Source organism: Luteolibacter pohnpeiensis (assembly GCF_016595435.1).
GTDB classification, from domain to species: Bacteria; Verrucomicrobiota; Verrucomicrobiia; order Verrucomicrobiales; family Akkermansiaceae; genus Luteolibacter; species Luteolibacter pohnpeiensis.
This window is the reverse complement of the sequence record NZ_JAENIJ010000005.1, coordinates 57672-173014: the sequence shown is the minus strand read 5'-3', so window position 1 is coordinate 173014 and position 115343 is coordinate 57672. Positions and strand designations below refer to the sequence as shown.

96 protein-coding genes and 1 pseudogene (1 of these 97 only partly in view) are annotated in these 115343 nt (G+C 54.6%); 55 read left to right on the top strand and 42 right to left on the bottom strand.

The genetic code is table 11. The features are described from left to right. Positions 1–77 precede the first annotated feature (77 nt). Together JIN85_RS04970 and nadB are read right to left on the bottom strand one after the other, a co-directional pair. Positions 78–683 (bottom strand): PEP-CTERM sorting domain-containing protein, encoded by a 606-nt coding sequence (locus JIN85_RS04970; protein WP_200268212.1) that lies wholly within the window; start codon positions 681–683, stop codon positions 78–80. A 201-nt stretch (positions 684–884) separates the two neighbouring features. Continuing rightward, positions 885–2498 carry an L-aspartate oxidase gene (nadB, locus tag JIN85_RS04965; protein ID WP_200268210.1) on the bottom strand — a complete coding sequence of 538 codons (1614 nt, stop codon included), beginning with the start codon at positions 2496–2498 and terminating at the stop codon, positions 885–887. A 95-nt stretch (positions 2499–2593) separates the two neighbouring features. On the opposite strand from nadB, the gene bioD reads away from it, so the two are divergent. The 8 genes from bioD to JIN85_RS04930 all read left to right on the top strand — a co-directional run bounded on the left by bioD (position 2594) and on the right by JIN85_RS04930 (position 11384). Beyond that, positions 2594–3229 carry a dethiobiotin synthase gene (gene bioD, locus JIN85_RS04960; RefSeq protein WP_200268208.1) on the top strand — a complete coding sequence of 212 codons (636 nt, stop codon included), beginning with the start codon at positions 2594–2596 and terminating at the stop codon, positions 3227–3229. A gap of 14 nt (positions 3230–3243) precedes the next feature. Then, complete coding sequence (rsmB, locus tag JIN85_RS04955) at positions 3244–4473, top strand: 16S rRNA (cytosine(967)-C(5))-methyltransferase RsmB (protein WP_200268206.1); 1230 nt, start codon at positions 3244–3246, stop codon at positions 4471–4473. 20 nt (positions 4474–4493) lie between these two features. Then, entirely contained in the window at positions 4494–4628 is a 135-nt protein-coding gene (locus tag JIN85_RS21630) for a hypothetical protein (RefSeq protein ID WP_267906612.1), read from the top strand. Positions 4629–4645: 17 nt separating this feature from the next. Further along, positions 4646–5182: a GNAT family N-acetyltransferase gene (locus JIN85_RS04950; RefSeq protein ID WP_200268204.1), complete on the top strand. Its 537-nt coding sequence runs from the start codon at positions 4646–4648 to the stop codon at positions 5180–5182. Next, positions 5176–6351, top strand: coding sequence for a metallophosphoesterase family protein (locus JIN85_RS04945; RefSeq protein ID WP_200268202.1), 1176 nt, complete (start codon positions 5176–5178; stop codon positions 6349–6351). Before JIN85_RS04950 ends, JIN85_RS04945 begins: the two co-directional genes overlap by 7 nt. Positions 6352–6383: 32 nt before the next feature. Then, positions 6384–9122 (top strand): AAA family ATPase, encoded by a 2739-nt coding sequence (locus JIN85_RS04940; RefSeq protein ID WP_200268200.1) that lies wholly within the window; start codon positions 6384–6386, stop codon positions 9120–9122. A gap of 133 nt (positions 9123–9255) precedes the next feature. Beyond that, complete coding sequence (locus tag JIN85_RS04935) at positions 9256–9909, top strand: response regulator transcription factor (protein ID WP_200268198.1); 654 nt, start codon at positions 9256–9258, stop codon at positions 9907–9909. A gap of 8 nt (positions 9910–9917) precedes the next feature. Next, positions 9918–11384 (top strand): sensor histidine kinase, encoded by a 1467-nt coding sequence (locus JIN85_RS04930; protein WP_200268196.1) that lies wholly within the window; start codon positions 9918–9920, stop codon positions 11382–11384. On the opposite strand, the gene JIN85_RS04925 is transcribed toward JIN85_RS04930, so the two are convergent. The 4 genes from JIN85_RS04925 to gpmI form a co-directional block, all read right to left on the bottom strand. Further along, entirely contained in the window at positions 11385–11966 is a 582-nt protein-coding gene (locus JIN85_RS04925) for a DUF1287 domain-containing protein (protein WP_200268194.1), read from the bottom strand. Between the two features lie 5 nt (positions 11967–11971). After that, entirely contained in the window at positions 11972–12652 is a 681-nt protein-coding gene (locus tag JIN85_RS04920; protein ID WP_200268192.1) for a 3-keto-disaccharide hydrolase, read from the bottom strand. Between the two features lie 66 nt (positions 12653–12718). Beyond that, positions 12719–13135 carry an HIT family protein gene (locus JIN85_RS04915; RefSeq protein WP_200268190.1) on the bottom strand — a complete coding sequence of 139 codons (417 nt, stop codon included), beginning with the start codon at positions 13133–13135 and terminating at the stop codon, positions 12719–12721. Continuing rightward, positions 13132–14670: a 2,3-bisphosphoglycerate-independent phosphoglycerate mutase gene (gene gpmI, locus JIN85_RS04910; protein ID WP_200268188.1), complete on the bottom strand. Its 1539-nt coding sequence runs from the start codon at positions 14668–14670 to the stop codon at positions 13132–13134. Before gpmI ends, JIN85_RS04915 begins: the two co-directional genes overlap by 4 nt. 135 nt (positions 14671–14805) lie before the next feature. Between gpmI and JIN85_RS04905 the strand changes: the two genes are divergently transcribed. Beyond that, entirely contained in the window at positions 14806–16605 is a 1800-nt protein-coding gene (locus tag JIN85_RS04905; protein ID WP_200268186.1) for a chloride channel protein, read from the top strand. A gap of 33 nt (positions 16606–16638) precedes the next feature. Here the strand turns inward: JIN85_RS04905 and JIN85_RS04900 are convergent, their stop codons facing one another. Then, positions 16639–16998: an ArsR/SmtB family transcription factor gene (locus JIN85_RS04900; protein WP_200268184.1), complete on the bottom strand. Its 360-nt coding sequence runs from the start codon at positions 16996–16998 to the stop codon at positions 16639–16641. A 28-nt stretch (positions 16999–17026) separates the two neighbouring features. Between JIN85_RS04900 and JIN85_RS04895 the strand changes: the two genes are divergently transcribed. Next, positions 17027–17599, top strand: coding sequence for a rhodanese-like domain-containing protein (locus tag JIN85_RS04895; protein ID WP_200268183.1), 573 nt, complete (start codon positions 17027–17029; stop codon positions 17597–17599). A 55-nt stretch (positions 17600–17654) separates the two neighbouring features. Then, positions 17655–18335 carry a ubiquinone/menaquinone biosynthesis methyltransferase gene (locus JIN85_RS04890; protein ID WP_200268181.1) on the top strand — a complete coding sequence of 227 codons (681 nt, stop codon included), beginning with the start codon at positions 17655–17657 and terminating at the stop codon, positions 18333–18335. Here the strand turns inward: JIN85_RS04890 and JIN85_RS04885 are convergent. Then, positions 18328–18786, bottom strand: coding sequence for a hypothetical protein (locus JIN85_RS04885; protein ID WP_200268179.1), 459 nt, complete (start codon positions 18784–18786; stop codon positions 18328–18330). The genes JIN85_RS04890 and JIN85_RS04885 overlap by 8 nt on opposite strands. A gap of 50 nt (positions 18787–18836) precedes the next feature. On the opposite strand from JIN85_RS04885, the gene JIN85_RS04880 reads away from it, so the two are divergent. The 5 genes from JIN85_RS04880 (at position 18837) to cobB (ending at position 23809) form a co-directional block, all read left to right on the top strand. Further along, on the top strand, positions 18837–19190 hold the full coding sequence (locus JIN85_RS04880; RefSeq protein ID WP_200268177.1) for an arsenate reductase family protein: 354 nt from the start codon (positions 18837–18839) through the stop codon (positions 19188–19190). Positions 19191–19240: 50 nt separating this feature from the next. Then, positions 19241–20347 (top strand): histidinol-phosphate transaminase, encoded by a 1107-nt coding sequence (gene hisC / locus JIN85_RS04875; RefSeq protein WP_200268175.1) that lies wholly within the window; start codon positions 19241–19243, stop codon positions 20345–20347. Between the two features lie 70 nt (positions 20348–20417). After that, on the top strand, positions 20418–21749 hold the full coding sequence (locus tag JIN85_RS04870) for a hypothetical protein (protein ID WP_200268173.1): 1332 nt from the start codon (positions 20418–20420) through the stop codon (positions 21747–21749). Between the two features lie 12 nt (positions 21750–21761). Beyond that, positions 21762–23117: a tRNA uridine-5-carboxymethylaminomethyl(34) synthesis GTPase MnmE gene (gene mnmE / locus JIN85_RS04865; RefSeq protein ID WP_200268171.1), complete on the top strand. Its 1356-nt coding sequence runs from the start codon at positions 21762–21764 to the stop codon at positions 23115–23117. Further along, positions 23102–23809: a Sir2 family NAD+-dependent deacetylase gene (cobB, locus tag JIN85_RS04860; RefSeq protein ID WP_234047247.1), complete on the top strand. Its 708-nt coding sequence runs from the start codon at positions 23102–23104 to the stop codon at positions 23807–23809. The genes mnmE and cobB overlap by 16 nt, the downstream gene beginning before the upstream one ends. A gap of 85 nt (positions 23810–23894) precedes the next feature. Here cobB and rplI read toward each other — a convergent pair whose 3' ends face one another. From rplI to JIN85_RS04835, 5 genes are all read right to left on the bottom strand, one after another. Further along, on the bottom strand, positions 23895–24368 hold the full coding sequence (gene rplI, locus JIN85_RS04855; protein ID WP_200268170.1) for a 50S ribosomal protein L9: 474 nt from the start codon (positions 24366–24368) through the stop codon (positions 23895–23897). Between the two features lie 119 nt (positions 24369–24487). Beyond that, positions 24488–25138, bottom strand: coding sequence for an imidazole glycerol phosphate synthase subunit HisH (gene hisH / locus JIN85_RS04850; RefSeq protein ID WP_200268168.1), 651 nt, complete (start codon positions 25136–25138; stop codon positions 24488–24490). After that, positions 25135–25728, bottom strand: coding sequence for an imidazoleglycerol-phosphate dehydratase HisB (gene hisB, locus JIN85_RS04845; protein WP_200268166.1), 594 nt, complete (start codon positions 25726–25728; stop codon positions 25135–25137). Before hisB ends, hisH begins: the two co-directional genes overlap by 4 nt. 36 nt (positions 25729–25764) lie before the next feature. Beyond that, positions 25765–26832 (bottom strand): PTPDL family protein, encoded by a 1068-nt coding sequence (locus JIN85_RS04840; RefSeq protein WP_200268164.1) that lies wholly within the window; start codon positions 26830–26832, stop codon positions 25765–25767. Between the two features lie 38 nt (positions 26833–26870). Next, a complete protein-coding gene (locus tag JIN85_RS04835; RefSeq protein WP_200268162.1) occupies positions 26871–29045 on the bottom strand; it encodes a DUF255 domain-containing protein in 2175 nt (724 codons plus the stop codon). 117 nt (positions 29046–29162) lie between these two features. Here JIN85_RS04835 and JIN85_RS04830 point away from each other — a divergent pair, with 117 nt between their 5' ends. Together JIN85_RS04830 and JIN85_RS04825 are read left to right on the top strand one after the other, a co-directional pair. Next, the gene (locus JIN85_RS04830; protein WP_200268160.1) at positions 29163–29951 is read left to right on the top strand and encodes a ParA family protein; all 789 of its coding nucleotides are present in this window, start codon (positions 29163–29165) and stop codon (positions 29949–29951) included. Then, the gene (locus JIN85_RS04825; RefSeq protein ID WP_200268159.1) at positions 29952–30704 is read left to right on the top strand and encodes a hypothetical protein; all 753 of its coding nucleotides are present in this window, start codon (positions 29952–29954) and stop codon (positions 30702–30704) included. 51 nt (positions 30705–30755) lie between these two features. Here the strand turns inward: JIN85_RS04825 and JIN85_RS21245 are convergent, their stop codons facing one another. Continuing rightward, positions 30756–34304: an ATP-binding cassette domain-containing protein gene (locus tag JIN85_RS21245; protein WP_200268157.1), complete on the bottom strand. Its 3549-nt coding sequence runs from the start codon at positions 34302–34304 to the stop codon at positions 30756–30758. A gap of 200 nt (positions 34305–34504) precedes the next feature. Here JIN85_RS21245 and ftsH point away from each other — a divergent pair, with 200 nt between their 5' ends. Together ftsH and JIN85_RS04810 are read left to right on the top strand one after the other, a co-directional pair. Further along, positions 34505–36868: an ATP-dependent zinc metalloprotease FtsH gene (gene ftsH, locus JIN85_RS04815; protein WP_325108311.1), complete on the top strand. Its 2364-nt coding sequence runs from the start codon at positions 34505–34507 to the stop codon at positions 36866–36868. A gap of 178 nt (positions 36869–37046) precedes the next feature. Further along, on the top strand, positions 37047–38066 hold the full coding sequence (locus JIN85_RS04810) for a S41 family peptidase (RefSeq protein ID WP_200268155.1): 1020 nt from the start codon (positions 37047–37049) through the stop codon (positions 38064–38066). A gap of 63 nt (positions 38067–38129) precedes the next feature. On the opposite strand, the gene glmS is transcribed toward JIN85_RS04810, so the two are convergent. The 5 genes from glmS to murI all read right to left on the bottom strand — a co-directional run bounded on the left by glmS (position 38130) and on the right by murI (position 45504). After that, complete coding sequence (glmS, locus tag JIN85_RS04805; protein ID WP_200268153.1) at positions 38130–39971, bottom strand: glutamine--fructose-6-phosphate transaminase (isomerizing); 1842 nt, start codon at positions 39969–39971, stop codon at positions 38130–38132. A 7-nt stretch (positions 39972–39978) separates the two neighbouring features. Next, entirely contained in the window at positions 39979–40824 is an 846-nt protein-coding gene (locus JIN85_RS04800) for a hypothetical protein (RefSeq protein ID WP_200268151.1), read from the bottom strand. A 27-nt stretch (positions 40825–40851) separates the two neighbouring features. Further along, the gene (glmM, locus tag JIN85_RS04795) at positions 40852–42198 is read right to left on the bottom strand and encodes a phosphoglucosamine mutase (protein WP_200268149.1); all 1347 of its coding nucleotides are present in this window, start codon (positions 42196–42198) and stop codon (positions 40852–40854) included. 118 nt (positions 42199–42316) lie between these two features. Then, positions 42317–44581 carry a GH92 family glycosyl hydrolase gene (locus JIN85_RS04790; protein ID WP_425494626.1) on the bottom strand — a complete coding sequence of 755 codons (2265 nt, stop codon included), beginning with the start codon at positions 44579–44581 and terminating at the stop codon, positions 42317–42319. 119 nt (positions 44582–44700) lie between these two features. Then, entirely contained in the window at positions 44701–45504 is an 804-nt protein-coding gene (gene murI / locus JIN85_RS04785; protein ID WP_325108306.1) for a glutamate racemase, read from the bottom strand. 130 nt (positions 45505–45634) lie between these two features. On the opposite strand from murI, the gene lipA reads away from it, so the two are divergent. The 5 genes from lipA to JIN85_RS04760 all read left to right on the top strand — a co-directional run bounded on the left by lipA (position 45635) and on the right by JIN85_RS04760 (position 49569). Next, positions 45635–46624, top strand: a complete 990-nt coding sequence (lipA, locus tag JIN85_RS04780; protein ID WP_267906611.1) for a lipoyl synthase — start codon at positions 45635–45637, stop codon at positions 46622–46624. Between the two features lie 4 nt (positions 46625–46628). Next, positions 46629–47093: an EVE domain-containing protein gene (locus JIN85_RS04775; RefSeq protein WP_200268141.1), complete on the top strand. Its 465-nt coding sequence runs from the start codon at positions 46629–46631 to the stop codon at positions 47091–47093. Between the two features lie 107 nt (positions 47094–47200). Continuing rightward, on the top strand, positions 47201–47776 hold the full coding sequence (locus JIN85_RS04770; RefSeq protein ID WP_200268139.1) for an RNA polymerase sigma factor: 576 nt from the start codon (positions 47201–47203) through the stop codon (positions 47774–47776). Between the two features lie 13 nt (positions 47777–47789). Then, positions 47790–48464, top strand: a complete 675-nt coding sequence (locus tag JIN85_RS04765) for a hypothetical protein (protein WP_200268137.1) — start codon at positions 47790–47792, stop codon at positions 48462–48464. Positions 48465–48759: 295 nt separating this feature from the next. Further along, positions 48760–49569 (top strand): PDZ domain-containing protein, encoded by an 810-nt coding sequence (locus tag JIN85_RS04760; protein WP_200268135.1) that lies wholly within the window; start codon positions 48760–48762, stop codon positions 49567–49569. Between the two features lie 109 nt (positions 49570–49678). On the opposite strand, the gene JIN85_RS04755 is transcribed toward JIN85_RS04760, so the two are convergent. Next, positions 49679–50269, bottom strand: coding sequence for a 3-hydroxyacyl-ACP dehydratase FabZ family protein (locus JIN85_RS04755; RefSeq protein ID WP_200268133.1), 591 nt, complete (start codon positions 50267–50269; stop codon positions 49679–49681). A 26-nt stretch (positions 50270–50295) separates the two neighbouring features. Between JIN85_RS04755 and JIN85_RS04750 the strand changes: the two genes are divergently transcribed. The 3 genes from JIN85_RS04750 to JIN85_RS04740 all read left to right on the top strand — a co-directional run bounded on the left by JIN85_RS04750 (position 50296) and on the right by JIN85_RS04740 (position 52549). Next, the gene (locus tag JIN85_RS04750) at positions 50296–51048 is read left to right on the top strand and encodes a lysophospholipid acyltransferase family protein (RefSeq protein ID WP_200268132.1); all 753 of its coding nucleotides are present in this window, start codon (positions 50296–50298) and stop codon (positions 51046–51048) included. 80 nt (positions 51049–51128) lie between these two features. Continuing rightward, a complete protein-coding gene (locus tag JIN85_RS04745; RefSeq protein WP_200268131.1) occupies positions 51129–51902 on the top strand; it encodes a glycosyltransferase family 2 protein in 774 nt (257 codons plus the stop codon). Further along, positions 51899–52549, top strand: a complete 651-nt coding sequence (locus tag JIN85_RS04740) for a class I SAM-dependent methyltransferase (protein WP_200268130.1) — start codon at positions 51899–51901, stop codon at positions 52547–52549. The genes JIN85_RS04745 and JIN85_RS04740 overlap by 4 nt, the downstream gene beginning before the upstream one ends. A 5-nt stretch (positions 52550–52554) precedes the next feature. Here the strand turns inward: JIN85_RS04740 and JIN85_RS04735 are convergent, their stop codons facing one another. The 4 genes from JIN85_RS04735 to JIN85_RS04720 form a co-directional block, all read right to left on the bottom strand. Then, positions 52555–53049, bottom strand: a complete 495-nt coding sequence (locus JIN85_RS04735) for a PH domain-containing protein (protein WP_200268129.1) — start codon at positions 53047–53049, stop codon at positions 52555–52557. Between the two features lie 108 nt (positions 53050–53157). Next, positions 53158–53406, bottom strand: a complete 249-nt coding sequence (locus JIN85_RS04730; protein WP_200268128.1) for a hypothetical protein — start codon at positions 53404–53406, stop codon at positions 53158–53160. Between the two features lie 12 nt (positions 53407–53418). After that, on the bottom strand, positions 53419–54642 hold the full coding sequence (locus JIN85_RS04725) for an MFS transporter (protein WP_200268127.1): 1224 nt from the start codon (positions 54640–54642) through the stop codon (positions 53419–53421). A 54-nt stretch (positions 54643–54696) separates the two neighbouring features. Then, complete coding sequence (locus JIN85_RS04720; RefSeq protein WP_200268126.1) at positions 54697–55599, bottom strand: helix-turn-helix domain-containing protein; 903 nt, start codon at positions 55597–55599, stop codon at positions 54697–54699. A gap of 136 nt (positions 55600–55735) precedes the next feature. On the opposite strand from JIN85_RS04720, the gene JIN85_RS04715 reads away from it, so the two are divergent. Then, on the top strand, positions 55736–56197 hold the full coding sequence (locus JIN85_RS04715; protein ID WP_200268125.1) for a hypothetical protein: 462 nt from the start codon (positions 55736–55738) through the stop codon (positions 56195–56197). Between the two features lie 29 nt (positions 56198–56226). Here JIN85_RS04715 and JIN85_RS04710 read toward each other — a convergent pair whose 3' ends face one another. Continuing rightward, positions 56227–57231 carry a peptidylprolyl isomerase gene (locus tag JIN85_RS04710; RefSeq protein ID WP_200268124.1) on the bottom strand — a complete coding sequence of 335 codons (1005 nt, stop codon included), beginning with the start codon at positions 57229–57231 and terminating at the stop codon, positions 56227–56229. Positions 57232–57244: 13 nt separating this feature from the next. Continuing rightward, positions 57245–60418 (bottom strand): transcription-repair coupling factor, encoded by a 3174-nt coding sequence (gene mfd / locus JIN85_RS04705; protein WP_325108291.1) that lies wholly within the window; start codon positions 60416–60418, stop codon positions 57245–57247. Between the two features lie 99 nt (positions 60419–60517). On the opposite strand from mfd, the gene JIN85_RS21240 reads away from it, so the two are divergent. Beyond that, entirely contained in the window at positions 60518–61606 is a 1089-nt protein-coding gene (locus tag JIN85_RS21240; RefSeq protein WP_234047235.1) for an LLM class flavin-dependent oxidoreductase, read from the top strand. On the opposite strand, the pseudogene JIN85_RS04700 reads toward JIN85_RS21240, so the two are convergent. Beyond that, positions 61560–62375, bottom strand: a pseudogene (locus JIN85_RS04700) (LysR family transcriptional regulator); the annotation flags it as partial. The gene JIN85_RS21240 and the pseudogene JIN85_RS04700 sit on opposite strands and share 47 nt — an antisense overlap. A 119-nt stretch (positions 62376–62494) precedes the next feature. Here JIN85_RS04700 and JIN85_RS04695 point away from each other — a divergent pair. After that, the gene (locus tag JIN85_RS04695; protein ID WP_200268122.1) at positions 62495–63652 is read left to right on the top strand and encodes an efflux RND transporter periplasmic adaptor subunit; all 1158 of its coding nucleotides are present in this window, start codon (positions 62495–62497) and stop codon (positions 63650–63652) included. 64 nt (positions 63653–63716) lie between these two features. Further along, positions 63717–66860 carry an efflux RND transporter permease subunit gene (locus tag JIN85_RS04690; RefSeq protein WP_200268121.1) on the top strand — a complete coding sequence of 1048 codons (3144 nt, stop codon included), beginning with the start codon at positions 63717–63719 and terminating at the stop codon, positions 66858–66860. 45 nt (positions 66861–66905) lie between these two features. On the opposite strand, the gene JIN85_RS04685 is transcribed toward JIN85_RS04690, so the two are convergent. Beyond that, a complete protein-coding gene (locus JIN85_RS04685) occupies positions 66906–67217 on the bottom strand; it encodes a hypothetical protein (RefSeq protein WP_200268120.1) in 312 nt (103 codons plus the stop codon). A 4-nt stretch (positions 67218–67221) separates the two neighbouring features. Then, positions 67222–67596 carry an ElaB/YgaM/YqjD family protein gene (locus JIN85_RS04680; RefSeq protein WP_200268119.1) on the bottom strand — a complete coding sequence of 125 codons (375 nt, stop codon included), beginning with the start codon at positions 67594–67596 and terminating at the stop codon, positions 67222–67224. Positions 67597–68019: 423 nt separating this feature from the next. Here JIN85_RS04680 and JIN85_RS04675 point away from each other — a divergent pair, with 423 nt between their 5' ends. Continuing rightward, positions 68020–72558 carry a lamin tail domain-containing protein gene (locus tag JIN85_RS04675; RefSeq protein WP_200268118.1) on the top strand — a complete coding sequence of 1513 codons (4539 nt, stop codon included), beginning with the start codon at positions 68020–68022 and terminating at the stop codon, positions 72556–72558. A gap of 41 nt (positions 72559–72599) precedes the next feature. Then, the gene (locus JIN85_RS04670; RefSeq protein ID WP_200268117.1) at positions 72600–74450 is read left to right on the top strand and encodes a cation:proton antiporter; all 1851 of its coding nucleotides are present in this window, start codon (positions 72600–72602) and stop codon (positions 74448–74450) included. Between the two features lie 12 nt (positions 74451–74462). On the opposite strand, the gene JIN85_RS04665 is transcribed toward JIN85_RS04670, so the two are convergent. Continuing rightward, the gene (locus JIN85_RS04665; protein ID WP_200268116.1) at positions 74463–75293 is read right to left on the bottom strand and encodes an alpha/beta hydrolase; all 831 of its coding nucleotides are present in this window, start codon (positions 75291–75293) and stop codon (positions 74463–74465) included. A 182-nt stretch (positions 75294–75475) separates the two neighbouring features. Here JIN85_RS04665 and JIN85_RS04660 point away from each other — a divergent pair, with 182 nt between their 5' ends. Continuing rightward, positions 75476–79279 carry a glycoside hydrolase family 2 TIM barrel-domain containing protein gene (locus JIN85_RS04660; RefSeq protein ID WP_200268115.1) on the top strand — a complete coding sequence of 1268 codons (3804 nt, stop codon included), beginning with the start codon at positions 75476–75478 and terminating at the stop codon, positions 79277–79279. A 68-nt stretch (positions 79280–79347) separates the two neighbouring features. Here the strand turns inward: JIN85_RS04660 and JIN85_RS04655 are convergent, their stop codons facing one another. The 5 genes from JIN85_RS04655 to JIN85_RS04635 all read right to left on the bottom strand — a co-directional run bounded on the left by JIN85_RS04655 (position 79348) and on the right by JIN85_RS04635 (position 82292). Continuing rightward, positions 79348–79617 carry a hypothetical protein gene (locus tag JIN85_RS04655; protein WP_200268114.1) on the bottom strand — a complete coding sequence of 90 codons (270 nt, stop codon included), beginning with the start codon at positions 79615–79617 and terminating at the stop codon, positions 79348–79350. 358 nt (positions 79618–79975) lie between these two features. Beyond that, the gene (locus JIN85_RS04650) at positions 79976–80431 is read right to left on the bottom strand and encodes a hypothetical protein (RefSeq protein ID WP_200268113.1); all 456 of its coding nucleotides are present in this window, start codon (positions 80429–80431) and stop codon (positions 79976–79978) included. Between the two features lie 96 nt (positions 80432–80527). Continuing rightward, positions 80528–80983 carry an ankyrin repeat domain-containing protein gene (locus JIN85_RS04645; RefSeq protein ID WP_200268112.1) on the bottom strand — a complete coding sequence of 152 codons (456 nt, stop codon included), beginning with the start codon at positions 80981–80983 and terminating at the stop codon, positions 80528–80530. Between the two features lie 17 nt (positions 80984–81000). Continuing rightward, complete coding sequence (locus JIN85_RS04640) at positions 81001–81540, bottom strand: hypothetical protein (RefSeq protein ID WP_200268111.1); 540 nt, start codon at positions 81538–81540, stop codon at positions 81001–81003. An 8-nt stretch (positions 81541–81548) separates the two neighbouring features. Next, positions 81549–82292 (bottom strand): RHS repeat-associated core domain-containing protein, encoded by a 744-nt coding sequence (locus tag JIN85_RS04635; protein ID WP_234047234.1) that lies wholly within the window; start codon positions 82290–82292, stop codon positions 81549–81551. A 319-nt stretch (positions 82293–82611) separates the two neighbouring features. On the opposite strand from JIN85_RS04635, the gene JIN85_RS04630 reads away from it, so the two are divergent. Both JIN85_RS04630 and JIN85_RS22280 read left to right on the top strand, forming a co-directional pair. Further along, positions 82612–82842 carry a hypothetical protein gene (locus tag JIN85_RS04630; RefSeq protein ID WP_200268110.1) on the top strand — a complete coding sequence of 77 codons (231 nt, stop codon included), beginning with the start codon at positions 82612–82614 and terminating at the stop codon, positions 82840–82842. Between the two features lie 203 nt (positions 82843–83045). Further along, on the top strand, positions 83046–83258 hold the full coding sequence (locus JIN85_RS22280; RefSeq protein WP_200268285.1) for a helix-turn-helix domain-containing protein: 213 nt from the start codon (positions 83046–83048) through the stop codon (positions 83256–83258). A gap of 42 nt (positions 83259–83300) precedes the next feature. On the opposite strand, the gene JIN85_RS04620 is transcribed toward JIN85_RS22280, so the two are convergent. The 4 genes from JIN85_RS04620 to JIN85_RS04605 all read right to left on the bottom strand — a co-directional run bounded on the left by JIN85_RS04620 (position 83301) and on the right by JIN85_RS04605 (position 87791). Beyond that, on the bottom strand, positions 83301–84083 hold the full coding sequence (locus JIN85_RS04620; RefSeq protein WP_200268108.1) for a thiazole synthase: 783 nt from the start codon (positions 84081–84083) through the stop codon (positions 83301–83303). Between the two features lie 33 nt (positions 84084–84116). Next, on the bottom strand, positions 84117–84725 hold the full coding sequence (locus JIN85_RS04615) for an HAD family hydrolase (protein ID WP_200268106.1): 609 nt from the start codon (positions 84723–84725) through the stop codon (positions 84117–84119). Then, a complete protein-coding gene (locus JIN85_RS04610; RefSeq protein ID WP_200268104.1) occupies positions 84722–85831 on the bottom strand; it encodes an MGDG synthase family glycosyltransferase in 1110 nt (369 codons plus the stop codon). The genes JIN85_RS04615 and JIN85_RS04610 overlap by 4 nt, the downstream gene beginning before the upstream one ends. 124 nt (positions 85832–85955) lie before the next feature. Then, positions 85956–87791 carry an SLC13 family permease gene (locus tag JIN85_RS04605; protein ID WP_200268103.1) on the bottom strand — a complete coding sequence of 612 codons (1836 nt, stop codon included), beginning with the start codon at positions 87789–87791 and terminating at the stop codon, positions 85956–85958. Positions 87792–87933: 142 nt separating this feature from the next. On the opposite strand from JIN85_RS04605, the gene JIN85_RS04600 reads away from it, so the two are divergent. Next, positions 87934–88557, top strand: a complete 624-nt coding sequence (locus JIN85_RS04600) for a RibD family protein (RefSeq protein ID WP_200268101.1) — start codon at positions 87934–87936, stop codon at positions 88555–88557. Positions 88558–88563: 6 nt separating this feature from the next. On the opposite strand, the gene JIN85_RS04595 is transcribed toward JIN85_RS04600, so the two are convergent. Both JIN85_RS04595 and lpxB read right to left on the bottom strand, forming a co-directional pair. Beyond that, complete coding sequence (locus JIN85_RS04595; protein WP_200268099.1) at positions 88564–88743, bottom strand: hypothetical protein; 180 nt, start codon at positions 88741–88743, stop codon at positions 88564–88566. Positions 88744–88862: 119 nt separating this feature from the next. Beyond that, entirely contained in the window at positions 88863–89993 is a 1131-nt protein-coding gene (gene lpxB / locus JIN85_RS04590) for a lipid-A-disaccharide synthase (RefSeq protein WP_234047232.1), read from the bottom strand. A 132-nt stretch (positions 89994–90125) separates the two neighbouring features. Between lpxB and JIN85_RS04585 the strand changes: the two genes are divergently transcribed. From JIN85_RS04585 to nadA, 4 genes are all read left to right on the top strand, one after another. Beyond that, the gene (locus tag JIN85_RS04585; protein ID WP_200268095.1) at positions 90126–91016 is read left to right on the top strand and encodes a tetratricopeptide repeat protein; all 891 of its coding nucleotides are present in this window, start codon (positions 90126–90128) and stop codon (positions 91014–91016) included. Positions 91017–91064: 48 nt separating this feature from the next. Beyond that, a complete protein-coding gene (locus JIN85_RS21230) occupies positions 91065–91637 on the top strand; it encodes a bactofilin family protein (protein WP_325108270.1) in 573 nt (190 codons plus the stop codon). A 303-nt stretch (positions 91638–91940) separates the two neighbouring features. Continuing rightward, positions 91941–92492 carry a bactofilin family protein gene (locus JIN85_RS04575; protein WP_200268093.1) on the top strand — a complete coding sequence of 184 codons (552 nt, stop codon included), beginning with the start codon at positions 91941–91943 and terminating at the stop codon, positions 92490–92492. Between the two features lie 30 nt (positions 92493–92522). Then, entirely contained in the window at positions 92523–93458 is a 936-nt protein-coding gene (gene nadA / locus JIN85_RS04570; RefSeq protein ID WP_200268091.1) for a quinolinate synthase NadA, read from the top strand. 123 nt (positions 93459–93581) lie between these two features. Here nadA and JIN85_RS04565 read toward each other — a convergent pair whose 3' ends face one another. Beyond that, positions 93582–94862: a metallophosphoesterase gene (locus tag JIN85_RS04565; RefSeq protein WP_200268088.1), complete on the bottom strand. Its 1281-nt coding sequence runs from the start codon at positions 94860–94862 to the stop codon at positions 93582–93584. A 277-nt stretch (positions 94863–95139) separates the two neighbouring features. Here JIN85_RS04565 and JIN85_RS04560 point away from each other — a divergent pair, with 277 nt between their 5' ends. The 13 genes from JIN85_RS04560 to JIN85_RS04500 form a co-directional block, all read left to right on the top strand. Beyond that, positions 95140–95514 carry a hypothetical protein gene (locus JIN85_RS04560; RefSeq protein ID WP_200268086.1) on the top strand — a complete coding sequence of 125 codons (375 nt, stop codon included), beginning with the start codon at positions 95140–95142 and terminating at the stop codon, positions 95512–95514. Positions 95515–95598: 84 nt separating this feature from the next. Next, positions 95599–96528 (top strand): CDP-diacylglycerol--serine O-phosphatidyltransferase, encoded by a 930-nt coding sequence (gene pssA / locus JIN85_RS04555; protein WP_200268084.1) that lies wholly within the window; start codon positions 95599–95601, stop codon positions 96526–96528. A 9-nt stretch (positions 96529–96537) separates the two neighbouring features. Continuing rightward, entirely contained in the window at positions 96538–97449 is a 912-nt protein-coding gene (locus JIN85_RS04550; protein WP_200268082.1) for a hypothetical protein, read from the top strand. A gap of 134 nt (positions 97450–97583) precedes the next feature. Then, positions 97584–98777 (top strand): KamA family radical SAM protein, encoded by a 1194-nt coding sequence (locus JIN85_RS04545; protein ID WP_200268080.1) that lies wholly within the window; start codon positions 97584–97586, stop codon positions 98775–98777. A gap of 89 nt (positions 98778–98866) precedes the next feature. Continuing rightward, positions 98867–101719, top strand: coding sequence for a hypothetical protein (locus JIN85_RS04540; protein WP_200268078.1), 2853 nt, complete (start codon positions 98867–98869; stop codon positions 101717–101719). A gap of 31 nt (positions 101720–101750) precedes the next feature. Next, a complete protein-coding gene (locus tag JIN85_RS04535; protein ID WP_200268281.1) occupies positions 101751–102731 on the top strand; it encodes an AAA family ATPase in 981 nt (326 codons plus the stop codon). Next, positions 102731–103612 carry a DUF58 domain-containing protein gene (locus tag JIN85_RS04530; protein WP_200268076.1) on the top strand — a complete coding sequence of 294 codons (882 nt, stop codon included), beginning with the start codon at positions 102731–102733 and terminating at the stop codon, positions 103610–103612. Before JIN85_RS04535 ends, JIN85_RS04530 begins: the two co-directional genes overlap by 1 nt. Before the next feature lie 5 nt (positions 103613–103617). Continuing rightward, on the top strand, positions 103618–105549 hold the full coding sequence (locus JIN85_RS04525) for a BatA domain-containing protein (protein ID WP_200268074.1): 1932 nt from the start codon (positions 103618–103620) through the stop codon (positions 105547–105549). Between the two features lie 107 nt (positions 105550–105656). After that, the gene (locus JIN85_RS04520; protein WP_200268072.1) at positions 105657–107768 is read left to right on the top strand and encodes a vWA domain-containing protein; all 2112 of its coding nucleotides are present in this window, start codon (positions 105657–105659) and stop codon (positions 107766–107768) included. A 24-nt stretch (positions 107769–107792) separates the two neighbouring features. Next, entirely contained in the window at positions 107793–110516 is a 2724-nt protein-coding gene (locus JIN85_RS04515; RefSeq protein WP_200268071.1) for a hypothetical protein, read from the top strand. A 12-nt stretch (positions 110517–110528) separates the two neighbouring features. After that, complete coding sequence (locus tag JIN85_RS04510) at positions 110529–111170, top strand: DUF4159 domain-containing protein (protein WP_200268070.1); 642 nt, start codon at positions 110529–110531, stop codon at positions 111168–111170. Between the two features lie 11 nt (positions 111171–111181). Continuing rightward, positions 111182–115150 carry a HEAT repeat domain-containing protein gene (locus JIN85_RS04505; protein ID WP_200268069.1) on the top strand — a complete coding sequence of 1323 codons (3969 nt, stop codon included), beginning with the start codon at positions 111182–111184 and terminating at the stop codon, positions 115148–115150. Positions 115151–115256: 106 nt separating this feature from the next. Beyond that, positions 115257–115343: the beginning of a phosphoribosylformylglycinamidine synthase gene (locus tag JIN85_RS04500; protein WP_200268068.1), read on the top strand. It continues 3612 nt past the right edge of the window; 87 of the gene's 3699 nt are visible here — the first part of the coding sequence; its start codon is at positions 115257–115259; its stop codon lies beyond the right edge, outside the window.

Genomic DNA, 115343 nt, shown 5'->3' with positions numbered 1-115343 from the left:
AAAAGCTCCGCTCCAATTGCGCTAAAGCACCACTGAAGATGGAATTCCAGTCAAATGGGCGACGGCCGCCTCTAATTTCAGCGACGACGGCGAAGGAAGACCAGTCCGGAAAGTGCGACCAAACCAAGAGTTGCAGGCTCAGGAATGGTCTGCCAGGAAACCACGTTTTGGATGGTGTCGTTGGTGTAATAGGTCAAATCAGCTGGAGTGTAGCTGTCGACATTGGTCAGGTAATTATTGGCAAGATCAGCAATTTCGGTATCGGACGTGATCATCACATTGCCATCGTAAAGTGAGTAGGTCCCGGACGTTTCTGCCAGCACCTCCCAAATCGCCCACTGCACTGCAGAGGCTTGGGCAGGAGACATGTCAGAGGCCAGATAGCCACCAATCAATTTCGCCACAATCGCGGAATTGGTCAGCGTCGATGCGTCCTGGATGTCGTAAACAACTGTCTCACCGTAGCTGAGGTGCTCTGCAGGTTGAACGCAGAAGCCATCGAACTTATCAAAAGCGGTGACTCCGGTAACCCAGTCTTGGTAGAAGTTGCCGTCCACCGTCCCGTAGACCGTCGTTCCTGGCGAAACCTCCGTGAGAGTCGCTGTGAGAGTTTGACCATGGGCAGCCGACGATATCGCAATCGCAAGGGCCACCGCGCCTAGCAGTAGTTTGGAAATTTTCATGTCGGGGAGAGATCGGCAGTTTCGGACTCGAGAGACTAATAATCAAGGAGCGAGGAAAATCATCCTTTGTTTTAAAGAATAAATGATCCATAACTCTTTGATTATGAATGATGCAACTCAGCCCCAAAAGCTGACTTCGAGATTAGTTCGAAAAACTTAATAGTCAAGCCATCTTAAGCGAAACACTTATCCCAACTATGTCTAAAACTTACGTATAACGGTATCTTGCGCGAGTCGCGGATTCTGATCCGGGTGATCCAAAGTGAAGTGCAAACCCCGTGATTCCTTACGATGCAGGGCGCATTCGACGATCAATGTGGCGACCGTGACCAAATTCCGAAGCTCAAGGATGTCGGGATTCAGGCGATGTCCCCAGTAAAATTCGCGGACTTCTTTTTTGAGATTCCTCAATCGGGCAGCAGCACGTGCCAACCGATTGTCCGTCCGGACGATCGAGACATAGTCCCACATGAGGCGGCGAATCTCATCCCAGTTGTGATAAATGACCACGAGTTCATCAGGCTCTGCCGTATCGCCGTATTCCCAGGCTGGAATCGCGGGAGGAGGAAGAGTCGGCTTGTCCGGTTTATAAAGACGGAGCATTTCGTCCAAAGCGCGGCGGCCGGTGACATTTCCTTCCAGCAGGGAATTCGAGGCCAAGCGATTCGCTCCATGGAGTCCGGTGCAGGCAACTTCGCCCACGGCATAAAGGCCGCGCACCGTGGTTTTGCCATTCACGTCAGTGACCACGCCACCGCACTGATAGTGTGCGGCCGGCACCACGGGAATGGGTTGCTTCTCACAATCGAAGCCGAATTTCGCCAGCGTCTCGTAAATATAAGGGAAACGTTCGCGCATGAAACCTGGCGGTTTGTGCGTCACATCCAGATAGACACAAGGTGCGCCGGTGCGCTTCAGCTCCCGGTCGATCGCCCGGGCCACAATATCGCGGGGTGCCAGTGATCCTCGTGGATCGATTTTTTTGGTAAAATCTTCCCCTTTCGCGTTCACCAGGATTCCCCCTTCGCCGCGGATCGCTTCACTGATCAGGAATGAGCGGGCTTCCGGCCCAGTCGCGCCCGGATTGTAAAAACAAGTTGGATGGAACTGGATGAACTCCATGTTCGCAATCGAAGCGCCAGCCCGCCAAGCCAAGGCCACGCCATCACCGGTCGAGGCATCTGGATTGGTGGTGTAGAGGTAAACTTTTCCGCAACCACCTGTCGCTAAAACAACGCGGTCCGAGCGGAAAATCCTCACCTCGCCGGATTTCGTTTCCAGCACATAAGCTCCGATCACCCGATCATCTGAAACGGCGCCGAGTTTGCCGGTGGTGACCAGATCGATCACCAAATGGTCCTCCATTAAAGTAAGATTCGGGGTGTTTCTCGCTTTTTGCAGCAAGGCATTGGCGATTTCACGGCCGGTGGTATCGCGCGCGTGGAGGATTCTCCGGTGCGAGTGCCCACCTTCCTTGCCCAGTTCGAAATGGTCGCCTTCCCGATCAAAGTGCACCCCATAGCTCAAAAGATCCTCAATGGCAGCCTCTCCCTCCGCGACGATCGTTCGGACGGCCGCTTCATTGCAGAGGCCACCGCCTGCATCCAGCGTGTCCGCCACGTGTTGCTCCACCGTATCGCCGGGCTCACGCAGCTCTTCTGAAAGAACCGAGGCGATCCCTCCCTGTGCCCACGCGGTGTTCGATTCGATCGCCCGTCCTTTGGTCAAAACCACGACGGACCCATGTTTTGCCGCCCGCAATGCAAACGACAAACCGGCGATACCCGCACCCACGACCAAGAAATCTGCTGTCATGAACCGCCAGCATCGGTGCCAGGCAGCCGGTGGAAAAGGGAAATTTGCATCTACCGCGTCTTGACCCGCTGGCCCGGCCACGCCACCCCTCTCCCGTGAGCTTTTTCATCACCGGAACCGATACTGAAGTGGGTAAAACCTACGTCACCCGATTGATCATCCAAGCCCTGCGCGAAGAAGGGCGGGATGCTGTGGGCTATAAACCCGTTTCTTGCGGTGATCGCGGGGACGCCACCGTCCTCGCTGAAGTGTCCGGCTCCCTGCCGATCGAAGAAATCAACCCACTCCATTTCAATACGCCTGTAGCTCCTTATGTGGCGGGCATGCTGGAAAACAAGAGTGTGGAGCGCGAAGTTCTGATCCAAGGATTCAAGAATCTGGCTGCGAAGCATCAGGACGTGATCGTTGAAGGTGCGGGTGGCTGGGAAGTTCCCCTTGCCCCAGGCTACCGCATTTCCGATCTAGCAACCGATCTGGGACTGCCTGTGATCCTCGTCGCTGGCAACCGCATCGGCGCGCTCAATCACATCATTCTCACCATTCATGCGATCCAAGCGCGCGGCCTCAAGTGCGCCGGCATCATCCTGAACCAACTGGAAGATGAAATGGACACTGCCATGATCACCAACAAAGGAGTGGTCGAAGATCTCACCGGTGTGCCCTTGCTTGACCACCTCATTCACGGTCAGGATTTCGTCGACATCGGCACGATCCTCGAAATGATTGGTTGAGCCACCCGCACCGCATGCCTGCTAAAAATTTCCACGTCCGCCAAGCCGCCGTCTCCGCCCTCCGCGCCTGGGCAAAGGGGCATGATTACGCGGAAACGCTCATTGATCGCCACGCCCAGCGCCGCATGTTGTCCGCAGCAGATCGTGGACTTCTACAGGCCATCCTGTTTGGGGTGCTTCGCCACCGGCGTCTGCTCGACCACTGGATCGGCAAGCTGCGCGATGGCAAACTCGATCCGGAAACCCGCGACATCCTCCGCGTTGGCCTATGCCAGCTGATCATCCTGCAAATCCCGGAACACGCCGCCGTCAACGAAACCGTGGAGGCCGGAAAAGCCAGCGTCCGCTCCCTGATCAACGCGGTGCTGCGCCGGGCGGTGAGTTCCCGCAAGCGACTGCTTGAGGAAATCGAAGATTTGCCCCCAGCCATGGTCCACTCCCATCCAGATTGGCTCTACAAGCGCTGGAGAGCCAGCTTTGGCAAGAACGCTGCAATCGAGCTCATGGAATGGGACAACACACCGGCGCAGGTGTTTTTCCGCCTTAATCCATTGGCCGAACCACTGGAAAACATCCCTGGCAGCCCGGTCGAAGGCGCGCCTGGCTTCTATCAATTATCAGGTCCGATCCCCACCCCGCTCATCGCCAGCGGACAAATTTATATCCAGGATCCGGCAACTCGTCATGCGGTCGATCTCCTCGCACCCAAGCCCGGTGAACGCATTCTCGACGCTTGTGCCGCGCCGGGTGGTAAAGCATTCTTGATCGCTGCCGCGCTCGGTTCCGCAGAAAATCTGGTCTGTACCGATTCCAACGAAAAACGCCTTCCGCGCCTGCAACAAAACCTTGAGCGGCTCCACGCCGGGACCGCCGAAACGTCCGTTCACGACTGGACCAAACCCGCTCCGGAGTCCTGGCATGGCGCGTTCGATGGCATCCTTCTCGATGTCCCCTGCTCCAACACCGGAGTGATTCGCCGCCGGGTTGATGTCCGCTGGCGGCTCCAGGCACCTGACATCGAAAAACTGGTCAACACCCAGCGCAAAATTCTCGAAAACGCCCTGCCGTGCCTCAAACCGGGCGGACGCCTGGTCTATTCCACCTGCTCCATCGAGGCTCAGGAGAACCTCGAACAGGTCGAATCTTTCCTTGCAGCTCACCCGGATTTGAAGCTTATCGGAACGCGGGATGCATTGCCATTCCGCGACCATACCGACGGTTCCTTCGCCGCGCTCATTCAATAAACCCATCGACCCCGCGATACATGAAATCTTGCCTTGGACTGCTCATCGTCGTTTTGGTGCTCATCTGTGTCATCGGCGGAGGTGGGCTACTTTATTACCTGAGCGAAAACTCTGAATTCAGCGCGAAACAACCTGCTGCCGAGTCGACCCACTGAACGAATCCTCCGCCTTCATGATCATTCGAGAGTTCCATCCCGACGATGACATTGAGGCTCTAACCGAATTGTTGCATCGGGCATACGCGCCTCTGGCCGCCGCCGGTCTCCACTACACGGCGACCCACCAAACTTCGGAGGTCACCCGCTATCGGCTCAACTCAGGCCACCCGCTCGTTGCGGAGCGGGACGGAAACATCATCGGCACCGTCACCTGTTATGCTGCTGACCCTAACAGCAAGACTCCCTGGTATCGGGAACCCGGTGTGATGATTTTCGGCCAGTTTGCAGTGGATCCTGCGTTCCAGCATCAAGGAATCGGCTTCGCCCTTCACGAGGCCGTGATTCAACACGCCAAGAAATGCGGCGCGCATTACCTTTTGTTAGATACCGCCGCACCTGCCACAAATCTGATTTCCATGTATCAAAGCTGGGGTTACTCCGTGATCGCCACCCATGATTATTCGACGACCAATTATGAGAGTGTGATCATGCGGCGTTCTCTAACAGAGCCTCCAAATGCCGTTCACGAACAACCCATTCCAGCATGGTGACTGCTCGATTCCTCCACACTGCGGACTGGCAGCTGGGCAGACCTTTTGCCTCAGTCGGCGATGAGTCAAAGCGCCACCGATTGCAGCAGGAACGCCTCCGGGTGATCGAAAGAATTGGGAAAATCGCCAAAGAGTCTGCGGTCGATTTCATTCTGGTTGCCGGGGATCTCTTCGATTCCCCTCACGTGACGAAAGCCACGGTTTCCGCCGCATGCGGAGCGATTGGTGAGATTAACATCCCGGTGATCATCATTCCCGGCAATCACGATCACGGCGGGCCTGGCAGCATTTGGCAGCAGGATTTTTTCCTCAGGGAACAACAGCAACTCGCTCCCAATCTGCGCATCATTCTCAATCCGGAACCTGTCGTTCTCGAAAAGGCGGTGATCTTCCCAGCGCCACTGCTGCGCCGGCATGAAACCACGAATCCGGTTTCGTGGATCCGCGAATCTCTGCTCACCCGATCATTCCCACCGGACTTGCCGCGCATTGTCCTCGCTCACGGTACGATTCAAGGTTTTAGCGCGGAGAACGACGATGAACAAAGCGGCCCATCGGTCGCCAACTGGATCGATCTAACGAGTCTTCCGTTAGATGAAATGGATTACCTCGCATTGGGAGACTGGCATGGCACCAAACAAGTCGGTGCCAAAGCGTGGTATAGTGGCACGCCCGAGATGGATCGGTTTCCCAAAGGCGATGGCAACGATCCCGGCAATCTTCTCAAGGTCGCCATTTCGCGTGGCCAATCCCCCCAGGTGGAAAAAATCCCCGTGAGTGGTTTCATCTGGAAAGAATTCACCTTCCACTTTTCAGAAGACTCCAGTCTGGATCGGTTTGCGGAACAAATCGATGCGTTCATCGGATCGTCCAGCAACACGCAGCTTCTCAAACTCCGACTGCAAGGAGCTTTGGGCATCGCCGCCTCGGCACGTCTGGAACAAATCCTCGAATCGTGGGAATCCCGTCTCGTCCGACTCAAACTCGATTTCCAGGTCACCATCGCTCCAACCCAAGAGGAAATCACGCACCTGACTTGCAATCCAAGCGATCCGCTCATTTCAACGGTTGCCAGCCAGCTCGTCATCCGGGCTGAGGGCAACTCCGATGAAGCCGCCATCGCCCGCATCGCGCTGCGGGAACTTCACGCGGCGCTTCTCGACACCTGACGGCATCCACCCCCACCCCACTGGTTTCACCCATGCGTCTGCTTTCATTAACCGTTCGCAACTATCGGGTTCACCGCGATCTTACGGTGAATTTTGATGCATCGCGAACGTTGATCGGCGGGGCCAATGAATCGGGTAAAAGCACGCTGGTGGAAGCGGCTCATCGCGCCCTGTTTCTGCGTGCGAAAACCGGCGGAAGCATCCGCTCACAAATGGTTTCCACGCTCCATAGCGGTGATCCGGAAGTGATCCTTTCCTTCGAAGCCGGTGGCATGCGATGGGAACTGGAAAAGCATTTCGCGGGTGCAAAAGGCTCCACCAGGTTGACAGCCCAAGCAGGCGTGGTGCTCAAGGATGAGGAAGCAGAATCCAAGGTCGCTGAATTGCTGAAGGCGGAAACCATCGGCGGTCGCAGTGCCGCGAGCCAACTTCCAACTCTCTGGTCCCATCTCTGGGTTTGGCAAGGTCAGTCAAACGATGATCCGGCGACTTACACAGCGTCTCACAAAGAAAGGCTCTCGAAACACCTCCAGCAACACAGTGCCACCGCCGTTCTCCAGTCCGCAAATGACCAAAGGGTTGCCGGCCACATCGCCGATCTCTACCAACAATTTTTCACCAACACCGGTCGCATCCGCAGCAACACCAGCCTGGATGTGGCGCGCGCTCAACTCGAACAAGCAGAGGCCTCACTTGCCAAAGCACGTGAGGTCGCAAGCCGGTTGAACCAAGCGATCACCGATCACGATCAAGCATCGCGGGACATCGCTGAAATCAAACTTCAGCTCCCGACACTGGTTGAACATCGCAAACATGCGGAGACAAAATTGCGCGAAGTCGAGGTGCTTCGCCGCGATGAGAATATCCGGGTCGAGGCGCTGCGAAATGCTAAAAGCCGCCGAGAAGCCCTCGAAGCGAACGATCAGACGATTCGCGATCTGCAAAAAAAACTCGATACCGCAAAGGCAGCCCTGCAACCCGCCGATGTTCAGCTTGCTGCATTGACCACCGCAGAACAACAGGCACGCAACGGGGTGACGGCAGCGGATCAACTGCTCAAGGAAGCCATCGCCAGTCTCCGGTGCATCCGGATTCAACACGACATCGAGCAAGCCGCCGTTATCGCTTTGGAAAAAGCGGAAATCCATCAGGCGATCAGCACACGCCACGCGGAAGCGGCACAACTGGATCAAGAGCTGCAAAACGTCCGGAGCAAGCTCGACAAATTGCCAACACTGGATGCCCAAGGACTATCCCGGTTGCGCAAACTCGATGCAGCCTCAAGCCAAGCCAAAGCGGCGCTTGAGGCCATGGCCACCAGCATTGAGCTCATCACTGCGGACACAAGCGTGATCCTGGATGGCACTTCCCTGGCTGCGGGAGAAGCCCGTATTTTGACCGATTCCGGCGATTTGGTGATCGGAAACGGAACCCGGCTCCGCGTTCAACCGGGTGGTGGAAATTCGCTCACCGAAGCACGGCAACGCGTCGATCAATGCAACGATGCTCTTTCCGCTGAACTGCAGATTCTAGCCCTGCGCGATCTCGATCACGCGGCCTCGATTCTGGAACAGCGCCAGACGCTTGAACCCCAGCTCATGGGAATTCAAACCCGATGGGAAGCCCTCGGAGGCACCTCACTTGCGCAGCAGATTTCCCGCGCTACGAGCGAACTGGAATCCGCCCGGGAGGAACTGCGGCGGCGCATGGATCTCGCATCATCTTCAAGCGAAACTCCATCTCAACCTGCAGACCTTTCGTCGGCGAAAGAACGGGTCAGCAAGACCAGTCACGAACTGACATCCGCTGAAGCCGCTGAAATCTCCGCGCGAATGCGGGTCGAGCAAGCGCGCGAAAAGCTAGACCATTGCAGTGCGGAAGTTGCCCGCTATCGAGATCTAACCGCAACGACCAGGCAATCGGTGCGCGATCTCGAAACGGCCATCCACACCCGCGAGGAAGCTCACGGCGACAGTCGATCCAGAGAACAAGCGCTCACGAATCTCCGCGAAGCCGAAGCCCTGGCCAACGATCAGCTCACGACCATGAGGGCGACGCTGGCCGACCTCAAACCTGAGCTTCTCACCGCGGACTGCGATCGCTTTTCCCGCGCCATCAGCGCCCAGGAAAACCGTCTCCGTGACGCCGAAAATACCTGCCTGCTTGCACGTGATCGTCTCACCCTAGACGGCAGCACAGACCCGGAGGCCGAACTCCGCTTCGCTGAAGCGCGGCAACTGCTCGCGCTCGATCAATTTCAAGCCGAACAACGGCGTGCAAAAGCCATTGAAACCCTCCATCAACTTTTCACCACCTCCCGGGAAGTGATCGATCGCGCATTGGTTCAGCCACTTGCCGATCGGATTTCAGGCTACCTGCAATGCATCTTTGGCAACGGCACCGAAGCCCGCGTCCAGCTGTCCGAAGCCGGAGTCGAGCAACTCGAACTCATTCGGAACGGAGACCCCTCCTTTTCGTTCGAAAGCTTGAGCGGCGGAGCCAAAGAACAAGTTGCCGCTGCGGTTCGTCTGGCCTTGGCGGAAATCCTGGCCGCCGATTTCGAGGGTTGCCTGCCTATTTTGTTCGACGATGCCTTTGCCTACTCCGATCCGCTGCGCATTCAATCGCTGCAACGCATGCTCGATCTCGCAGCCACGCGTGGACTCCAAGTCATCATTTTCACCTGCACCCCGGCAGACTATCTCGGCTTTGGTGCAAAGGAAATCCGGCTCATCAACCGTTCTTCGTCATCGCAACAAATCCAACCATAGCACCTTCAATACGGTCTGCCTTTGAACGCTAGCCCATTCGAGTCCCGTCGTTTATCAGCTCCTTGCGTTGCACTGCGCACCCTGTGGAAACGAATTTAATCATTCCTTCATCTTAACTGTTGTATACTCAGCCATGCGATTGTTGATCGTTGAAGATGAACCGAGATTACTGAAGACATTGGAAAAAGCCTTCCGCGAACAAGGATATGCCGTTGATGCGGCTGCGGATGGTGAAGAGGGTTGGTATAAGGCATCGAACATCGACTACGACGCGATCATCCTGGACGTCATGTTGCCAGCGATGGACGGATGGCAAATTCTCAGCAAGCTTCGTGCGATCAAATCCACCCCGGTGCTGATGCTCACCGCGCGGGACACTTCGCCGGACAGGGTGAAAGGTCTGGACGGTGGTGCCGACGATTATCTCGTAAAACCCTTTGATCTTCCTGAGCTGTTTGCACGAGTCCGCTCGATCATTCGTCGCAACGCGGGCCAGGCGATGCCGGTTCTCCATATCGACGAAATTTGCATCGATACCCGCGCCCGCGAAGTCACCTTTTCGGGTTCGCCCGTGGCATTGACCTCACGGGAGTATTCGATCCTCGAATATCTGGCGCTTCATCGTGGGAAACTCGTGACCCGGACAGAGATTCATGATCATCTGTTCGACGAAAACGAGGACACCCTCTCCAACTTGATCGACGTGCACATTTTCAGCATCCGCAAAAAACTACGCTCAGACCTGATCACCACGCGCCGCGGCCAAGGCTATATCATCGAACTTTAACGCTGCCGATGTCTTCCCATTCCATCCGCTGGAGATTGCAAGGTTGGCTGGGGCTACTCTTGCTGATCCTGCTGACCGGCTTCGGGCTTAGCATTTATCATTTGGAGAAAAACTCCAGGATTCATGCCTTCGATGCCGCACTCGAAAGTCGTGTCTCCGCGATCAGCATCAGCATGCGCGGCGGCAAAGATCATTTTAACGACAACGAGCCGCCTGGCCGTTTTCACGGTGATCGAGATTTCGATCGGATCCCCCCGGAGTTCGATGACCGGGAATTCCGGCCGCGCGGTGGCCCGCCGCCGGAAGAGCCGGAAATGCAGGAACAGGAAATCAATTTACCCGACGAATCGGACGGGACCTATCACCAAGTCTGGCGCCACGGAAGGCCGCAAAATTCCGCGACTTCCATGCTCGGCAAAATTCCGATGCCGGTGCGGAACACGCGGGACACCACGCTCAAGGTCCGCTCGCGCGGAGCTTTCCGCGAAGCATGGCACTTCACGGAACGCGGCGATTGCGTCCTCGTCGGCCGATCCAGTGAAAGCCTGGCCATCGCCTTGCAACGCTCCGCGATTCTCATTTTTTGTGCCGGCGCAGCCATTTTCATCCTGGGCATCGCCGGTGGCACCTGGCTGACGCAGCAGGCCATCAAACCCATCGATGACATCAGTGAAGCGGCAAGACGCATCTCGGCAGGAAATCTAACCGAACGCATCCAGACCGAGGGCGATCACGAGCTCGGACGTCTCGCGATGATTTTGAATTCAACCTTCGCGCGGTTGGAGGAAGCCTTCAATCGGCAGAAACAATTCACCGCAGATGCCTCGCATGAATTGCGCACTCCGATAACGATGATGATCACCGAGGCCCAGGCAACTCTCGCGCAGGATCGCTCGCCTCACGAATACCGGGAAGCCTTGGTCGGCTGCCTGGAAGCGGCTCAGCAAATGCGCGGCATCACCCAAGCTTTGCTCCAGTTGGCCAGAGCCGACAATGACGATACCGCGTCTCATGAGTCGTTCGACATGGCCAGTTGCATCGAAGAAATCGCATCCGTGCTCGCTCCCAGAATCACCGCAGCCGAACTCAGCATCGTCCTGGATACGCCACCGACAACAGCCATGGGCAACATTGGCAGATTTTCCCTGGTGGTATCGAATCTGTTAGAAAATGCGGTTCACTACAACAAACCCGGTGGCACGATTCAGGTTTCGTGCCGCAACACGGACAACGGAGCTGAGTTGGTCGTCAAGGACACCGGGCTGGGGATCAGCGCCGAGGATCTGCCGCATATTTTCGAGCGCTTCTATCGGGCGGACAAAGCCCGATCCCGCTCGAATGGCAGATTCGGCCTGGGACTGGCCATCTGCGATGGAATTGTCCGCGCCGACGGAGGCACGATCAGTGCCGAGAGTGAACTTGGGGTCGGCACCACATTTACGGCAACCTATCCGCTGCCCGAACAAGAAGCATGATCATTTCAACCGATAGTGACCGGTGAGTGGAAAATCGAACAATCGATCCTCCTCCACCGTGCCACTGCCGATGTTGTGAATGATCAGCGGTCGGCCATCGGCTGTTTTCTGATCACTCACGATCATGATGTGCGGCAGTTTCCCCGCCACCATGCAGGTAACGATGTCGCCCGGCTTGAACAGAGACACATCCGGATGCTCCGCAGGTTTCGGTAACTCGTAGCCTTTGCGGCGAAACCAGGTCTGCAAATTGGGCACGCGCCGATGATCGATATTCTTGTCAGGTTTTTTGAGGTCCCAATTTTTGGGATACGCCGAAAAATGCGAAAGCATGTCTTCGTGAACCAGCTCTTGAAGGTCCATGGACAACCCTTTCCGCATCGCACGGATCACCACATCCGTGCAGACTCCGCGATCTTCGGGAACATCACCGCCCGGATATTTCAAGGTGGTGTAAGCCGGATCATAAGACACGGTGACACCCACCTGTTTTCTCGCTGCCGTGACCAGTTGGATCGCGTCCAGAGCGGATGCGAGCTGCAGTGAAGCCAGCAACAACAGCAGCGAGAATAAAGTTCTCATCGATTTCAGTCTTTCAATGAGGTCATTTCCACTTTGCGGAATTCCACCTCAGTGCCTTCGGCCTGGAGTGCGATCTTGCCGGATGATGCGGTGCACTTTGTCCCGTGATTCACCAAATCTCCATTCACGTGAACGATGATCTCATCGCCTTTGCATTCGATTTCCATCGTATTCCATTCGCCGAGTGGTTTTTCCGAACCATCGGTTAGATTGAGAATACGGCGTGCATCGCTAGGTCCGCCGCCCATGGTCTGGCCTTCCTGATGCGGGCGGCGTTTCTCCATATCCGGCACTTCGATGTTTTCACCGATGCACCAAAAGTCGCCGGCATTGCCAGACTCCATCTGCACTTCGATCGATTTCGGGAACATCCCGTACAAAAAGCGCGGGGTGGATGCGTTCACCAAAACCCCGCAGTTCCCCTTGTCTTTCGGGAAACGATACTCAACCACCAGTTTGTAGTCGGAGTATCCCTTGTCAGAAATCAGGTGCCCGCCCGGCTTGCCAAGGCTCACCAGCAGCCCGTCGCGCACGATGAAACTCGGCTTCGTATCGGGCTTGCCGTCCGCTTCAGGAACATCTGCCGACCAGCCTGTGAGATCCTTACCATTGAACAGAGAAATAGGCTCCGCGAAAGCGGAAGCAGCACAGAGAAGCGAAAGAGCGGCAACGAGTTGGATTTTCATGGTTTCGGTAGATGACGATACAATGCGTAGGATACGTCATACCATGAAGGATACTTCCAACAAGTTTCAAGAAGCATCATTCCACGCTTCCCATGCCGCACGAATCGATTCGATTTCCTCGGGCGACCATGGTTTTTTGCCATCGAATGCCCACACCGTCCCCGGCCAAGCGGGATCGGCCAGGGATCGACCGACGATGTGGATATGCATTTGCCGCACCTGGTTTCCGATGCAGCCGACGTTCAGTTTGTCCGGCTTGAAATGAGTCGAGACAAAGAGCGAAACCCTGCGCACCGCCGACATCACCTCGGCATAATGCGCTTCGTCCAACTGATGCAGATCCTCAACGTCGGCCCCGACTTCCGGGACCAGCAAAAACCAGGGAAACAGGGCGTTGTTTTTCAACAGCAACCGACAGCCCGCGAGGCGGCCCATTTCGAAGCCGCCTGCCGCGAGCCGCGGGTGCAATTCAAATTCGCTCATTTCTTCACCAGCAAACTGGTTCCGGTCATTTCCGTTGGCTTTTCCAGACCCATCATTTCCAACAAGGTCGGAGCCATGTCCGCGAGCTTGCCGTTGTTGACGGTGTAATCGGCGGCATCGTCCGCCACATAGATCGCCTGCACCAGGTTGGTGGTGTGCGCGGTATTTGGCGAACCGTCTTCATTGCGCATGTATTCGCAATTTCCGTGGTCCGCAGTGATCAGCAATTTGCCGCCGAGTTTCAGAGTTTCCTCAACCACCGCCTTCACACTGGCATCGATGGTTTCGACCGCCTTGATCGCTGCCTCAACCACGCCGGTGTGGCCGACCATGTCCGGGTTGGCGAAATTGATGATCACCAAATCGTAATCCTTCAAATGGTCGAGCACCGTCTGAGTCACTTCCGGCGCACTCATCTCCGGCTTGAAGTCGTAGGTCGGCACATCCTTGGGGGAAGGAATGATGTAGCGATCCTCCCCTTCGTAGGCTTTCTCCACCCCACCGTTGAAGAAATAGGTCACGTGCGGGTATTTCTCAGTCTCGGCGATGCGCATTTGGACGAGACCTTTTTTCGAAACCACTTCGCCAAGTCCCATCTCCAAGGTCTGTGGCTTGAAGACCGCCGGGCATCCATACTTTTTGTCGTATTCCGTGAGGGTCACGTAATGAACCTTCGGAGTGACTTCGCGATCGAATCCATCGAAATCCGGAAACACGAATGCTTCCGATAGCTCACGGGCGCGGTCTGCGCGGAAATTGAAAAACAGCACCACATCGCCATCGTTGACGCGTTGCTGATTAGGCTCGGCAAAAATCATGGGCGGCATGAACTCGTCGGTTTTATCCATCCGGTAGTAATCCGCCACGGACTCGCTTGCCAGAAGGTCGCGTTCCTCCCCCTTGCCCAATACAATCGCATCCCAAGCGAGCTTGACCCGGTCCCAACGCTTGTCGCGATCCATCGCAAAGTAACGACCGATCACCGTGGCGATGCGGGCACCGCATTTGCTCGCCTCATCCTCGACCTTAGCCAGATAGCCAGCACCGCCGGTTGGCGAGGTATCCCGACCATCGGTGATGGCGTGGATGAAAATGTCCTTCACACCAGCTTCGCTGGCCAGTTTGACCATGGCGATCAGTTGCTCTTCATGACTGTGCACACCGCCATCCGAGACGAGGCCGATGAAGTGCATGCGCTTGGATTTCGCCTTTTCGAATGCCTCGACCAATACCGGGTTGCTGCCCAGTTCGCCATCGGTGATGGATTTATTGATGCGGGTCAGGTCCTGATAAACCACCCGGCCTGCTCCCAGGTTCATGTGTCCCACTTCCGAGTTACCCATTTGCCCATCCGGCAATCCGACGTCCATCCCACTCGCGCTCACCAATCCACGCGGATATCCCTCAAGCACCTCATCATGAAAGGGTGTGTTGGCAAGCAACACGGCGTTGCCGTCCTTCTCAGCGGTTTCCTTACCTCCGGGATTCACACCCCAGCCATCTCGAATAATCAACACTACTGGTTTCTTGGCCATAACGATCCCGATTTAGACCGCCGCCTGGGTTCCGGCAAGCGTCGAAACTCTTGGCAAGCAAAAGCGGTGGCATTACAAAAAGCGTGAATTTCAAAACTGGCTAATATCGGCACCTCTTGTTACCGCCCGTTCCGAATGACCGCCAAATCCAAGCTTAGCTTGCCCGACTGGATGAGAAATCGACTGAGTGATGGTCAGCGATTTCTCGTATTGTGCATCATCTCCGGCCTCGTCTGCGGACTTGTTGCAGTCGCCTTCCACCTTTCGATTCACGAGACGTTCTCCTTCCTGTGGAAGACCGCGAGCAAGCAAAGCCCGGTGGTATTCGCCATCATCATGCTCGCCGCGCCTACCTTCGCCGGTTTGCTGGTCGGTCTGGCAGTGCGCTACTTCGCACCGGATGCAGCCGGAAGCGGGATTCCTCAAACCAAAGAAGCTTATTTTAACAAAGGCGGCATGATTTCCGCCCGGTCAGGCCTGTGGCGTTTTGTTCTTGGCACACTTTACGTTGGATTGGGCAACAGCCTGGGTCGTGAAGGCCCGACCATCCACGTCAGCGCCGCGTTTTCATCCCGACTGGGTCGCTGGGCGTTCCGTGATCCAGCCCGGGTGCAGTCGATGTTGCCAGTCGGTATGGCTGCCGGGATTGCAGCTGCATTCAACGCTCCGCTATCCGCCCTTACCTTTGTTTTCGAAGAACTGCTGGAAAATTTCTCGATGAAAGCACTCGGCGGCATGGTCGTTGCGGTGGTCGTCGCAGCGGCGGTTTCCCGGACGATTCTGGGCGAGGACCCGGTCATTCCCGCCAAGATTGCCGAAGACTATCAGACTTCGCTTTGGATGCTGGTCGCGATTCCCCTCGGTTTGTGCGCCGGCCTGCTGGGTGATTTCTTCGTCCGCAGCATCCTCGGCATCCGCGGGTGGATGCGGGAAAAGCACATCCTTCCGCCATGGCTCCGCCCGGCCTTCGGCGGACTTTCCTGCGGCATCCTCGGTCTCACCGGTGTTTACCTCACGGCTTCATTCGGAAATTCCCAACACTCGGTATTCAGCATTGGTTACGAAAGTCTCGAGCAAGCATTCCAAAACCACCTCTATGTCTCGATCATCGCGACGCTGCTGGTTCTCAAGTTCATCGCCATCGTGCTGAACTATGCGACCGGTGGTTCAGGCGGACTTTTCGCACCGGCATTGTTCCTCGGTGGCATGCTCGGTGGATTGATCGGCGTGGGCTTGGCGGATCTGCAACACCTCAGCCCCTGGATTCCTTCATTCCCGGAAGATTCCAAAGTCATCGGCGGCTGCGTGCTTCTCGGCATGGGCGCGATGTTTGCGTCCGTGATTCGCTGCCCGTTCACCTCGTTGATCATCATCTTCGAAATGACCGGAAACTATTCGCTGATCCTGCCATTGATGGCGGGCAACGTCATCGCCTGGCAAATTGCGAAGCACCTCCAACCGGAATCCATCTACAACGCGCTTCTGCTGCAGGATTCAGTCACCCTCCGGACCATGCCTGCCTATCGCGGTGCTCAGGATTACGGCAAACTCCCGGTCCAAGCCATCATGGCGCACGCCCCTTTCGCTCTGAAGGAATCCGAGAAGCTCGCCGATGCCCTCAAACGCCTCACCGCCGAAGATGAAATTTACCACGCCTACCCTGTGGTGAACGAAGAAGGAAAACTGACCGGCGTGATCACCCGCCGCGAACTCTTCGGCCCGAATAACGAGATGCCGATCAGTGAACGCATCGGTGAGCAAAAGCTCGTCACCGTCAATTCACACACATCGATCCGCGATGCCGCGAATCACATGATCCGCACCGGCTACCAGCAAATGCCGGTCGTCGCCCCGAGCCAGCCGCAAAAACTGCTCGGCTGGATCACGCTCAACGACATCGCGCGCCAACAAAACGCGCTTGAAGAAACGGCGTGACACCGCTCCCCGGCCGGGGTCGGTTGATCTTTCTCAGAGTGAAAAATCGATCGACTCCTGTTGCTGCTGCTCTGCCGCCAATTTTCCGCAGACGAGTTTGCAGAGCGCAAATACCGTTTCGTCTTTCACGGAATAGTAGACTTTCACGCCCTCTTTCCGTCGCGTCAAAAGCTGGGCGGAATGCATCAGCTTCAGATGTTTGGACACACTGGCCTGGCCTTGCTGGGTCGCCTCCACCAGTTCACCCACCGTCATTTCAGCGGATTTCAATTCCTGAAGTAACGACAAGCGACCGGGTTCACTGAGGATTCTGAAGGTTTCGGCGACCTTCTCCAAAGCCCGCGCATCCAGTTTCCCATCAGTTTGAGAAATTTCGTTGGACTTTTGGTTCATTTATTCTTTATTTGGAATACATTCAATTATGACCACTTCATCCGTTACAGAATTATCACCCCAAGAGGTGCAAGAACTCTTACGAAAAGGTGAAACCACTATGATCGATGTTCGCACGGATGTCGAGTTCGCGGAACAATTTGTTGCCGATTGCCGTCATATTCCACTCGATCAACTCTCCAGCGCCGTTTCCGAGCTGAACCCAAACCGCCACTACAGCCTGCTTTGTCTCGGCGGAAAACGCGCTGCCAGGGCCGCAGGAATCCTTTCGGATCTCGGCTACTCGCATCTCGCCATCGTCTCGGGTGGGCTTGAAAACTGGAAACAATGCGGCCTTCCCTGCGAAACGCCGCGCCGTCGTGCACTGCCCCTGATGCGGCAAGTCCAGTTGATCGTCGGAGTCCTCAGCCTGGTCACCTCCATTTTGGCCATTTTCGTCAACCCGCTGTTCGCCGCAGTGCCAGCGGTGCTCGGACTGGGACTGACCATCGCAGGCAGCACCGGCTGGTGTGGCTTGGCGTTCGTTTTGGCAAAAATGCCGTGGAATCGAGTGCCAGCATCCGCTGCTCCGAGCTCCTGTTGCCTCAACCCAAACCGCTGAATTTTCGAAATAGCGATTCACTTGCATCGTCTCATCACCCAAGCAACGATGGGGCATGCCTGATGCCACCTACGTCCGCGATGCCTTCGCACGAATCGCGGACCGCTATGTCCTGACCAATCACGTTCTTAGCTTGGGCACGGACATTTGGTGGCGACGCGTCGTCACCTCACGCATCAAAAAATGGAAACCTGCGGCTCTGTTAGATGTCGCCAGCGGAACCGGCGATCTGGCCTTGGAGATCCAGGATGAATGTCCGAATTGCGAAGTCATCGCCTCCGATTTCTGCGCTGAAATGCTGGCTCATGCCGCTGAGCGAGGCATTGAGAAAACCGTGGTGGCCGATGCGTTGAACCTGCCATTTTCCGATGGGAAATTCGACGTTGTCACCGTCGCCTTCGGCCTCCGCAACATGGCTGACTACCCTGCCGCCCTGCGGGAAATGCATCGAGTTCTCAAGCCCGGCGGGCACTTGCTCATTCTCGACTTTTCATTACCTCAAAATCTCCTTCGAGGCCCTTACCGGTTTTACCTCCACCGTATCCTACCCCACCTGGCCGGTTGGCTCACAGGTGAGAAAGATGCCTACGAATACCTCGGCGGTTCGATCGAACAATTCCCTGCCGGTGAAAAAATGAACGCCTTGTTAGAATCGGTCGGCTTCAGCGAAACCATCGACACCCCACTCACATTCGGCGTGGTCTCGATCTATCAGGGGACCAAAGCAGTTAGCTGATTTCCATCACCATCAACGGCGGTTCCTCAAGCTGGTCGCCGACTTTCAGGCCGACGAGTTTTTGATAAAGCCCGCTCTCCGGCGTGAGCAAGGTCACTTCGCGCCCTGCCGACTCGATGGAGATCCCGCCCGCGGCGGGAACCAGCAGGAAAAACGACTCTTCGTCCTCCAGATCAACTTCAACCAAAGCGCCCGCATCAATCGCGTCGTCCATGTCGAAATCCGGCAAGGAAAGGGCGTCAAAAATCCTGACGGCCTCGGCGAGTTCCTCCACCTGACGGGCCTGGCCGGATGCCAAGTAGGATGCCTCGAGATTGCGCGTGTCGTATTTGCTTTCCGCCTTGCTGTCGGAGTCAGTCGCCGCCGCATGCGCATCCATCGCCGCTTTTGCCAGGCGGTCCAGCCGTTGCCTCAGTTCCAAGCGAACTTTCTCCAGTAATTCGGTCTTCATCAGGGGGCTCGGAGACTTGCCGGTTGCCGACAGCAGCGCAAGAATGATTCATGCCCGTCCTCTACGCCTACAAGAACTGCGACACCTGCCGCAAAGCCAGCAAGTGGCTGCAGCAGCACGATATTTCTCACGAAACCAAAGCCATCCGTGATACGCCGCCGACCCTTGAAGAGCTCAAAATCGCTCTGAAATCGCAAAATGGTGATCTCCGAAAACTTTTCAACACCTCGGGCGTCGATTACCGCCAGCTCGGCATGAAAGACAAACTGCCCGGTCTCTCTGAGGATGAAGCGCTCACCCTGCTCAGCCAAAATGGCAATCTGGTCAAAAGGCCGCTGCTGCTTGCGGATGATTTTGTGCTGATCGGCTTCAACGAATCCGCATGGACCACTGCGTTCGCTTGATTCACGCCTCTTCACTTGCTTCTTATCGCAGGATTCACAACGCTTTGCCCATGCCGATCGACCAATACGCGAATGCCTTCGTCTGCGACCTCGTCGCTTATGAACCCGGGAAACCCATCGAAGAAACCGCCCGCGAGTTGGGGCTGGATCCGGCGGACATCGTCAAGCTGGCTTCCAATGAAAACCCGCTCGGCCCATCGCCAAAGGCCAAGGCCGCCATGCGCGATGCGTTGGAAGAATCCAACATCTATCCCGATGGAGGCGCATACCGCCTGCGCACGGCCATCGCTGCGAAGTTCGATGTCGGCATTGAAAATGTCGTCATTGGCAATGGTTCGAACGAAATCATCGAACTGCTCTGCCATACTTTTCTCAACAAGGACGCGGAACTGATCGCCTCCGACCACGCCTTCGTCGTCTACAAACTGATGGCGACCCTCTTCGGCGCGAAATACGTGGAAGTCCCCGATCCTGATTTCATCCACGATCTCGACGCCATGGCAGACGCGATCACACTGCAAACCCGGTTGGTTTTCATCGCAAATCCGAACAACCCCACGGGAACAGTCGTCGGGCAGGAAGCGATCGATCGATTCATGGCCCGCGTGCCGGATCACGTCGTGGTCGCCTTCGACGAAGCCTATTTCGAGTTCCTCGACGAGCCGTTCGACACCCTCAAATTCGTCCGCGAAAACCGCAATGTCTGCGTGCTGCGCACCTGCTCGAAAATCCATGGACTTGCCGCCTTGCGCGTCGGCTACGGACTTGCCGGAAAAGAAGTGGCCGCGCTGCTGCAAAAGGCACGCCAGCCGTTCAACGTCAATGCCATCGCCCAGGCTGGTGCGCTTGCCGCCTTGGCCGATGACGATCACGTCGAAAACACCCGCAAGATCAACCGCATCGGCCTCGACTACTACGAAGCGGAATTCAAAAAACGCGGCCTGGAATTTGTTCCTAGCGTGGCCAATTTCATTCTGGTCAAGGTCGGCGATGGCAACCGCGTGTTCCGAGAAATGCTCAATCAGGGCGTCATCGTCCGCGCTATGGCCGGATACAAACTGCCGGAATGGGTGCGGATCTCGATCGGCACGCCCGAGCAGAACGCCCGATGCATGGAAGTACTCGACTCCGTTCTCGCGGGTGCTGTCACCGCGTGAGAGTAGGAGGTTTGACAGAGTCCAACCACCTATTTAAACAACATTCCAGGAGTTTTACGAGCGTCGTCCAATGTCAAACCAACCCATACCCGGTGATTTGAGGGAGTTCCGTTGCATCCACTGCAACGGAAACATCCGCATCCCTCGCAACTTGCCTGCAACCACGGGCCCTTGCCCGCACTGCTCAGGCATCATCACATCCCCCGCCCCTGAATCTCAGGGTGATCTGCCCAAAACTCCGAGTGGTTCACCGGCGGCGGAAAAGCCGATTGCAGCGGCTCCAGTTCCAGCTGCTGAAGCACCAGTGACGAAGCCGGAGCCAGCTCCAGCCAAAAAAGAAAAAGACGTCGTCCCGGCGAAAGTTCAGGCATCGGCTTCCCAAAATCCGGCGAAGTCAAAGCCGATACTGACCATGTGCCTGCTTCTCGGCGGCATCCTGATCCTGGTTTTGTTGCTCGGCGCTGGCATTGTTTATTTCGCCAATCAACTGAGTTCGCAGCCAAAACGAACTACGGCACTTCCCATACCTCCACCCGAAGACCCGGTTGTTGAGGAAGATATCTACATTCAATCCGGCTGGAAAAAAGACGCCTATCAAGTCCTGAACGAGTTTCTCAAGGCATCCACCATTGAGGCTAAACTGCCATATATCCTGAACCCGGAAGAAAAAAGAGCCGAGATGGAGGCATTTTACGGTGCGGGTCCTATTTCTGAAGACGAAACTCCGGCCAATTCCTTCACCACTTACCCGTTAACGGATGAGGATGCACACAATGGGCTTTTCATGATGATCTATGATCAGCCTCCGCAATTTGCGATGAAGGAATTCTTCCGGCCACTCGCCACACTGGAAGTGCAGTATGGTCTTGAAGAGGCTGACATCCTGCTCAGCACCGTTGCCAAATTGGATAATTTCGCAATGGACCCGGTATTGGTTGAGGCTTTGTTCAAAAAAACTCCCCAAGGTCTGAAGCTGGACTGGGATGTTTACGCACAAACAAAATACCGGACATTCCGCCACTTCCTGGATCTACCGAAACCGGGTGAATCAAAAATCTTTCGCGTTCTCATTGCAGAGGATGTCCCGGACAAAGGGCGCGCCGTCACTGGCATGCGAACCTACCGCGTCGCCGATCCTACTGGAACTCTCTACGCATCGCGCATTGTCACCGACTCCGTTCGCATCAATGTCCCGGTCGACTCGGATGTCGGCCGCTCGCTTAATGTGATCAACTGGCGTGGCGGCAATCGTGAAATGCCGATCACCCGCACCGCCACACTTGAGCTGGCTTGGTCCGATCAGGAACCATCCCAACTGGAGATCAAACGCTTTCTTTGCTGGGAGTTTCTTGGACTCGGCGGTAAGATCGATCCAGCCAGCCAGACTGGTTCCGGGAATTGATCTCCACCTTGCATGCAACCACTTTCTGAAAACCGCAGTACCATTGCGGCCGTCGCTTCACCCTCTGGAACCGGCGCAGTATCGATGATCCGACTCTCCGGGCCGCGTGCGATTCAGATCGCGGATCGCGCGACTCGTGGTAAAGCGGCGGCTCTCCTGCCCCGCACCGTCCGCCATTGCCGGATTTTTGATGAGCAGCAGAATGCAATCGATGACGGATTGATTACCGTTTTCCACGCACCGCACAGTTTCACGGGTGAAGATTGTGTCGAATTTACCGGCCACGGCGGAATGTTGGTAACGCGTGAGGTTCTAGGCAGATTTCTTGAATGCGGGGCAATTCCGGCGGGTCCGGGTGAATTCACCCAGCGCGCTTTTATCAATGGCAAACTCGATCTGACTCAGGCGGAGGGCATCATGGATTTGATTTCCGCCCAAACCCGTCTGTCCATGCGCGCTGCCCGATCTCAACTTGAAGGCACTCTTGGCAAACGCACTACGGAAGCTCGCGACCAACTCCTTGAAACACTCGCGCATCTGGAAGCCTGGATCGATTTCCCGGAAGAAGACATCGACCCGCAAACGGGCCAACTTCTCATCTCCCGCATCCGGAGTGTGTTGGACACGGTCCGCTCGCTACTTGCGACTGCGGATCAAGGCCGGGTCCTGCGCGAAGGGGTTCGCACGGTCATTTTCGGCGAACCCAATGTCGGAAAATCCAGCTTGCTGAATCGACTGCTCGGCTTCGATCGCGCCATCGTTTCCGATGTTGCTGGCACGACGCGCGACACCATCGAAGAAATCGTCAACCTGCATGGACTGCCACTGCGCCTGATCGACACCGCCGGAGTTCGGGAAGCTGGTGATCAAATCGAAGCAGAGGGCATTCAACGCACCGTGAGGCAGATCGAATCAGCGGACCTGCTACTAGAAATCTACGACGCCAGCCAACCCAAACCCAGCAAGGCAGTTCTTCCCCACACTGAGGCGAAGAAGCTGCTGGTGCTGAACAAAACAGACCTTGGAGAAAACGAAAGCTGGAGTGGAGTTGAGGCAGTCCGACTCTCTTGCTCCACTGGCAGCGGCTTTGATGAATTATCGGCAGCCATTCGCGATGCGCTTCACTTCAATGAAGCCGATTGGGGCGAACATTCGGTGGCGATCAACGCACGCCACCAAGCCAGTTTGCAAACCGCTCGTAACAGCCTGATCGCCGCCCTGGATTTGATCGAAAACGAAGGAGCCGATCCTGAACTCGCCGCCATTGACCTGCGTGAAGCGCTCGACGCCTTGGGCGAAATTCCCGGCCGGGTCGACACAGAAGATCTGTTAGGTGTCATTTTCAGCAGCTTCTGCATCGGCAAATGAACATAGTCATCCTCACCGGCGCGGGCATCTCAGCAGAATCCGGAGTTCCGGTATTCCGCGGTCCGGACGGCCTCTGGGAAGGTCACCGGGTCGAGGATGTGGCAACGCCAGAAGCCTTCGAAGCTAACCCCGAGTTGGTTCACCGATTCTACAATCAGCGGCGGGCAAAGCTGTTAGATCCAGCCATCCAGCCAAATGCCGCTCATCTTGCGCTCGCCCGCTTGGAAAAGGAAAGTGCCGCCCATGTGTTGTTGATCACCCAAAACATCGACGATTTACACGAGCGCGCAGGCTCAGAAAATCTACTCCATCTTCACGGTGAATTGCTGAAATCCCGCTGCACCACTTGCGGCAATGTGGCCCCATTGCTTGCGGAAACATCCACGAGCTCGAAATGCCAAGCTTGTGGAAACATCGGGACATTGCGCCCTCACATCGTTTGGTTTGGTGAGATGCCATTCCATCTGGAGGAAATCTCATCCGCACTTCGCGCTGCGGATTGGTTCGTTTCCATCGGCACCTCCGGCAATGTTTACCCTGCTGCCGGATTTGTTTCACTGGCCAGCCATGCAGGAGCGAGAACCCTCGAACTCAATCTGGATCCGAGCCAAACCAGCGATTCATTCCAGGAATCACGTCTCGGCCCGGCAACCCAATTGGTTCCCGCCTGGGTGAATGAAATCCTCGGCTGAGCAAGAAATTCTTATCATCCGATTACAAAAAAACCCGAACAGTGCTTAGCACTGCCGGGTTTTTGAAAAAACTTGGACAGGTAGATTAGCCTTCAGTCTCTTCCACATCGCCAGCGTCGACGCTGATGGTGAGGGTGGCTGCTACTTGTGGGTGCAGGCGGATGGAAACTTCGGTTTTGCCGGACTTCTTGACTGGCTTATCGAGCTCAATCGCGTGGCGATCGATGTTGATACCAGCAGCTTCGAGTTCTTTGTGAATGTCGATGCTGGTAACAGAGCCGAATGCTTTGCCGCCTTGACCTGTGGAAAGGGTGAACTTCGGCTTGAGCTTGGAAATCTTGGTCGCGAGTTCTTGAGCAGCGAGCAGCTCTTCACCCTCACGGCGAGCACGCTCTGCCTTCAAAGCTTCTACGTGACGAAGGTTCGATTTGGTTGCTTCGAAAGCTTTGCCTTGTGGAATCAGGAAGTTACGTGCGTAACCGGCGCGAACTTTGACAACATCGGCTTCAGCACCGAGACCTTCGATTTTTTCTTTGAGAATGACTTGGGCGGTGGCCATGGGAAGTAAAATACGTTTGGGGGCGGGGTTTTGCTCAAGTTGGCGGATTGAGTCAAGAAGAATGCTACAAAAGTCCCGCTTGCTTAAAAGTGAATCGTTATGAACGAATCACCATCCGATTATGGAGCCGTAGCAGCAAGCTCCAGATCTTTTTCAGTGAAGATCAGGAAATTCCGAATCAAGCGCAGTCCTGCATCCTGACTTTTTTCCGGGTGATATTGGCAGGCAAACAATTTGTCTTGCCCGATCGCCGCAGCAAATCGGTCTGCGCCATATTCAGTCTGCGCGGCGATCACCGATGGATCATCCGGCACGGGAAAGAAGGAGTGGACGTAGTAGAAAAATGGCTCCGCCCCCAACTCTGACCAGAGTTCCTGTTCTGGATGGGTCGGGATGACGGAATTCCAGCCCATGTGGGGAATTTTCAAGGAATCGACCTCCTTGAACCGGCGAACTGCACCACGGAAAAGTCCCAGGCCGCTAACACCCGGCGATTCTTCGCTCGAATCGAACAGAATCTGGTAACCCAGGCAAATCCCGAGGTAAGGACGCCCTTGTTTGACCCACTCCCGGATCGGTTCAACCAAGCCACGCTTGGTCAGTTCCGACATGCAATCGCCAAATGAGCCCACGCCGGGAAGAATCAGGTGGGTCGCTCCCTCCAGATCTTGCGGGCCGGATGCGATGGTGGGATCGGCTCCAATTTCGCGCAGCGCGTTGGCAACACTGCGCAGATTTCCAGCTCCGTAATCAATCAGCGCGATTTTCACAGCGCCTCCTTCGTGCTGGGGATTCCTTTGACGCGTGGATCGATTTCGCAAGCCTCGCGCAAAGCCCGGCCGAGGCCCTTGAAAATGGCTTCTGCAATGTGGTGACCATCCCGACCGTAAAGCAGCTCGACGTGGATGTTCGCCCGCAGGTTGGAAGCCAAGGCGCGACAAAATTCCTCGACCAACGTGAATCGCATGTTCGGCGCATCAGGAGTTCCGGCAGGTGCACGGAACTCAAGATAGGGCCGATTGCTAAGATCCACGACCACCCTCGCCAGCGTTTCATCCATCGGAAGATAGGAACTGCCAAAACGGCGAATCCCCTCTTTCGTCCCCAGCGCTTCCTTCATGCACTCACCGAGGGCAATCCCGGTGTCTTCGATCGTGTGGTGCGAATCCACCTCAAGGTCACCCACCGTTTTCAACTTCAGGTCGAACAACCCATGTTTCGAAAACGCCGTGAGCATGTGATCGAAGAACGGAACTCCGGTCTCGATCGAAGAATTGCCGCTACCGTCCAGGTCGATCGATAGCTCAATATCGGTCTCTGCGGTTTTGCGCGTGCGGGTGGCTTGACGGTCTACTGACATTATTGGGGATAGAAAATCGGGAACTTCGGGCGTTTCTCAAACGTCGTAGTTGTGCTGCTTGGCGGCTTCTTCCAAATACTTGATGTAGCGATCTGGAATGCGGGCGCCGCGGACGGTCGAAACCGCCGCTTTCACTTCTTTCGGATCGGAATCGGTCTTTTGGATCAAATCCCAAGCTTTGCGATAAGCGTCACCGGCATCGATTTTGAGTGCCTTGCTCTTGCGATCGATCGTGGCGAGTTCCTTGTCGGCAGTGCGGACGATGTCTTGCAACACGCTCTTGTTATTGATCGAAGGGGTCACCCAGGTCTTTTTCATCGCCTTCTCGCGCTGAAACAATTTTTGCGAACGGGTCATTTCATCAGCGATTGCGCGTTCAGAGTTGGCGCGATCTGCGGAATTCATGCTGGCGAGGCCCTTCTTTTGTTGGGCTGCACGGGCGTCCACGCTTGCAGCAAGCTGGGAAACTTTCGTGCGGTAGGTTTCCATGACTTTCCGGACATATGGCGCCACTTCTTTATAAGTTGCCGATGCATCGAAATCATTTTGAAGGGTTACGAATGGTTCCAGCGCACCTGGGTAATCGTTACGCTCGGCAGCGCTGCGGATTTTTGCTTCCAGCACCCGGGCATCAATTTCATAGGCATTGGCACGGTATTCGGCAGGAGTCAGCAACTTGCCATCGACCTTCATTCCGCCTGCGGTGATGGTATCGAGCTCGGATTTCAGCGTGCTGATCATCCCTTTGGCTTTTGCAGCCAGCGATGTGTCCGGATATTGTTTGATGAAAATTTCCAGCAAGGAAATGCGTTGCTTGTATTCCTCAGGAGGCAGCAGATCCGGAGTCGGAACCAAGGATTTGACTTCCTCAAATGCTTTCTCGTCCGGGCGATCCTTTTGCACGCTCGCTACATCCGCTTTGGCGATGCGCTTTTGATCTTTAATCGTCTTGGTTACATAGACTTCGACCACATAGGTGTCACCTTCCTCACGCAAAAGTGTTCCTTCCACCTTGGTGCCATTTTTCATGACGAAGACATCCGCATGAGCTGAAATGGTGAGGGCTGCTATGGTAAAGAGCGTCGGAATGAGTTGGATTTTCATGAACTGGAAAGGTGTTTACTCGAGTTTTTGGGAATTTTTCAAGGAATTGCAGTGCTAGGCAGCACCGCTTCTTTAACGGCTTCCGCTGTGGTTGCAACCTTGCTGCCTCCATCTGCGTAAACTATTTTGATGGAGCCCGGCGGAACTTCATCTTTGGAATCCGCCGTTTTCCGAGGAATAACCCTCAGTGGCAAACGCTCGACTGCAAGCTGTAATTCCTTCGGGGCATCCTCTGACTGGACGACAACCGGGCCAAATTCGCGAATCAGGGTCGCTTGGGTGACGTTGGTGTAGAGCATCGGATTTTGAATGGCACTGAGCGGATACCGGCCCGCGTGTTTTGAAAATCCGGGAGGCAGCGGCCGTCCTTGAGCATCGGCCAGGCATTCGACCAATGAAAACAGACCGGCGGTCGAGTCGTCGAACAGCATGGCCTGATCCGCCACCGCGACGTGCATGATTTCCGCGCGATCGGAACATTCCTTGATGTAGTCGTCGGTGACAAAAAGCTCCATCGCCGTGGAGACCAGATCGTCCGCCCACAGCAACCATGAGTCATCGTTCGTGATGGCTTCCACATCGTATGCCGCCTGGATGGCGATGCCGTAAACAAACGCCCTGGCTCCATTCACCGATTCCGGAGCATCCGCATGATACGCCAACAGGCGCGGACCATCCTGAAACTCAGCCTTTGCTTTTGTGAGCAGCTCGATGGCCTTTTTCCGATAAGTCTCATCACCGGTCGCGCCAAAGGCTGCCGCATAGGCTGAAACCATGCGGAATACCGCACCGGCATGCGGAGTTTGATCGACCGATTCCCCTACCCGCGCATTTCTCAGATCCAGCAGGACTTTCCGGGATTTTTCGAAACTGGCCCGCAATTCTTCCACTGGCACTTTCAGACGCTTTGCCGTTTTTGCCAACGACTCCTGCATGCCAAGTGAGTTACAACGGAAAAACTGGCGTTTCACATCAATCTCGCTGGGCAGGTTTCCGAGTTTTTTCATGCCCGTGATGGCGATCCACCAAGCGGCATCTTGGGCTGGAAGTGCTTTTTCGACATCGTCGACGGTCCAAAGCCAGTCCTCCGTTTTGGATGGAGCGCTCATGCCAAATGCAAACATCCCGTCGGGGGTTTGGTCGTATTTTTCGGCAAATGCGATGGCCGCAAGAGCTTTCTCCAACGCTCCCTGATTGCCAGTCGCCTCATAAGCATGGATGAGTGCGATGGCTGATTTTGCCTGGGTCTGGCAATCCTTCGTAAACGATGGCAACATCCAGGAACGCTGGCGACCGCTGAAGATCCCGCCGTCCAGCGGGTCAAACATCGGACTCGGAAGCAGATCTTTCAACAATTCCTCCAACGCTTCTTTGGCTGGTTTGCGAGTCGAATCAGGAATCCCGACGCCGAGACTGACCCCGGCGAAAAGATCGATGGCACTGGCCGGGAAAAGCCCGCCGGCATCGTCGAGTGTTCGTGAAACCGGGTCATACAATGAAACCAAAGCCCGGACCGACTTCAAGGCATCCTCCTCAGGGGTGCCGCTGTATTCGATACTCTTCCAACGTTTCAGCATCCGCTCGGCCCGTTGCTCCGAATTCAGCGCACTATTCTGATAAACGTAATTCTGATCGTGCTCCCACATTTCCTCGATCACCGAATTGGTCTGGCCAAATTGATCACGAATCACTTGTGCCGACTGGCCATTAGGAGCAAGGAAGGTCACCGGATTCCGGTCTTTGGTGAGCCAAACACAGAATGGCATGCTCGCCGGCTGGTGCAATTCCGCCCAGAAATCGATCAATACCAAACCCATCTCACGCGCCGCATCCGCATCGACGAGCACCGGCACGTAGTTCTGATTGATCTTCTCCACGATGCCCGGATCCTCCGAAAGTGCTTCCAGAACTTTCTGGAAATGCGGCTGCTGAGGCATCGCAATCATCACCATCAACAAACGATTGGATCGAGCCGCGAGATCAAAGGTTGCTTCGGTCCATGGTTGCCAGTGAATCGGCGAATTCTGCTGGCTTTGGTAGACCGGCCCGGGAAGAGAGCCGATCAGGTTTTGCTGCAGTTCAGCGGGTAATTCGACGGCCGTTGCTGACTTGGCCGCTGCTTGTTTTTGTTTGCATGCGCCGAGAACTGAGCAGGCTGCGATGCAGGTGAGGAATTTGATGAAGACTGAATCGAGGCGGAAAGGTAGTTTCATGCTTTCTAGATCCGGCGCTCGAGGGGTTTTTCGTTCTCCGGAACAACTTGCATCTAAAGAAAAGACTTCCGATGTGACAAGCCGAAGCTACCCTTTCGCCAGCGTTCCCGACTCAGTGTGATTAGTATTGCGATCTCAAGCCAAAAAGGCGGCGTGGGTAAGACTACCCTCTCCATCAATCTCGCCCACGCATTTGCCCGCGTAGGCGTCAGAACCTTGCTCGTGGATGCCGATCCACAAGGCTCGGTAGGACTTTCTCTTACCAGACAATCCCGGCTTCTCACTGGGTTCTACGACTTCCTGGCGGATCCCGGAATTCCATTGGATCGCCTGGTCGTTCCGACCCGCCTCGAAACCTTTTCCCTCGTTGCCAGCGGACAGGCTAGCGACTACGAAGCCGGCGGCGGCATGGGAACCCACCTCGCCCGCGTTCGTGCTTTCATGAGAAATGCCGCCCTGCGTGGATTCGACCTATGCCTGATCGATACCGCAGCGGGTTTGTTCGGCGTTTCCGGAGACATCATTGCATCCAGCGATGCGATTCTCGTTCCCCAGCAAGCGGAACCGCTCGGCATTCGATCCGTGCCCAAACTGTTGGAGGGACTCAATCGACTCCGCGTGATGAACCCTCACCTGACCGTGCTAGGAGTTTGCCTGACCATGGTGCAGAATGATCTGGCAGAAAGTCGCGAAGCGGCCATGGCACTCCGCGAGCTTCTCCCGCAGGAAATGGTATTAAAAACCCAAATCCCACGCGACTCGCTCTTCGTCCGCGCCAGCGCACGCGGCTTGCCCATCGGGGTGCTGGAAGAAGGAGCTGGTGCTCAGATCGTTTTTGATTCACTCCGTGCAGAAATTGAAGGAAAGCTGGACCTTTCCGATGGATACCGCAATTTAAACGGATAAATGGACCCCATCAATCCTTGGCTGGATCGCGAGGAGGTCAGACGGTTGGCAGAGCGGCTGATGATTTCAGTCGCACAGCCCCGGATGACCAAGCCCGATGCTGGCTTCGACCTGGCCTTCGTTGGCTATGAAGCCGAGCAGCCAGCACCATCCCCCCTACCGCCTCAAAGCCCCCCAGAAGCTCCGAATCCAGCTCCGAATCCAGCTCCGCCGACGTCTCCTGCAGTAAGTGCCGAGCCTGCGGCGCCATCTCCTCAGGCAACGCCCGAGCAGCTTCCGCCCGCACCGGAGCCACCTAGGACAGCATTTCAAAACGTCCCCGCTGCAGCTGCGCCGACCATCGACGTTTCATCTCAATTCACCGATTCGGATCTGGAACCCGGAGCGCCTCAAAGCAATGCCCGCGGGCCCTTTCTGGAGCGAATCATTCAATTCCGCTTCTGGCTCAGTGAGCGATTTTCGGCGACCGGGATTTTCATTCTCGACCGCGAAGGATCGGTCATTTTCGACGAAAGCGGACACGGCAAACTGCATTTCCTGGCTCGCAGCCTGGCATTGGCCTCTCGTCGACCCGGCACGCCTGCTGGCAATGTTCACGTAAAGGTCGGTTCCAGCGCGACGCTCGAAGTCATCCCTGTGGAAACGCCCTATGGCTGTCTGGTGCTCGGCGCAGTCGTCCAGGAATCCCTGGACCCGTCTTCGGTTCAGGAAATCATGCATGCTCTGTTAGAAGTCGCCTCTCCACCTGCTTAGCACGGATGGAGAGCACCCAAACCTGATGATCGCCATCTGACAGCGATTCACCTATCGAGTGCGTCGATTCTGCCAGGATATGATCACACTGGAAGAAATGCAGCATCCCACGATGAGCAGCAGGAAGATCACTCCGCAGTAACGCTGGGTCTCAAACCATCCATCGTCCGGGGAGTCGGGATTCGGTTCAACCTTTTCGAACGGGATCGGCTTACTCAGTGCAAGGAAGACGTTTCTCGCCTTTTTGTTCCGGTAGTCATTGCGAAATGTCTCCGCTTCCCGCACCAGCAGATCGATCCGTTCATTGACGAAAAACTCGGAAGTCGGCTTGGCTTTTTCGTCGTCATCATCCGGCCAGACCTTCATGGTTTCCACTTCCACCTTGCTACCGGATTGAGCCAGTTTTCGGATTCTGGAAACCAATTGCGCGGCTTCATCAGGAGTCTTCGCTCCCGATGCCAGCAGGCGGCGTAGCCCTTCTTTCAACAGCTCGAACCTCTCCGCCCGCTCGGGATCGATGATGCCCGTCGTCTTGCGGATTCGATCGATTCTGCGTTGCAGCCGGATCCGCTCGACTTCGAATGGATTCCGCGTTGCCTGCGCAACCACCATCGCCTCGTATGCATACCGCAGAGGCATGATTTTCGCCGGAACTGGCGATCCGCCTCTTTCGCGATTGATCCCGGCATTTTCAAACAGGCCGCGATTCATTTCCCGGTAAGGCACCAGAGCTCCGGCGAGTAACATCTGAGGAACCAGCAATAAGGGAACCGCAGTCAGTGCTGCGCGCTCCGATCGCACCAGAGAAGAAACCACCAATGCCATCGCCGTCCCTCCCCACGCCGTGAAAGTCATCCAGATCCAGTGCTCGAAAAGCATGCCGCGAATCTCAAGAAAGTGATTCCCGACGACGATGTAGATGAAGCTCTGCACGGCGGAAACCAATGCGAGTGCGACAAACTTGGCGAAAATGTACGAAGCAGCTCCGGGCAGAAAATTTCTTTCCCGCCTGAGCAATGGCCGATCCCTTAGAATCTCGGTGGCCGAATTGGTCAAACCAAGGAACATCGCCACGGTCACGCTCAGGAACAAATACGCCGGTAGATGCAGCGCGGTGGAGAAATGATACGGACCTTTCGGCGAGGAACGCAGAGTGATCGCAATCACCGCCGCTAGAATCGGGGCTTCCAGAAAGGTGCTGTAAATGGTTCCCCGATTGCGAATCTTCGACAGCAGCGACCGCAGGAAGTGAGTTGCGAATACCGCGACCACGGCTTTGACGCGCCGGACCGGTTTCGGAGGTAAAGGCAGTCGCCCCTCGGTGCCGGAATCTCCGAGCCGACTGCTGACATCGCCGGGTTGCAGGGATTTCAGCAAGGCCAGGCTTTCAAACCGTTCCTGCCAGAAAGACGAAGGGAATCGTCGGGCACCGCCGGTATTGGCTCCTCCGCCGATCCCGCTCAACGGGGTTTCTAGTACATCGAATACGAAGTCTGCTCCGGGCGGAGTTTTTGAATTCACCGATGGATGGGAAATGGCCAGTTCCTCGCATGCCTCCTGAAAGTAGGTCACCATCGCGCCCGGCGCGCCGAAGTAAGCAAGCTTTCCGCCGCTATCCAACAGCAACACCTTATCGAACAATCTGAGAACCGGCGCGCCGGGCCGGTGCAGGGAAGCGATCACGATTTTCTCCCGGGCCAAGGAGCGCAGGGTCTCGGCGACGTGTTCGGAATCCTTCGACGAAAGTCCGGAGATCGGTTCATCGAACAGGAAAACTTCGGCCCGACTGCTCAATTCCAACCCGAGGTTCAGTCGGCTGCGTTCACCACCGGAGATGGTTTTTTCACCAGGAGCTCCCACCCGGCGACGCGCAATCCGCTGCAACCCCAACTCTGCCAAGGTGGAGTCAACACGACGTTCGTGTTCGGCTGGCGTCAATGCCGGACGCCGGATCGTCACCGCGTGTCGCAGGTGTTCCCGCACCGTGAGTTGGGGATTGAGCGCCTCTTCCTGCGGCATGTAGGCGATGAATGGAACCAACCGCTCGCGGTGTTCATACAACGAGGCACCATTCAATTTCACCTGGCCACGCGAAGGCTCGCGCTGCCCTGATAGAATCGCCAACAACGTGCTTTTGCCACTGCCGCTGGGGCCGATGATGCACATCATTTCACCGCGCTTGACGCTGAAGTTGAGGTGATCGATCGCGTGGGAATCGCTGCCGAAATCATGGATCAGATCCTCCACCTGCAGAGATTCAATCTGGGTGCGCTCCTCATCCAAAAAGCCTTCGCTGAAACGGCATCGCACCGCCTGTGTCCCGGAAAGCCGGATCAATGAACCATCATGCAATGTCACCTGCCCTCTAACCGGAAAGCCGTTCACCAAAACCGGCCCGGCACTTTCCCGAACTTCGAGCAATCCTTTCCCTTTTTGCGGATCGAACCGAATAAACAGCACCACCCGAGGTGCCATTTTGGGGCCCAGCAAAAGATCTCCTGCTGCCAGCGCCGAGGCATCATTGGAGACCAGATATTCCTGACGATCCAGCGCCAGCCTGAAACGGCGACCGGATTGGACAGCACGTCTGCGCAATTCGTTGATGGAAAGATTGAACCCGCTGTCATCGCCCAACTGCTCGTGGTTCAGGCATTGAATCACCTCGCCTCTTTTGAGTTGGCGGTGCGTTCCTATCGTCAAATCTGTATCTCGCAAGGCCTCGACCTCAGCCTGTAACCCGAAGCGGATGCGGATCGCGCTATTCCGTCCACGGGCTCTTTCCGCCGTCACCGCATCATCCGTTTGCTCAAGATAAATCGACGGTGAGTTGCCGGTTCTTTTGACGTTCAGGAAAAAATTCAAATCCTCGTGAGTGAGGGTCCAACCGGGAACCACCAACGGTTGACGCTCGCGCATTCGCAAAAACGCACCGCTCTCCAAGGGCTTGCCGCGCAACCACAAGGCAGCAGCACCGGTATTCCTCACCAGAACCAGATCGCCAGTGCGGTAAACCCGGAATTCCTGACTGCGCGCCGCAGGTGGCAACAGCACATCGGATGACGAAAGATCGGTGCCGAAAACTAGCCGCTCAAATGGCAGCTCCTCATTTTCCGCAACCTCGCCACGCATTTCACGCAAAATGGCGATCCCGTAGTCGGGTCGGCCCAGGCGACGCATGAAAATTTCAAAGCTCGCCCGGCTGCGCTCTGATTTTCCAGCCGCATCCACCAAAGTGAACAATTGCAGGCCGACCGCGAGCTTGGCCGGATCATCCAAAGAATCCTTCAAGGCCGCTGCCAACCCTTGCAAGGGGCGTGGATTTTTCACCGCGCGCTGCAGGCGTGCTGCAAGCCAAGCATGGTCCACCTCCGGAAACGCGCTGCGCAGCATATCCAGGATCAGATCCGCCTCCAACGGCGTGAGCACGTCATCAAGCGTGGCAAAAGTCGCAAACGCATCCACCAACGCGCCCACATGCGCATCCGCCCCAGGACGTAACGCGCGTAGGCGCCCGATTCCCGGCAACGATTGCAGCCAATCCCATTTCCGGGACTTTCGCTTCCGCACCGGTCTTTGCTCCTCCTGAGGTTGAAAATCCACGCAGCATCCTTGGCAGACGGAGCGAATCCTCGCAAGACCCTGCACAAAGCAGCCTGAGATTGCTTAAATTCGGGAAAACGCGTAAAACGATCTGGGGGAACATTGCAAAAAAGGGGTTTCCTTTTGCAACGTGCCGCTTATCCTCCATCATTCCTGCTGTCGCGGAGGCCCTCCCGCTAAGCAGGCATTTCCAGTCCATCATGTCCGAACAACCGAATTCAACGCCGCCGCCTCCCAGCCCGAACCGTGGCCCAGGGGACACGGGCGGATTCAATTGGCGTCTTCTCGTCCTTCTTTCTGTAGGTGCTCTTCTGATCGGCGCAGCTGTTTTCAGCCCGAAAATCAATGGGAATTCCCAGAATTTGAGCTACTCGCAATTCCGCAAGTATTGGGATCAGGATCTCGTGATCACCTCAAACCCGAAGGATTACCCATTTAAAGTGGTGACCTCGGATAGCTCGATAGACGCCACCATCAGCGGCTTCCTTCAACCCGAAATGGTCCCTGAAGGCGGTAAATTGAAGACCGAGCCGAAAGATTTTAAAGTCCGGTTCAACCTCAGCCTTCAGCAGGATGCCGTGCGCGACATTCTCGGTGACAATTTCACCACACGCCAAGTCACTGAAGCTGAACTTCCAGTGGAAAGCGATCTGGAGCAGCTCACGCTCGCAGAATTCCGCAAATACGTTGCTGCTGGTGAAGTCGATACCACGAATGCGGACAATCCGCTGAGTATCCTACTCGTTCCGAATTCGTCCGAAGCACTGATCGTTGGCACCCGCCAAGCGCCTACCAACCTTGTCCCTAAGAAAACCGAGGACGGCAAAGCGGTGGGTCCAAGACCATTCCAAGTCGTCGCATCTATCGCGATTCTTGGTGATGACTTGCGCAAACTTCTCGTCAAGGAGGACGCGAGCTACATCCGCACCAACGATTGGCTCAAGGGTGCGATCTTTACCTTCCTGCCCTTCCTTCTGATCATTCTGCTGCTGTTCTTCCTGTTCCGTCAGCAAATGAAATCCGCTGGCCGCGGTGCGATGTCCTTTGGAAAATCCAAGGCACGCCTTCTGACGATGGATCGCAACAAGGTGACGTTCAAAGACGTCGCCGGCATTCAGGAAGCGAAAGAAGAACTGTTCGAAATCGTCGATTTCCTGCGTGACCCACGCAAGTTCCAGAAACTCGGCGGCTCGATTCCAAAAGGCGTGCTGATGGTTGGCTCCCCGGGAACCGGCAAAACCTTGCTGGCCCGCGCGATCGCTGGCGAAGCGGACGTTCCTTTCTTCTCCATCTCTGGTTCTGACTTCGTCGAAATGTTCGTCGGCGTCGGAGCATCGCGGGTTCGCGACATGTTCGAGCAAGGCAAAAAACATGCTCCCTGCCTGATCTTCATCGATGAGATCGACGCAGTCGGTCGTCACCGCGGACACGGCATGGGCGGTGGCCACGATGAACGTGAGCAAACCCTCAACCAATTGCTGGTGGAGATGGACGGTTTCGACACCCAGGAAGGTGTGATCATCATCGCCGCCACCAACCGTCCAGATGTTCTCGATCCAGCATTGCTCCGCCCCGGCCGTTTCGACCGCCAAGTGACGGTTTCCCTTCCAGATGTGAACGGCCGCGAAGAAATCCTTCGTGTTCACGTGAAGAAGATCAAACTCGCAGCTGGTGTGGATCTCGCCGTAATCGCCCGCGGAACCCCAGGATTCTCCGGTGCCGAGCTGGCCAACCTGATCAACGAGTCCGCCCTGCTTGCCGCCCGCAAAGGACTCTCCGCCGTGACACTCGCTGAAATGGAGGAGGCACGGGATAAAGTCCGTTGGGGTCGTGAGCGCCGCTCGCTTGCCATGTCCGATAAGGAAAAGATCGGCACCGCCTGGCACGAAGCCGGTCACGCGCTCCTCAATATTGTTCTGCCTCACACGCACCCGCTTCACAAAGTCACCATCATCCCACGGGGTCCGTATCTCGGTGCCACGATGTATCTTCCAGATGGCGACAAGTATTCGACTCAGAAGAAAGAAGCACTCGCCAACCTGGTCGTGACCATGGGTGGACGCATCGCCGAAGCTTTCCACAGCGACGATGTGTCGAACGGCGCATCCGGCGATATCCGCCAAGCCACCTCCCTAGCGCGGAACATGGTTTGCGAATGGGGCATGAGCGACGCCCTCGGCATGATCGAATATGGCGAAGGCGAATCCCCGGTTTTCCTCGCCCGCGATGTATCACGTGGCCGCAATTACTCCGAAGAAACCGCCCGGATCATCGATTCCGAAATCAAGCGCTTCATCGACGAGGCTTATCAGAAAGCGGAAGAAATCCTGAACAAGTATCGCGACAAGGTTGAGCTGATCGCCAATGCCCTGCTCGAATACGAGACTCTGGATGCGAAGCATCTGCAGGACTTGATCGAGTTCGGCGAAATGCGGAATCCACCAAGCGCACCAACTCCACCACCGGTGCCGGATGAGTTTCGCAAAAAGCCTGCGAGCAAACCAACCGGGGAAGACCGTCCCGATGACGGCCCGCTGCCAGGTGTTGTTGGCGCCCCAGCCTGATTCAAATTCAAGCCTTTGAATGATTCAAAACCGTCCTGTGATCCACAGGGCGGTTTTTTTGCGTTCGAAATCCTCGATTACTCCACAACCGGAAGATTGGCTTTTTTAGAAAGTTTCCGGCCACGGTATCGGTAACTTAGCGAAAACTTATCCAAATTAGAATTATCTGCTCACTCATATGAAATTCTCTCCCTCTGTCCTCAAGCATGCCTGCAGCGTTGCGCTGGCAATCTCCTTCGCCAGCACGTCCATCTATGCGGACACCGTAAGTGAAAGCGACACCCATGAAATCATCGCGAATCTAACGGATCGCCTGGTGGATGCCTACCCGTTCCCGGAAATTTCAGCCAAATATCAAGCGGGTCTCCTTGAGAACGAAAAAGCAGGGAAATACAAGGATCTCTCGGATCAAGATCTCGCCAAGCAACTCACGGAGGATCTGCGGACGATCCACAAGGACGTGCACTTGAACGTGATTTTCCGGAAGCCAGCGCCGGATCAAAATGGCGATGATCAAGGCCGCCAACGTCGGCCCCGCGGTAACAACGGTCGTGGCCAAGGGCGCGCACGCAGCAACTTCGGATTCAACAGCGTGGACCTCGATTCTCAAAAATCCACGGCCTACCTCGACATCCCAGGTCCTTTCATGGCGAGCGATGAGGCTTTCGAGGCCGCAGGCGCCGCGATGACCCTTTCCGCACATAGCAAGTATGTGATCCTTGATATCCGTCACAATCCAGGCGGCACCGGACAGATGGGGCGCTTCATCGCTTCCTACTTCTTTCAAACCGGGCAGGAGCAATTTTACCTCAACGGATTCCACAAGGACCGCTCGATGGACGATCAGGAGTGGACTTATTCTTACGTCCCTGGCCGGAGAAATCCAGACGCCAAGGTTTACATCCTGATTGGCCCCGGCACGGGTTCCGCATCGGAAGGTTTTGCCTACGCGATGCAAAAAATGGGCCGGGCGACGATTGTCGGTAAACCAAGTGCCGGTGCCGGCATCGCGGGTTCGTTTATTCCGCTGAAAAATGGAAGCGGATTTTCCGCATTCATCCCGGTGAAAATGGTGGTAGGCCCACGCACACTGGAAGGATGGGAAGGCACGGGAGTGATTCCCGATGTCGATTCCGGTGACAAAAACGCACTGGATGTCGCCCGCGAACTGATCGACGAGGATTTGAAGAAGAATTGATCCTGATGCCGTGATCATGCAGGGAGTCCATCGCCCGATGGCGTCTTGGACTCCCCTTCTGCCTCACTCCACGGTGACACTTTTCGCAAGATTGCGCGGCTGATCGATCTCGCAGCCGCGGATTCTTGCAACGTGATAGGCGAACAACTGCAGCGCCACTACGGCAGGTACCGTAGAAACCAATGGGTGGGTTTTTGGCACCATGATGTAATCGTCCATAAACTCCGCTGCTTCATCGTCGCCCTCGGTGATGATACCCAGGATTCTCGCACCGCGAGCGCGACATTCTTCGATATTCCCCAAGGTTTTGTCCTTTCCCGGAATATCCAACGCAAGCCCGATTACCGGAGTTCCTTCCTGCAGCAAGGCAATCGGCCCGTGCTTCAGCTCTGCCGCGTGGTATCCCTCCGCGTGGATGTACGAGATCTCCTTGAGTTTGAGCGCCCCTTCCAAGGCCACTGGATACATGGGACCACGACCGATGAAAAACGCATGCTCGTTTTGGGCATATCCTTCCGCAATTCTGGAAATCCGTTCGCTTTGGGCAACGACCCGGCTGACGAGCGTGGGAATGGACTCGATATCGCGCGCAAAACGAATTCCCTCATCCCGCGAAAGCCTGCGACCTCGGCCCAGTTTGAGCGCCATCATCAAGAGCACCGCCACTTGCGAGGTGAATGCCTTGGTCGACGCCACCGATATTTCAGGTCCGGCATGCAGGTAAACCCCGCGCCCGGTTTCGCGAGCAATCGTCGATCCGACCACGTTGCAAAGACTCATCACGAAAGCGCCTTTTTGCTTCGCTTCGCGAACTGCCGCCAAGGTGTCTGCCGTTTCTCCGGATTGCGAAATCGCCACTACAAAATCCCGACTGCCAAGCAGTGGATTCCGATAGCGGAATTCAGCCGCCTGCTCGACTTCGGCATGCACGTCCGCAAGATCTTCAAATGCATACTCACCGACCAATCCAGCGTGCAGCGAAGTTCCGCAACCTACGAGAACCACCCGAGACAACTCGGCGAGCTCGCGCGGTGAAGTTCCCATGCCAGCCAGGACAGAGGATCCGATGTCATGATCAAGCCGACCCCGGATCGCATTGGCCAGCGAGTCCGGTTGCTCGTGGATTTCCTTGAGCATGAAATGATCGAAACCACCCTTTTCGGCAGCGGCCGCATCCAAGCTCAACTCGGCGATTTCACGCGTGACCGGAACGTTATTGAGATCGCGAATCTCGACCGATTCGCCCGTGACGATCGCGATGTCATTGTCATCCAAATAAATGACTCGCTGGGTGTGAGCCACAATCGCAGCGGCATCGGATGCGATGATGGTTTCGCCATCACCAACGCCAATCACGATCGGACTTCCACGGCGCGCGGTGATGATCCGGTCCGGCTCACGCGCCGAAAGAACGGCGATCCCGAATGTCCCTTCCACCTGGTGCAGGGCATCGCAGATCGCCTGGAACAGATCACCCTTATCGCAGTCGCCGATCAAATGCACCAGCACCTCAGTGTCGGTTTCGGAGTAGAAATGATGACCTTTTCCCTCCAGCCGCGAGCGCAAGGCACGATAGTTTTCGATGATGCCATTGTGGACCAATGCAATGTCGCCGGATTGATCCAGATGCGGGTGAGCATTGACTTCCGTGGGCGGGCCGTGGGTTGCCCATCGGGTGTGGGCGATGCCGATCGCAGATTGGCGGCATAGCTCGGGTGTCCAGTCGTGACGGGTTTTCTCCTTCAGGTTCATCACCTTGCCCGGTGATTTCGCGACCCGCACCTGATCGTGATCCAGGATCGCCAAACCCGCAGAGTCATAGCCTCGATATTCAAGCCGCTTCAGCCCGTTGATGAGAACGGACGGAGCGTCCGCTTTTCCGATGTATCCAACGATTCCGCACATAAATTGGTTAATGAAAAAATGATCTGACGTCGTGTTTCACCACTTCCCCTGGAAGCGTGCTGGTGGCCGGCCAGAATTTTCGCCCGGGATAAACGGATGTGTTGATTCCGGTGTGGACGTTGTCGCCAACAATCGTGCCGAATTTTCTCCGCCCTGTGTCGATGAGTTTTCCATCGACCATCGAGCGATGATTTTGCCCATCATGGCGCAGATTCGATACCGTCGTCCCGGCTCCAAAATTCACCCGGTGTCCCAACACCGAATCGCCGACGTACGATAAATGCCCGACATTGGTTTGGGATAGAATCAGGCAGTTCTTGATCTCCACCGATTGCCCGATGTGGCACTTATCGCCAATGCTGGTATTGCCGCGGATGTAACAGTTTGGACCGATTTTGCAGTTCTTCCCAATCACGACATTTCCCTCGATAAAAACGCCAGGCAGAATTCGCGTGCCTTCGCCAATCACGGCAACTCCTTCAATGACTGCAGATGGATGAACCTCACCCGCAATGGATGGCTCTCCATGCTGACCGATGAAGTGCTCGTTGGCCTTGAGTAAATCCCACGGAAATTGGATGACGAACGACTCGGCAGCCAGCATCACCGAACTGAGATCGGGTTTTTCTCCACACCACGCTACCGGATTTCCCTGGTCATCGATCAAGGTTGTCCGGTGCGATTCTGCAAGCTGGCGCAAATCGGAAACTTCCAACCAGGCATGCGGATCATGTCGCAAATCCACTTTGATTCCTGATTGTTGCAACACCATCGCTTGGTGATCCCGCAGCGGAATGTTCGCGATCGGAAAATCGGCAATTTCCCGGTCCAGTGATAATGGTTCGCAGCTCATGAATCTCCTGTTCTAACAACTAACAGTTCAACCGATTTCCTTGGCGATGACTTCGCAGAAACGTTCGATCCAATGTTCCACCTCGGCCGCATCCTGATGCTCAATCAAGACACGGATTTTATTCTCCGTGCCTGAGTAGCGGATCAGGTGACGACCCCGATTACCGAATGCCTCATCGGCCTCGCGCATCAATTGATTCAAGCCAGTCAGTGATTCCATCGGCGGCTTCGATTTCACCGGTAAATTTTTCAACTGGCTGGGGTACTCATTCATCACCGTCGAGAGACGAGCGAGCGTCGCCTTGCGGTCCTTCATCAATCGCAGGATTTGCAAAGCGCTCAGGATGCCGTCGCCTGTTGTCGAGTAGTCAGCAAAGATCAAATGTCCGGAGTTTTCTCCGCCGAAGGCATGGCCGCCTTTGCGAATCCGCTCGATCACGCTGCGATCCCCCACCGGAGTGGTTTCCACCGCGATGCCGTTTTCACGCATTGCCTCGATCAAACCAAGATTGCTCATCACCGTTGCGACTACGGTATCGTTGCGCAGCTTGCCACGATCTTTCATACCGAGGGCACACAGCGCCAAAACACGATCCCCACTGACCACGTGGCCATTCGCATCGGTGAAAATCACGCGATCGGCATCGCCATCAAATGACACGCCGAGATCGGCGTTGTGCTCCCGCACCAAAGCTCCCGCCGTTTCAGGATGGAGCGCGCCATAACCTGCATTGATATTCAAACCATCCGGTTCGACTCCGGTCGCCACCACCTCCGCGCCAAGTTCGCCAAAAATCAAGGGAGCGATCGAATACGCAGCGCCGTGACCGCAATCGACGACCACTTTGTATCCAGCGAGTGAAATATTGTCCGCCGTTTGCTTCACGAACTCAATGTAACGACCGCGCGCATCGTCGATCCGCTTGGCCTTGCCAATGCGTCCTGGTGGCAGCGGGGCCACCTCGGTGTCCTTGCCGAGAATGTAACTTTCGATCGCCAACTCCAGCTCATCGGAAAGCTTGTAGCCATCCGGGCCGAAGATTTTCATCCCATTGTCCTCATACGGATTGTGGGAAGCGGTGAGCATGATGCCGGCGACGGCGCCCATCGATTTGGTCAAATGAGCAACAGCTGGAGTCGGCAAAGGTCCTACCAAAAGCACATCCATGCCCATCGAAACCAGGCCACTGGTGAGAGCCGTTTCCAGCATGTAGCCGGAAATGCGAGTATCCTTGCCGACCAAAACACGGTTCCGGTTTGGTTCCGATGAACGCAGCACCCGCGCCACCGCTTTTCCAAGCCGTAGCGCCACTTCCGCAGTGATCGGGAATTCATTTACCCGTCCCCGAATCCCATCCGTACCAAATAGTTTCATAAATCCGTGAAGGCGGATTCTCCCATATCAGAGCCTTCCGACAAGACAAACCACCACGTATTTGGTGGCCTAGGTGGGTTCCTGATGCTTCGAAAAAGACTTCGAATCCAGCTCGAAGTCATTCTTTGGAAGCCGACAGTGAAAATGGCCGATCGCTCTTTGCGACACCACGCTGCTTGTTCGGGGTTGGCCCCATTTCCAACTCAAGAACCCCACCCTTCATCAGATCGGCGTAGCGGATGAAATTCTTGGTCCAGGTCTCGCCATTCAATTTCGCGGACTGGATGTAGACGTTTTGCGGCGAGTTGTTCTTGGCATGAACGGTGAATGTTTTGCCGTCTTCCAGGGTGATGGTTGCCTTTTCAAATGCCGGGCTGCCGATCACATACTGATCCGTCCCGGGACAAACGGCGTAAAAACCGAGCGCGCTGAGAACATACCATGAAGAGGTTTGGCCCTGGTCTTCATCACCCGGATAGCCATTTTCAGTCGCGTTGTAGAGCTTTGCCATCACTTCGCGGACATGCTGCTGGGTTTTCCACGGTTGGCCGGCGTAGTCATAGAGGTAGGTCATGTGCTGGATCGGCTGGTTGCCATGCGCATACTGGCCCATATTCGCCATTTTCATCTCCGTCATCTCATGGATCGGCCCTCCATAAGTTCCGACCTTGAACTCGTTGGTTGCGGTGAAAACGCCATCGAGTTTTTGCACAAACTTCTCATCACCACCTAACAACTCGATCAATCCATCCACATCATGGAACACGGACCACACCCAGTGCCAGGCGCAACCTTCCGTGAACGGACCGCCCCATTCGGTGGGATCAAAATTATCATTCCACTTTCCATCCGCATCGCGCCCGCGCATGAATTCGGTTTCAGGATCAAATACATTTTTGAAGTTATACATCGACTTCGCAAAGAACTCAGCCTGTTCGATTTGGCCGCTCATCTCAGCAAGATGATAACCGCAGAAATCATCATAAGCATATTCCAATGTCTTCGCGGTCGCCTCACGCACCTCGGGGTAAGGAACATATCCCAAACTGTCATAATACTTCCCGCCATCGCGTCCATTCGATGGCCCCCATGGACCTTTTTGGGTGGCTTCGTGATGATAGGCTTCAAGCGCTTTTTTCGGATCGAAGGTATGAATCCCTTTCGCCCATGCATCGGCCAACAATGAAATCGCGTGATTGCCGATCATACCACCACGCTCACTTGGAAACGACCAGGAAGGCAGCCAGCCACATTGATCATACGCATCTAACAAGGCATGGACATACTCGCCCTGCATCGTCGGATGCATGACAATCGATAATGGAAATTGCGCGCGGAATGTATCCCAGAAGCCGGTATCGGTGAACATTTTACCATCGTGCAATTTCCCGTCATAAGGGCTGCGGTAATAGGCTTTTCCTTCCGCATTGATTTCATAAAATTTGCGCGAGAATAAACTCGCACGGAAGAAGCAGGAATAGAACGTCGCAAGATCATCCTCAGAACCGCCTTCCATTTTGATGCGCGAAAGATGATCGTTCCAAATCTTCTTCGCTGCCGCACTTGCCTCATCGACTGACTGAAAGGCACCCAGCTCTTGCTTCAGGGTTCGTTCCGCTTGCTCCGAATCGACATAGGATGATGCCACCTTTGCCTGAACCACAACTCCCGGTTCGAATGTTACAAAAGCACCGACGCCTTTCCCATCGGCCTCCAATTGATCCTTTTGAATCGTGTTGTTCTGATTTTCCCATGTCCCCCAGGAACTGAACGGCTGATCGAACACGATGACAAAGTTGCTGAACACATCATCCCGCAACCCTCTGCCGTTGTTCACCCGGCCGATGATTTTGTGTTCTTCCGGTAAAATCTTTACCGCGCTGAATTTGGTATACCCGTCCAGAATCACATGCGCCGGGCTGTCTTTGGGAAAGCGGAAACGAAGGTAGGCACCACGCTCGGTGGGAGCGATTTCAGCGCGGATGCCGTTTTCCAAATCGACCTGATAATGATAAGGGTGCGCTTCTTCGTGATCGTGACTGAACTTCGCCTGCCGGTCATTTTCGCCCACCACCAACGGCCCGGTAACGGGCATCAGTGAAAACACCGCATAATCGTTGGTCCATGAGCTGCACTGATGCGCTTGCTGGAAACCGCGGATGGTATCCTTCTCATACTGGTATTTCCAGCCATTGCCATTTTCACCGGTCTGCGGAGTCCAGGTATTCATCCCGAACGGCAAAGCCGTGGTGGGATACGTGTTACCGCGGGTGAGCTCGTATTTCGAATTCGTCCCCTGAAGGGTGTTTACGTATTCCGCTGGTTGTTTTTCTGCAGCCAGGGCCGGAATGCAGAAGAGGAATGCCAACAAAGGGCCTGTCAGTTTCGGATAGAGCGGGAACTTTTTCACGGGAGCCAAGCAATGAGTTACCAGGCAACTCAATGAAAGGTGATCCGCTGGCGCAACGATTTTCCCCAGCTGCGCATGGGCATGATAAGAGATCAGGCACCCAGCACCGCACGCCGGATCCGGCCGGGAGATTTTTTAAGGAATCGACGAGTGAGTGTTTCGAACTCTTCCGACAAGTCGGTCAAATGAAGTTCCAGTTTCCCTTCGCGATCGCCATCCGCCAAGAGATCAAGACGGGTCAGTTCATGCTTCAAATGCTCGGCGCAGGTGGTTGCGGAATCAACCAATCGGACATCCGGCGGTAGCAGGTCTTTCAGCACCGGAATCAAAATCGGATAGTGCGTGCAGGCAAGCATCAGGGTATCAATGCCTTTATCCACCAAGGGATCGAGATAGGCTTTCAAAACCTGCCGGGTTGCCGGGTGTTCGATCCAGTTTTCTTCTACCAAGGGAACCAGCAGCGGTGCTGCTTGACCGTGGATGATAAGCCCGGTGCGACGCAGCGCCAATGCGTGCTGGTAGGCGTGTGAGCGGATCGTCCCACGGGTCGCGATGATTCCAACCCGCTCCGTCGCGGGATCGGCAAGCGCAGCGGTGACTCCCGGCTCAATGACACCCAAAATCGGCGTCCGATACTTTTCCCGCAGCTGGGGTAAGGCATGGGCGGTGGCAGTGTTGCAGGCGACGACGATCGCTTTCACCCCTTTTGCGATGAGGAACCGGACATCCTCATCCGCGAATTGGCGGATGGTCTCCGGGCTTTTGGATCCGTACGGCAAACGAGCGGTATCTCCCAGATAAAGAACATCTTCCGCAGGAAGAAGCTCCTGGACCGCTTTCACCACGGTCAACCCGCCGACACCCGAATCGAAAATACCTAGAGGCGCTGAATTCACTGCGGCAAGCATGCCAATCCCCCGCTGGTCCGCAAGTGGCAACCGATCGAAAAAACATCCCTACTTTGCCCTTTTCCCCGGAGGTTCGCAGGCGTAGCCTCCCGCCGACATGAGCACCTGCGGACCGAAAATGAAGATGGATCCAACCCTGCACCGGGACAAGAAACCGTCCTGGATCAAGGTCCGGCTTCCAAACAATCCGGCATTCTGGTCGACCAAATCCCTGATCACGGACCTCAAACTGGTAACGGTTTGCGAAGAGGCGCAGTGCCCGAACCGTTGGGAATGTTGGGGCCAAGGAACCGCGACATTCATGATCGCCGGCGACAAGTGCACCCGCGCCTGCGGATTCTGCGCGGTCAAAACCGCCCGTCCGGACGCGCTCGAAAGCGATGAGCCGGATCGCGTCGCGGAAGCAACCCGTCGCATGAACCTCCGCCACGTGGTTATCACCGCTGTGGCGCGTGATGACATGAAAGACGGCGGCGCTGAGCATTTCCAAAAAACGATCGAAGCTGTCCGCGCGGCCAATCCCGGCATCATCATCGAAGTCCTGGTCCCTGATTTCAACGATCGCGACTGGGCCCTGTCGATGGTCATGGATGCCCGGCCGCACATCTTCAACCACAACCTGGAAACCGTGGAGCGGCTGACTCCACTGGTCCGGTCACGAGCCAAATACCAGCGTTCCCTCACGGTTCTGAAAAAAGCGAAAGCCATGGCGAATGGCAACGTGTCGACCAAAAGCGGCATGATGCTGGGTCTTGGCGAGCGCCACGATGAGATTCTCCGCAGCATGGATGATCTGTTAGAGCACGATGTGACGGTCCTGACCCTCGGCCAGTATCTCCGTCCGACGCCAAAGCATTTGCCGGTAGTCGACTACGTCACACCGGAAAAATTCGATGAATACAAAGCCATCGCGCTGGAGAAAGGCTTCCGTCACGTTGCCAGCGGTCCTCTGGTCCGGAGTTCCTATCACGCTGCGGATTTTCGTCCGGAGCTCGATGTGCTTGAGGCGATCGAGAGCGATCTGCGTGCTGCCAAAGGACTGGAAATCGGCCCTGAGCACCTGCAAATCCCAGCGCCAAAAGACGGCATGATCCAAGCGATCGCCTGACGCCATGTCACACTGGTTGATCAAATCCGAGCCCGACGTCTTTTCCATCACAGATCTGGAAAAGGTTGGGCGCGAGCCATGGAATGGCGTTCGCAACTACCAGGCCCGCAACTACATGTGGAAGGACATGAAGCCGGGCGATCTCGCGCTTTTTTACCATTCCAACGCGAAGCCTCCGGGAGTTGCCGGGGTTGCGAAAGTCGCCAGTGAAGCGTACCCGGACCCCTCTCAGTTCGACGAGAAAAGCGAATACTTCGATCCCAAAGCCACGCAGGAAAAACCCCGCTGGTGGCTGGTCGACTTCGAATACGTCGGCGCCTTCAAAGAACTGCTGCCGCTCGATAGCCTGAAAAATGATGAAGTTTTGCAGGAAATGATCGTCTGCCAGCGCGGCTCGCGGTTGTCCATCACCCCAGTTGAGAAGGTGCATTTCACCCGGGTTTGCAAACTCGCGGGCTGGAAGCCGTAGGCTGGTCTTATTTTTGCGGAGGATTCCTCTGCCAGCGAGGATTCCATCTGGGATTCGAGACAAAAAACCGGTATGATGTCGCTTTGCCTATGGAACCACCTCCCGATATGGCAAGTTTACAGACCCCGGAAAAATCACCGGCCGCCAATGCCTGGCGAGCCTGGCTGGAAGAGAACGGTCCAAAGTTATTCCTGTTCGCGCGCCAGCAAACTCGTTCCACCGAGGATGCTCAGGATGTCCTGCAGGATGCTTTGGTGAAACTTGTCGAAAAACTCCGCAGCGGAGAATTCGTCGGGGGCCAGGAATCCTGGATGCCCTATCTTTACACCAGCATTCGGCGCCTCGCGATTGATCTGAGCCGCAAGGATGATCGTCGCAAGCGGCGTGAAGACAATGTCAGCGCCGATCAGGAAGCTGAGCAACGCGACGCCTTTCATCCTTGGTTCGAAAGTGATGCTTCCGACGACGAAACCCGTTCCCAACTCGAAGAAAGTCTAAAGGACTTACCTGCCAAATTTTCCGAGGTCATCGTTCTCAAAATCTGGGGTGAAAAGACCTTCGCAGAAATTGGCGAAACTTTACAAATTTCTCAAAACACCGCCGCATCCCGGTATCGCTATGGCCTTGAAGCGCTGAAAAAGCAGCTCGGCGGAGCCCGCCGCCGCGGTGATCTATCCATCTGATTTCCCCTTTCCCATGTCATTGCAATCCGATACTCCTGATCCCAAAGAACTCGAATCCCTGCTCCGGCAGCTTTCGCCAAAAGCATTGGACCTGGATTTACTGGACCGTCTCGAACAAGCAGCTGATGGCTCGTTAGAGTCGCTCAGTCTTGAGGAAATGCAGTTCGAGGCCAGCCTTCGCCGGGTAAAACCCTCAGCATTGCCTGAGAATTTCTTCAACTGCCTGGAACAGCAACTTTCCAGTACCCCATTTCCCGTTAACAAGAAAATTCTACTTTTCCCGAAAGCCGCCCCCGAAGCTGTCAAACCCGCGCGTTTTTCCCGCTCCATGTGGTCTGCCGCCGCAGCGGTCGCCATCCTTGGTGCTTCTGCCGCGCTTTTGCTGCCGAACCGGTCAGCATCGGTCTCCCCCATCCAGCAGGCTTCCAATCATTTGCCAGCCTCAGTCCCCGCCCCACTGGCAGATCGGGTTTCGCCGACGAATGCCAGCCTCGTTCCTGCAGGATTTGAGCGTGGACTGAACAGCACACGGGACGAAGGCATTTATTGGGACTCAAGTAATACGCCACATCGTGTATTGCGCGTCGAATATATGGATCATTACATCATGAAATCCAAAGACGGCAAAACTTACACCACCAACTTGCCCCGCACTCAATATATCTTAGTTCCGGAAAAAGTAGACTAATTAGAATTCATATCAGGAAACAAAATCGCAACTCCATCACGCTTATAGTTTGTAAACAATCAAGCTTATGAAAGAAAATCTCTATCATATTGGAATTGGCCTGGCCTGTATTATTCCAGCTCTCGCGATTGAACCCCCACCTGACAATGCGCCACCGCCACCATCGGTGGAATCCAGAGTTCGATCATCCTCGAATTCCATAGCCCAGAACCCCCAAGAAGATAGCACCGCACCAATAGCACCGGCCGCCCAAGCCACTTCTCGCGCGAGCAACTCCCGTGGCTTTCTAGGCCTTATGACCAAAGAAGTCCCGGAAATGCTCCGCATGCACCTAGGCTTGAAAACGGGTGAAGGAGTGATGGTGAATGGTTTGGTTCCTGGTGCTCCAGCCATAACGAGTGGATTTGCCAAATATGATATTATCCTCAAAGTAGCTGATACAGCTATCGGATCCCCCGAAGAACTTTCAAATAGTCTCGCGAATTACAAAGCAGGCGATTCTGTTAATATCGATTTAATCCATACTGGCGATCGAATTACCAAATCAGTAACCCTCGGACAACGGCCAACAGATCTCGACTTATCTAACAATGATAGCTTGGATCCGCAAATGGCTCAACGCGCTCAGGATTCCCCCCCGAATCTGGATTTCGAGCGCTTGGGAGGCTTTACTCCCGAACAGGCAGATCGGATTCGCCGCATTATTGAGCGGAATTTGCAAAATCCACGCCGCCTTCAAATGTCCATGGGACTATCTTCTCACATGGAGGATATGATGCGCCAAATGGAGGATCAATTTTCGGACATGAATGACATGATCGATCCACAGCAAGGCGGCAATGGGAACTTCGAATTCAATTCCGGCTCCAGCCTTAGCATCGTCGATGACGATGGTAGTATCGAAGTCCGTTCAAACAATGGAGATACCAAAGTGACCGTGCGGGATCAGGACAATAAAGAAGTCTGGTCCGGGCCGTGGAATACGGATGACGACAAGTCCAAAGCGCCAGAAGACATCCGCAAGCGGATTGAAAAATTCAATCTATCCGGCGGCGGTAATGGCAAGGCGTTCCATCTACAATTCGGCACCCGTAGCGGTCGCTGACCAATTCCGCTAGGTTTCATTTTCCAGGGAGGCAAAGCATACCCGCGTCCAGCATGGCTGGCGCGGGTATGTGATTTTTATCCCCCCAACCTCAGCTGCCACTGATTCTTCAAACTTCGTCCCCACTCAGCGCAATTTTCGCATTGGCCAACAACCCGGAAGGGCCGTGCACCTCACCCGCAATCTGAACCAGTCCGCCTAACCTTCCTTCCACTCGGGCAGAAATATCCAGTGTTTCTCCCGGGACTGCCGCCCCCAGAATTTTAGCCATTTTCACGGCTGTCAGCCGCAGATTTTCCAGTTTCTGCTCACCACTTTGAGCGACGATCCCTCCCATTTGCGCGATTGCTTCCAGCAAAATCACCCCTGGCATCATCGGATTGCCGGGAAAATGCCCGGCAAGAAAGTCCTCATCTCCAAGAATGCGGTATTGTCCGGTGCCGCTGACTCCGGGTTCGAGCGCCTTGATTTCGTCGACGAATCGAAACGATGGGCCATGCGGCAACGAATCGAGGAAATGCGAGTAATCCATCGCTGTTTCATGTGAAAGATGACGGACAATTACAATCCCGGTGACTTGAAAAATCGGGTCGACCGAATGCAGCTCCTGTCGGTATGGTGCGCCATCTGCCCACGATTTTGCCACCTGTCGAACATACCGCCCTGGAATCACCTTCGGAATCTGCCGGTGGTCGGGCATGGATTCGTCTCCCGTGGGACTGGCTGATGATGGCAACCGCTGTCGTCGCCTGGGGGATTCTCGGACTGGCAGTTTCGCTTCTTGCGCTGCCGATATCACTCCTTTTCAGCAAAGCGAAATCCCAGCGCATCGGCCGGTGCCTCCACCACGGGATCATGAAACGTTTCATCGCATTTCTCAAAGCGGTGGGATTGATCAGGGTGGATTTGTCTCCGCTCGAGTCGCTAAACCACATCGACCACCCCGTCATCATCGCGCCAAATCACACGTCGCTGTGGGATGCGATTTTCCTGATCGCCACCATTCCTCACGCGCTGTGCGTGATGAAAAAGTCCATTCTCTGCAATCCGTTCCTCGGCGGTGGCGCCCGGTTAGCGGGTTACATTTCAAACCAATCCATCACCGGAATGATCCGCGCCTCGGCAAATGCATTGCGCGACACCGATCATCTGGTGGTCTTCCCCGAGGGCACCCGGACCCGACCGGAGAGCCGTTGGATCAATCCGATCAAAGGAGGATGTGCCTTGATCGCCATTCGTGCCGGAGTTCCCGTGATCCCGGTCATCATCCGCAGCAACACCCGATTTTTGCAAAAAGGCTGGCCCATTTGGAGACCACCGGCATTTCCGATCAGAATCTGTTTCGAGATCGCACCACCTTTGGTTCCAGTTGCGGGAGAATCCGCGCACCACTTCAACCAGCGCCTGCAAGCGGTTTACGAAACGGAACTTGCCAAGCCGCATCCCTTGAGACGCCAAGTGGCCTCGGTTGAAAACTAGAAATTTTAGTAAGGCACTTCGACGCCAGAATTCGTCCAATGCTTGCCCGCCGCCGCCAGTCGCTGTAGACCTCGGCTCGCATGCCGGATCACCGCCCACTTGTTCTCATCCCCAGTTACAATACCGGCCCCATTTTGCGCCAGACTCTGGATGCGGTCTTGCGAGCAAATGTCCCGGTCTGGGTGGTGTTCGACGGCTCAACTGATGGCTCACCTGAGCTCATCAAAGACCTATCCTCACCCCATCTGAAGGTTCTTTCGTTGGAAAAAAACTCAGGCAAAGGATCCGCCGTTCTCTACGGGCTGAAGGCGGCAATGACAGAAGGTTTCACCCACGTGTTGAGCATGGACGCCGATGGGCAGCATCCTGCGGAAAAAATCCGGGAATTTTTCGCCATTTCCGCCGAATTCCCTCAAGCGGCGATTTTCGGCCGTCCGGTGTTTGATTCATCCGCACCGGCACTCCGGGTGAATGGCCGCAAAATTTCCAATTTCTGGGCAAATCTGGAAACTCTGGGCTGGGGCATTGATGATTCCTTGTTCGGCATGCGCCTCTATCCAGCTGCCGATCTATTAGCGGTGATGGAATCCACCCAATTTGCCCGCAGATTCGACTTCGAACCGGAAGTGGCGGTTCGCTTGGCATGGCGGGGTGTTCCCATCATCAATTTGCCGACACCGGTGCTCTACCCAAAGGCGGAAGACGGCGGGATTTCACAGTTCCGGTATTTGCGCGACAATACCCTGCTGACCTGGATGCACTTGCGTCTCATGCTTGGATTCGCCTTGCGATTTCCCTACCTCCTGCTGCGTGGGGATAATCCGCTGGAATCCGAAAATCCACCTTCGCGATGACCACTGCTTTGCCGAAAAAGATCGGATCGCTCTACCGCGGCCGCTGGGATCAGCACTATGTCGCGACGAAAGTCCGCACGGATCCACTTTATGCGCGGATCCATCAGGAGCTCGCCGACTCCTCACTTCCGTTGCTGGATTTGGGTTGCGGCCTGGGTGTCCTCGAATTTTTTCTACGAGAACTCGGGGTCGCGGTTCCGATGCTCGGGCTCGATTACGATGAACGAAAAATTGAGGCCGCACGCTTGGCCGCGAAAAAGGTAGGCACCACCGATGTGGATTTTTCGGTTCATGATGCCCGAACCGGCCTGCCGGAGCATTGTGGAAATGTGACGATCCTCGACATCCTGCAATTCATCGCCCCGGAGGAGCAACGGACGCTGTTGAAGCTCGCTGCCGAGCGAGTTGCACAACAAGGAGGGAAACTCGTGATCCGTTCTGGATTGCGGGATTCGTCACTGCGATTCAAAATCACCGTTTTTGGCGATGTTGTCGCCAAGGCGACGTCCTGGATGAGATCCGGCCCAGTTCACTACCCGGTGGCGGAGGATTTCCAGGAAATCCTCTCGCCCTATGGAACGGTCGATATTTCTCCGCTCTGGGGTGGAACCCCGTTCAACAATCATCTCATCGTGATGAGCCGCTGACCGAATCAGGCCAAATCGACCTCATCTTCGATTTCATTAAAGTCCATCTCACGGACTCTCTTCTTGTCGCGTTGGCGCTCCACTTCCTTGCGCAGGGTCTCGCGCAACTCCACGCCATTTTTCACGCCGGGAATCAGAACCTTCGGCTGTCCACGGTCAGAAGTTTCCAGTTTGATGGTCGCGAGGCCAACAACTCTCATCCACCAAGGGCGAATGGTTAGAGTATCTTTCACGCGATACAGTTCCACTTCTTCGATGTGCTGGTTGATGACACCTGATGTGATTTTCAGGCGCTCATTGGTCAACTCGAACTGCTGGCATTTCACCACCATGTATTTCCAGATGATCCAAGCCAACGGCAAAACCAAGGCGATGAATGCCGGAGGAAAGAAGATCCCCCCGGCTACGATTCCAGCGATTACGATCAAGGAGACCAAATAGGCTCCCAGATTCAACCATTGTGATGGGCTGGTTTTCCAAAAACTGACTTCGTCACTCACGACCCAACATGGTCGCTTAGACCACTTTCCTGCAAGTGGAGAATCATGGGGATTTTCTACCGTTCGGATCAGGTCATTTTGATCAAGCCGCATAAGGTCGCCGGTGCATCAGCGCACCGGCATCGTCGGCTCCGCCATGGCTGCGGCTTTTTCGCGTTCCTTCATGGCCTGGCAGGCTGCACAGCAGGTCTTCGAGCCATACGATTTGCAGGCGGATTTTTGGTATTGGGTGCCTGCTGCAGGTTGCGCAGGAGCGACTCCGTTCGATGTGGTCGTGGATGAAGTTTTCATCGGTGCGAAGACCTTACTCAAGCCGGGCAGAACCGCTCCGCATGCCTTCGCTGATGCTCTGCGCATCTTGCTGGAACTTCAGTCCCTGTCTGCACGAATTTCCGGTAGGAAAACGGTCAGGAATCCGAGCAGCGGAAGAAACGCACAAATCTGGAAGACGAAATTGATTCCATGCATGTCCGCCAGTTTTCCAAGGGCTGCGGAGCCGATGCCTGCAATGCCAAACGCCAGACCGAAGAACAAACCAGCTACCATCCCGACTTTGCCGGGCAACAGCTCCTGCGCATAAACCAGGATGGCTGAAAACGCCGAGGCTAGTATCAAGCCGATGATCACGCTCAACACGCCCGTCATTCCGAGGCCGACATGGGGCAATAGCAGTGAAAATGGCGCGACGCCGAGTATGGAAACCCAAATGACTTTCTTCCTGCCGAACCGATCCCCCACCGGACCACCCACAATGGTTCCAATCGCGACTGCCAGCAATAACAGGAAAAGATGATACTGGGAATCACGCACGGAGATATGGAAACGATCCATCAGATAAAAAGTGTAGTAACTGGAAAGTGACGCCAGATAGACATACTTCGAAAACGTCAACACCACCAATACCAGCAACGCCCGGATCACCGTTTTCCTTGAATAGATGCTTTCCACCTCCGCATCCTTGCTGGTGCTACGGCGATGAATGCGATGAAGGTTCCGACCCTGCCATCTGCCGACATTCCACAGAACCAAGATCGCCAAAAGCGAAACAGCGGAAAACCCAATGATCGCACGTTGGCCATGGGGAACGATGATCAGCGCAGCAAGCAAGGGCCCGATTGCGCTTCCAGCATTTCCTCCGACCTGGAACAAGGATTGGGCAAGCCCGCGCCGCTTCCCTGCAGCCATGTGGGCGATCCGCGAAGCTTCCGGGTGAAACACCGCCGACCCAGCACCAATCAATCCGGCGGAAAACAAAATGGTGGCAAAGCTGCTGGCGGAGGAAAGAGACACCAGTCCCACCGTCGTCAATGTCATGCCGATCGGTAAAGAATAGGGCAACGATTTGCGGTCGGTGATCAATCCCACCACCGGCTGAAGCAACGAAGCCGTCACCTGAAAGGTAAAAGTAATGAGTCCCAGCTGAGTAAAGGACAATGCATAGGAATTCCGCAGCAATGGATAGATCGATGGCAACAAGGCCTGGATCATATCATTCATCAAATGCGAAGCACTGATCGCAAATAGCAGGCCGAACACCGTGGAAGTAACGGGGGGCTGGGCTATGTCGGCAGGGGTTGATCCAGAGGTTCGCATGAGGGCGATGAACCTGCTGGATCTCCATCCGAAGTTCAACCGAAGGAGCTGGTGTTATTCGGGGATCTTCTGGTATTTTTCTCGGATTCGATCACGAAAAGCAGCTGGAGTCAGTTTTTCATATCGCCGGAAGAAGCGGGCAAAATAGGAAGGATCTTTAAATCCAAGCCGATAACAAATTTCTGAAATACTAAGATCGGAGTGCAACAGCATCCGTTTGGCGTCCAATTGCCTACGTTTCCGGATGAGACTGCCTGCCGACTCCCCCAACTCGTCACGAATCACATAGTTCAAATGATTTTCTGTCACTCCCAAGGCCTTCGCATAAGGCGAAAGTTGATGCCATTCCGCGAAGTGCATTTCCACGGTCTGGTGGAATCGTGCCACAAGCCGCGCCGCACGGCCGTTCGCTGGATTCGGGTGAATCTCCGCATGCCAGCGAGAGCATTTGATGAACAGGATATTGAGCAATGAGCGGATCAATGACTCAGCGCCGGGCTCCGCTTGATCAAACTCACTCTGGATCTCATGGAAGATCCGGTGTGCCACTTCTGACTGATGGGAATCCAGAGACAGCCATGGCAATCCGGTCGACCCATGGAAAAACGGAAGTTGATAGAGCCCGCTGATTTCAGCGTCTGGAGACGATTCAAAAAACTCACGGGTAAATGAGACAATGGATCCGCTCATCCCGGCCTCTGGCTTGGCGGTATGCACCTGACCGGGACTCAGGAAAAATACGGTCGTGCCCGTGATCTCAATTTCCCTGAAATCGTGCATTAACTGACCGCGCCCCTTCATGATCGAGACTTGGAAATAGTCATGGTAATGCGGCATCCGACGGATCGGATCGTTGTCCATCAGCTCATTAAATGACACCGAGACAATTCCCTTTTCCCGCAACCGGAGTTGGTCTCCGTCCGCGAGTCGGATCGCTGGAATTGATTTTCGGTCCATGGTTCGTTTTGCCTATTTCCAAAACGGTGACTTGCTCCGCCTAAATGGAGAAGCATCGGCTTGTTAGACGCTGAATTTCGAATTTTGCATCAAGCTCCCACTTGCCAAACCCGATCGAAGTTGAATAGATGATTGAATGAAGAAAGCCAGCGCGTTCATCGTTTTTCGTTCTACAGCGGATTCTGGACTTAATCATTATCTCTTCGTCGGTTATGAGTGGTCACCCGTCCCGCATTCCGTGTGGATGATCTTCGATCGCGGCAAGAATTCCGTTCTGATGACTCAGGATTGCCGCTTCGAACCGAACCGCTCGAACAAAGAAGCACCGGAAATTTTCACAGAAAGAGACGTCATGATCGCCATCGCCCTGAAGGGCGCATCCATGCATATGGGCTGCCCGAAGAGTGCCTGGCTCGAGATCGAAAATCCGGACACAGAAATCGCGGTTTTTCACGCCAGCACCACCACTCTATCTGAAAAGAGTCAGCTGTATCTCGCGATCGAAAAATTCGGCACCTACTACAAGCTCCCGCATTACATGGCGAAGATGCTCGAGTGCCTAGAGCCTCATCTCAATCTGGTCATTACCGACCTTTGATTTGATGAGACCCATTGCGGCAAGTCCGATCAATCATCCTTGATATCGATCATCGCGCGTTTGCGGCGACTTTCGATCCAGCGGTTGTATTGAGCTACACTTTTATCAGCCCGGACACGGTTTTCCACCATATCGCGAACTTCACTGAGTGCTGGAGATGGTCCCAGATCTTTGTGAGTCACTTTCACGATGGTGAATCCTTGAGGATCTTCGAGTGGTCCCAGAAGTTCACCCTCTTTCGCATCGAAAATGATTGCCGCGAACTCTGAGGATAAATCCATCCGTGGCACGTCCTCCTGGACGCCGCCGGCTTCTGCAAATGCATCGCGCGAATAGCTTTTTGCCAGCTCTGCGAAATCTTTGCCGTCTTTCAGCTGCTTAACCAAACTTTCCGCAAGGGCGAGTTGGGTCTCCGGCGTCGACAAGGGGTTTTGCGGATCCACACGTGGGATGTAGATTTTCATGAAGGAAATCTGGTCCTTCGTGGTGTCCCGAATCTGCAACTTGATGTTGTTGTATTCCTTGCGAATTTCGTCTGGAAGGGGTGGTGGAGCATTGAGAATCGCCTGCTGCTGTTTCATGGCGTCGACCACCAGTTTGTCACGAGTCATTCGGCGATAGCCTTCCATCGTTAAACGGCTTTTCTTTAATTCCTCACGGAATCTCTCTTCACTGCCATTGAATTGATCACGAATCTGACGATCAATTTCCTCGTCGATGTAGCTCGGTTTGATGGTGGCACCAAGTTGCTTGAACTCATCCAGAATGATCTGACGGTCGATCAATTCCTGAATCACGCGTGCTTTCTCCTCTTTGAACTGGCGCTCAAACTCTTCGCCACGCCGTGGGAATTTTGAAACCAGCTGCAAATAGCTGGGAGCTAACAACATATTGACCTCGCTTCGGGTAATTACCTGGCCGTTCACTTTGGCGGCGATGCCGTTGACTTCAATCGGTCCTTGAGGTTGGCCGAGGACCGTCATCGGGCCGCAGGCGACCGCCACAGAAAGGGCACAAAGAAGGCGGAATTTCATGAACAAGAGTAATTTAGAAGTTTAGCAAAAGAGTAATGGCCTCGGCCAGCTTCCCTTGGGGACTAGCCGATTGCAAGCGGGGAAACCTGCGGCCTTCGAGCATGATGTAATCGCCATTGCGATGCAACATCAGCCTTTGACCCTGAATTTCCACGGATGCTATCCCCTCAGCGGCAGCAATTGCCTTAATTTGTGCAATTTTTAGCAAATTGGCAGCCGGATCAGGGATTCTGCCAAATTTGTCACGCCAAGCAGTTTCCAGTGCCTGCACCGCTTTCTCGGTCCCGGCTTCGGAAAGCTCGCGAAACGCGGAAATCCGGATTTTGGTTTCCTCCAACCACCCGGCTGGCAGGAACGCCGGAAGCGTGGTCTTCGGATCGGCGCGCGACCAGCTGGACTCGGAAAAGGCGACGAAATCGGCTTTAAAGTTGGTCTCACCCTGCGGCGCGTTTTTACGCCCTTTGAGACGATCGACCGATTGGCGAAGCAGCTGGCAGTAAAGATCGAATCCGATTTGTGAAATGTGGCCCGATTGCTTGGTCCCTAGCAAATTACCCGCGCCGCGAATTTCCAGGTCACGCATCGCAATTTTGAATCCCGAACCCAAGGCGGTGTATTGCTTGATCGCGTGAATCCGTTTTCGCGCATCACCCACTGTCATCATATCACGCGGCAACAAAAGAATCGCATACGCCTTCTCCCCCGCCCGGCCGACCCGACCGCGAAGCTGATACAAATCGGCAAGGCCAAACCGATCGGCGCGATCGATGAGAATCGTGTTGGCATTGGGAATATCGATCCCGGTTTCGATGATCGTGGTTGCCAAAAGAATATCCGCCTCACCCCGGACGAACGAATGCATCACCACTTCGAGGTCGGATTTGTCCATTTGCCCGTGGCCGATCACAATTCGCGCCTCCGGCACCAACTGACGGAGCTTCGAGGCCATCAGCTCAATGGTTTTAACCCGGTTGTGCAGGAAAAACACCTGACCACCGCGTTTCATTTCACGCCGGATCGCATCGCGGATCACCCTCTCATCGTACGCGCAAACCGTCGTCGCCACCGGCACCCGATTCGGCGGCGGGGTCTCGATGGTCGACATGTCACGCGCGCCCATGAGAGCCATGTAAAGCGTCCGCGGAATCGGGGTCGCGGAAAGCGTCAACACATCCACCTGACGGAACAGCTGCTTGAACTTTTCTTTGTGGGCGACGCCAAAGCGTTGCTCCTCATCGATCACCACCAAGCCGAGGTCCTTGAATTGAACATCGCCGGAAACCAGACGATGGGTGCCGATGACCATGTCCACCGAACCGTCCTTCAGACCGGCCAAGGTTTCGCGCACTTCCGCAGCCGTGCGGAATCGGTTCAGCAAATCGACCCGCATCGGATAATCCGACATTCGTTCGCGGAAGGTGCGCCAATGTTGCTCCGCGAGCACTGTGGTCGGCACCAACAGCGCGACTTGCTTGCCGCCGGTGATCGCCTTGAACGCGGCGCGGATTGCGACCTCGGTTTTACCAAATCCGACGTCACCGCAAATGAGCCGGTCCATCGGTTTGCCGGACTCCATGTCCAGCTTCGTTTCTTCGATTGAGCGCCGTTGGTCTGCGGTTTCGGTGTAGTGGAATGAATTTTCGAATTCCCACATCCACTTGGAATCCGGCGGATGCGCAAAGCCACTTTCGGATTGGCGCTCGGCCTGCACCCGCAGCAGCTGCGCCGCGTAGTCGAGAATCGATTTTTCCGCGGCCTTTCTGGCGTTTTTCCATGCGGTGCTGCCGAGCTTGTTCAGTTCCGGGGTTTTGCCGCCAAGACCCACGTACTTGCCGACCAGATGCGCCTGTTCGAGCGGCACTCCGAGCAAGGAGCCATCGCGATATTCCAGAACCAATTCCTCGCCCTCGTCGCCTTGCTGGATGCCGCGGAATCGAGCAACGCCGTATTCATAGTGAACCACCAGATCGCCCTCTTCCATCTCATCGACGGTTGCCCGGGCGCGGGCGGCGCGCGCTTGATCCAGTGAGGAGCGACGCGGCCCGCCACTGCGATATCGGCCGAAAAGTTCGGACGAAGAAAGAACCGCCAGTTTGAGAACCGGCACCGTGAAACCTGCCAGGAGTTCACCGCGCACCGGTTGCAATCCCAGATCGCGCTGCAAATCCTTGCCCGCGAGTTCCGCGAAGCGCTCCTGCTCGCCCTTGTTGGAAAAGACCATCGCCACGTCCCAGCCATCGCGTTTCCAATCATTGAGCTGCCGGAAGAAATGATCGCGCCGTGATTGCTCCAACACGAAATCGCCAGCCTCGAACGACCCAAGCGGACTGCCGAAACAAGCGAGCGTGAAATCTTCCTCGGAGTTGTATTCCGCAGCCCCTTCCAAAATCCGGACATCCGGCCGTGAAACATCCGCAGCCAGGGAAATGAAAACATCATCAGGGCGTCGGTAGTCGGCGACCGTCGCTTCGGACACCGGTTCCGCCAGCAACAGATCCGCTTCTAACAATTTCCGCGTCGATGCTTGGGAATCGAGGTCAAATTCGCGGACGGATTCCAGTTCGGTATCAAAAAACTCAAGCCGGAGTGGCTTCGGTGCCTGCCAAGCAAACAAGTCGAGAATCCCACCACGAACCGCAAATTGGCCGCGGGCGGCAACGGTCGGCACCCTTTCATAACCGGCTCCGGTGAGAGTTTCGGCGAGCTCGACCGGGTCCAACGTAAGCCCAGGCTTCAGCGCGGTGCGGCTGGCTCGCAAGGAGCCGGGCGATGGCGCAGGCCCATCGAAGGCATCGCTTCCGCAAAGCACCACACAGCTTTCCGATCGGGCCAGAACTTCCAGCACGGCAAACCATTCCGCTGCCGACTCCGGATCGGCCACCGTTCCATCCCCCGTTTCCGCAGGCGGTTCCGGAAGGCAAAGCGCACGGATGTTCCAGAGTTCCAATTCTGCCGCGAGGCGTTCGCGTTGCCGTGGGAGATCACAAACCACCCAGCAGCGGGATTTTTTCGCGTCGCGCGCGGCACCGATCGAAACCGCCAACAAAAACGCGTGAGCCGCCTCGGCCGAGTGATCGAGCACGACCTCTCCATCGCCAGCAGCCAATGGGGCCAGGCGTTCGGCAAATTCCGGCAGCGTGATGGCGCGCCGCAGCAGGCCGCGCGTGATGGGGTCCGTTTGGGCCACGCCGCAGGAATAGGCGCGATCCAGCGCTCGCGCAAGGAAACTGACAAACCACAAAGATTCGGATTTTTGCTATCTGCTGAAACCGCGATACGGTCCGGCATGATTCCTCTCTCGGTGCTCGACCTTTCCCCCATCCTCCAGGGCGAAGGTGTTTCTCAATCTTTTGCTCACACGCTGGCCTTGGCGCGGCATGTCGAATCGCTCGGTTATCACCGGTTCTGGTTGGCGGAGCACCACAACATCCCCGGTGTCGCCAGCGCCGCCACCTCCGTGCTGATCGGTCATGTTGCAGCTGGCACCCAATCCATCCGGGTTGGCTCCGGTGGCATCATGCTACCAAATCACGCGCCCTTGGTGATCGCTGAACAATTTGGAACTCTGGAAGCTTTGTTTCCGGGGCGAATCGATCTCGGCCTCGGGCGCGCTCCCGGCGGAGATCCGCTAACCGCAAAAGCACTGCGCCGCAATCTGGGCAGCAGTGGCGATACCTTCCCGCAGGATGTGTTAGAACTTCAGGGCTACCTGGATGATGCTGAACCGGGACAAGCTTTGAAGGCGATCCCAGGGGTTGGCTCAAAGGTTCCACTCTATTTGTTAGGCTCCAGTGATTTCAGCGCAAGATTGGCAGCAGAGCTTGGTTTGCCGTTTGCCTTTGCTTCGCATTTCGCCCCCGATTACCTGCACACCGCCCTTTCGCTTTATCGGAAAAACTATCGTCCATCCGCAGCCCATCCCGAGCCACACGCCATGGTCTGTGTGAACGTCGTCGCGGCCGATACCGATGATGAGGCCCGTTTCCTCTTCACCACCCTGCAGCAGCAATTCCTCAACTTGATTCGCCGGGGACCGCAGCAGCTCCCGCCACCCGCCAGGCACCTTCACTGGACACTGGCGGAACAACAGCAAGTCGGCAGAATGTCGCGCTGCTCCATGGTTGGAAGCGCGGAAACCGTGCAGCAGGATTTAACGAATTTCATCAAGGATACGGCAGCAGATGAAGTCATCGCCACCGCACAAATCTTTGATCAAACCGCCCGGCTTCGCTCTTTCGAAATCCTCGCGGAAGTCATGAAGGTTCCCGCTTCTCTAACAGATGCACGAAATAATCCACCGCAGGATTGCGCGATTGATGATTCCACGCCGCCCACATCCGAAAATCGTAATTCGAGCTTTCTTCCAGTGGAATGATGTGGATGCCCTGATTTTTCAGATCCAGGACCTGGGGCAGCAATGAAATCCCCTGATCGGCCGCGATCAGATTGATCAGTGAATCAAATCCCGCCACCCGCCGGAGGTTGGTCGGCGTGAAACCTTCCCTGGCACAGAATCCGCATACATCCTCCTGATGAACCGAGCGAGGCTCCTTGCCGATACTGTAAATCACCAGATCGCGGATTTCTGGCAGTGCCACGGATTTGCGCCCCGCCCAGGCATGTTGCGAAGAGACGGCGACGCCAAATTGCGAATGCACCACGCACAAGCTGCGCAGCCCGGAATTCGCCAAGGCATCCTGGCCATAGGCAAACCCGATGTCGATGGTTCCCCGTTTCAGCCCCTCCAACTGCTCAAGCGGAAGCATTTCGACAAATTGAATCTCGACTCCAGGGTATCGGTCCCTGAATTTCTTCAGCGTCAGCGGAAGGAAATCAGTGGCAATGATCCCAACGCTGCCGATCCGGAGCGCCCGGCTCTGCCCAGACTGGGTTTGCAACGCCCGCGCCACAGCCATCTCCGACTGCGTCAGGAGCTGCCTGGCGTCCGCCAAGAACACCTTTCCCGCCTCTGTTAATGATACCGCCACCGTTGTCCGCTCCAAAAGCTTCACTCCGGTTTCCTCCTCCAGGTTCCGGATTTGCTTGCTCAACGCCGGACCACTGACATGCAACCGATTTGCCGCTTTCCGAAAACTGAGGTCCTCCGCGACCGCCACGAAATATCTCAAATGTCTGAGTTCCATCCCGCCGCAGTAGTAACTGCTGGTTACTAGGGTGCAAACTTCAAAATCATTCCGAATCGTTCGATTCGATGCTAACTAGCCCGCCATCAAACATTCGTTTGTCCAATTTCTTACCCACCATGCAGCCCCACCTGTTCATTCCACTCACCCTTGCGACTTTCCTGATCCTGCCATCCTGCAAGAAAGAGGAGGCCGCAGGCCCACCACCCGGACCAACTGCCGTATCCGTACTTCCAGCTGGTACTGAAGACGTTAGCATCACTCGCGAATACCCTGGCCGCATCGATGCCGTCCGCACCGCGGATGTCCGCGCACGTGTCCCCGGCATTCTGCTGCAAAAGAAATTTGTCGAAGGCGCTGAAGTTCAGAAAGGCGACGTTCTGTTCCAGATCGATCCCGAGCCACTGCAAGCCGCACGCGACAGTGCCGCCGCCTCGCTGGCAACTGCCAAAGCCAATTCCTCTATCGCCGAGGTGAATGTGAAACGTCTGCGTGGTCTTTCCGCCTCAAACGCAGTCAGTCAGCAGGATCTCGATGATGCGGAAAACGCGGTCGCCCTTGCAAATGCCCAGATTCAAGGCGCTGAAGCCGCGTTGAAAACTGCCGAGCTGAACCTCGGCTACGCCACCGTCACCGCACCGATTTCCGGTCGGATCGGTCGTGCCATCGTGACAGAAGGAGCCTTGGTTGGCGAAGGAGAAGCAACCCTTCTCGCCACCATCCAGCAATTGGATCCGATCTATTTCGACTTCACCCAACCAAGCGGCGATATGATCTCCCTGCGCCAGGCCATGGAAAAAGGCTCGCTGGGTAAAGTTCCTGACGATCAGACCGGTGCGACTTTGATCCTCGAAAACGGCACGGAATATTCCGTCAAAGGACGCATTTTGTTCTCCGAAGTGACAGTCGATGAAACGACAGGCATGGTCACGCTGCGTGCGGAATTTCCAAACCCTGACCGCGTCCTGCTGCCGGGCATGTTTGCCCGCATTCGCGTCGTCGAAGCGATTCGCAAAGATGCGGTTACCGTGCTTCAGCGCGCTGTTACCCGTCAGCAAAATGGCAAGGCCAGCGTCATGGTCGTGAACGACAAAAACGAGGCCCAGCTGAAGATGATCGAGACGGCAGATCCCGTCGGCGACAAGTGGGTCGTAACTTCCGGCCTGCAAAAAGGCGATACCGTGATCATTGAGGGCATGAAAGCGTTCCCTGGAACGAAAGTCGTGACCGAGCCCTACACCCCCAAAGCACCGGACAAAAAAACCGGTGAAGGCTGAGTTGTAGCCTTCATGCTGCACATCCCCATCCGCGTTCCTTTCCCATCCAAATTCCTCATCCTTCATGGCCCGATTCTTCATCGAACGCCCGATTTTCGCGGTCGTCGTCTCCATCTTGATCTGCCTTCTGGGCGTGATCTCCATCACCCAGCTGCCGGTCGCTCAATATCCGAGCGTCGCGCCACCCTCGATCTCGGTCACCGCGACTTACGCCGGTGCTTCCTCCGAAACGTTGAGCGACACCGTGACTTCGGTCATCGAGCAGCAGCTCAACGGTATCGATAACCTGCTCTACATCTCCTCCGCCAGTGATGCCACCGGCCGGGCAGTCATCACCCTGTATTTCCAACCGGGGACCGATCCCGACACGGCGCAAGTCCAGGTGCAGAACAAGGTTCAGCTCGCAACCCCCAGCTTACCACAAACCGTGCAGCAATCCGGTGTGGTGGTGGCCAAAGCGACCCGGAACTTCTTCATGATCATCGCCCTCGGATCGGAAGATGGCAGCATGGACTCGGTTGCACTCGGCAACTACATGTCCGCCTCCATGCTTGATCCGCTCCGCCGGGTGCAAGGCGTCGGTGAGATCAACCAATTCGGCACGGAATACGCCATGCGCGTGTGGCTGGATCCCAACAAGTTGTTCAGCTACAATCTGACACCGCTGGAAGTGAACGAGGCTCTCCAAGCTCAAAACACCCAGGTGGCAGTCGGGCAGATTGGCGACCTGCCAGCCGCGCCCGGCCAGGAGATGAATATCATTCTCCAAGGCCGCTCCACACTTGCGACGGTTGAGCAGTTCAACAACATCGTCCTTCGCGTCAACACCGACGGCTCACGGGTCTATCTGAAAGACGTCGCCCGCGTCGAAATGGGTGGTCAGGCCTACACTCCCGAAGCCCGGATCAATGGAACCCCATCGGTCGCCGCCGCGATCAAGTTGTCACCAGGTGCCAACGCGCTCAACACGGCAAACGCCATCAAGGCCGAAGTCGAGCGTCTGGAGAAATTCTTCCCGCCTGGGGTGAAAGTTTTCTTCCCGCTTGATACTTCCACCTTCGTCAAAATTTCGGTCGAAACCGTGATCCACACCCTGGTCGAAGCCATCATTCTGGTGTTCCTCGTGATGTTCCTGTTCTTGCAGAACTTCCGCGCCACCTTGATTCCCACGATCGTGGTTCCGGTCGCATTGCTCGGAACCTGCGGCTTGATGCTCGCCATGGGCTTCTCGCTCAACGTGCTGACCATGTTCGGCATGGTGCTCGCTATCGGGATTCTGGTGGACGACGCCATCGTGGTGGTTGAAAACGTCGAACGGATCATGAGTGAGGAAGGTCTCACCGCGAAAGAGGCCACCAAGAAAGCCATGGGCCAGATCACCGGCGCGCTGGTCGGCATCACTCTGGTGCTGACCGCTGTGTTCATCCCGATGGCCTTCTTCGGCGGCTCGGTGGGAACCATTTACCGTCAGTTTTCGGTATCGATGGTTTCCTGCATGGTGTTCTCCATTTTCCTCGCCCTCACGCTGACTCCGGCACTTTGCGGGGTGCTGCTGAAGCAGGTTGAAGCCGGACATCATCACGAGAAGCGTGGCTTCTTCGGTTGGTTCAACCGCACGTTCGACAAAACCTCCACCGGCTATCAATCCGTGGTCGCCCGGTTCGTCAAACACGGAGTCATTGGCTTCGTGGTCTTCCTGGGCGTGTTGTTCGCCGTGGCCAATCTTTATAAGAAAATGCCTTCCGCATTCTTGCCAGAAGAAGACCAAGGCTACTTCCTGACCAACATTTCGCTGCCAACCGGTGCCACCGCTGAGCGTGCCCACGAAGTGATCCTCCAAGTGGAAGACTACTTCAGCAAGCAGCCGGAAGTGGACGGCTATCTGACCGTCGCCGGTTTCAGTTTCAACGGCCGTGGCCAAAACTCCGCACTTGCCTTCGTCCGCCTCAAACCGTGGGAAGAACGTGAAGGCAAAGAGCATAAGGTCCATGCCATCATCGGACGCGCCATGGCCCATCTCGGAGGCATCAAGGACGCATTTGTAGTCGCCCTCAACCCACCCGCGATTCCCGAGCTCGGAACGTCCGCCGGTTTCGACTTCTGGCTGCAGGACAACGGAAACGTCGGTCACGACAAACTCATCGCGGCGCAGAAGCAATTGCTCGCAGAAGCAGCGAACAGCAAAGTTCTAGCCGGGGTTCGTGTCCAAGGTTTGGCCGATGCCGGACAGATGAAAATCGAGCTTGATCAGGACAAGGCAGCTGCCCTGGGCGTCTCCCTTGCCTCGATCAACACGACCATGCAAACCGCATTCGGGTCCAACTACGTGAACAACTTCGTGAACGGCCCGCGGGTGCAACGCGTAATCGTCCAACTCGACGCCAAATTCCGAATGACTCCCGAAGACATCGGCAAAGTCTATGTGCGCAACGACCAAGGAAAAATGGTTCCGCTTTCCGCAGTGACCAAAATCGAGTGGTCATTCGGTTCGCCCCAGCTGCAACGCTACAACGGCGTGCCAGCGGTCAACATCGTCGGCGCCGCAGCCCCTGGCAAATCATCGGGTGATGCGATGGCTGAGATGGAGCGGATCGCCAGCAAAATGCCCAATGGAATCGGCTACTCGTGGTCCGGACAATCTCTGGAAGAGAAAATCTCCGGAAACCAGGCCCCCATGCTCTATTCGGTGTCGTTCCTGATCGTGTTCCTCTGCTTGGCAGCGCTCTACGAAAGCTGGTCGATTCCCATCGCGGTGGTCCTGGTGGTTCCACTTGGGATTTTCGGCGCACTTCTTGCCGCGACCTATCGGGATCTGCCAAACGACGTGTATTTCAAAGTCGGTCTCCTCACCACCGTCGGTCTGTCGACGAAAAACGCGATTCTGATCATCGAGTTCGCCCTGGATCTGATGAAAGAGGGCAAGGCGCTCATCCCGGCGATTCTCGAAGCGGTGAAGCTGCGCTTGCGCCCGATTTTGATGACCTCCATGGCATTCATCCTCGGTGTGGTGCCTCTCGTCCTGAGCACCGGCGCTGGTTCTGCAAGCCAGAACGCGATCGGCACCGGTGTTGCCGGGGGGATGCTTTCCGGCACGATCCTCGCGATTTTCTTCGTTCCGATCTTCTTTGTGGTCGTGATGAAGATCGTGCACCGCATCATCGGTCACGATCCGGGACTCGAAACCCACGGAAAAACCCCAACCATCTGAGCGACGGATGGGGTTTGAAAATGGCTTAAGCCGTTTTTAACGAACTCACTCGGCATGCTTGCGAGCTTCCTTCTGCAGGAACTCGCAAGCTTTTGCCGCACCAAAGGCCAACAAGGCTGGCCCGGCCAAAGCTGAGACAAGTCGCACGTTGGCGACAACAATCGAGCGAATCGGTAGCCGGTGCAAAACATATCCAGCGGCGACTGCTGCAATCATCGCCTTCGTTGGCGACTCTGACACACAGGCTTCGCACTGGTGATACTTTTCCTTCAAGGTCTTCTTCGCATCATCAAACAATGCATAGACCCCTTCTTCGATAGTGGGTGGTTCGCTGGGATTTGGAGTGTATTCAGACATAAAATTACCAGAATTTAAGATGGTGGGTGAAGCGGCTCAGGCCGGACGAAAGGTCGCCCAAAAGATCAGCAGGAATTAGATCCCGCGCTTGATCTGTGGCATCGTCAAGATGGCCACGAAGCCGGCTGCAAAGACATGCAGGTTCACGGCGGGAAGCGGAAGCCAGATAACCGATTGCGAGGCCGAAGACCAAGGCCCCGGCGACAACTGGCAGCGGGCGCTTGCGAATGTATTCATCCGCACAAGCTGCGGCGTCTTCGCCTTTGCTCTTCACGTTGTGATACAATTCTGCGGATTTTTCTTTCACAACCTGCGCTTCTTTTTCTGCGAAGCTGCGAAGGTTGGATTCAGCGTCACTTAAGGATGGTTCGTTCGTCATAGCTACGAATCCCTTCGCATAATCCAGGCCCTCTTTGAGAATCTGCATCATATTCGTTTAACCATCTCATTTCTGGCAATTTGAATAAACAGCTGAAGAAATGAAGACGAGTCGAAAATATTGCAAATTGCGCGACCCAGATGCAAAAACATGGGATTCCATCATTACTCCCAGTCAACCGATCAGAAGATAATGGGTTCGGAATCATCGCTGGATTATTACCTCAGCGTTCGAATCCAGAAATAAGGGAAATCTCAACTTTCCGCGAACGTGCTTGGCGAACCCGATTTTTTTGTCAAATTCCAGACCCCGAACCCCTCCAGGATTGATTGCCTCCCGCCCTAACCCCCGCGGGAAAATCCATCCAAAATCCGACCGGTGAAAGCCCCTACCCACGCTTTCAACCGGAGAAAACCCATCTACATGAATTTATATCGCACCGCGCTACGGCACTTTCCCGCCGTTGCTCCCATGGCATTGCTACTGTTTGGCTATTCTGAATCCATCGCCGATCCAGTGGCCTGGTTCAAAGCTGATTCCATTCAATCTGAAGCGGAATCCGCAGTCAGCCAATGGATCGACTCCAGCCAAAATGGGCATCTCGCGCAGGCCGTCGGAGCAGCCCCCACGCTGGATCTGCAAGGCATGAACGGACTCCCCTCGGTGCATTTCGATGGTAGCCAATCGATGTCCTTTTCCCGCCCGATCGATGGCGATTTCACCATACTGGTGTTGTTCAAATCTTCCGCAGGATCAGGCTCCTCCAGCAATTTCTATTCAGGGGCCGGTCTGGTAAGCGCGGAAACCCCTGGGGTCACCGATGACTTTGGCATCGCTTTGAGTGAAAGCGGCCGGGTCATCGCCGGCACGGGATCTCCAGACGTGACCATTCGTTCCCCGCAGGGATTCGATGATGGCGCTCCCCATTTGCTAAGTTTCGTGCGCAATACGGCGAGTTCTACCATTTCGCTCTACGTCGATCAGTCACTGCGCGATGTTTCGACGGATGTAGGCAATCAGTCATTGGACGCCTTCCAACAAATTGCCATAGGAGCCCAACCTGGGCCTTATAATTTTCTAACGGGTGACATCGCCGAGATCATCGTCCTCGATGAAGTACTAGACTCATCCGAGTTATCAGCATACGAATCCGCCATTTTAGGAAAATACAGTCTTTCAGGAGGCAGCACTCCGCTCGTTCCAACTCGAGTGGCTGCGAATGGAGCGCGCATCTCCTGGGCGGAAACGGCAGGTGCCACCAGTTACACCGTGCTCCGCTCCGATTCTGAAAGCGGCCCATTCAATCCGATCGCAACGGGAATGACCAGCACCTCATACCTCGATACCACGGCCAGCGGTGGACAAACCCATTACTATCGAATTGAAGCGGAAAACTCAGCTGGAACTGGTTCAGCCTCCGCGATCGTCGAGTCCATCCTCCCCGAACTCCCGGAGAATGGTCGGGTTCTGATCAATGAGATCCACTACAACGGACTGAATAACACGGTTCACAGCGATTTCATTGAGCTATTCAATTTCGATCAATCACCGGTCGATATCAGTGGCTGGACCCTCAGTGGCGCGATTGACTTCACCTTCCCAGCAGGCACGACCATGCAAGCTGGTGGCTATCTCGTCATCGCTCAAAACCCCGCCACGGTGGCAGCATTATGGAACGTATCGGCGCTGGGTCCTTATGAAAAATCCCTCAGCTCGGACGGCGAAACGATCACTCTAACAGATACATCCGAGCAGACCGTCGCCGAGGTCAGTTATCGTTCCGGATTTCCATGGCCATGCGCGGCCAATGGCGACGGAGCCTCTGCGGAATTGGTCAATCCGCTTCTCGATCCAAATCTTGGAAGTTCCTGGCGTGCCTCCATCGTTCCGGATGGCGAAGCCACCATGGAAATCGCTTCTCCGGGAGCACAAAACTATCAGTTCAAAATCAATCCTGCACCGAACATTGAGGAGGTTGTGCATGCTCCGACTCAACCAACCTCGAACGAAGCCATGGTTGTCACCGCTAAGTTAAGCGACGCAGATGGGATCGCCTCCGCGACGCTCTCTTATCAGATCGTTTCACCGGGCAATTACATCCCGGCCTATTTGCCACTTCCGATCGTCGATCATCAATTTAACACCAACCTCCCCCGCACGCCGAATCCCGCTTTTGAAGATCCGGCGAACTGGACCAACATCCCCATGTGGGACGATGGCACTCATGGAGACGCAGTTCCGGGTGACGGGATTTTCACGGCGGTGATCCCCGGCCAGAACAACCGGACATTGGTTCGTTACCGGGTCTCCGCAACCGACCTGCAAAACGAATCTGCACGCGCACCATTTGACGACGACGAATCAAAAAACTTTGCTTGTTATGTCTACGACGGAGTGCCCGATTATCAGGGAGTATCCGCCTCAACTTTACAGACCTTGCCTGTTTATCAATTCCTCACCCGTCAACAGGATTACGATCAGTGCGTGGCCTATAATTCCGCAGACCAACTTAGCGGGAACACCCCGAGCTGGACATACGAAAACTGGGAAGGCGCGTTTGTATTCGAAGGAGTCGTTTACGATCATATCAAGTATCGCCTCCACGGCGGAAACGGACGCTACTATTACACCAGCAAGCGCGGGTTCCGATTCTTTTTCAATAAAGGCTACGACTTCCAAAACCGGGATAATGACGGAAATCTGCTACCCACGAAATGGAACAGCATGACCACCGAAAACTGCTGGGAAAATCGCGGAACGTTGACCTATTCACTGAACGAAATGATCAACTTCCATCTCTGGGAAACGATCGGCATTCCCTCGCCCCGCGCGAATTGGGGACACTTCCGCACTGTAACGACCGCGCAAGAACAAGCGGATGCCTACCATGGCGACTTTTGGGGACTGATTATGATCCACGAGGATTATGACAGCAATTTCCTCGACTCCCACGAACTTGAAAAAGGCAACGTTTACAAGCTGACACGGGATGAAACGGCAGGGCTAGAAGAGCAAAGATATCAAGCCCCGGATGCCGTGAGCGATGGCTCGGATCATGACAACATCTATCAGAATCTAAATAGCAGCAAGGATGAAGCCTTCATCCGCAGATATGTGAATGTTGAAAAGTGGTCGTATTACCACGCCCTCTGCCAGGCAGTGCGCCATTACGACTATTGGCCAACTGGTGACAACAATGCGGCTTATTACTTTGAACCGGATTTCACCGACCAAACCGATCACTTGGGCAAACTGTGGACCATGCCGAACGATGTCGACGCCACCTGGGGGCCAACCTGGAACGAAGGCAAGGACGTCGTCTACGCCGCGATTTTTGACAATCCTGCCAATTCCGGACTCTACCCGCAATATTTCAACGCGGTTCGCGAGGTCCGTGATCTGTTGTGGCAGGAAGATCAAATTGATCCCCTGCTTGATGAATTCGCCGCAAAAATCGCTCCATTCGTTCCGGCCGATTCCATCCGTTGGAAAGGAGCTCCATCTTCCGCAGGAAATTACGACGGCCTCGGTGGAGCGGGTGCCACCTCGCTTGAGAATCTCGTCATCGACATGAAACAATTCGCCTGGGTTGGTGGCAGCTGGCCTGGCGGTGATGTCGCGAGCGGAGGAAGAGCTGCATTCATGGATCAACTTCAACGCGGAGTGGACTCCAGCGAAGCGAACACCATCCCCAACACACCGGTGATCACCTACACCGGTCCCGGCGATTTCGTGACCTCATCGCTGAGTTTCTCCAGCAGCGCCTTTTCCGACCCACAAGGTACCGGAGATTTTGCAGCCATGCAGTGGCGGATCGCCGAAGTCACAAATCCTACCGCTCCCGCATACGATCCAGCCGATCAAGTAAAACTGGAGTGGAACAGCGATTTCGACAGCGGTCCGATCGATACTTTCAATAGCTCGATATTGATTCCCGCGACCGTTTGTAAATCCGGCCACGCTTATCGCGCCCGGGTTCGCCATCAGGATCAAACCGGGCGTTGGAGTCACTGGTCGGAGCCCATCCAATTCATCGCTGGAGTCGCCCCTGCCCCGGGCCCGATTGTAGTCAGCGAAATGCTCTACAAACCCAGCAATCCGACACTTGCCGAAATTTCGGCAGGATTTGATGACCAGGAGCTTTTCGAATTCATGGAAATTCGAAATGTGGGAAGTGAATCCTATGATCTAACAGGTGCGTATTTTGAAAAAGGCATCACCTTCACATTCCCCTCGGGTTTCATTCTCGCGCCCGGCGAATCATGCGTCATCGTTCCCAATGCCCATGCCTTTGCCTTCCGCTATGGGCCGGGCCGAAACATCGCAGGCACCTACGTCGGTGCCTTGAAAAATTCCGGCGAAAGAATCCAGCTGCTATCTGCTGCAGGACTGCCACTGGTGGATTTCACCTATTCGGATTCGGCCCCTTGGCCTACGGAAGCGGATACCGATGGTCGCAGCTTGGTGCTGATCCATCCGGATTCGCAGCCTGATCCTTCACTGCCTGAAAATTGGATGGCAAGCCCCTACCCTGGCGGCACACCTGGCTATCAAGATCAGTTATCATTCGAAACCTGGGCATCCCATCAAAATCTAACAGGTTCATCTTTGGATGACGACGATGGCGATGGCCTCGTCAATTTATTGGAATACGCGTTTAACTCAGATCCCGCTTCGACCAATCAGGGACCGGATTCCGGCCTTCAGCAACTCACGGTCGATGGCAATGTGGAGACCTACTTGACCATCACCTTCTTGCGCAACATCGCGGCAACCGATCTCACGTATCATGTGGAATTCTCGACTGATCTCGAATCATGGGAAGATTCCCCAATCCTGATCGAGCAGACCAACCACTACGATGGCACCATGACGGAAACCTGGCGCGCCCCGGTCCCAGTTGGAGATACCGGTTTCCTCCATGTTCGGGTGGTTGGCGAAACCGAGATTTCATCGAAATAACTCGTCGAAAAAAGTAGATTCGCGATTAATGGGAGGTGCACATGTCACCTCTCGTATTCCTGACCATGATTCTGGCCCTGGGCATCCTTGCCCAGTGGCTTGCCTGGAAGTTCAAGCTGCCGTCGATCCTGCTCCTGTTGGGATTCGGGTTTGCCTTCGGCCAATGGTCCGGCGTTCGAATTGATGACTTTCTCGCACCAGGCGATGGTCATTCCAGCCCACTTCTCTCGGTGGTTGGTTTGTTCGTCGCCATCATCCTGTTCGAGGGCGGACTGACCCTGAAATTCCAAGAGTTGAAGGAATCCGGCCTACCGATTCTGCGGCTCTGCACCTTTGCCGTGGTGCTGTCTTTTGCACTGACCACCGCCTTCATGACGTATGCGCTTGGATATAACATCCGCATCGCGGGACTGATCGGCTGCATTCTAACAGTTACCGGTCCTACCGTGATCGCTCCATTGCTGCGCCATGTGAACCCGACGCGCAAAATGGGATCGATCGTCAAATGGGAAGGCATTGTTGTCGACCCGATTGGTGCAATCCTAGGAGTGCTGGTTTTCAAAATTGCGATCGCCAGCGACTTCGTAACCGCTCGAACCGAGCTTCTTCAGTCAATTGGCGTGATGATCCTCGTTGGAATTATCGGTGCCCTTCTGATCGCAAAAGGCGTTGAGTTCCTGCTCAAAAACCATTTGGTTCCAGACTACTTGCAACCCGTCTTCTTGTTGGCCGTGGTTGCGATTGCCTTCACTGGCTCGAATCAAATCGAAAACGAGGCAGGCCTGCTGACTGTGACCGTGCTCGGAGTTGCTTTGGCGAACCAGAAAAGTGTCTCAGTCCGCCATATTCTTGAGTTTAAGGAAAACCTCCGCACGCTCATCATTTCTTCCCTGTTTATCATTCTATCAGGTCGGATTTCCGCAGCAGACTTGCATGCATCGTTGGAGAAGGGACTGATTCTACTGGCATTTCTGGTTTTGATCGGCCGTCCCCTATCCGTCTATCTGTCCTTGTGGAGATCAAAGCAAACCACGTTCAAAGAGAGAACTTTCCTCGCGTTTTTGGCACCGCGCGGAATCGTCGCTGCTGCGGTAACCTCCATCTTTGCCCTCGAGTTCGAGGAAGCTGCAGTTCACGGACGGTTTGGTGTCCAGTTGTCACCGCTTATTGCCGAACAATCGCGAGAGTTGGTCGCGCTGATATTCCTCATCATCATCGGCACCGTCAGTATTTACGGTCTCGCCGCAGCTCCATTGGCCAGGCGGCTTGGCCTGGCATCCAAAACCTCCGATGGAGTGCTCTTCGCTGGAGCGGATGCCTGGGCCAGACTCGCAGCAAAGCCGCTGCAGGAAGATGGTCACCGGGTGCTTTTGTTAGATACAAACTTCAAAAACATCGCGACCGCCAAAATGCTCGGACTCGATGCACGGAGAGCCAACATCCTATCCGAATTTGCAGAGGAATCGATCGACTTTAACGGCATCGGACACCTTGTCGCTGGCACTCCGAACGATGAGGTTAACTCCATGGCGGCAACCCGTTTCATTCACCAATTCGGACGCGCCGGAGTCTGGCAAATCGCCCCCGCAGATCGAAACGAACATCATACCAAATCCATCGCTCACGAGCTGCGCAGCCGGGTTTGCTTTGTCGGTGGTCCAGATCACAGCCAGCTCACCTCCTATGTGCAAAGTGGAGCAGTGATGAAAAAGTCGATGATCACCGAGAAGTTCGATTTCGACAAATATCGCGAGTCCTATCCATCGGCGCTGATTCTATTCATGAAAGACCTGAAAGGCCTCCGACCCGCGCCATCGGAGTTGACCAAAGTCGCGGAAGGAACCGCGCTTTACGCCTTGGTTCCGCCAACCGAACTTCCACCTACGGCATGAGGTTCTAACCGATCATTTTTTGGAAGAGACGACCTTATCAATGAAGGGTTCGATGAGTGGCATGGATCCGTTCAAGATCGAACCATGATCGAATCCCGGCATTTCATGGAATTCGTGCATTGGCTGGCCGAGATTGGTCAATGTGATATCTAACAACGCGTTCTCTTCGACCCGAGATTTCCATTCAATTTTCCGGTCTCCGGTGATCAGGCAGATGGGTGGAAGCTCTTTCGCTGAATAATAAAGCGGTGCGTATTCATCGATGATCGGGCGAAGCGAATCGCCTGTGTCGCCTCTTAACTTTTTCACCGTGAAATGCGTTGTGACCTGCGCGCTCACCGGGATCAAACCGGCGAGATCATGGATCGAAATGCCATATGGCTTCAACCACTGCGGATCCATGCCGATCATCAAGGTGAGATAGCCGCCAGCGGAATGGCCGCCGACAAAAACTTTTTTCGGGTCACCGCCATACTTCGAAATATTCTGAATCGTCCATGCCGTTGCGGCAGCCGCATCTTCCAGGAAGCAGGGTAACTCACCCTTGGGGGATAAACGATAGCCTACAGCCACCAGATTGATTCCATGATCCTTGAGATTCGGAAATTCCCGATGTCCACCAGTCAATCCCCCACCGTGGAACCAGATCAGTGTTGGGGCTGCAGGGGCATCCACCACGTGATAGATATCCAGTTTGCACTGCTCCTTCTGATACTCGGTGGCAGTTGCCAGAGCTTTGGAGTCATAGTATGAAATACCAGTTTCGACCGCCGTTTTTGTCTCGGCATTTGCTTGAAGCAATCCTCCGAGGGTCACCCATGTCAGAAAAAGAAACAACCTCATGCCCAAAGCCTGAGAACCCATCCGCATGCCGTCAAGGCGGCTCTGAAAGTCTGCTTGTTTGACAACTGTAAGTCCTTGCTCACCCTATAACTACCCATTTGGGGAGTGCTCGCGGCTTGTGTGAGATCATCCGCCAACTCAATCTCCGGGTGGAGAATCCCGAACATTTTCCACAGCCTGCTATGAATTCAACGATCATCCGTTCCGCCCTGCTGGCACTTTCTTTGACCCAATTGATGAGAGCTGCTCCGTTACCTCCAGAAATCGAAAATGCCGAAGCCCTTGGAGAGAACAAGGAAGCCTGGCATGCGACTTTGATGCCGTATGCCGATTTAAAGGAAGCACTCACCGCTGACCGATATACATCAAGTTATGCCAAATCGCTGAACGGGACATGGAAGTTTCATTATGTCAATTGGCCGAAAGACCGACCTGAAGATTTTTACAAACCAGAGTATGATGTAAGCGGATGGGACGATATTGCAGTCCCATCGAACTGGCAGGTGAAGGGATACGGCACTCCCTATTATCGCAACTTCGGATATACCTTCAAGATCGACCCGCCAAGGGTCATGTCCGAGCCACCGCGCAACTACACGGCCTACGAAGAGCGCAATCCAGTTGGCAGTTATGTCAAAACCTTCGAGATCCCTGAGAACTGGGAGGGTCGCCGGGTGCACATTAATTTCGATGGCGTCGACTCCGCCTTTTTCCTTTGGATCAACGGCCAAAAAGTCGGCTACTCCACCAACTCGCGCAACGTCGCCGAGTTTGACATCACTCCTTACATCAAGCGTGGCGAAACCAACACGCTTGCGGCGGAAGTCTATCGGTATTGCTCAGGATCTTACTTGGAGGATCAGGACATGTGGCGGCTCTCCGGCATCTTCCGCAACGTGACTCTCTGGGCGCCCAACGAGGTGGCCATCCGCGATTTCACCGTCGTCACAGATCTCGACAAGGCCTACCGCGATGCCGAATTGAAAGTGAGCGCCATCATTCGGAATTCCGGTAAAGAACGATCAAAATCCAAGCAACTGATCGTCGGTTTGTACGATCAATCAGGCAAACCCGTGCCTGGCGTTTCGGGTAAAGTCACGGTCGACGCCTTGGACCCGAACAGCGAGACCACCGTTTCGGTGAACCTTAAGGTTTCGGATCCGTTGAAATGGACTGCGGAAACTCCGAATCTTTACACCGTGGTGCTCGGCTTTACTGGTGATTCACCCATTTCATCACGGGTTGGATTTCGCAAAGTGGAGATCAAGGATCGGGTCTTCACCATCAACGGCGTCCCGGTTAAACTCAAAGGTGCCAATCGCCACGAACATTGGCCCGATAGCGGACACACGGTCACCCGTGAGCAAATGATCCGCGATATCGAGGTCCTCAAGCAAGCGAACTGCAATCACGTCCGGACCTGCCATTATTCCGACGATCCACAATGGTATGAACTCTGCGATGAATACGGCCTCTATTTGGTTGCTGAGGCAAACGTTGAATGCCACGGCATGCAATCGATCTCCGATGACAAGCAATTCGAAAAAGCATTCGTCGATCGCAATGTGGCGAATGTTGAGAACTTCAAAAATCATCCATCCGTCGTCATCTGGTCACTCGGTAACGAATGTGGCAGAGGTCAGAATCTGCGGAGCGCGCTGGCTGCAGTCAAAGCAATCGATGATACCCGGCCGACTCACTACGAAGGATTTGGCATTGGTGGCGGCAATCCCGCAGACATCGACAGCCGGATGTATGCCTCCATCGATGAGATGAAACAGGCAGCCCTTTCCAATAATCTAACAAAGCCATTTTATCAGTGCGAATACGCCCACGCGATGTTCAATTCGATGGGTTCCATCGGCGAATACAACGATGTATTCGACAAATATCCGCAATTGATGGGCGGAGCAGTTTGGGAGTGGATGGATCAAGGCTTGTGGAATCGCCGCAATCCAAACCGGATCTATCTCGCCTACGGTGGTGGATTTGGTGAATATCCAAACAACCATTATTTCATCCACAAAGGTGTCGTCTTCTCGGATCGCTCACCGAAACCCCACTACCCGGAGATGAAGCGCGCCTATCAATGGATCGCTTTCGATGCAGTGGATGCCGCAACTGGTAAAATCAAAGTTAAGAACAAATTCGCTTTCACCAACATCGGCAAATACACCGGCACCTGGAACATCACTGAGGATGGCAAGGTGATTCAATCCGGAGAAATGCCAGCGCTTGATCTCGCACCAGGTAAAGAGAAAGCGATGACACTCGGCGTAAAAAACATCCAAGCGAAACCCGGTGCCATCTATCATCTGAATTTAACCGTTTCCCTCGCGAAAGACGAGCCATGGGCAAAGGCGGGTTACGATATTGCGAACGGCCAATTCGAAATTCCGGTTTCCCGCCCTGCGGAAGTCGCATCTGAAGCGACGATGAAGCCGCTCAAGCTTGAAGACGGATCGGACGAAATCAACGTCACCGGTGAAGGATTCTCTGTGAGTTTTGATAAAAACTCCGGCACCATTTCCAAATTGATCGAAGGGAATACCAACCTTCTACTTCCGAATGGTGGACCCAAACTTCATCTCTGGCGCTCCGCACACCGCAACGACGACGACTACGCCGCCGGCCTCTGGAGCCAACTTGGTTTGGGCACCATGAAGACCGATGTGTTATCGATCAAAGCCGATCAAGTGGATGACAAAACCGTCCGTGTCACTTCCTCGATTCTTCTAACCGGAAATCGTGGTTTCACCGTCAACCACACCGCTGCATTTCTGGTGTGTGGCGATGGCTCCGTCACCGTGGACAACGCGGTGGTATGCTCTGACACACAAGTGAATCTCGCAAGAATGGGCGTTCGCATGTTGCTGGATAAACGCCTGAATGGCGTTGCCTATCTGGCTCGTGGTCCGATGGAAAACTATTCTGATCGCAAACGTGGATCGGACATCGGTTTCTATACCAGCACGGTTCCAGACATGATGACTCCGTATTCCAAACCGATGGAAAATGGCAATCACGAGGATCTTCACTGGTTGGCACTCGGCGGTGATGGCATGCCACAACTTTTAGTCCAGGCACTTGGGCAGCCGATGCAATTCTCCGCCTTGCCTTATTCCGATGAAGAAATGGACCCAGCCGAGTATTTGGTCGATCTTCCGGAAAGCAGTCAAACCGTGCTTTGCCTCGGTTCCAAAACTCTCGGAGTCGGTTCAAACAGCTGCGGGCCTCGCCCCCTGCCCCAATATCGCGTCTACTCTGAACCAGCGGAATTTTCCTACAGCCTGAGGGTTCTGCCGGAAGGCGAAACCAATGTTCGTGAGATCGCCCGCGAGCTTCCTCCGCAAAACCGCGCGCATCCGGTGCTCGCTTCACGCGATAAGGACGGAAACGTCGAACTGAGTGCCGAGGGAGACAAAATCTCCTATTCCACTGACGGTAAACTATGGACCTCGTACTCGAAGCCATTTCCGTTGAAGAAAGCGGCCTTGCTTTCTGTCCGCAGCAATGCGGCAAATGGGCAGAGTATTGAGAATTCCGTTCACTTCCCTGCTTTTGTGGATCGACGCAATTGGAAAATCCGCGCAAGCAGCTATCAGAAGAACGAAGGCGAGCCTGAGCATGCCATTGACGACGACAACTCCACGATTTGGCACAGCAGCTACAACCCACAAGTGAATGGTCCTCACGATCTCATTCTCGATCTCGGCGAAGAAACCAAGATTCAAGGCATCAGCGAGCTTGCACGAAATGACAGCTCAAACGGTCGCGCGAATCACTATGAGGTTTATTGCAGCACCGATGGTAAATCATGGGGTGACCCAGCTGCGAAAGGCTCGCTTCCAAACGAAGACTCCCGCCAGACCATCATGCTGAAAAGCCCGCAGTCCGTTCGCTATATCAAGTTTGTCATTCTGGATGACCACTCGAATGGCGATTTCGGCTCCGTCGCGGACCTCAGCATCGTCCCGGTCGATTGATCGCAGATCGAGCCTATAGTTTTTGAATCACCTTTCGGGCGAGCCTTTTACCAGGTTCGCCCGATTTTTTATGATATCGCCAAAAACATTCGATCACCCACATCAGATTCACTTAGCGTGACGGAGCGGTCGTTGCCCTTATGCAGACGACTGAAGATAAAATCCGAAGCGACATTAGACCTACCACCATCATCGAAACCTTCATCAAAACGCCTCAATGAATCCTTAGCCCAGCAACTTGCGGCCAATACAATATCCTCATCTCGACACGCTTCGATGTAAGAGTTCAGCACTTCCCGAGGATACTTTTCATCCTCATCACATTCGGTCAAGAGCAAGCAGGAAAAATCAGAGCAATAGACATTAATTTCATTTTTCAGCGCTCTACTTTTATCCTTAAACTAACCCCTCGATGCGTTTACCCAGCCTACGGAATTCGGCAAGCTCGATTCTTATAAAAGGCCTGTCCCGAATGGCACGGGATTAAGCCCGTGCCATTCGGGCCTGTCCACTTTGTCATGAATATTCCAGCGCGCCACTCAGGAGACCGTTCGATTTTTGCGATAGCTACGCACCTGGCTCTATCAAGAAGCTCCTTGGAGTAAAGCTCTAGTCCGCCTAACCCATATCTGGACCTGCTAAAAAAACAAAGTTTTTTACACCGATCCATGTGTCATTACTAAGAATATGCTTACCTCATTTTTCGGTAAGTGCGGGAGGAATAGTGATAATTTCCAATGCCTTGAAATCCTTTTCTGGGTTCTTAAGAAACTCTGAAATATCAGCACCGGAATCGATAATAGCAACATCCAATACCTTTAACGCATCAAACTCAGAATCTATAACCACATCTATTGCTCGGGCATTACCGTAATTGTCATACTCTTCCAAACTATCCAAAAAAATCCACATTACGGGTCTACCCTTCAAATCTTTATGACCAAAACCATCATAGTGTCTTGCTCTAAAAATGCGCCCTCTTATCCTAACTAAAGTCTGAAAATCCCAAATCGGCTTTTCACGGACATCTATCAACCGAATTAAAATCGAATTATTGATACGAAATGCTTGCTCAGGAACGAGTCTTTCAACAGCTTTAACTGGAAAAACTGACACAATGAACAAAATCAAAACTTTAGAAAGAAGCTCCATACCTTATTTCAACTATCGACTCCGTTATAATATTAAAAAATTTGTGCCATTCAGGCCTGTCCCTCTGTCATGTGTCCCTCTGTCATGAATCCTCGATCAAGGGCTAGTCTTCACGTTCAGATAGTCTAGCGGTGATTTGCCTGAAACATCCTTGATGGATAAGTCGGCGCCTTCGGAAGTAAGGTAATCCAAGGCTTCCTTTCCTCCCCCTCCATAGAAACTCGCACAGTGAGCAGGCGTCATCCCTTGGAAGTCTTGCGCATCAACATCGCTGCCCGCGCGAATCAGAAAATCCGCGAAATCTTTCAAGCCTCCGTTAAACACTCCTTTGGAAAAGACAAGATGCAAAAGGGTTCTGCCTTCAAACCCATCTGTTTGCTTCGTTAGTCTAGGACTAGTTGAGACGGCCCTTTTGAATTCCGCAATATCACGCTGATTGAGCAGCTCTACCGCTCTCGGAAAGTCTGGCTTCCTGGATCTTCCTGAACAGGATATGGAATGAAGGGTTAAGAACACGGCTGAGGCCAGAAGAGGGAGCGAAAATATCTTCATGTTATCTAGGTTGCTCTTTAGTAAGTATCGATCGGTGCAATTTCTACACGAGGCGCCCCGCCAGTCTTAGGGACAAGGGCGGCCATCGATCTAGTCTTGCTGCCTTTGACATTGAAAGGGTGAACCCAACCTCTTCTCTCTAGCCTGAGGAAGCGTCCTTCTTGCATGAACTGATACCGATCATGAAGCCACTCTTGCCGAAAGAACGGGGTCCTGTGCGCCATACGGGGGTCACTAAACCCATACCGATCTTCCACTGAGAGTGTCACGTCACCTTCAAAGAACCAGTTTTCCTGCTCGCTAACCGTGCATCCTTTTACGTTAATCTTCCATCGGATATCATGGAAGGCTGAGAAGAGATCCCCCTGACTCGGATCTAAATTGTGGTTAATGAACGTGCCCTTATGGTCTATATCTCCCTCACCATTCGCTCTGATCACGCGTGCAAGCTCATCTTCGTAAACCTCATTGAAGCCGGGGTTGTCCCAAATTCGATCCATATCAGTTCCATTCAGGGTGAGATCGTTTCCGCCGCCGTGCAGGTAGTGTCTCAGCAACTTCGAGGTTAGCGGGCGGGGGATTTTCTTGATGCCTCCGCGGCCGCGTTCAGGGTGGCTAGAGCCTCGACGTCTTCCGCGTACTCGCGAGCCTCGCGCTCAGCTTCTTCAACTGACCTTCGTGTTCCAGAGCCTGGAATCCAACCTTCTCTGCGATTCACCCAGTCCCAGAAGTCCAAGCCTAGGAAATCCCAACGATCTACACTGTCGTTCCCGATGAATCCATACAGGTTCATCCCACCCCTCTCCTCAATCGGATCCCTTGATGGCCATCTGCCGGTGATTGGATCGTAGAAACGATAACCGTAATACAGTAGTCCTGTCTCAGTGTCCTGAAGTTTGGTTGAGAAGCCGAAGTCCGGCACGCCGGAAAGCAGACTACGTTTCATCACCACATTGCCAAATGGATCGTAGTCGTTTTGACGGGCTAACGCTCCGGTCTGGCTGGTCCAGGCGAGAAGGTTGCCATTCGCGTCATAGCTTGGAACGAAGTGATTGTCCGGAGCGGTCGTGGAGGAACTGTAGTAGCTGCTTGCCAGCAAACCTCCGACACCACCTGCGGCCTGGAAATCAGCTGGTCCTATTACTTTCCCTGAAGATCCCATGTCTGGCCCCCACAGGTTGTTCCATTTGAGGCTCATCGCTCCCATCGAGCTGGCGGTGCCAGTCCGAGTGCCGATCGCTACCGGGTTCCAACCATCGTACAGGTAGAGCATGTCGGTGACACTATCCAGATTTGGCTCCTTGTGCAAGGTTTTATTTGCATAACAGCATCTAGCCAGCCCAGTATCAATCGCGGTATCCTGAAATTCGATTTTGTTCTCGTGCCATTCAGGCCTGTCCCGAATGGCACGGGATTAAGTCGCATGGATCGGTGTAGAAAACTTCGTGTTTTAGCAGGTCCAGATATGGGTTAGGCGGGCTAGAGCTTTGCTCCAGGGAGCTTCTTGATAGAGCCAGGTGCGTAGCCATCGTAAAAATCGAACGGTCCTCTGAGTGACTCGCGGGAAGGCTTGGTTGATGAAGTTATTCGCTTGCTGGTAGGGTTCGCCTTCGCGGATCTTTGCGGTTATGCCTTTCAATCGAAAGGGTCTTCATGGCGCTGTTGGATTTTTGCCGGGTGACGAAGTTGATGCCTCGATGCTTGAGGCGGGCCCAGGTGGCGTAGTCGATGCAGGCTTTGTCCCAGAAGTAGATGACTTTTTCACCTTTCCGGGCTTGATAGCGCAGGGATTCTACCGTGGTTCGCTGGATGATGGTGGCGTCGTGTTCTTTCTTTTTGCCATCGGCCGGGCGGCTTGAGTCGATATAACTCAGGTGGTGGTTGCGGAGGTTGATGCGAAAGAAGTGGCCGGTTTTTGTGTGGCTGATGCAGCGCTAAATGCCGAGCACCGTGAAGTCGGGATCGCTCAAGGCGCGGCATTCGTCGCGGTTTTGGGAGTGAGGGTAGAGTTCTTCGATGGGGATGAACATCCCAACATGTATTCGTTCAATCAGCTTGGTGAATCACGAAACACGGCCCTGAAAAAATCTCCACAAGAGGACGGGCGCAACTTTTCCTCGAACGAACCGACCTCCCGATCAAAAATGTTTGCTGGCTGGTAGGCTTCAACAATACCGAGCAGATGCGTGTGGTTTTCCAACGCTTGCTCGGCATGGCTCCGGGAGAATACCGGAACCAGCGTGGCGGCGGTCGCGGAATCCATTCTCAAATCTAGATGCCCCGAATCGATTGAGCTAAACCCGCCGCATCGCCCGGCTTAACCCAAAAATCCCGTTAGGGGACTGGTCGCACTGGCTTCGTCGAGAACTTCAGGCAGGCCGAGCTCAAATGCTTCACGCCCGGCGTTGACGGCATGCTTGAAAGCGATCGCCATGCGCGATGGATCACTGGCAATGGCGATGGCGGTATTCACCAGAACCGCATCCGCCCCCATCTCCATCGCTTCAGCAGCGTGGCTTGGCGCACCAATTCCCGCATCAACTACGACAGGCACCGTAGCTTGCTCGATGATGATACGAATCTGGTCACGAGTTGCGATGCCGCGGTTTGAGCCGATCGGAGAACCAAGTGGCATCACGGTGGCGACACCCACTTCCTGCAGGCGTTTCGCCAACACCGGATCGGCATTGATATAAGGCAGCACGGTGAAGCCCTCTTTCACGAGAATTTCAGCGGCTTTCAGAGTTTCAATCGGGTCCGGCAGCAAATACGTCGGGTCCGGATGGATCTCGAGTTTCACCCATTTCGGCAAGCCAGCAGCTGCGGCCAGCCGGGCTAGACGAACCGCTTCCTCGGCATTCATCGCGCCACTGGTATTCGGCAGGAGCAGGTATTTCTCCGCATCAATGAACTCGAGAATATTGGCGTAGGGGTCGTGCTTGCCGGTTAAATCGGCACGGCGCAGGGCGACGGTGACGATTTCCGCGCCACTGGCATCGAGCGCATCGCGCATGTTTTCGTTCGAAGAAAACTTTCCGGTCCCTACGAAAAGCCGAGAACGGATTTCACGGTCGGCGATGATCAGTGGCGATGAGGTCATGTGCGGAAAGAATGGGGCTGGAGGCCGCCGGGATCAAGCGTCAGAGAGCATTGCCATTTCCTGTTTGAGCCAAACCTCGAACGCAGCGTGGTCGTTCAAGTCATACTGCCAGGTCCGGAAGCCAAATTTCCGACCGGCCTCCGCATTGGCAGGCATGTCATCCATGTAAATCGTGCGGCTCGGATCGAGATCGTATTTCTGGATCGCGTGGTGATAAATCTCCGGCTGGGGCTTAATGAATCCGGTTTCGTGTGAAAAAATCGCACCTGAAAAAACCTGAAAGTCCGGATAGTGGCTCAGAATCCACGGATGATGGATGGCGTTGATGTTGGAAAACAGAATCAACCGGTGACCATCCGCTGCGAGCGAGCGGGCAACCGCCCACATCGGCTCGTTGGGGGTGAAAATTCCGCGCCATGAATCACGGAATTGCTCGGGAGTTGCCTCACTTTCGAGAATGTCGAGTGCCCAATCGATGTAGGCATCCGCTCCGATTTTACCGGTTTCAAACTCATCCTTGCGCTCCAGCAGCACACCGAGTTTTTCACCCGGATTTTGCACGCCCGGGGGCAGCAATTTGCTGAGTGAGGATTCAAAATCAAAATCGAGCAGCACCCGGCCGATATCGAAGAGGAAGGTCATTTTTGCAGTTGGTCGAGAATGTAACGGGCGCCCACCATGGCACCCGAATTGCGATTATGGCGAACGAGGGAGTCTTTCATCTGACGCCAACCCTGGGCGTCGTTCTCTAACATTTTGGAAATCTGGCCCTGCAATTGTTCCGGGGATTCCGCCAAACCACCAGCGCCCAGCATTTCCAACAATCGGAGATTCCCCTCCTCCTGGCCGGGAACCAGATGATGAATCAACATCGGGCACCGCGCGGCGATCGCTTCGTGGACGGTCGCGCCACCCGCTTTTCCCACCACCAGATGGTGGCTGTTGAGCAGGCGTGGTACTTTGCGTGTCCAGCCGATCAATTTCACCCGCCCTGGATATTCCAACTGAATTTCGCGCGCCCGCTTGTAGAGCAACCGGACGTTTTTACCGAGAACGATGGTGAGCTTTGAACTTGGAGAAGCATCCAAAATCGCGCGACTATGCCGACGGATGAACGGTTTGCTGGCTGTCGGGAAATAAAGCACGCGGAAGGTGCTACAGTCGTTGGTATGGCAAACTGGCTCCAATCGCGAAAAATCCGGATGAACCGGGAATCCTGTGTCCGCAACCTGATCGGCGGCAATGCCTTCATGAACGAGCATGTCCTTCGTCGCCGAATCCGTGACCAGAAAATGATCCGTCGGAGCACGCGACCAGGCGGCATTGATTTCAAGCGAATCGGTCACCACGGTGAACACGGGCACGCGTTTGCCGGATTTCTCAAAATGCCGTTCCAGGAAATAGGGGTAAATCGGATAGGTGCTGATCACCGCAGCCGGTTGGTATTCATCGACCAAACGCGCAAGATAACGCTCCGGCTTGCGCATCAGCGGAAATCTCTGGCGGCGGAAATCGCACTCGCCTGTCGATTGGTAGATCCGCTCCCAAAGTTTCGGGAAATGCGTGGTGATGTAGCGGTAAATACTGCTGATCAATCGGGTCGCACGAGGGCCAGCCAGCATGCACGGATCGCACACCTTTGCCTCAATGCCTTCCATATCGAAAGCAAGTCCGAGATTTCTGGCGGCGCTGTTGTGCCCTTCTCCGAAGGCGGCAGTAACGATAAGCAAACGGAGTGGATCAGGCATGGGGCAACTTGCGCCGAGGTTGTAGAGGCCGCTTCCGCTCCCGTCCATTGGCTTTTTCACCGAGATGGGCCACGCGCGTGGATCAGGTCAGCTTTCCGAGCACCATCATGCAAAACCATGGGCCTTAAAACGGCCAAACCATCGGGATGATCGAGCAGGCGATGACCCAGCAAGTGATGTTAAGCGGAATCCCGACTCGCAGGAAGTCCGTGAATCGATAGCCGCCCGGACCATAGACCATCATGTGAGTTTGATATCCCATAGGCATCGAAAACGCCATCGAGGAGCCTACGGTGACAGCAATGATGAAGGGACGCGGATTGACGCCGAGTTCGTGGGCCAAGGTGACAGCGATGGGCACCATCATCACCGCCGTCGCGTTGTTCGATAAAATCTCCGTGAGCAGCACGGTCAGCAAAAATGCCAGCCACAGCATCACGATGGGCATGTGCGAAACCGGGACAACGCCTTCCGCCAAACTCACCACGCCTCTCGCCAAAAAGTCAGCGGTTCCGGTATTTTGCATCGCCATCCCGAGCCCCAGCAGTCCGTAGAGCATCAGCAATACCTGCCAATCCACACTCGCATAGGCCTCACGCGGCGACATCACCTTCAACCAGAGCAAGCACAGTGCCCCGACCAATGCTGCGTAGTGAATCGGAATTTTCGGAATAATCGGCACCAGCGGATGCAGAAAATCCGTGAGGGTGGCGGTGAGCACCACGCCGATGAGCGCGGCCCAGGAATAAATCACATGCCGTCGTGAACCCGCGGGCTTCTCGGGCTTTGGCAGCTTATCATCGGGCGTATCCGTCAGAACGAAATCGCGGGTCGCCTTGAGCGCCTCAAGGTTATTCAGCGCTGTAATCACCAACAAGGTATCCGCGCTTTCGAGCGGAACCTCGGCAATGCGACTGGTGATATTCAGGCCACCCCGATGGACTGCGAGAACCACGCAGTTGTATTTTTGGCGGAAATCCGAAGCGGCAAGCGTCTTTCCGAGCACCGACGATTCATCCCTGACCACCAATTCCGAGACAATCCCATCGACGGTCGAAAGCAATTGCGCACCGATTTGCGAAAAAAGCTCCCCCGCCTTGGCACCGCCTCCCTTGCGACGGTGAAGGGCAACCAGAAACCGGTCATTTTCTTCCACCACCAATTTCGACAGCGGAATCATGAGCCGCGTGCCTTTTCGGCGAACTTCCATCACGTGGATGCCGGAATCGCGATCGGCGAGCAGGGTTTCGAAAAACTTCTTCCCGACGAGTTCCGAATCGCCGGTGATGAGCAAATGGTAAAGCGGCGAAGTCCGATGGTCGATTTCCAGGCTGCCGGTGATCGACGAACGGGACGGCATCAATTTCGGCCCGAAAATCACCAGATAGCCGATCCCCGCAATCGCCACCGGGACACCGATCGGGGCGAGTTCAAACATGCCCATCGGCTTTTCCCCCATGTTCTGCAGGGTCCCGTTCACCAGCAAGTTGGTTGAGCTGCCGATCAAGGTGCAGCATCCGCCGAGAATCGACGCATAGGACAGTGGCATCAAAAGTTTCGAAGCTGGGATGTCCTTGCTACGGGCAAATCCAAGAGTCACCGGCAGCAAAATGGCCACGATCGCGGTGTTGTTCATCCACGCGCTAAAGAAGGCAGAGAGCACGGCGAATGAGAAAATTGCGATCCGTAGATTGCCAGACAGGCGGCTTTTGAGGATGCGGCCGATGTGATCCACCGCGCCCGACTGTTCCAAGGCACCGCCGATGATGAATAGGGCTGCAATGGTGAGCGGCGCTTCATTGCTGAAAACGGAGGCCATTTCCCCCATCGGCACCAGGCCAAGGGCAACCGTCAGACACAGGATGCTGACGGCAAGCACATCCGGAGTGGCCCATTCGCGAATGAAGGCGATGAGTGTGAGGAGAATCACCAGCAAGGTGAGCGCGATGGGCAAAGTCATCAGTGGATGGGTTTCCGCGAGAGGCTTACTCCAATGAATCGCCGGTCGCCGTTTGGCAAGGTTCGTATGAAGCGACCCTCGGAAATTGCCATTTGCAGGAACCGGCTCTTGCCGCCATCACCGTACTGAAACATTCTCGGTGATGGTCCGCCCCAGAATTTCCACCAACTTTGCCATTTCGGCTGATGGAAAAATATCCTCGATCCACCATCGACCGTCCGGCTGGACTTCCAAACAAGATCACCAGCGACTCCTTGAGCTGCGGCAAAATGCCGATGCCCTGATGGTTGGTCGCGGAACCTTGGAGCATGACCAAATGACTCTTACCGGCCCGCGCAACCCGCTCCGTTGCATCATTTCGAGAACTGGAGAGCTTGATCCAACTCACCCGATTTTTTCGAAACCGGGCGGCCCCATCCACCTTTTGGTGACGAACGGCGAAGGAAAGTCATTACCTCAAGACCCCAGACTCACGATCCACACCGGAACCTTGAAGGATTTCATCCATTCCTTGGCGGAAACCCATCACGTGAAAAACCTCCACTGTGAAGGCGGCGGCCAGTTGGTCAACGAACTCGCGCAGCTGGACTTGATCGATGAATTTCATCTCACCGTCGCAGCGCACACCCTTTTTGGCGGCGCGGAATCACCCACCACCACGGGAAAACCGGCGAACTTTTTGCCGGCATCCCGCCACTTTAAAATCAGCTATTTCGAGCCAAGAACCGACCTCGGCGAGTGCTTTTTGAGCTACTCGCGAGCTTAGACCGGCTTACTCAGCATGCTCTTTGCCAGCTGGCTCACCTTGAGGCGAATCGTGCCCCGGTTCGGCAGGCCCGGCTTCATGCTCGTGCTCTTCCGGCTCGTGCAGCTTCCGGGTTTCACTGAAATCGTGGCGTTCGCACGAAACTCCTAGAAAACCGATAGACAAGGCGATCAACAAAAATTTCATAGGGGGCCTTCATAGCTTCTGGGAATCCGAACGCAACCCCCAACACGCGAATCCAGTCATCGAAGTGCCCCCAAATGTTCAAGTTGGCAATTTTGTTGATACCGGATGCGCGGTAGAATTCATTTTTCGAACCAATTCGCGACCTCCCGAGCCGCGCGTTCATGAGTTCCGGGATCACCGAGCCTCGCCGCCGTTTCCAGAAGACGGTGCTGCAATTCGTGCCGCTCAGTTGGATCTTGAAGAAAGTTTTTCAGCACCGGCACCACCTTCTCAGCTTCTGCCTCCGCCTGTATGAACTCGCGGACCACTTCTTCATCCGCCAGAATGTTGACGATGCCGATGAAACGAATTTTCACCAGCAATTTTGCCAGCACGTAGGTCAGACCTGCCACCTTGTAAACCAGGCAGTAAGGAAGTCCGAAGTAGGCAGCCTCCAGGGTTGCGGTGCCACTTGCGATCACCCCGCATCCCGCCCGCTGCATCAATTCGTGGGCGCCGCCTTGGGTGACTTTGATCAAATCCGCAGCCTCTGCCTCGGCGAGTAGCTGGTCCAATTGCTGGCCAAGCTTCATCGAAGCCGCGGGCACCTCAAATTTCAAATCGGGTCGCCATTCGCGAAGTTGCTTGGCGGATTCGATCATCAACGGAAACAACCCCGCCAATTCCCGTTCGCGGCTTCCCGGGAACAGACCGACCAGATTTTCATCACGCAGCAGCCCATTGCTCCGCAATGGCTCCAGTTCATCCACCAACGGATGGCCCACAAAAGTGGTCAGTAGACCCGCATCCTGAAGGATCGGCTGCTCGAATGGGAACAGACACAGCATTTGATCCAATTGCTCCACCATTCTCGGGATCCTGCGCTTGTTCCAGGCCCATACTTGAGGACTGATGTAATAGACCTGCCGGATCTCCGGGAATTCCGCTTTCACCGCCTTGGAAAACCGAAGGTTAAATCCCGGATAATCAACGAACAGTAAAACTTGAGGACGGAATTCACGCACCTCATCCAACATTTCATTGAATCTTTGCTTGAACCAGCTATAACGCTTCAGCACCTCCCAGATCCCCATGACTGCGGCATCCTCCACCCAATCGATCAAGCGATCGCCAGCAATTTCCCGCATTTTTGGGCCACCACGGCCGGCTATTTCCACCCCCGGGCACAGTTCTGTAAGGGATCGCAACAGTCCTGCACCATGCGCATCCCCGCTCAATTCTCCCGCTACCACATACAACCGATTGGACATGCGCTGATCTTCGTTCAATTGTCCCATCTGAAAACTGAAAACTGACAAGTTATCGATCCCGAAAGTTCCGGGTTGCTTTCATAGCCACAACGCATTTCCATCAAGTCCTCCGCAGGAACGCAAATCCCGATCATGTCTCTAGACCGTTTTGACACAGCAAGCCCATTTGGTGAATCCAGCCTGAACACCGGAAAATTCGAGCAGTTCATGGACCGCCACCAAAAAGGAGTCGCGGTCCTCGCCGTTGTCGCCGTGCTGGGGGCAGCTTCGTTTTTGATCTATCGGAGCTTGGAAAACAACAAGGAGATCACCGCCGGTGAAGCCTTGGTCAAAGCTGAGAAAATCGCTGATTTCCAAGCCGTGATCAAAGAAAGCCCGGACACCACGGCCGCCGGTAGCGCGATGATGCTTTTGGCCGACCAGCAGTGGACAGAAGGCAATCCTGACGATTCGGTCAAAACCTTGAAGGATTTCCTCAGCAGCCATCCTGACCACCCCGCCAAACCAACGGCAAAAGCCAGTCTCGCCTCCAAATTGGTTTCCCAGGGCAAATCCGACGAAGCCAAGAAGCTTCTCGAAGAACTGGTAGCCGACCCATCCGCCCGCTACATCGCCCCCTACGCACTTATCTCACTGGGCGATATTTCCAAAGTGGCGAACGATCTGGACCAAGCGCAATCCTACTATGAGCGTGCTCGCAACGAGTATCCTTCGAGCTCATTTTTCAGCACCGCAAACGATCGGATCTCGAGCTTGAAAGCCAAGCCGCCCGTTGAAATTGATGCGCCACCGGCTCCGGATCCAACCCTGCCGACTCCGGGCAATCCTACCTCTTCCCCATTTCTCCAGCCATCCACCAATCCGCCTGCGGGAATGTTCCCGACGGAAGGTGATGTGCCGGCAGATCCAACACCCGAAGATTTGCTCCCAACTACTCCAGAGCCTCCTACAGCTCCGGAATTACCGGTTGAGCCAACTCCAGCAATGCCGGGCAATGAGGGAAATCCTCCTTCCGGGTCATGATTCTTAATTCGATTTGACATCCATTCACCTCAACCATTTGTTAGCACCGTGTTCAAAAAAGTAATTGGCCAAGATCTCGGCGATCCATCTCGCCCAACTCCTCCAGAAGCACCACAACCAGCAGCTCCTGTTGCCCCTGCGGCTCCTGCCTACGCAGCCGCTGCTCCAGCTGCCGCCCCTGCGCCAGCCGCACGCCCGCAGGCTGCTACGACTCGCAACGTTCTCTCTTCCGACGTCGAAATCAAAGGCACTGTCAAGTTCACCAATGATCTTGTCGTCGATGGCAAAATCGAAGGCGAAATCACCTCCGAAGGAAATCTTACGATCGGCGAAAATGCTCGCATCAAAGCCGAAGTCAAAACCGGAACCATCGTGGTTTACGGCAAAGTGCACGGCAACCTCACCGCTGCAGATCGCATCGAACTGAAAGCCAGCGCTGAAGTCGTCGGCGACATCAAAGCAAAAACGCTTTCGATCGAAGCCGGTGCCATCTTCGTCGGTAAGTCCACCGTCGGCACTCCAGCTCAAGCCCCTGCATCCGATAAATCATCGGCCAGCAAGCCAGCTGCCGCAACGAGCGCTCCACAGCAGGGCACCCTTGCCGGGACCTCCAAGTCCTAACCTTCACGCCGCTTCATAGCTAAAAAAATGGCCGATGAGCCGAAGCGCCATCGCATTGAGTTGACGTGCCCCGAATGCGGGCACCGTCAATGGGAACCGGCATTGGTAGTCTCTACCCAATGCCGGGGCTGTCGCGCCAATTTTCAAGTGCGTGATGGTGCTGCCGTCTCCCGCCCCAAACCATCCACTCGACTGGTTGCGAAAAAACCAGTCCAGCCGCAAGAGCCTACTCGCCAACCCAAGGCGGAATCATTGGGTTCTTCTCTCATCCCCCGATCCCTCCCCAAACCGCAGCATCCACTGTTGCGATTTCTTTGGGGCAGGAAACAGATGCGGGAAATCACCTGCTTCAGCTGTGGCTTTGTCCACCAGGCACCAGCCGAGGCCCAATCAAGCCAGTGCCCGCGCTGCAGCGGCTACATCAGCCTCCAGGATTACGAAATCGCTGAGGCATGGAATCGACGGATTCAAACTCGTGGCAATGTGGTCATCCTCAAGACCGGCCATGTTTCCGGAATTACCATTCAATGCCACCACCTTACGGTTCTCGGCGAGCTCGCGGGATCCGTTGATTGTTCGGGGAATTTGATCATCCGCTCGCACGGCAAAATTCTCGGCAAGGTCAATTGCGACCAGCTCCGCGTCGAAAAAGGGGCCAAAGTCGAATTCCTCAACCCGGTCAGCGCCCGCAGTGCATACATCGATGGTCAAGTTCGTGGCCAAATTAGTTGCAGCGGACCGGTGACTCTGGAAAAACGCGCCCGCCTTCAGGGATTGGTCCGCACCACTTCCCTGGTGGTGAAAAGTGGTGCCAAGCATACCGGAACGATCGAAATGGTTCGCCCGTCTGCTTGATCCAGCCTTAATTTGTTCTAACCATCTGTCATGCAAGCCTCCCTGGACCTCAAAGAGGAAATTCTCGCCCTCAAAAAATCCCGCAATGCCGTCATTTTGGTGCACAACTACCAGACTGGTGACATTCAGGACCTCGGTGACTACGTCGGAGATTCGCTCGGCCTCGCTTATCAAGCGAAAGAAACCGATGCCGACGTCATTGTGTTCTGCGGCGTGCATTTCATGGCGGAGACAGCGAAGATTGTGAATCCGGAGAAAATTGTCGTTCTACCAGACAAAGATGCCGGTTGCTCGTTGGAACAATCCTGCCCCGCTCCACAACTTGAGGCATTTCTCAAAGAAAACGCGGACAAGAATTACTACGTCATCGCTTACATCAACTGCTCCGGAGCGGTAAAAGCACTTTGTGACGTGATTTGCACTTCCGGCAATGCGGTGAAAATCGTGAATCAAGCACCTGCGGATCGCCCGATTCTCTTCGTCCCGGACGAAAACCTCGGTGCATGGGTCATGGAGCAAACCGGCCGCAAGATGGATCTCTGGAAAGGCAATTGCTACGTCCACGTCGAGTTCACGCGCGACTCGATCCATGCCATCAAGGCAGAGTTTCCCGACGCATTGGTCGTCGCCCACCCGGAATGCACCCAAGCCGTGCGACTCTTGGCGGACGAGGTTTGTTCGACCGAAAAAATGGTGACCTACGTGAAAAACGCGCCGGTAAAAAACATCATTGTCGTCACCGAAAGCGGCATGTTGCACCGCTTGCGCAAAGAAGCCCCGGATAAAAATCTCATCGCGGGCCCTACCGATCGATGCGCTTGCGCCGATTGCCGCTACATGAAAATGAATACCTTGGAGAAACTCCGCGATTGCTTGGAAAATCTCGAGCCACGCGTGGAGATGGACGAATCGATTCGCAAGCGCGCAGAAGCCCCACTGCTCCGCATGCTTGAGCAATCGAAGTAAGAGTGATCTTTCAAATCACCCAGTGAAGGCCTGCCTCGGCGCATGACTGATGGAATCGCCATGCCCCGAGTTAGGACTCTCATCGATTTTTCGGCCTAATCAGAGAGCTGAAGTGATCAGATGTTAGAACACATCATACTTCACCACCTCCATCGTCCAATCGGAGAAGGATTTTTTCAGGCTCATGATTCCAAAGGTTCCGAAATCATAATGGCAACCTTCACCGTAGACGCTGTCGGCGGAAACATTGAAGGTCCATACTGATCCATCCGGAATGGATCGGACGGGACTCGTCTCAATTTTACGTTCCAGCTCTTTCGGAGTTAAATCTGCATTTCCCTCCTCATGCTGTTCCTGCCAATGACGGAACAGCCCACCACTGGCGACAATGCGGTTCATCAATGGATTGGGTCCGGAAGCATGTTGGTGACCTCGAAGCACTGCGTGAATCTTCTGTTTTTCCGTGCTGAAGGATTTCAACAGATAAGCCGTACTGGACTCACCAAAGATCAATGAGCGTCCATATCCTAGCGATGGTTCATCACCAAAAACCGTAAAATCACTCCACATAAAGCCTAACAAATTAGGCGAAGTTGGGCCTTGTGGCGTGAAATCCTTCAACCTGGTCTCTGCCAAATTCAGGACTTTCGGATCATCCCCCAGCCAGCCCTGATGACTCTCGGAGTAGGTTTTCTGGTGGATTTCTCCAAGGAATTGATATCGGGTCGTTCCGGACGAAGCCAACAATGTCTTCGGATCGTATCCAGGCTCCATGCCACCATGATTCATTTGCACAAAATCCGATTCCGTTCCCAGATAGATAACAACGGGCAAAAGATCATAGAGGTGCATGGTTTTTGATATATCAATATCAGAACCGTATTTTGCCTGAAGCTCCTTGACGAATCCATACTTCGCATTCATCCCGAAGTGCTCGTGATTGCCGCGCGCGAACTGAACTCGTTCAGGATTGGCAAGTTTAAGGCGCATCAGGGTGTAAAGAACTTCCACACCGTATGAACCTCTATCTGTGAAATCACCGGTAAAGCATAGATAAGCGGACGGATCTATTACCTTAAAACCATCCAGCACCTTGCGTTTGCGCAACTCATCGAGAGTGATCAAGAGTGAGTGAATATCACCATGCAAATCTCCTTGAATATAAACCTTTGAGCCAACCGGAAGTATTAACTTCTTAGCAAAAGGTTGAAAATTGAATTTCTTATCCTGATAGAATCCAGACTCATATTTGAAAAATTCCGCTTTGGGAGAAGCGCCAACCCATAGTTTCCGATCCCCGATTGAACCGTCCCGCTCCGCTTGAATGAAGGTGTCGAGCATCTGATCAAATTCCTCATAACTCTTGAGAGGTAGCGTATCAGAGTCGGGAAACTTCCCTTTCATTTGGCGATTCGTAGGCATTTTTTCACAGGCTTTGCGCCATTCATTGAAGTTAGGTAGGGTACGGGTAGTCTGTGCAGTGAGAGTGCCAAGACTGATTAGACCTATGCAGAACAATTTTAAGATCATCTCGGGACCGAAATAGCAGTCCGCCGCTTGGCAGTCACCCCTAATTGGCGTATTAAGAAGAAGCAAAAATCTTCCACTCTTGATCAATCTATAATTTGTGCATAATACCCACAAATGAGTAAATGTTCTGCATAACCGTTAATGCTTCATCATGAATCTTGCTTATCTTGACACAAGACATGCTCTGAGTCTGCTGCTGCTCGCTTTAGCTGTTGGGATTCTCAGCCTGATGGCACGGCAGGCAGCAGGACAAATGGTGCGATCACCGGAAGAATTCCGGAAACGTTGGATACGCCGAATTGCCGAGCATCCACTCGCCATTCTTTTCCAGAACGATCGAGACGGCTCCATCATCCGCAAATGGGGAATCACATTCTCAAGACTGGCCCTATTTTACGTGATTTTCTCGTTTTCGACCGCGATCGTGTTACTGAGCTTGCTGATTATGAATCACTTGGGATTTCACGATGCAATCGCCCCGATCGCGGAGTTTCTGGCAAAATTTGAATCAGGACTCTCATGCTGACAAGGGGGCCATTCAGGAGTGGTCGAATTCCCAAACCGATTTTGCACTGTTTCATCCGCCCCCCCTGTGCCACAGTTCCGCCGCATGCCAAGGCAACGTGATCCAGACGAACCCAAGATTTATTTTCTCCCCAATCTCATGACCGGGGCGAACCTCGCATGCGGATTTTTCGCGGTGCTGATGATTTTCAAAGGCATGATCGAGGTGCAAAAAAGCTCTGGGAACGGGGTTCTCACCGCCAAGGAATACTACGAAATCTCCCACAATTACTACGAATACGCGATTCTGCTGATCTTTGGGTCCTGCCTGTTTGACTTGCTGGACGGCAGACTGGCGCGGCTTGGCGGACAAGATTCCCCCTTCGGCCGGGAATTCGACTCGCTGGCCGACATCATCTCGTTCGGCATGGCCCCCGCCATGCTGGTTTCAAAAGCCGTTCTTTTCCCATTGGGCAACATCGGCTGGGGAATTGCACTGGTTTATCTTCTCTGCGGAGCCATGCGATTGGCTCGATTCAACTGCTTGGCAGCCATCCCGAAAAAGCCCGGGGCGGTTGTCGACAATGACTTCCGTGGCATCCCGATTCCGATGGCTGCCGGTTTCATCGCCTCGCTGACTTTCCTGATCATCGATTTACACGAAAACGACCGCCAGCTCGGCGCCTGGAAATTCGTTCTCGCGGGCGTCATGCTCGGACTCTCCTGGTTGATGATCAGCGACATCCGATACCCGAGCTTTAAAAAAGTGGATTGGAAAACGCGCGGTACCTTGAGCGCCGTGATCTTCGCCATCCTGCTGCTCGTGATCACGGTCCAGTTCCGCTACGTGATGCCAGTGGTGCTGTTCAGCATTTATCTTGGCTACGGTTTCATCCGTCCTTGGCTTTCCGCCAAACTTCGCAAAGGCATCGAAGTGGAGACGGAGCCGGATCCTGATGCGAATGCCGCCTCGCCCCCTGCTCTAGCGACTAAGGTGGAGGAAGAAAAGAAGGCACCGGCCAGTAATCCTGATTGATACTGATCCATGTCAAATCCCCGAACCCGGAAGCGTTGGGTAGCGATCCTACTGGTAGGAGTTCCCGCGTGGTTGCTGATCTCCGCCTTAGCAGGCCTCTGGCTTTACTTTTGGAATGAAGGGAAGGAGAAGGCGATCGAGCAGGCTAGATTCACTCAGAATATCTCGGTCCCAAGCTTGCAGGATGATCTGACAAAATTCGTGCAGATCATTGGTGAGCGAAATTTGTCTTCAGAAAAGGCCGCGGCGAATCTTGGCAAAGCATCAGCCATGATCCAAGGCTCACTCGGACCATCCAACACGGGCTACGCGATCATGCTGGAGCGCTCGACCGGTGATTTTCCCATCATTCAGGTCCGCATCACCGGGAAATCGGATCAATCACCGATCTGGGTCGTGACCAGCTACGACTCCAGGCCAGGCTCACCTGGGGTGGAAGCCAATGCCACTGGACTCACGGCCACCATCGCCGCTGCTCAAGCCATGGCTGGCGATACTCCCCTGCGATCGGTTCATTTTGTTTTCCTCCCACACGCCAACGATCCGACAGCCCCCAAAGAAAAGACGCTTGATGGTCTGAAACAGCTGATTGCGAAATCCGCCGATCCATCCGTGGTGATCTATGTTGAGGCGATGGGCGCGCGCGAATCACTCTGGCTGACCGCGCCCGATCCAAACCTCGCAGCTCTTTCGAATACCGGTGAAATCGGAGCGGTAATCGCTATGGATGAGGCATTTCCGGATGGAAACGCTGCCGATTTCGCAAAAGTGCTGTTTTCAACCGGCCTGCCAACCTTACGGGTTGCAACACGTCCCGCCGTGGCTGTTTCAGAGCCGGATGACCAACCCGCACCACCCACAACCGTAGCAGCTTCTGCCGGAAGATTGGTGGATCTGATACGCCGCTGTGCCGCCAAGTAGGTGGACACTTTCCCCAGCATTAAAATTGTCCGTTGCAGAAATAGATCCCCGGTCCAGAATTTCCCAGCCAAAGGCAGGGAATATCTCTAAGAGGGTCCCCTACCTGACGTTTTATTGCCTTCAACCATAAATCCATGCGAGCAACCGACCTTGACCCAACCTTCATTTCGCACGCGCCCGGCTATTGGGCCGACGAAGACACGGAAAAATGGAGCGATTACAAATGGCAGCTTCGCAATCGCGTCAATACCCTCAGCGATCTGGAATCCCGCATCAATCTAACGGACGTCGAACGCGCCGGAGTCCTACTTGCCGGGAACAAGCTGGCGATGTCGATCACCCCTCATTTCTTCAATCTGGTCGATCGCGATGATCCGAATTGCCCGATCCGCCGCCAGATCATCCCTCGCATCGAAGAAGGCTGGACCGCCCCAGAGGAATTGGCGGATCCCTGTGGCGAAGATTCACACATGCCGGTCCCAGGACTCGTGCATCGCTATCCGGACCGGGTTTTGTTTTTGGTCACCGATCGCTGTGCGTCCTATTGTCGCTACTGCACCCGCTCACGCGTGGTATCAGGCGTAGGAGAACAGCACCTGGAAATGAACTGGGAAGCCGCTTTCAAGTATCTGGAACAACACACCGAAGTACGGGACGTGCTGCTCTCCGGCGGTGATCCGCTGTTGTTGTCGGACACGATTCTCGATCGCTTGCTCACCCGCTTGAGATCGATCCCGCACATCCAGTTTGTCCGGATTGGCTCTCGTATTCCGATTTTCCTGCCTCAGCGGATCACGCCGGAATTGTGCCAAATGCTGCGCAAACATCACCCGCTCTTCATTTCCATCCACACCAATCATCCGCGCGAGCTGACTTCTGAAGTGCGCGACGGCCTGGGGAGATTGGCAGATGCGGGTATCCCGATGGGCAATCAGAGTGTCCTGCTACGTGGCATCAATGACTCCGTGGAGGTTCAAAAGGCCCTCGTTCACAAACTTTTGATGTGCCGTGTTCGGCCGTATTACCTCTATCAATGCGACCTCATCACTGGCTCGACTCACCTGCGAACTTCCGTCGCCGAAGGGGTCGAAATTATTGAGGGATTGCGCGGCCACACCACCGGCTATGCCATCCCGCAGTATGTGATCGACGGACCGGGCGGTGGTGGAAAAATTCCGATCAACCCGAACTACATGATCGATTCCGTTCCTGGAAAAGTCACGCTTCGCAACTACGAGGGAAATCTGTTCGAATATCCGGATCCGACTCCAGTTCCTGATGGTGTGATGGAAAAATTGCATCATCGGGCCCTGCACGGCTGCTCTTGATTTCAAGTGCAGTCGCGAGCGGCGACTTTTTTTCGCTAACGGGCAAAAGAAGCTTCCGTTTACGACGGAGATCAGCTTGTTTGCTTTAAGTGCCCGTTCGAAAGCTTCTAACAGTTCTGTTCTTCACTCTGCTCTGGCTCCGCTGCGGTGCGATGGAGCCAGCGGCACCAGACTTCAGTGAAGGCTTTGCATTGATCGATGCTTTGGAGATTCCGCAGATCTCACCAGAGGCTACTTGGACTAAAATTCCCGATCAGACAGTATACTTTGATTACCACATCCGTGACTATCTGGCTAATCTGAAAGGAAACGGGTGGAGCTTACCATCAGGTCATGATGAGCCCACGATTCTACGCGGCTTGGGAAGTCTCGATAACACCGAGATTCCTCAGAACTCGCATTTCAAAGCCAAAAAAGTGGATCTCAGGGCTGACGTCGAAAAGCTCATCGAATCGATCCAGCAAGCCAGAAAAGAAGATAGTCCTGAGTATTTCCTTAAGGGATACGGCAATTTCTCGTCAGAAGAAGCAGGCCCTTTCTTCATTTTTGCCGTTCAACTCCATCAGCATGGCGATGCGGAGTTGGCGAATCAGTTGGTAAACGCACTCTTCCTGGCAGCTCCCAATCGTGAAGTGGTTTTGGACTCCGGCATCAATTTGATCGCTGACCAGGCTTATTCAAAATTGATTGAGCAATTCTATCAGTCGCAGGACTGGAAAGCACTCCATCAAGGCTTGATGGAACTCGTTCAGAAATTCCCGCGTGGCTGGCAAGCTCGCAATGCAGTGGGTTTGTTGCTGGAGCCATCAAAAGCAAGAGCGGAAAGCCAACCACCCCGCCCTCTCACCTTGGATGGGATTTCACTTGATCCTGAGGCGGTCCAATCGATCGACTGGATGTTGAAGGCTCCTTCCTCCAACGATTTTGAAATCCCTGAAGAACTTGCCGAGCAGCTGAGCCAATTGCCAGCCTCAGCTCGTCAACAATATCTCAGCCAAATGTCTAACGCTGGGAATCGAATATTGACGGACGATCTCAGGAACTGGTTGCTCGCAGATAAAAAAACTTTCGATGAGAGCAAGTCAATTGCAGTCCCAACTCTGCGATTAGGCATGAAGGCGATTCCCGTCCTGATCGCTTTGGCGGAGGACGATTACCTCACCTATTTCCCGAACTCACCTGCTAATTCTTTCTCCATGAGTTTTGATTCAGACTTGGGTCCGGTTGAGAATATGCAACAACAACTCGCGCATCTCAATCATCCTCTTAGGCGCAGTGATATTGCCACTCAACTTCTGGATGCGATGCTTCCTGCTTCCGATGATTATGTCCGTGAGATGGATGCTTCTCAAACCAAATCTGCTGCACTCGATTTCTGGCAGCAACATCAGAATGATAGCCGGGACCAGTTGGCATATGCATATCTAACAAGCAGCTCCAAAGAACAAAAAATTGCAGCAGCCTCCATCATCGCAACCTCATCGGATGAATCACTGCATCAGAAATTCGAAGCGCAGATATTAAATTCAGTTTCACCCGTAAAGGAAATTGAGACGGTTGCCACATACATCCGTAAAAGAAAAACACCCACCACTGAATTTTTCAAAGTCTACCGATCCGCAGTCATCGCGCAATACCAACAGATCGAGCCCAGTGAAGACTATGAGCTCGGCATGGATCGGAAAATGGCGATGGAGATAATGAAGCAAATGGGTGCCAAGGCCGAGGGCCTTTCGATTCAAGGCCGAGCGCGGGAACTGGCACGGGAGAATTTGGAAAATCCAGAGATTTCGATCCGTGCATTTTATAACTCGATCAAGGAAGAACCGTTGGCAAAACAGTTCCTCGCCATGCTGGCCGGGGCTAAAGCAGCAACGGAGCCCAGAACCCGGAGCTATTTCCTAGCTTACTGCATCAACTACCATTCGCGCTCGCTGAATGACGAGTTCGCCCCGGAAAAGAATCCAAGAAAGCTTTCCAGTTCAGAAAAGAAAGTTTGGCAGGCACTTCTCGCTGACAAAAACGATATCCCGGCGGAAATGAATCGCTACACGGATGACAGCGATACGGTGGGGCAGCTCGCAGCCATTGCCTTGGAAACTTCCCTCGAGGGAATGTTCATGGATTTCCAACGCGCTTCGCTGGTCCTGCACAAAAGCGCCGGAGAGCTTGCTTACGAACGGGCATCCGCCAGGCTCAAGGGTAAACCCATTCCTCCGTTGCCCGATGCTTCACGCGTTGATGCGTCGAGGCTGGAGGAAATGGTTCATCACGCCGGTTCATTACCCACGAACGAAGTTCATCCCTATCTAACGAACTTATCGCCCGATGAACTCATGGCTTGGATCGATTGGCTCGAAGACCCGCAAACTCCCGCCTTCCCCCAGTCATTACAAAAACTAAGACTACAAATCATCAAACGCTCGAAGGGCTATCTCAGCTATCCGGACCAACCTGGCGTTGGCAACATCGGAGTTGGATTTGAAATCACGCCGCAGGCGCTGGAATCCTGGATGGAGGAAATCGCCCGCAATCTGCCCGACCATTCCAGAACCTACATCAACCTTACCAGCACTGCAATCGGTCCGGGTTTGGAAATTTTGGCCTTCCGGTCAAACCTTGAGCCAGCCGAAGAAAGCGAGACCGAATCAGAACGCCCCTCCCTTTCAAGACTTTTTTACAGCTCTTTTGACGCTCTGGTCGGTGAGGAAGCCCCCGCTGACTCAACCGGCGTCATTTACTTGGAACTCTATACGGCTGACCAAAACTTCGATTTTCCAATCCAGATCGTGGATGGAAAGGCGCGCTACAGCGAGTTCAAGGCTCCGCTCAGCGACGCGCTTGAAGCCGCAGCCAGCAGTTCCGAGAGTTTCGATCTCGACGTTCAAATTCTAAGTCGGGCCGATGCCGAAGCCATCCGTGCAGCGGAAGACGACAACTGAACCACCTCTCTCCACCCCAAGCCAACTGATCATGTCCGAATCCGCATCCGCCCAATGGGACCAACTCCAGGAACTCATCACGAAAATCCGTTCTGAAACCGGACGAGTCATCGTGGGCCAAGAAGAAGTCGTCGAAATGCTGCTGACCGCGTTGATCTGCAAAGGTCACTGCCTGATTGTCGGTGTCCCCGGGTTGGCAAAAACCCTGCTTGTTTCGACACTCGGACAAATCCTCGGGCTCAAATTTCAACGCATTCAGTTCACTCCGGATCTGATGCCGACCGATATTCTTGGCTCGGAAATTTTACAAACTTCAGCCGAAGGAGAACGCAGTTTCAGATTTGTGCCCGGACCGGTCTTTTCGAATCTGATCCTTGCCGATGAAATCAATCGGACTCCCCCAAAAACCCAGGCAGCCCTACTTGAGGCCATGCAGGAAAAGCAGGTCACGGTAAACGGGCAGACCCGACAACTTGAACAACCCTTCACGGTTTTTGCCACGCAAAACCCGATTGAACATGAGGGCACTTATCCCCTGCCGGAGGCGCAACTCGACCGCTTCTTCTTCCAGCTTAACATCGGCTACCCAACATTTGCCCAGGAAGCTGAAATCATCCGCCGAACTACTGGACATTCCGTAGATCAAGCCGAAGCCTTGCTCGATGCGTCCAAGGTGACTGCCTTGCAGGAGGCTTCACTTGATATGCCACTCCCTGACACCGTAATCGAGTCGATCCTGAAGCTTGTTCATGCCACCAGGCCGGACTCGGAATACGCAACCCCAGATGTGAAAAACTATGTCTCATTTGGAGCCGGCCCACGAGCATCCCAATGCCTGGCCCGCGCGGCTCGGGCGCTAGCTCTTTTGCGCGGGCAATCTACGGCATCGATCGAAGAGGTAAAAGCCGTGGCACTCCCAGTTCTGAGACACCGCGTTATTCCGAATTACAATGCAACCGGAGAAGGAATTACGACAGATGACATCGTGACGAAACTCATCCAAGCACTTTAATGTCACGGTTCAAATATCTGGATCCAGCCGACATCCGACGGCTGAAGAACTACGAATTTGGCGCGAAAGCCATGGTTGAAGGATATTTATCCGGCCGTCATCGCTCGCACCAACGTGGCTCATCCATTGAATTTCACGAGTTCCGTGTTTACGCCGAGGGCGATGATCTCGCGAAAGTCGATTGGCGGATTTTTGCAAGAAACGACAAACTGTTCCTCAAAACCTTCGAGCAAGAAACCAATCTGGAATGTCACCTCTTTCTGGACTGCTCGGCATCGATGGGATTTCCCGAAAACAGCGAGAGGCTCTCCAAACTGGAGTATGCTTCGTATTTTGCCGCTGCACTTGCCTGGTGGGTGATTTCCAAAAACGACCGGGTTTCCCTAGCGCTATTCGATCAAGGAATTCGGCGATTTCTTCCACCCGGTTCTACCAGAAAGCATTTGCATGATCTTCTCAACACACTTGAGGAAACACGCGCGGGTTCCGGCACTTCCATCGTCGAAGCATTGGCTAAAGCCCAGCCATTGCTAAAGCGCCGAGGCACCTTGGTGATTTTGTCGGATTTCTTTTGTGATCCTGCCGAACTTTTCAGAGCGCTGAACGCCTACATCCATCGAGGTTTCCGAATCCATCTGTTCCATCTGTTAGACCCGGCGGAGATTCAGTTGGAAGAACGCGGCCTATCGCGATTCGTTGACATGGAATCCGCATCCCAGGTCACCGTTCACCCGCAATCGATCCGAAAGGCATGGAATGAGGAAATCGTCCGGCATTCCCGATCACTGCGCGCCCTCGCAGCATCACGACAGGTGGATTACGCACTCTGTTCGACAGCAGATTCCTATTTCTCCCTTTTTGATCGAATGCGCGCCCATTGATTCCCGTGTCGATTCTATTCCAACATCCCGCATTGCTCGGCCTGCTCGCCTTGGCAGGACTGCCATTGCTTGTGCATCTGCTTTCTCGCGCCAAGCCACCGGAGTATCGATTTTCAAATGTCGAATTCCTGCGCCGCATCACTCGCCTGACAGCTAGAATCCGCCGACCAAAAGACTGGCTGCTTTTGGCCCTGCGAACCCTTGCCTTACTGCTATTGGCGGCGGCTTTCTCGCTGCCATTGTTAGTTTCGGACTCGGCACCACTCCCTGGTGAGGCATCCACGGTCGTGATCATGATCGACCGCTCGGCCTCGATGGCAGCACGCGACCATGGCGCGGCCAGCCGATTTGAAATCGCCTGTGCGGAAGCAAGCAATTACCTCGATTCACTGAAGCCGAGCCATGCAAACCTCGTGTGGATTGACGCGGAACCCGACTCGGCATTTCCGGCACCGGGACCAAATCTTTCCTATCTAACAGATCTTCTCAAGCAGTCGGAGCCAGAACAGGAATCGGGCGCGTTGGCCTCGGCATTTGATCTGGCTCTTCGTCAATTCGGCACCATCCAAGGGCGCCGTGAACTCGTTGTGATCTCAGATTTTCAAGCCAATGCCTGGAAGGATTTCCATCCCTCCCTGCCAAAAGGTCTAAAACTGAAGATTCGTAAAGTGGCCGATGAAGCGCCACCCAATTTCGCCATCACCCGGCTGTTATGCCAACCTACAGAACCCGTCGCAGGTCAGGACATCACCATTTTGGCGAATGTGCGGAGTTATGCCTCAGAACCCGTCCGGACCCAGGTCACCCTGAATGCCGGTGGTTCCCGCCAATCGCAACCGGTCGATCTTGCCGCCTGGGGTGAAGCGGAAATCGCCTTCAAGGTAAAATCCGCCAACGCAGGAAGTCTTCCGGTCACCGTGTCACTTGAGGGAGACTCATTCCCGGGGGACGATGCGAGACATAGCGTGGTGCACGTGCGTGGTGCGATCCGGGTTGAAGGCGCGGTTCAGCATTCGATTCAACGTGTTATTGCAAATTTACCCTGGCTGGAGACGACACCAAAAGCAGCTGACGGGGACCTGTTGGTAATTCCCAACTGGGATGGAGCGGATCTGGATGCTTTGCAAAAAAAGGCAGCGAGCGGCATCACCATCCTCATTCACAGTGCGCAATCGTGGCCGAACTCTCCCACTCCCCTATCTCTTGAGCACTCAGAATCGGGCTGGCAAATCTTACCTTCCGAAAGCCATCCGGCAGTCGGCATGTTTCGCTCCGGTGACTTTGGCAATCCATTTGCGGGTCGGTTCCATGAGCGCATCCCGCTATCTCCGATTCCCGGTGCCAAATCCATCGCGACCTATGAAGATGGTGTGCCAGCGATTTTCGAAATCCCAACTCCAGGCGCACCGATTTTGGTGATGAATCTATCGCTTGATCCGGGCCAAACCGACTGGACCGAAAAAAGTGTCTTCCTTCCCGCGCTCGCAGAAATGCTGCTACGGACCAGACCCGCATCGCAATCGGAAGCAGCTCAATTGCCTTCGGGATCGAGGCTCAGCTATGTATCAACCGAGCCTGAGCAAACCAACTCGATTTCATTGATTGGCCCGGATTCGAATCTGTTAGAACTCCGTGAAGCCACCACCGCAGACGGCGTGCAATGGCAATCGATCGCCTCATCCACACCGGGCATGTATCAATGGCAGATATCCGGCCAGGCGATTGAGTTCACTGCAGTCAATTTCCCGGTGTCCGAATCCGATCTCCGCCCACTACCGGAAGCGCCATCCTTTGGCATCGATTCCTCAACCGAGCATTCGTTAGAGCGGCTCGCTGCAATCGCTCGCGGCATCCCACTTTGGCCATGGCTTTTGCTGGCATCCTTGCTGGCACTTGCCGCCGAAAGCTTATTCCTCACCCGCTTCGCTAAGTTTTGAACCCATTCTTCCAACCGATCGTCCTCTATCCGCTGGCCTTCGCCTTATTGGCGATCAGCTTTTTCGGCGCATGGAAAACATCTCACGGTCTGGCAATCAGAAGCAGGATGCTACTAATTGCTCTAAGGCTGGGAGGCGTGGCAGTGATCCTGATCACGCTGTGGAACCCGGGAAAATGGGTTAACCCAACGAATCAAAAACCACCCGCATGGATCATTTTAGCGGACCATTCCGCATCCATGGCACAAGCTGCCAGCGACGGTAAATCCCGCGCTCAAGTCGCACGCAATGTGCTCGCTCAAGCGGTGAAGCAAGCAAACGAGGCAGACGTTCCAATCCGCATCCACCCATTCGCTGAAGCCTTGGAGGCACCGCTGGAACCAGATCAACTTCCATCTTCAGACAAAGACGGCAGTCAAATCCTGATGTCACTTTCTCAGGTTCTGCAAAATGCGGCATCTACGGGTGAGTCTCTGGCTGGAATCATGGTCTTAAGTGATGGTCGTGATACCTCCGGCTCTGGTCCTGATGCGCTGGCTGATATCGCGCTGCGCGCAAACAGCCAAAATACCAACATTCACACAGTCGCCATCGGAGCAGACCAACCAGCAGCGGATCTTGCTCTGCAACTCAATCGCTCTGCCATCACTGCATTTCCAGGACAACACCTGCGCATTCCTTTCGCGCTCAAATCAACCGGGCTTGAGCCGTTGAAAGCACAAGTCTCGTTGTTGGACGAGAACGGATCGCCTTTGCAACAACTGTCGCTCGAAGTCGAATCGGGCGGAACCAGTGTCGGGACTTTCGATCTCACCGCTCCATCCGTATCCTGCCGCTGGACATTGGAAACCCCGGTCGTCGCCGGCGAATCGAGAAAGTCTAACAACCGAGCCGGGGCAAACATCCGGATCGTTGAATCGAAGACCCGAGTCTTTCTCGCGGAAGGTGCGCCATATTGGGATAGCAAATTTTTGGCGCAGCTGCTTCGCCAGCAACCCCAGATGGAAGTTCACTCGGTCCACCGATTATCGGACGAACGCTACTTTCGGATCGATACCGGAAGTGATGAAACAACCGAGTCCGAGCACCCGGTCTTCCCGGCCACTTTGGACGAACTGGGACGATACGACCTAATCGTCTTTGGCAAAAACGTCGACCCCTTCCTCACCCCCGAGCGCGCGGAAGCACTCCGCCAATACGTGCGCGATCGGGGAGGTGCCGTGCTCCTCTCGCGTGGCAAACCGACGACCGGGGATGTTCCGGCGCTGGATGATCTTGAACCTGTCATCTGGGGTTCTGCCCGAATTTCAGAATTCCAATTCGAGCCATCAGCCGAGGGAGAAAATACCGGGCTCTTTGGGCAAGCTTTGCCGCCACCCGATGCCTCGCTTTGGAAGTCGCTGCCAACGCTGAAGGACGGTCGCCAGGTTTCATTGATCAAACCATTCACACGCGTGCTGGCCAATGGGCAGTCTAACACGAGCGCGAGCGCATCTGGCAAATTCCCCGCCCTGATGGTTCGACGTCACGGCCAGGGAGTGGTCGGTTTATTGAATGGAGACGGGCTGTGGCGCTGGGACTTTTTCCCGGAAGCCCGCGAACTCGGCAACTGCTATGATGACTTCTGGATTCAGCTCATCCAGTGGATGGCGACTTATTCTGAATTTCTTCCGGGCCAGGATTTCTCATTACGCCTGCCCGCCTCACACGGCACGGCCGGCTCCGCTGTGGCGGCAACCATTTCATACCGTGGCACCACCCCATTACCTGATATCCAGCTGAAAGTGATCGCTCCAAATGGAGAGGAATCGCTAGTCCATCCGGCATTGCTTACCGACGCATATGGCAGACCGATGTGGCGAGGTTCATTCACTCCGACAAGTCCTGGCGATTGGCACCTTTCGATTCTTGATCCCCGCGACCACGCGCCGTCAGTCCCTGAAACGGTATTTACCGTACCTCATCCGCCAAGCGAACAGGATGATCTTTCTGCCGATCCCGACTTTCTCAACCACATCGCCACCGCGACCGGAGGAACCGCTTTAACCGCGGAAACTGCAGAAGCATTCATCCGTCAAAACCTGCTGCCAAAGAAACTTGCGACCAGGGAAACCGGGGCAGTTTGGAAGCCAAGTTGGAATCTAGCTACCGTCGCGATCTTGATCGCCGCCCTACTCTCTGCGGAATGGTTCTTCCGTCGGAGGCTGGGTCTGGCATAATATGTCATCATATCTTCGTCTATCATGTCCGAATACCATAAAGCACTTAGTCGATTTCAGCTGCGCCAGCAGCTCGGCAGACTGCTGGCAATCCTATTGGGCGGACTCGCATGGATTGCATTGCTCTGGCTGTGCTTCGGATGGCTCGATGCGATCCATGCCTTTGAGTCCCCTGCGAGGATCGCCATCACTTGGGCATTGTGGATTTTAACCACCATCGCAGTGGTCCTCGCTGGCATCCGATTTCTTCCGGTCCGGAAACGAGCTGCTGCGGATCAAGCCGACCTCGCGCTGGGCGACTCAAGACGGCCGATTTCAGCGGCGCTGTCGCTGGATTCCAGCTCATCGGACTCACCCTTAGGAAAGCTACTTGCGGATCGATCTTCAACTGCGGCGGCGACGGCCTTAAACCAGTTGCCGTGGCAGAAAACCGTGCCGTGGAGACTTTCCAAACTGCCACTCATTGCAGTCATGGCATTGTTGCTAGTGATGCTGGCTCTGTGGCTGGGCTTCCCCGGCGCCTTTGTCACGGTTGCGAATCGCTTGCTGCATCCAACTGCGGATACCCCACCTTTCAGCCATCTGGTCTTTGAGATCGACCCCGCACAACCTGCGGTTGTTTACGGAGATGAGTTATTGCTCCACGCCAGAATTACCGGCGGCGCCCTGGAGCATCCTGTGGAGTGCCGAGTCCGGCTTCAACGAAATGGAACTCATTTGCGACTCCCAGCTTTCCGCGAATCTCCCACTCGGTTTTCCCGAAAATTGGACGGAGTTACCGAGCCGGTTGAGATTGCTTTCGCTTGTGGCAAAGCACGGTCCAAGTGGATTCCCGTAGAAGTGATGCTCCAGCCAAACATTCTGGCGGGAAAAGTGCGGATCACTCCCCCCGCCTACACCGGCATGCCGGAAATGGTGCGGCCACTCGACACCAATGAAATCTCCGCGATCGAAGGCTCCACCGTAACGCTTGAGCTCAGCAGCAACCGGCCACTTGGCTCAGGAGAGCTTACCTTCACCCCGGCTTCCGTTCCTGGTTCCGAACCGGAAGCTGAAATCTATCCCGGGACCGTAACTACGGAATCCGCCGTAGCATTTTCCTGGCAGGCGGTCCGTCCGGGGCGTTTGAGCGCCACCCTGAAAGATATCCGTGGCACCTCTTGTGCAGAGCCACTTGAGTTGAATTTACGAATCATTCCGGATCAAGCGCCCGTGGTTGAGCTTAGCTCACCACCACCCCTGCTGCTGGCAACGCCGCGATCCGTGATTCCGATCCGTGGCCATGCCGAGGATGATTTCATGTTATCGCAGCTTCAGTTTGTCCGGACTTTGCAAGGGTTCAGGGATCGCGTCAAAACCGTGGCACCCGAGATATCAGAAAGATCCTATGATTTCACAGATCGGTTCGATCTCGACGAGCTTGGATTGGAAGCCGGGCAAACGATCGAATTGATGCTGGAGGCAAGCGACCACAACCCCTCGTTGCTCGGTTATGGCTCGTCGAGCATCTCCCGCATCCAGATCATTTCAGAAGATCAATACGCCGAATACATTCGGGCGAAGACGACCCTGGCGCAGTTTGACGCGAGATTTCGTGCGGCGCAGGATGCGATGAGACAGGCACGCGAATCGTTACAGAAATTGAAGGAATCGCCGGATGACCCGAAGGCGCTCGAATCGGCACGCAAGGCCCAGCGCGAAGCTGCTGAGCTGTTAGAAAAAATTGCCGACGACTTTACCGCGTTCGATTTAGAAAAAAGACTGCAAGACCTGGCCAGAAAACAAGCGGAAGGGCTGCGCGAGAACTTGCAACAACTGGAGCATTTCCAGCCGCAAGATCTGGACGAAATGCTGGATCGGTTAGGCAGGCAGGAACCTGAAGAAAAGCAATTGGCCGACGATGTTCAATTCACCGATGACGTCTCCAGTTTGCTCGAAATGGCGAGCCGCTTTCGCGAAATCTACGAGACCCAGGTATCGATTGCCAAACGCCTCGAAACCATCGTCAAAGAACTTCGAAACGGCCAGGCACAGAATCGGCGCCTGATTCCATCGCTCGCAGATACGCAGGCAAAGAACCGACAAGCACTGGACCAATTCAAGGCCGACCTTCGGGCAAGAGTGAACCAACTCCAAGGGAAGCATGATGAACTGGCGCCACTCATCGACTCCGCCATTTCGTTTTTGAATGATCTGGATCTAGCTGCCCCGGAGACACTGATGGATGCCGCGGCAGAGCACGGTCATGCGGGTCGCGCAAATGATGCCTATACCAATGCAGAACTTGCAAAAGAGATTCTAGCTCGCCTGATGTCCAAGCCTGAGTCCTTTGCGCAGGCCACGCAGGGCATCCCGCCATCTTTCCAGGGAGCGCCGGACGTGAACAAAAATATCGAGCAGATGTTAGAGTCATTGTTCGCTCAGCGAAATGGCCAAAGAGGAAATGGTGGCGATGGACAGGATAACATGGGCACGGGTGGTAACGGAGGCTCAGGCACTCCCATGTCTGGATTTTCCACCAATTTGCCCGTCGTTGGACCTGATCGACTCGATTTTCAACCGCTCGCCTCAAGCTCCGGCCAGGACGGCGGCAAAGGCAAACCTGGCTTGATCGCCCCTCTCCCAACAACTGCCGAGCAGGGTCGCATCACCCCGACAGATCTGCAATCGGGTGATGCGCCGCAACTTTCCGAGGAACCAGTTCCAGAACCTTACCGTGAAGCCGTCAAAGGCTATTTCACCCCTTGATCCACCATTGCCATGAAAAGCAAAATTCTCCTATGTCTCTCACTGCTCACCATTTCGCTGTCGGCGAAGGAAGGCGCTGTTGAATGCGGCAATCTCATCTACGCCGGAACCCGTACTTCGCAATGTTTCAGCGATGAATTCCTGACGACGGTCCAACAGAAAACGTCAATCGCCACGGAACGCCGGTTCAAAGCCGTCAAGCTGGTGGACGATGAGCTATTCAAAATTCCCTTTGTCATCATGACAGGCACGGGTGATTTCAGTTTAACATCGAAGGAGCGAGTCAACCTGAAACAATATCTTGAGAATGGTGGTTTCCTCCTAGCCTCGGCGTCCTGCTCCAATGAAGCCTGGAGCCAAGCATTTGAGCGCGAGGTCAAATCCATTTTTGGCAACGACAAGCTGCAGGACATTCCATTATCCCACGAAATCTTTCGCACGATTTTCGAAGTGAAGGATTTGAAGTTATCGCACTCCGGCCCGGAAACGCCACTTCGGGGTATGACTCACAATGGCAAAGTCGTTTTGGTTTATTCTTCGGAAGGACTCAATGACACCTCGCACACTGAAGGCTGCTGTTGTTGTGGTGGCAATGAGATCCAGAATTCGATGGAGATCAACGCCAACATCCTCGCCTACGCGCTACTCCACTAACCATTCGCTCCTTGAGACGCATCTTCCATCTCCTGTTGTTGCTCGTTTGGGTCTTGCCACAGCTTCGTGCAGACACTGCTGACGAAGCATGGCAGCGCTTCCAGGACGGGTCACGCGATGTCGCCACTTTGGCGGATGTTCTTCCTCAATTGCCGGATGCAGAGAAAGGAGCGCGCATCCGCTCCGAGTTGCAGAAGTCTCCGCCACGTGCCGAGCTGGTTGAGTTGCTCAATCATCCGATCCTCGCGGTGCGACTTGGTGCACTGGAAATCCTGGAGGAGATGGCGGGTGGCGATTTTTCTTACAATCCATGGGCACCTGCGGATTCTCCGGAAAATACGGCGGCTCTGGTTCGCTGGAAGCAGTGGGCGGATGAGCCAGTGTCTGAGCAGGACAAGATCACGCTGTTCTCCGATGAGCAGCGCTTTGCTTACATGCGTGACCTGTTAGCGGAAGACCGTGACAAAGCCGCGAGAGCACGCCGCATGCTCCAAGCTGAAGGACTCTCTGCAGTCGGTTTTTTGGAAACATATCTGCAGAACACACCAGCACTTTCCATGGGACATCGGGCACGCATCCGTGAAGCCCAATACCAAATCGTTTTATCCGGGCAATTGGGAGAACAAGCCTCAACCATCGCTCACCAGCTTGCATTTGGCAGCAGAGATCAGCTTCTTTCCGCCCTCGATGCCACCAAAAGCAGTGGGATGTTGGCGATGCCAATTTTGCGCGATTTCATTGTCCACTCTGATCCGTTGGTGCGTGAAACCGCAATCGATTCCTTCCTTGCCGTTGGGGGCAAACAAGCCGTCGAGATTGTTGCTCCGATCTTAAAGCAAGAGCCCGATGTAAATGTCATCCACGGGGCAATGAGGCGGTTGAAAGACATTCCCGGTGAGAAAACCGCCGAGCTGGTTGCCTCATTTCTCAACAGTGAAGATGAGGATCTACTGATCTCCGCCATCAGGACGAGTTTAAGTCTGAGAGAAAACTCTGAGCAAAATAAGTCCAAATCCCCGGCAGATGACATCATTCTCAAAACTCTAACTGACAAGCGTTGGCGCGTTCGCGCGGAGTCGCTCGAATATGTCAGCGCCAGCCGGTTAGAAGCGGCAAAAAACACCTGCCTTACCCTTTTGGACGATCCAGATGACTTTGTCCGCTTTTCTGCGATCAAAACATCAGGAGCTCTCAATCTGACCGAAGCCCTCCCAAAGCTGAGGCAGATGTTCTATCAGGACGAAAGTACGACCGCCGCCGTAGTCGCTGGTTTTGGAGCGCTCAAGCAGCCTCTGGATGAAGATTTCCTGAAGCATCTCGATGCCGCCTCAACCGAGGCACGTATCGCCGCCATCAGCCAGATTGCCTCCAACGAAACGCTCGCCCCGCTCGCCCTCCGCTACGCAGCAGACCGTCAGCTCGATGTCGCTTGCGCCGCTCTTCGGGCCTTGGTTTCCGATTCGGATGAGCTCAATAAGCCTGAAATCTGCAGTGCTATTTTGACCGCACTGAGATCCGGTGAAAGCGCAAAGGTAGAGGTAATTCTTAACCAACTGGAACTACCTCCATCGACGATCAGAGACCCGCGAGTCACACAGGCTTTGGAAAAAGCATTGGGTGATGAAGCAGGATCCACTGCGCTTGATCCTCTCTACACCGCGTTCATGAAGCCAGGTCTGGACGAGAATCGTAGCGGCCAGCCAATCATCCCCCATGTTCAGGAGGAACTGGCAAAAGAAATTCTGAAATACACCCGGGATGGAAAAACTCCCGGCGATCAATTCCGTGCCGCGCTGTCATTAGCTCATGCGAATTATCCAGACGGTTACACGGCGCTGTTGGAGCTTCTTCCTTCACTAACTACCGCGCAGAAAACCGAGATTTGCCACCAGATCTACAAACCGTCGGTTCAGGAAGCCGTGCCAGTTTTGACCGCACTGATGCGGGATCCTGTCTCGGAAGTTCGGTCCGGCGCAGCATCTGCAGCACTATCAAATGACAGTGCACAAATGTTTTTAGATTTGGTGCTCCGAGAACTGACCCAACCAGAAGCCGTCCTGACTCCAAGCGAAGTATACAGCTATCGCTTTGAATCAGTCGCTCGCTCTCGCGCTCTCGCTTCATCGATCCAGCGTTGGGCGATCACAGAGCTAAAGTCCGCCGATTCATCCATCCAAGTCAAAGTCCTCTCCGCCATCGCTCTCCGGCAAAATGCTTCTACCGAATCGGCCAACGCGCTTTCGAGCCAAACCGCATCGTCCAGCCCTCTTGTTCGACGAGCCGCCTGGTTCAGCCTGCTCAAAGTGAAGCCGCAATCCGCGTCCGAATGTGCGGATCAAATTCTCAATGACCCGGAAGCATTCGTCCGTGAAGCGCTACCGTGCGCCTTGAACCCATCTCAATCCAACTGGCATCATCATTTCTCTGACGTTGATTGGATGGAAGATACGAATTGGTATTCCAGCGGTCGCCCTCCCCGTATCGATGCGAAGTTGCGGCAGAAACTTGAGACGCAACGCGATCAAGATACCTCACCGCGCAATCGTTTCGAAGCATCTTACACCCTTCTGCTTCTCACCGGGAATACCGATCTCGACGCTTTGGTGCAGCAGGTCCGTGAGGCACCTGAAGAATTAGATGCCCCCAAACGCATCGCCTATTGGTTGCGTGAAAACGCAGCACGAGCCACCCCGAGCCTGGCCCCGTTGCTGGCAGTCGCCGACACCACCTACATTGATGCGGAAACGCTGGAAAAGCTGAATGCTAAAATCATGACGGAAAAATCCGAAGGGTTTAGCACCTTTGCATCGCTCGCAACCATCGATGCCCATTCCGGTTCTCCAACCGATTCCCTGCTAGCCGATGAATCAGCAAGCCCCGCCACCGAGCGGAAATCACTGGCCGTGCTTTTCTTTTTCAAACCAGGTTGCCCTGAATGCCTCCACGCAAAGCAGCTGCTGGATTCCATGAAAAATGATTTCCCGCTGCTGGAACTCCATGAACAAAACATCCTCACCCCCGATGGGACGATTCTCAATCAGGCCTTGTGCCAGCGGTTCAGAGTGCCATCCGCCCTGCATAGTATTTCACCTGCGATCTTTACCCAAGATGGATTCCTGATCCGGGACCAAATCACCGCTCCAGATCTTGGCAGGCTTCTGAGCAAGACATCGCAGAGCCCGCAGGACGATTCATGGTTCGCGATCGGAAAATCTGCAGAAACCCAAGCGAAGCAAGCCGTCGATCGACGTTACGCCAGCTACACCCTTCCCCTAGTCATCGGCGCAGGCCTGCTGGATGGAGTCAATCCGTGCGCCTTCGCCACCATCATTTTCCTTCTGTCCTACCTGCAAATCGCCCGCCGCACACCGCGCGAAATGCTGATGGTGGGCATCGCATTCATCTCCGCGGTATTCATCGCATACCTGCTGGCCGGACTGGTCCTCTATCAATCGCTCGCGTTGATCAACGAACGTTTTGCAGGAATCCAAAGATGGATGAACCTCATTTTTGGCCTGCTCGCCCTATTCGCAGCCTATCTGTCATTCCGCGACGCTTGGAAAAGCCGGGCCGGACGCTTGGATGAAATGAGCCTGCAACTGCCCGGTTTCCTGAAATCCCGCATCCGATCGGTCATCCGCACCAGCGCCCGCGCGCGGAATTTCATCATCGCGGCGTTTGTCTGCGGCCTGGTGGTTTCCCTGCTGGAACTCGCCTGCACAGGCCAGGTCTATGCGCCGATCATCTATCAAATCCAACAGGGGCGCCTGGATGCGGTGCTGTGGTTGATCGTTTACAATCTCGCTTTCATCGTCCCGCTGATCGTGATTTTCCTCCTCGCCTATGGTGGAATGCGCAGTGAAACGCTGATTGCATTCCAGAAAAAGCACACCGGTTGGGTCAAATTGGGACTCGGACTGTTGTTTGTTCTGCTTGCGGTCTTTATCCTGTTTGGCCAGAAGCTGCTGCACCTTCAATAATTTGGCTCGCCCAAAGCTTTTTTGATCCGGTAGCCATTGGGCTTGCCCTGACCGGAACGTGTCATAGCATCCGACGCTTTCTCTAGCTCCGCCGCCAATCGCGCTCATGAACCGTATTTTCGTCGAAAAAAAGCCAGCTCATCGCAACGAAGCCCGTCATCTACTGCATGACCTTCAGGAGTCACTGGCCATG

Coding starts and splice junctions, on each gene's coding strand:
- JIN85_RS04970 (WP_200268212.1), bottom strand. CDS start 683: ATGAAAATTTCCAAACTACTGCTAGGCGCGGTGGCCCTTGCGATTGCG.
- nadB (WP_200268210.1), bottom strand. CDS start 2,498: ATGACAGCAGATTTCTTGGTCGTGGGTGCGGGTATCGCCGGTTTGTCG.
- rsmB (WP_200268206.1), top strand. CDS start 3,244: ATGCCTGCTAAAAATTTCCACGTCCGCCAAGCCGCCGTCTCCGCCCTC.
- JIN85_RS21630 (WP_267906612.1), top strand. CDS start 4,494: ATGAAATCTTGCCTTGGACTGCTCATCGTCGTTTTGGTGCTCATCTGT.
- JIN85_RS04950 (WP_200268204.1), top strand. CDS start 4,646: ATGATCATTCGAGAGTTCCATCCCGACGATGACATTGAGGCTCTAACC.
- JIN85_RS04945 (WP_200268202.1), top strand. CDS start 5,176: ATGGTGACTGCTCGATTCCTCCACACTGCGGACTGGCAGCTGGGCAGA.
- JIN85_RS04940 (WP_200268200.1), top strand. CDS start 6,384: ATGCGTCTGCTTTCATTAACCGTTCGCAACTATCGGGTTCACCGCGAT.
- JIN85_RS04935 (WP_200268198.1), top strand. CDS start 9,256: ATGCGATTGTTGATCGTTGAAGATGAACCGAGATTACTGAAGACATTG.
- JIN85_RS04930 (WP_200268196.1), top strand. CDS start 9,918: ATGTCTTCCCATTCCATCCGCTGGAGATTGCAAGGTTGGCTGGGGCTA.
- JIN85_RS04925 (WP_200268194.1), bottom strand. CDS start 11,966: ATGAGAACTTTATTCTCGCTGCTGTTGTTGCTGGCTTCACTGCAGCTC.
- JIN85_RS04920 (WP_200268192.1), bottom strand. CDS start 12,652: ATGAAAATCCAACTCGTTGCCGCTCTTTCGCTTCTCTGTGCTGCTTCC.
- JIN85_RS04915 (WP_200268190.1), bottom strand. CDS start 13,135: ATGAGCGAATTTGAATTGCACCCGCGGCTCGCGGCAGGCGGCTTCGAA.
- gpmI (WP_200268188.1), bottom strand. CDS start 14,670: ATGGCCAAGAAACCAGTAGTGTTGATTATTCGAGATGGCTGGGGTGTG.
- JIN85_RS04905 (WP_200268186.1), top strand. CDS start 14,806: ATGACCGCCAAATCCAAGCTTAGCTTGCCCGACTGGATGAGAAATCGA.
- JIN85_RS04900 (WP_200268184.1), bottom strand. CDS start 16,998: ATGAACCAAAAGTCCAACGAAATTTCTCAAACTGATGGGAAACTGGAT.
- JIN85_RS04895 (WP_200268183.1), top strand. CDS start 17,027: ATGACCACTTCATCCGTTACAGAATTATCACCCCAAGAGGTGCAAGAA.
- JIN85_RS04890 (WP_200268181.1), top strand. CDS start 17,655: ATGCCTGATGCCACCTACGTCCGCGATGCCTTCGCACGAATCGCGGAC.
- JIN85_RS04885 (WP_200268179.1), bottom strand. CDS start 18,786: ATGAAGACCGAATTACTGGAGAAAGTTCGCTTGGAACTGAGGCAACGG.
- JIN85_RS04880 (WP_200268177.1), top strand. CDS start 18,837: ATGCCCGTCCTCTACGCCTACAAGAACTGCGACACCTGCCGCAAAGCC.
- hisC (WP_200268175.1), top strand. CDS start 19,241: ATGCCGATCGACCAATACGCGAATGCCTTCGTCTGCGACCTCGTCGCT.
- JIN85_RS04870 (WP_200268173.1), top strand. CDS start 20,418: ATGTCAAACCAACCCATACCCGGTGATTTGAGGGAGTTCCGTTGCATC.
- mnmE (WP_200268171.1), top strand. CDS start 21,762: ATGCAACCACTTTCTGAAAACCGCAGTACCATTGCGGCCGTCGCTTCA.
- rplI (WP_200268170.1), bottom strand. CDS start 24,368: ATGGCCACCGCCCAAGTCATTCTCAAAGAAAAAATCGAAGGTCTCGGT.
- hisB (WP_200268166.1), bottom strand. CDS start 25,728: ATGTCAGTAGACCGTCAAGCCACCCGCACGCGCAAAACCGCAGAGACC.
- JIN85_RS04840 (WP_200268164.1), bottom strand. CDS start 26,832: ATGAAAATCCAACTCATTCCGACGCTCTTTACCATAGCAGCCCTCACC.
- JIN85_RS04835 (WP_200268162.1), bottom strand. CDS start 29,045: ATGAAACTACCTTTCCGCCTCGATTCAGTCTTCATCAAATTCCTCACC.
- JIN85_RS04825 (WP_200268159.1), top strand. CDS start 29,952: ATGGACCCCATCAATCCTTGGCTGGATCGCGAGGAGGTCAGACGGTTG.
- ftsH (WP_325108311.1), top strand. CDS start 34,505: ATGTCCGAACAACCGAATTCAACGCCGCCGCCTCCCAGCCCGAACCGT.
- JIN85_RS04810 (WP_200268155.1), top strand. CDS start 37,047: ATGAAATTCTCTCCCTCTGTCCTCAAGCATGCCTGCAGCGTTGCGCTG.
- glmS (WP_200268153.1), bottom strand. CDS start 39,971: ATGTGCGGAATCGTTGGATACATCGGAAAAGCGGACGCTCCGTCCGTT.
- JIN85_RS04800 (WP_200268151.1), bottom strand. CDS start 40,824: ATGAGCTGCGAACCATTATCACTGGACCGGGAAATTGCCGATTTTCCG.
- glmM (WP_200268149.1), bottom strand. CDS start 42,198: ATGAAACTATTTGGTACGGATGGGATTCGGGGACGGGTAAATGAATTC.
- lipA (WP_267906611.1), top strand. CDS start 45,635: ATGAAGATGGATCCAACCCTGCACCGGGACAAGAAACCGTCCTGGATC.
- JIN85_RS04775 (WP_200268141.1), top strand. CDS start 46,629: ATGTCACACTGGTTGATCAAATCCGAGCCCGACGTCTTTTCCATCACA.
- JIN85_RS04770 (WP_200268139.1), top strand. CDS start 47,201: ATGGCAAGTTTACAGACCCCGGAAAAATCACCGGCCGCCAATGCCTGG.
- JIN85_RS04765 (WP_200268137.1), top strand. CDS start 47,790: ATGTCATTGCAATCCGATACTCCTGATCCCAAAGAACTCGAATCCCTG.
- JIN85_RS04760 (WP_200268135.1), top strand. CDS start 48,760: ATGACCAAAGAAGTCCCGGAAATGCTCCGCATGCACCTAGGCTTGAAA.
- JIN85_RS04755 (WP_200268133.1), bottom strand. CDS start 50,269: ATGCCCGACCACCGGCAGATTCCGAAGGTGATTCCAGGGCGGTATGTT.
- JIN85_RS04750 (WP_200268132.1), top strand. CDS start 50,296: ATGATGGCAACCGCTGTCGTCGCCTGGGGGATTCTCGGACTGGCAGTT.
- JIN85_RS04745 (WP_200268131.1), top strand. CDS start 51,129: ATGCCGGATCACCGCCCACTTGTTCTCATCCCCAGTTACAATACCGGC.
- JIN85_RS04740 (WP_200268130.1), top strand. CDS start 51,899: ATGACCACTGCTTTGCCGAAAAAGATCGGATCGCTCTACCGCGGCCGC.
- JIN85_RS04730 (WP_200268128.1), bottom strand. CDS start 53,406: ATGCGCAGAGCATCAGCGAAGGCATGCGGAGCGGTTCTGCCCGGCTTG.
- JIN85_RS04725 (WP_200268127.1), bottom strand. CDS start 54,642: ATGCGAACCTCTGGATCAACCCCTGCCGACATAGCCCAGCCCCCCGTT.
- JIN85_RS04720 (WP_200268126.1), bottom strand. CDS start 55,599: ATGGACCGAAAATCAATTCCAGCGATCCGACTCGCGGACGGAGACCAA.
- JIN85_RS04715 (WP_200268125.1), top strand. CDS start 55,736: ATGAAGAAAGCCAGCGCGTTCATCGTTTTTCGTTCTACAGCGGATTCT.
- JIN85_RS04710 (WP_200268124.1), bottom strand. CDS start 57,231: ATGAAATTCCGCCTTCTTTGTGCCCTTTCTGTGGCGGTCGCCTGCGGC.
- JIN85_RS21240 (WP_234047235.1), top strand. CDS start 60,518: ATGATTCCTCTCTCGGTGCTCGACCTTTCCCCCATCCTCCAGGGCGAA.
- JIN85_RS04695 (WP_200268122.1), top strand. CDS start 62,495: ATGCAGCCCCACCTGTTCATTCCACTCACCCTTGCGACTTTCCTGATC.
- JIN85_RS04690 (WP_200268121.1), top strand. CDS start 63,717: ATGGCCCGATTCTTCATCGAACGCCCGATTTTCGCGGTCGTCGTCTCC.
- JIN85_RS04685 (WP_200268120.1), bottom strand. CDS start 67,217: ATGTCTGAATACACTCCAAATCCCAGCGAACCACCCACTATCGAAGAA.
- JIN85_RS04680 (WP_200268119.1), bottom strand. CDS start 67,596: ATGACGAACGAACCATCCTTAAGTGACGCTGAATCCAACCTTCGCAGC.
- JIN85_RS04675 (WP_200268118.1), top strand. CDS start 68,020: ATGAATTTATATCGCACCGCGCTACGGCACTTTCCCGCCGTTGCTCCC.
- JIN85_RS04670 (WP_200268117.1), top strand. CDS start 72,600: ATGTCACCTCTCGTATTCCTGACCATGATTCTGGCCCTGGGCATCCTT.
- JIN85_RS04665 (WP_200268116.1), bottom strand. CDS start 75,293: ATGAGGTTGTTTCTTTTTCTGACATGGGTGACCCTCGGAGGATTGCTT.
- JIN85_RS04660 (WP_200268115.1), top strand. CDS start 75,476: ATGAATTCAACGATCATCCGTTCCGCCCTGCTGGCACTTTCTTTGACC.
- JIN85_RS04650 (WP_200268113.1), bottom strand. CDS start 80,431: ATGGAGCTTCTTTCTAAAGTTTTGATTTTGTTCATTGTGTCAGTTTTT.
- JIN85_RS04645 (WP_200268112.1), bottom strand. CDS start 80,983: ATGAAGATATTTTCGCTCCCTCTTCTGGCCTCAGCCGTGTTCTTAACC.
- JIN85_RS04630 (WP_200268110.1), top strand. CDS start 82,612: ATGCCTTTCAATCGAAAGGGTCTTCATGGCGCTGTTGGATTTTTGCCG.
- JIN85_RS04620 (WP_200268108.1), bottom strand. CDS start 84,083: ATGACCTCATCGCCACTGATCATCGCCGACCGTGAAATCCGTTCTCGG.
- JIN85_RS04615 (WP_200268106.1), bottom strand. CDS start 84,725: ATGACCTTCCTCTTCGATATCGGCCGGGTGCTGCTCGATTTTGATTTT.
- JIN85_RS04610 (WP_200268104.1), bottom strand. CDS start 85,831: ATGCCTGATCCACTCCGTTTGCTTATCGTTACTGCCGCCTTCGGAGAA.
- JIN85_RS04605 (WP_200268103.1), bottom strand. CDS start 87,791: ATGACTTTGCCCATCGCGCTCACCTTGCTGGTGATTCTCCTCACACTC.
- JIN85_RS04600 (WP_200268101.1), top strand. CDS start 87,934: ATGGTCCGCCCCAGAATTTCCACCAACTTTGCCATTTCGGCTGATGGA.
- JIN85_RS04595 (WP_200268099.1), bottom strand. CDS start 88,743: ATGAAATTTTTGTTGATCGCCTTGTCTATCGGTTTTCTAGGAGTTTCG.
- lpxB (WP_234047232.1), bottom strand. CDS start 89,993: ATGTCCAATCGGTTGTATGTGGTAGCGGGAGAATTGAGCGGGGATGCG.
- JIN85_RS04585 (WP_200268095.1), top strand. CDS start 90,126: ATGTCTCTAGACCGTTTTGACACAGCAAGCCCATTTGGTGAATCCAGC.
- nadA (WP_200268091.1), top strand. CDS start 92,523: ATGCAAGCCTCCCTGGACCTCAAAGAGGAAATTCTCGCCCTCAAAAAA.
- JIN85_RS04565 (WP_200268088.1), bottom strand. CDS start 94,862: ATGAAAGGGAAGTTTCCCGACTCTGATACGCTACCTCTCAAGAGTTAT.
- JIN85_RS04560 (WP_200268086.1), top strand. CDS start 95,140: ATGAATCTTGCTTATCTTGACACAAGACATGCTCTGAGTCTGCTGCTG.
- pssA (WP_200268084.1), top strand. CDS start 95,599: ATGCCAAGGCAACGTGATCCAGACGAACCCAAGATTTATTTTCTCCCC.
- JIN85_RS04550 (WP_200268082.1), top strand. CDS start 96,538: ATGTCAAATCCCCGAACCCGGAAGCGTTGGGTAGCGATCCTACTGGTA.
- JIN85_RS04545 (WP_200268080.1), top strand. CDS start 97,584: ATGCGAGCAACCGACCTTGACCCAACCTTCATTTCGCACGCGCCCGGC.
- JIN85_RS04535 (WP_200268281.1), top strand. CDS start 101,751: ATGTCCGAATCCGCATCCGCCCAATGGGACCAACTCCAGGAACTCATC.
- JIN85_RS04530 (WP_200268076.1), top strand. CDS start 102,731: ATGTCACGGTTCAAATATCTGGATCCAGCCGACATCCGACGGCTGAAG.
- JIN85_RS04520 (WP_200268072.1), top strand. CDS start 105,657: ATGCTACTAATTGCTCTAAGGCTGGGAGGCGTGGCAGTGATCCTGATC.
- JIN85_RS04515 (WP_200268071.1), top strand. CDS start 107,793: ATGTCCGAATACCATAAAGCACTTAGTCGATTTCAGCTGCGCCAGCAG.
- JIN85_RS04510 (WP_200268070.1), top strand. CDS start 110,529: ATGAAAAGCAAAATTCTCCTATGTCTCTCACTGCTCACCATTTCGCTG.